The 115,343-nt window shown below is 29.8% G+C and carries 103 protein-coding genes, 1 other RNA gene, 3 pseudogenes, 1 riboswitch and 2 other annotated features (1 of these 110 running past the window's edge); of the genes and pseudogenes, 92 read left to right on the top strand and 15 right to left on the bottom strand.

The features are described from left to right. Window positions 1–114: 114 nt before the first annotated feature. From CPAL_RS01805 to CPAL_RS01860, 11 genes and pseudogenes are all read left to right on the top strand, one after another. A pseudogene (locus CPAL_RS01805) lies at window positions 115–1,296 on the top strand (ABC transporter ATP-binding protein); the annotation flags it as partial. Beyond that, a complete protein-coding gene (locus CPAL_RS01810) occupies window positions 1,235–3,184 on the top strand; it encodes an ABC transporter ATP-binding protein (protein WP_207644341.1) in 1,950 nt (649 codons plus the stop codon). The pseudogene CPAL_RS01805 and the gene CPAL_RS01810, both read left to right, overlap by 62 nt. Before the next feature lie 256 nt (window positions 3,185–3,440). Next, window positions 3,441–4,604 carry a MerR family transcriptional regulator gene (locus tag CPAL_RS01815; protein WP_061857608.1) on the top strand — a complete coding sequence of 388 codons (1,164 nt, stop codon included), beginning with the start codon at window positions 3,441–3,443 and terminating at the stop codon, window positions 4,602–4,604. Window positions 4,605–4,756: 152 nt separating this feature from the next. Next, window positions 4,757–5,004, top strand: a binding site (T-box leader). Window positions 5,005–5,115: 111 nt separating this feature from the next. Continuing rightward, window positions 5,116–6,255, top strand: a complete 1,140-nt coding sequence (locus CPAL_RS01820) for a bifunctional cystathionine gamma-lyase/homocysteine desulfhydrase (RefSeq protein WP_061857607.1) — start codon at window positions 5,116–5,118, stop codon at window positions 6,253–6,255. Window positions 6,256–6,266: 11 nt separating this feature from the next. Then, entirely contained in the window at window positions 6,267–7,085 is an 819-nt protein-coding gene (locus CPAL_RS01825) for an amino acid ABC transporter substrate-binding protein (protein WP_061857577.1), read from the top strand. A 12-nt stretch (window positions 7,086–7,097) separates the two neighbouring features. After that, on the top strand, window positions 7,098–7,781 hold the full coding sequence (locus tag CPAL_RS01830) for an amino acid ABC transporter permease (protein WP_061857576.1): 684 nt from the start codon (window positions 7,098–7,100) through the stop codon (window positions 7,779–7,781). A gap of 57 nt (window positions 7,782–7,838) precedes the next feature. Further along, entirely contained in the window at window positions 7,839–8,582 is a 744-nt protein-coding gene (locus CPAL_RS01835; RefSeq protein WP_061857575.1) for an amino acid ABC transporter ATP-binding protein, read from the top strand. 513 nt (window positions 8,583–9,095) lie between these two features. Next, a complete protein-coding gene (locus CPAL_RS01840) occupies window positions 9,096–9,923 on the top strand; it encodes a nucleotidyltransferase domain-containing protein (RefSeq protein ID WP_106023995.1) in 828 nt (275 codons plus the stop codon). A gap of 143 nt (window positions 9,924–10,066) precedes the next feature. Next, window positions 10,067–10,930, top strand: a complete 864-nt coding sequence (locus tag CPAL_RS01850) for a HAMP domain-containing sensor histidine kinase (RefSeq protein WP_106023996.1) — start codon at window positions 10,067–10,069, stop codon at window positions 10,928–10,930. A gap of 259 nt (window positions 10,931–11,189) precedes the next feature. After that, window positions 11,190–12,563: a transglutaminase domain-containing protein gene (locus CPAL_RS01855; protein WP_106023997.1), complete on the top strand. Its 1,374-nt coding sequence runs from the start codon at window positions 11,190–11,192 to the stop codon at window positions 12,561–12,563. A gap of 232 nt (window positions 12,564–12,795) precedes the next feature. Continuing rightward, on the top strand, window positions 12,796–13,893 hold the full coding sequence (locus CPAL_RS01860) for a glycerol dehydrogenase (protein ID WP_106023998.1): 1,098 nt from the start codon (window positions 12,796–12,798) through the stop codon (window positions 13,891–13,893). Between the two features lie 163 nt (window positions 13,894–14,056). Here the strand turns inward: CPAL_RS01860 and CPAL_RS01865 are convergent, their stop codons facing one another. Next, entirely contained in the window at window positions 14,057–15,295 is a 1,239-nt protein-coding gene (locus CPAL_RS01865) for a DUF4317 domain-containing protein (RefSeq protein WP_106023999.1), read from the bottom strand. 201 nt (window positions 15,296–15,496) lie between these two features. Further along, window positions 15,497–16,687 carry a coenzyme F420-0:L-glutamate ligase gene (locus CPAL_RS01870; RefSeq protein ID WP_061857572.1) on the bottom strand — a complete coding sequence of 397 codons (1,191 nt, stop codon included), beginning with the start codon at window positions 16,685–16,687 and terminating at the stop codon, window positions 15,497–15,499. Between the two features lie 131 nt (window positions 16,688–16,818). Between CPAL_RS01870 and CPAL_RS01875 the strand changes: the two genes are divergently transcribed. Continuing rightward, a complete protein-coding gene (locus CPAL_RS01875) occupies window positions 16,819–17,697 on the top strand; it encodes a LysR family transcriptional regulator (protein WP_061857571.1) in 879 nt (292 codons plus the stop codon). 106 nt (window positions 17,698–17,803) lie between these two features. On the opposite strand, the gene CPAL_RS01880 is transcribed toward CPAL_RS01875, so the two are convergent. The 3 genes from CPAL_RS01880 to CPAL_RS01885 all read right to left on the bottom strand — a co-directional run bounded on the left by CPAL_RS01880 (window position 17,804) and on the right by CPAL_RS01885 (window position 19,475). Next, complete coding sequence (locus tag CPAL_RS01880) at window positions 17,804–18,235, bottom strand: Dps family protein (protein WP_061857570.1); 432 nt, start codon at window positions 18,233–18,235, stop codon at window positions 17,804–17,806. Between the two features lie 89 nt (window positions 18,236–18,324). Next, window positions 18,325–18,471 (bottom strand): hypothetical protein, encoded by a 147-nt coding sequence (locus tag CPAL_RS13825; RefSeq protein WP_165815359.1) that lies wholly within the window; start codon window positions 18,469–18,471, stop codon window positions 18,325–18,327. Window positions 18,472–18,581: 110 nt separating this feature from the next. Beyond that, entirely contained in the window at window positions 18,582–19,475 is an 894-nt protein-coding gene (locus tag CPAL_RS01885) for a DUF2935 domain-containing protein (protein ID WP_061857569.1), read from the bottom strand. 182 nt (window positions 19,476–19,657) lie between these two features. Here CPAL_RS01885 and CPAL_RS01890 point away from each other — a divergent pair, with 182 nt between their 5' ends. From CPAL_RS01890 to CPAL_RS01930, 10 genes and pseudogenes are all read left to right on the top strand, one after another. Then, a complete protein-coding gene (locus CPAL_RS01890; protein WP_061857568.1) occupies window positions 19,658–21,748 on the top strand; it encodes a helix-turn-helix domain-containing protein in 2,091 nt (696 codons plus the stop codon). Window positions 21,749–21,890: 142 nt separating this feature from the next. Further along, on the top strand, window positions 21,891–23,288 hold the full coding sequence (locus CPAL_RS01895) for an MATE family efflux transporter (protein WP_061857567.1): 1,398 nt from the start codon (window positions 21,891–21,893) through the stop codon (window positions 23,286–23,288). Between the two features lie 99 nt (window positions 23,289–23,387). Next, a non-coding RNA gene (gene ssrS, locus CPAL_RS01900) (6S RNA) lies at window positions 23,388–23,571 on the top strand. A gap of 170 nt (window positions 23,572–23,741) precedes the next feature. After that, window positions 23,742–24,299: an NUDIX hydrolase gene (locus tag CPAL_RS01905; protein WP_106024000.1), complete on the top strand. Its 558-nt coding sequence runs from the start codon at window positions 23,742–23,744 to the stop codon at window positions 24,297–24,299. A 75-nt stretch (window positions 24,300–24,374) separates the two neighbouring features. Beyond that, a pseudogene (locus CPAL_RS14055) lies at window positions 24,375–24,517 on the top strand (S4 domain-containing protein); the annotation flags it as partial. 143 nt (window positions 24,518–24,660) lie between these two features. Beyond that, window positions 24,661–25,359 (top strand): purine-nucleoside phosphorylase, encoded by a 699-nt coding sequence (gene deoD / locus CPAL_RS01910; protein WP_106024001.1) that lies wholly within the window; start codon window positions 24,661–24,663, stop codon window positions 25,357–25,359. 67 nt (window positions 25,360–25,426) lie between these two features. Further along, the gene (locus tag CPAL_RS01915; RefSeq protein ID WP_061857564.1) at window positions 25,427–26,368 is read left to right on the top strand and encodes a tetratricopeptide repeat protein; all 942 of its coding nucleotides are present in this window, start codon (window positions 25,427–25,429) and stop codon (window positions 26,366–26,368) included. Window positions 26,369–26,481: 113 nt separating this feature from the next. Then, the gene (locus CPAL_RS01920) at window positions 26,482–26,883 is read left to right on the top strand and encodes a hypothetical protein (RefSeq protein ID WP_061857563.1); all 402 of its coding nucleotides are present in this window, start codon (window positions 26,482–26,484) and stop codon (window positions 26,881–26,883) included. Between the two features lie 218 nt (window positions 26,884–27,101). Beyond that, entirely contained in the window at window positions 27,102–29,057 is a 1,956-nt protein-coding gene (locus CPAL_RS01925; protein WP_061857562.1) for a DNA gyrase/topoisomerase IV subunit B, read from the top strand. 33 nt (window positions 29,058–29,090) lie between these two features. Then, entirely contained in the window at window positions 29,091–32,003 is a 2,913-nt protein-coding gene (locus CPAL_RS01930) for a DNA topoisomerase IV subunit A (protein ID WP_106024002.1), read from the top strand. Between the two features lie 42 nt (window positions 32,004–32,045). Here CPAL_RS01930 and CPAL_RS01935 read toward each other — a convergent pair whose 3' ends face one another. After that, complete coding sequence (locus CPAL_RS01935; RefSeq protein WP_082787814.1) at window positions 32,046–32,477, bottom strand: GtrA family protein; 432 nt, start codon at window positions 32,475–32,477, stop codon at window positions 32,046–32,048. A gap of 108 nt (window positions 32,478–32,585) precedes the next feature. On the opposite strand from CPAL_RS01935, the gene CPAL_RS01940 reads away from it, so the two are divergent. The 4 genes from CPAL_RS01940 to CPAL_RS01955 all read left to right on the top strand — a co-directional run bounded on the left by CPAL_RS01940 (window position 32,586) and on the right by CPAL_RS01955 (window position 36,990). Beyond that, window positions 32,586–33,800 (top strand): M16 family metallopeptidase, encoded by a 1,215-nt coding sequence (locus tag CPAL_RS01940; RefSeq protein WP_061857559.1) that lies wholly within the window; start codon window positions 32,586–32,588, stop codon window positions 33,798–33,800. A 200-nt stretch (window positions 33,801–34,000) separates the two neighbouring features. Further along, a complete protein-coding gene (locus tag CPAL_RS01945) occupies window positions 34,001–34,264 on the top strand; it encodes a metal-sensing transcriptional repressor (RefSeq protein WP_061857558.1) in 264 nt (87 codons plus the stop codon). A gap of 16 nt (window positions 34,265–34,280) precedes the next feature. Beyond that, on the top strand, window positions 34,281–36,728 hold the full coding sequence (locus CPAL_RS01950; RefSeq protein WP_106024003.1) for a heavy metal translocating P-type ATPase: 2,448 nt from the start codon (window positions 34,281–34,283) through the stop codon (window positions 36,726–36,728). Between the two features lie 49 nt (window positions 36,729–36,777). Then, window positions 36,778–36,990, top strand: a complete 213-nt coding sequence (locus tag CPAL_RS01955; protein WP_106024004.1) for a CopZ family metallochaperone — start codon at window positions 36,778–36,780, stop codon at window positions 36,988–36,990. Window positions 36,991–37,025: 35 nt separating this feature from the next. Here CPAL_RS01955 and CPAL_RS01960 read toward each other — a convergent pair whose 3' ends face one another. Further along, window positions 37,026–37,607 carry a flavin reductase family protein gene (locus tag CPAL_RS01960; RefSeq protein WP_106024005.1) on the bottom strand — a complete coding sequence of 194 codons (582 nt, stop codon included), beginning with the start codon at window positions 37,605–37,607 and terminating at the stop codon, window positions 37,026–37,028. A gap of 446 nt (window positions 37,608–38,053) precedes the next feature. Continuing rightward, complete coding sequence (locus CPAL_RS01965) at window positions 38,054–38,872, bottom strand: TIM barrel protein (protein WP_106024006.1); 819 nt, start codon at window positions 38,870–38,872, stop codon at window positions 38,054–38,056. Between the two features lie 72 nt (window positions 38,873–38,944). On the opposite strand from CPAL_RS01965, the gene recJ reads away from it, so the two are divergent. Further along, window positions 38,945–40,717 carry a single-stranded-DNA-specific exonuclease RecJ gene (gene recJ / locus CPAL_RS01970; RefSeq protein ID WP_423237156.1) on the top strand — a complete coding sequence of 591 codons (1,773 nt, stop codon included), beginning with the start codon at window positions 38,945–38,947 and terminating at the stop codon, window positions 40,715–40,717. A 133-nt stretch (window positions 40,718–40,850) separates the two neighbouring features. Then, window positions 40,851–42,461, top strand: a complete 1,611-nt coding sequence (locus CPAL_RS01975) for a PAS domain-containing sensor histidine kinase (protein WP_061857552.1) — start codon at window positions 40,851–40,853, stop codon at window positions 42,459–42,461. Between the two features lie 59 nt (window positions 42,462–42,520). On the opposite strand, the gene CPAL_RS01980 is transcribed toward CPAL_RS01975, so the two are convergent. Continuing rightward, window positions 42,521–42,718, bottom strand: a complete 198-nt coding sequence (locus tag CPAL_RS01980; protein ID WP_061857551.1) for an alpha/beta-type small acid-soluble spore protein — start codon at window positions 42,716–42,718, stop codon at window positions 42,521–42,523. A 282-nt stretch (window positions 42,719–43,000) separates the two neighbouring features. Between CPAL_RS01980 and CPAL_RS01985 the strand changes: the two genes are divergently transcribed. Then, window positions 43,001–44,071, top strand: a complete 1,071-nt coding sequence (locus CPAL_RS01985; RefSeq protein ID WP_106024008.1) for an undecaprenyldiphospho-muramoylpentapeptide beta-N-acetylglucosaminyltransferase — start codon at window positions 43,001–43,003, stop codon at window positions 44,069–44,071. A gap of 73 nt (window positions 44,072–44,144) precedes the next feature. Here the strand turns inward: CPAL_RS01985 and CPAL_RS01990 are convergent, their stop codons facing one another. Then, window positions 44,145–44,747, bottom strand: a complete 603-nt coding sequence (locus CPAL_RS01990) for a DUF1836 domain-containing protein (protein ID WP_061857550.1) — start codon at window positions 44,745–44,747, stop codon at window positions 44,145–44,147. A 318-nt stretch (window positions 44,748–45,065) separates the two neighbouring features. Between CPAL_RS01990 and trhA the strand changes: the two genes are divergently transcribed. Continuing rightward, window positions 45,066–45,716, top strand: a complete 651-nt coding sequence (trhA, locus tag CPAL_RS01995) for a PAQR family membrane homeostasis protein TrhA (protein WP_420535954.1) — start codon at window positions 45,066–45,068, stop codon at window positions 45,714–45,716. Window positions 45,717–45,801: 85 nt separating this feature from the next. Next, window positions 45,802–46,149, top strand: a complete 348-nt coding sequence (locus CPAL_RS02000; RefSeq protein ID WP_061857549.1) for a thioredoxin family protein — start codon at window positions 45,802–45,804, stop codon at window positions 46,147–46,149. A 21-nt stretch (window positions 46,150–46,170) separates the two neighbouring features. On the opposite strand, the pseudogene truA reads toward CPAL_RS02000, so the two are convergent. Then, a pseudogene (truA, locus tag CPAL_RS02005) lies at window positions 46,171–46,909 on the bottom strand (tRNA pseudouridine(38-40) synthase TruA). Window positions 46,910–47,099: 190 nt separating this feature from the next. On the opposite strand from truA, the gene CPAL_RS02010 reads away from it, so the two are divergent. Beyond that, window positions 47,100–49,259 carry a type IA DNA topoisomerase gene (locus tag CPAL_RS02010; protein ID WP_061857547.1) on the top strand — a complete coding sequence of 720 codons (2,160 nt, stop codon included), beginning with the start codon at window positions 47,100–47,102 and terminating at the stop codon, window positions 49,257–49,259. 55 nt (window positions 49,260–49,314) lie between these two features. On the opposite strand, the gene CPAL_RS02015 is transcribed toward CPAL_RS02010, so the two are convergent. Then, window positions 49,315–50,391, bottom strand: a complete 1,077-nt coding sequence (locus CPAL_RS02015; RefSeq protein WP_061857546.1) for an NAD(P)H-dependent flavin oxidoreductase — start codon at window positions 50,389–50,391, stop codon at window positions 49,315–49,317. A gap of 204 nt (window positions 50,392–50,595) precedes the next feature. Here CPAL_RS02015 and CPAL_RS02020 point away from each other — a divergent pair, with 204 nt between their 5' ends. From CPAL_RS02020 to CPAL_RS02285, 54 genes are all read left to right on the top strand, one after another. After that, on the top strand, window positions 50,596–51,825 hold the full coding sequence (locus tag CPAL_RS02020) for an EAL domain-containing protein (RefSeq protein WP_061857545.1): 1,230 nt from the start codon (window positions 50,596–50,598) through the stop codon (window positions 51,823–51,825). A gap of 102 nt (window positions 51,826–51,927) precedes the next feature. Then, the gene (locus CPAL_RS02025) at window positions 51,928–53,190 is read left to right on the top strand and encodes a replication-associated recombination protein A (RefSeq protein ID WP_061857544.1); all 1,263 of its coding nucleotides are present in this window, start codon (window positions 51,928–51,930) and stop codon (window positions 53,188–53,190) included. A gap of 84 nt (window positions 53,191–53,274) precedes the next feature. Then, window positions 53,275–53,712 carry an RrF2 family transcriptional regulator gene (locus tag CPAL_RS02030; RefSeq protein WP_061857543.1) on the top strand — a complete coding sequence of 146 codons (438 nt, stop codon included), beginning with the start codon at window positions 53,275–53,277 and terminating at the stop codon, window positions 53,710–53,712. Further along, window positions 53,705–54,895, top strand: coding sequence for a cysteine desulfurase NifS (gene nifS / locus CPAL_RS02035; RefSeq protein ID WP_061857542.1), 1,191 nt, complete (start codon window positions 53,705–53,707; stop codon window positions 54,893–54,895). Before CPAL_RS02030 ends, nifS begins: the two co-directional genes overlap by 8 nt. A 1-nt stretch (window position 54,896) precedes the next feature. Next, complete coding sequence (nifU, locus tag CPAL_RS02040; RefSeq protein WP_061857541.1) at window positions 54,897–55,325, top strand: Fe-S cluster assembly scaffold protein NifU; 429 nt, start codon at window positions 54,897–54,899, stop codon at window positions 55,323–55,325. Window positions 55,326–55,465: 140 nt separating this feature from the next. Beyond that, the gene (locus CPAL_RS02045) at window positions 55,466–55,963 is read left to right on the top strand and encodes a PRC-barrel domain-containing protein (protein WP_082787812.1); all 498 of its coding nucleotides are present in this window, start codon (window positions 55,466–55,468) and stop codon (window positions 55,961–55,963) included. Further along, window positions 55,956–56,984, top strand: coding sequence for an AI-2E family transporter (locus CPAL_RS02050; protein WP_061857540.1), 1,029 nt, complete (start codon window positions 55,956–55,958; stop codon window positions 56,982–56,984). Before CPAL_RS02045 ends, CPAL_RS02050 begins: the two co-directional genes overlap by 8 nt. A gap of 85 nt (window positions 56,985–57,069) precedes the next feature. Continuing rightward, window positions 57,070–57,262 (top strand) — a binding site (T-box leader). A gap of 67 nt (window positions 57,263–57,329) precedes the next feature. Next, window positions 57,330–59,969, top strand: a complete 2,640-nt coding sequence (gene alaS / locus CPAL_RS02055) for an alanine--tRNA ligase (protein WP_061857539.1) — start codon at window positions 57,330–57,332, stop codon at window positions 59,967–59,969. Window positions 59,970–60,057: 88 nt separating this feature from the next. Then, a complete protein-coding gene (locus CPAL_RS02060) occupies window positions 60,058–60,312 on the top strand; it encodes an IreB family regulatory phosphoprotein (protein ID WP_061857538.1) in 255 nt (84 codons plus the stop codon). Between the two features lie 62 nt (window positions 60,313–60,374). Next, entirely contained in the window at window positions 60,375–60,782 is a 408-nt protein-coding gene (gene ruvX, locus CPAL_RS02065) for a Holliday junction resolvase RuvX (protein WP_061857537.1), read from the top strand. A 47-nt stretch (window positions 60,783–60,829) separates the two neighbouring features. Next, window positions 60,830–61,096 carry a DUF1292 domain-containing protein gene (locus CPAL_RS02070; protein ID WP_061857536.1) on the top strand — a complete coding sequence of 89 codons (267 nt, stop codon included), beginning with the start codon at window positions 60,830–60,832 and terminating at the stop codon, window positions 61,094–61,096. Between the two features lie 127 nt (window positions 61,097–61,223). Then, window positions 61,224–61,679 (top strand): Fur family transcriptional regulator, encoded by a 456-nt coding sequence (locus CPAL_RS02075; RefSeq protein ID WP_106024009.1) that lies wholly within the window; start codon window positions 61,224–61,226, stop codon window positions 61,677–61,679. Between the two features lie 51 nt (window positions 61,680–61,730). Continuing rightward, complete coding sequence (locus CPAL_RS02080; protein ID WP_061857534.1) at window positions 61,731–63,398, top strand: ribonuclease J; 1,668 nt, start codon at window positions 61,731–61,733, stop codon at window positions 63,396–63,398. 171 nt (window positions 63,399–63,569) lie between these two features. Continuing rightward, window positions 63,570–65,390 (top strand): translational GTPase TypA, encoded by a 1,821-nt coding sequence (typA, locus tag CPAL_RS02085; RefSeq protein ID WP_061857533.1) that lies wholly within the window; start codon window positions 63,570–63,572, stop codon window positions 65,388–65,390. A gap of 25 nt (window positions 65,391–65,415) precedes the next feature. Then, window positions 65,416–66,426 (top strand): endolytic transglycosylase MltG, encoded by a 1,011-nt coding sequence (gene mltG / locus CPAL_RS02090; RefSeq protein ID WP_106024010.1) that lies wholly within the window; start codon window positions 65,416–65,418, stop codon window positions 66,424–66,426. A gap of 39 nt (window positions 66,427–66,465) precedes the next feature. Beyond that, entirely contained in the window at window positions 66,466–67,122 is a 657-nt protein-coding gene (locus CPAL_RS02095) for an O-methyltransferase (RefSeq protein WP_061857531.1), read from the top strand. Continuing rightward, window positions 67,115–68,338, top strand: a complete 1,224-nt coding sequence (locus CPAL_RS02100) for a peptidase U32 family protein (protein ID WP_061857530.1) — start codon at window positions 67,115–67,117, stop codon at window positions 68,336–68,338. The genes CPAL_RS02095 and CPAL_RS02100 overlap by 8 nt, the downstream gene beginning before the upstream one ends. Window positions 68,339–68,340: 2 nt before the next feature. Then, on the top strand, window positions 68,341–68,967 hold the full coding sequence (gene udk, locus CPAL_RS02105) for a uridine kinase (protein WP_061857529.1): 627 nt from the start codon (window positions 68,341–68,343) through the stop codon (window positions 68,965–68,967). Window positions 68,968–69,027: 60 nt separating this feature from the next. Further along, window positions 69,028–70,701, top strand: a complete 1,674-nt coding sequence (locus tag CPAL_RS02110) for a penicillin-binding transpeptidase domain-containing protein (protein ID WP_106024011.1) — start codon at window positions 69,028–69,030, stop codon at window positions 70,699–70,701. Window positions 70,702–70,767: 66 nt separating this feature from the next. After that, a complete protein-coding gene (sigK, locus tag CPAL_RS02115; RefSeq protein ID WP_061857527.1) occupies window positions 70,768–71,484 on the top strand; it encodes an RNA polymerase sporulation sigma factor SigK in 717 nt (238 codons plus the stop codon). 192 nt (window positions 71,485–71,676) lie between these two features. Then, on the top strand, window positions 71,677–72,732 hold the full coding sequence (locus CPAL_RS02120) for a type IV pilus twitching motility protein PilT (protein WP_061857526.1): 1,056 nt from the start codon (window positions 71,677–71,679) through the stop codon (window positions 72,730–72,732). A 207-nt stretch (window positions 72,733–72,939) separates the two neighbouring features. Continuing rightward, window positions 72,940–74,193, top strand: a complete 1,254-nt coding sequence (gene ftsA / locus CPAL_RS02125; protein WP_061857525.1) for a cell division protein FtsA — start codon at window positions 72,940–72,942, stop codon at window positions 74,191–74,193. A 16-nt stretch (window positions 74,194–74,209) separates the two neighbouring features. After that, window positions 74,210–75,358, top strand: a complete 1,149-nt coding sequence (gene ftsZ / locus CPAL_RS02130; RefSeq protein ID WP_061857524.1) for a cell division protein FtsZ — start codon at window positions 74,210–74,212, stop codon at window positions 75,356–75,358. Window positions 75,359–75,501: 143 nt separating this feature from the next. Then, window positions 75,502–76,296 (top strand): sigma-E processing peptidase SpoIIGA, encoded by a 795-nt coding sequence (spoIIGA, locus tag CPAL_RS02135; RefSeq protein ID WP_061857523.1) that lies wholly within the window; start codon window positions 75,502–75,504, stop codon window positions 76,294–76,296. 15 nt (window positions 76,297–76,311) lie between these two features. Then, on the top strand, window positions 76,312–77,019 hold the full coding sequence (gene sigE, locus CPAL_RS02140) for an RNA polymerase sporulation sigma factor SigE (RefSeq protein WP_061857522.1): 708 nt from the start codon (window positions 76,312–76,314) through the stop codon (window positions 77,017–77,019). A gap of 72 nt (window positions 77,020–77,091) precedes the next feature. Beyond that, a complete protein-coding gene (gene sigG / locus CPAL_RS02145) occupies window positions 77,092–77,865 on the top strand; it encodes an RNA polymerase sporulation sigma factor SigG (protein WP_061857521.1) in 774 nt (257 codons plus the stop codon). Window positions 77,866–77,978: 113 nt separating this feature from the next. Then, complete coding sequence (locus tag CPAL_RS02150; protein WP_061857520.1) at window positions 77,979–78,233, top strand: YlmC/YmxH family sporulation protein; 255 nt, start codon at window positions 77,979–77,981, stop codon at window positions 78,231–78,233. A gap of 65 nt (window positions 78,234–78,298) precedes the next feature. After that, entirely contained in the window at window positions 78,299–78,769 is a 471-nt protein-coding gene (nrdR, locus tag CPAL_RS02155) for a transcriptional regulator NrdR (protein WP_061857519.1), read from the top strand. Window positions 78,770–78,878: 109 nt separating this feature from the next. Continuing rightward, complete coding sequence (gene pgeF / locus CPAL_RS02160; protein ID WP_061857518.1) at window positions 78,879–79,589, top strand: peptidoglycan editing factor PgeF; 711 nt, start codon at window positions 78,879–78,881, stop codon at window positions 79,587–79,589. 17 nt (window positions 79,590–79,606) lie between these two features. Then, complete coding sequence (locus CPAL_RS02165) at window positions 79,607–80,305, top strand: response regulator transcription factor (protein ID WP_061857517.1); 699 nt, start codon at window positions 79,607–79,609, stop codon at window positions 80,303–80,305. A 7-nt stretch (window positions 80,306–80,312) separates the two neighbouring features. Then, a complete protein-coding gene (gene pnpS, locus CPAL_RS02170; protein ID WP_106024019.1) occupies window positions 80,313–82,010 on the top strand; it encodes a two-component system histidine kinase PnpS in 1,698 nt (565 codons plus the stop codon). 200 nt (window positions 82,011–82,210) lie between these two features. After that, complete coding sequence (locus CPAL_RS02175; RefSeq protein ID WP_061857516.1) at window positions 82,211–83,554, top strand: DUF512 domain-containing protein; 1,344 nt, start codon at window positions 82,211–82,213, stop codon at window positions 83,552–83,554. A gap of 3 nt (window positions 83,555–83,557) precedes the next feature. Next, window positions 83,558–84,874: a ribosome biogenesis GTPase Der gene (gene der / locus CPAL_RS02180; protein ID WP_061857515.1), complete on the top strand. Its 1,317-nt coding sequence runs from the start codon at window positions 83,558–83,560 to the stop codon at window positions 84,872–84,874. A gap of 1 nt (window position 84,875) precedes the next feature. Continuing rightward, a complete protein-coding gene (locus CPAL_RS02185; protein WP_061857514.1) occupies window positions 84,876–85,871 on the top strand; it encodes an NAD(P)H-dependent glycerol-3-phosphate dehydrogenase in 996 nt (331 codons plus the stop codon). Window positions 85,872–86,008: 137 nt separating this feature from the next. Beyond that, on the top strand, window positions 86,009–87,487 hold the full coding sequence (gene spoIVA, locus CPAL_RS02190) for a stage IV sporulation protein A (protein ID WP_061857513.1): 1,479 nt from the start codon (window positions 86,009–86,011) through the stop codon (window positions 87,485–87,487). Window positions 87,488–87,676: 189 nt separating this feature from the next. Then, window positions 87,677–88,693 carry an asparaginase gene (locus CPAL_RS02195; RefSeq protein WP_106024012.1) on the top strand — a complete coding sequence of 339 codons (1,017 nt, stop codon included), beginning with the start codon at window positions 87,677–87,679 and terminating at the stop codon, window positions 88,691–88,693. A gap of 56 nt (window positions 88,694–88,749) precedes the next feature. Next, window positions 88,750–88,849, top strand: a riboswitch (purine riboswitch). A gap of 75 nt (window positions 88,850–88,924) precedes the next feature. Beyond that, on the top strand, window positions 88,925–90,286 hold the full coding sequence (locus tag CPAL_RS02200; RefSeq protein WP_061857512.1) for an NCS2 family permease: 1,362 nt from the start codon (window positions 88,925–88,927) through the stop codon (window positions 90,284–90,286). A gap of 235 nt (window positions 90,287–90,521) precedes the next feature. Further along, a complete protein-coding gene (locus tag CPAL_RS02205; protein WP_106024013.1) occupies window positions 90,522–91,673 on the top strand; it encodes an aminotransferase class I/II-fold pyridoxal phosphate-dependent enzyme in 1,152 nt (383 codons plus the stop codon). Window positions 91,674–91,804: 131 nt separating this feature from the next. Then, a complete protein-coding gene (locus tag CPAL_RS02210) occupies window positions 91,805–92,686 on the top strand; it encodes a YicC/YloC family endoribonuclease (protein ID WP_106024014.1) in 882 nt (293 codons plus the stop codon). 17 nt (window positions 92,687–92,703) lie between these two features. Further along, on the top strand, window positions 92,704–92,976 hold the full coding sequence (gene remA, locus CPAL_RS02215) for an extracellular matrix/biofilm regulator RemA (protein ID WP_061857509.1): 273 nt from the start codon (window positions 92,704–92,706) through the stop codon (window positions 92,974–92,976). Then, a complete protein-coding gene (gmk, locus tag CPAL_RS02220; protein WP_061857508.1) occupies window positions 92,976–93,632 on the top strand; it encodes a guanylate kinase in 657 nt (218 codons plus the stop codon). The genes remA and gmk overlap by 1 nt, the downstream gene beginning before the upstream one ends. Next, window positions 93,613–93,834: a DNA-directed RNA polymerase subunit omega gene (gene rpoZ, locus CPAL_RS02225; RefSeq protein WP_061857507.1), complete on the top strand. Its 222-nt coding sequence runs from the start codon at window positions 93,613–93,615 to the stop codon at window positions 93,832–93,834. The genes gmk and rpoZ overlap by 20 nt, the downstream gene beginning before the upstream one ends. A gap of 1 nt (window position 93,835) precedes the next feature. Then, window positions 93,836–95,026, top strand: a complete 1,191-nt coding sequence (gene coaBC, locus CPAL_RS02230; RefSeq protein ID WP_061857506.1) for a bifunctional phosphopantothenoylcysteine decarboxylase/phosphopantothenate--cysteine ligase CoaBC — start codon at window positions 93,836–93,838, stop codon at window positions 95,024–95,026. A gap of 55 nt (window positions 95,027–95,081) precedes the next feature. Continuing rightward, the gene (gene priA / locus CPAL_RS02235) at window positions 95,082–97,283 is read left to right on the top strand and encodes a primosomal protein N' (RefSeq protein WP_061857505.1); all 2,202 of its coding nucleotides are present in this window, start codon (window positions 95,082–95,084) and stop codon (window positions 97,281–97,283) included. A gap of 39 nt (window positions 97,284–97,322) precedes the next feature. After that, entirely contained in the window at window positions 97,323–97,775 is a 453-nt protein-coding gene (gene def / locus CPAL_RS02240; protein WP_061857504.1) for a peptide deformylase, read from the top strand. Between the two features lie 4 nt (window positions 97,776–97,779). Beyond that, the gene (gene fmt, locus CPAL_RS02245) at window positions 97,780–98,709 is read left to right on the top strand and encodes a methionyl-tRNA formyltransferase (RefSeq protein ID WP_061857503.1); all 930 of its coding nucleotides are present in this window, start codon (window positions 97,780–97,782) and stop codon (window positions 98,707–98,709) included. Window positions 98,710–98,756: 47 nt separating this feature from the next. Next, window positions 98,757–99,434: a zinc metallopeptidase gene (locus CPAL_RS02250; RefSeq protein WP_061857502.1), complete on the top strand. Its 678-nt coding sequence runs from the start codon at window positions 98,757–98,759 to the stop codon at window positions 99,432–99,434. 19 nt (window positions 99,435–99,453) lie between these two features. Continuing rightward, window positions 99,454–100,785, top strand: coding sequence for a 16S rRNA (cytosine(967)-C(5))-methyltransferase RsmB (gene rsmB / locus CPAL_RS02255; protein ID WP_106024015.1), 1,332 nt, complete (start codon window positions 99,454–99,456; stop codon window positions 100,783–100,785). An 11-nt stretch (window positions 100,786–100,796) separates the two neighbouring features. Then, the gene (gene rlmN / locus CPAL_RS02260; protein ID WP_061857500.1) at window positions 100,797–101,828 is read left to right on the top strand and encodes a dual-specificity RNA methyltransferase RlmN; all 1,032 of its coding nucleotides are present in this window, start codon (window positions 100,797–100,799) and stop codon (window positions 101,826–101,828) included. A gap of 35 nt (window positions 101,829–101,863) precedes the next feature. Then, window positions 101,864–102,637: a Stp1/IreP family PP2C-type Ser/Thr phosphatase gene (locus CPAL_RS02265; protein ID WP_082787811.1), complete on the top strand. Its 774-nt coding sequence runs from the start codon at window positions 101,864–101,866 to the stop codon at window positions 102,635–102,637. Further along, entirely contained in the window at window positions 102,615–104,582 is a 1,968-nt protein-coding gene (pknB, locus tag CPAL_RS02270) for a Stk1 family PASTA domain-containing Ser/Thr kinase (RefSeq protein ID WP_061857499.1), read from the top strand. Before CPAL_RS02265 ends, pknB begins: the two co-directional genes overlap by 23 nt. A 21-nt stretch (window positions 104,583–104,603) precedes the next feature. Further along, window positions 104,604–105,470 (top strand): ribosome small subunit-dependent GTPase A, encoded by an 867-nt coding sequence (gene rsgA, locus CPAL_RS02275; RefSeq protein WP_061857498.1) that lies wholly within the window; start codon window positions 104,604–104,606, stop codon window positions 105,468–105,470. After that, window positions 105,467–106,117: a ribulose-phosphate 3-epimerase gene (gene rpe / locus CPAL_RS02280; RefSeq protein WP_061857497.1), complete on the top strand. Its 651-nt coding sequence runs from the start codon at window positions 105,467–105,469 to the stop codon at window positions 106,115–106,117. The genes rsgA and rpe overlap by 4 nt, the downstream gene beginning before the upstream one ends. Before the next feature lies 1 nt (window position 106,118). Continuing rightward, window positions 106,119–106,754 (top strand): thiamine diphosphokinase, encoded by a 636-nt coding sequence (locus tag CPAL_RS02285; protein WP_106024016.1) that lies wholly within the window; start codon window positions 106,119–106,121, stop codon window positions 106,752–106,754. A gap of 214 nt (window positions 106,755–106,968) precedes the next feature. On the opposite strand, the gene rpmB is transcribed toward CPAL_RS02285, so the two are convergent. Then, a complete protein-coding gene (gene rpmB, locus CPAL_RS02290) occupies window positions 106,969–107,160 on the bottom strand; it encodes a 50S ribosomal protein L28 (RefSeq protein ID WP_061857495.1) in 192 nt (63 codons plus the stop codon). 197 nt (window positions 107,161–107,357) lie between these two features. Here rpmB and CPAL_RS02295 point away from each other — a divergent pair, with 197 nt between their 5' ends. From CPAL_RS02295 to CPAL_RS02320, 6 genes are all read left to right on the top strand, one after another. Then, window positions 107,358–107,705 carry an Asp23/Gls24 family envelope stress response protein gene (locus tag CPAL_RS02295; protein WP_061857494.1) on the top strand — a complete coding sequence of 116 codons (348 nt, stop codon included), beginning with the start codon at window positions 107,358–107,360 and terminating at the stop codon, window positions 107,703–107,705. Window positions 107,706–107,718: 13 nt separating this feature from the next. Further along, on the top strand, window positions 107,719–109,377 hold the full coding sequence (locus CPAL_RS02300) for a DAK2 domain-containing protein (RefSeq protein ID WP_061857493.1): 1,659 nt from the start codon (window positions 107,719–107,721) through the stop codon (window positions 109,375–109,377). 48 nt (window positions 109,378–109,425) lie between these two features. After that, window positions 109,426–111,453 (top strand): ATP-dependent DNA helicase RecG, encoded by a 2,028-nt coding sequence (gene recG / locus CPAL_RS02305; protein WP_061857492.1) that lies wholly within the window; start codon window positions 109,426–109,428, stop codon window positions 111,451–111,453. Window positions 111,454–111,539: 86 nt separating this feature from the next. Continuing rightward, window positions 111,540–112,097, top strand: a complete 558-nt coding sequence (rsmD, locus tag CPAL_RS02310; protein ID WP_061857491.1) for a 16S rRNA (guanine(966)-N(2))-methyltransferase RsmD — start codon at window positions 111,540–111,542, stop codon at window positions 112,095–112,097. A gap of 1 nt (window position 112,098) precedes the next feature. After that, window positions 112,099–112,581, top strand: a complete 483-nt coding sequence (coaD, locus tag CPAL_RS02315; protein WP_061857490.1) for a pantetheine-phosphate adenylyltransferase — start codon at window positions 112,099–112,101, stop codon at window positions 112,579–112,581. 13 nt (window positions 112,582–112,594) lie between these two features. After that, a complete protein-coding gene (locus CPAL_RS02320; protein WP_061857489.1) occupies window positions 112,595–113,122 on the top strand; it encodes a hypothetical protein in 528 nt (175 codons plus the stop codon). Here CPAL_RS02320 and ylbJ read toward each other — a convergent pair. Both ylbJ and CPAL_RS02330 read right to left on the bottom strand, forming a co-directional pair. Further along, window positions 113,102–114,319 carry a sporulation integral membrane protein YlbJ gene (gene ylbJ, locus CPAL_RS02325; RefSeq protein WP_061857488.1) on the bottom strand — a complete coding sequence of 406 codons (1,218 nt, stop codon included), beginning with the start codon at window positions 114,317–114,319 and terminating at the stop codon, window positions 113,102–113,104. The genes CPAL_RS02320 and ylbJ overlap by 21 nt on opposite strands. A gap of 92 nt (window positions 114,320–114,411) precedes the next feature. Then, window positions 114,412–115,343, bottom strand: the 3' portion of a protein-coding gene (locus tag CPAL_RS02330) for a nucleotidyltransferase (protein WP_061857487.1). The gene runs 271 nt beyond the window's last position; 932 of the gene's 1,203 nt are visible here — the last part of the coding sequence; the start codon falls outside the window, past its right edge; its stop codon occupies window positions 114,412–114,414.

The raw sequence follows: 115,343 nt of genomic DNA on the forward strand, positions 1-115,343 counted from the left end.
CTCTACAATTGTCTTTCTAAATTCTTCTGTATAATACTTTTGCCCTTTTGCCATTGTAGACACTTCCTTCCCTTTTTATATTTTAAGGTGTTCGGCTTTTTGTGTCTACACTAATATACTAACACCAATAGGTCAATTCAAGAAAATATTAAAGGAATGCGCGTGGTAAAATCTTTTGTTCGTGAAGATTATGAGCAGAAAAAATTTGAGGCAGCAGCTGAGGATGTATGTGCTGATTTTACAAGGGCAGAACGTATTTTAGCTTTTAATGGACCGTTAATGCAATTTTGTTTGTATGTAGTTATGGTTTTTGTTTTATCTTTTGGCTCCTATACTATTATAACTAGTAAAGGGTTAGAATTTGATATCGGACAGTTTTCGGCTATATTAACATATAATTTTATGATTTTAAGCAGCCTTATGATGCTTTCAATGGTGTTTGTTATGGTTACTTTGGCTGGTGAATCTGCTAAGCGTATAGTTGAAGTATTAAATGAAAAAAGTACATTAACAAATCCTGAAAATCCAATATATACAGTTAAGGATGGTTCAATTTCATTTGAAAATGTTAGCTTCAAGTATTCCGAAAAAGCGGAGAGAATGGTTTTGTCTAATATAAATTTACATATAAAATCTGGCGAAACAATTGGAATTATAGGAGGAACAGGATCTTCAAAATCATCACTTATTCAGCTAATTCCACGTTTATATGATGCAACTGAAGGAGTTGTAAAAGTAGGAGGTATAGATGTAAAAAATTATGATTTAGATAGCCTTAGAAATCAAGTCGCTGTGGTATTACAGAAAAATATTTTATTCTCAGGAACTATTAAGGAAAATCTCCGTTGGGGAAATAAGTATGCAACTGACGAAGAATTAGTTGAGGCTTGCAAACTTGCTTGTGCCGATGAATTCATCAATCAATTTCCAATGGGCTATGATACATATGTAGAGCAAGGTGGAGCCAATTTATCAGGAGGTCAAAAGCAAAGGCTTTGTATTGCAAGAGCATTGCTTAAGAAGCCAAAGATATTAATTCTTGACGATTCTACAAGTGCTGTGGACACTAAGACAGATGCCAAAATTCGTAAGGCATTTCACGAATATATTCCAGAGACAACCAAAATAATTATTGCACAGAGAACAGCTTCTGTTGAGGATGCGGATAAAATAATAGTTATGGATGGAGGTTACATTAAAGGCATCGGAACCCATGAACAATTATTAATTGAAAATGATATTTATCGAGAAATATACTATTCTCAAAATAAGGCAGGTGATCAAAGTGAAAATTAATCATACTAAAAATAAAAGATCGATCATCTTTCGTTTATTCAAAGATATATTTGAGTTTTATCCCATAATGTTTCCAGTTATAATTTTATGTATCATATTTAACGCAGCTATAAGCTCTATTCCTGCTGTATTTATGCAGAACGTTATTGCTGTTGTGGAAAAAAGTTGGCAAGCCGGTGACTGGAATGCGGTAAGAGAAAAGATATTACATTTTGTTGTTATATTAGCAGTATTTTATGTGTTATCTCTTATTAGCAGTATTGCATATAATCAGATGATGGCAATTATTACTCAAGGAACTTTGAAAAAGTTCCGTATAAAAATGTTTAACAGGATGCAAACATTGCCAATTAAATATGTAGACACAAATAATCACGGCGATATCATGAGCTATTATACAAATGATATTGATACATTACGACAGATGATATCTCAGAGTTTTCCGCAGCTTATGGTATCTGCCATTACAGTAATTACTGTGTTTGGCATTATGATGTATTATTGCATATGGCTAACGCTTGTTGTCGTTATTGGTGTGGCTATAATGCTTTTTATTACAAAAAAACTTGGCGGTGGTTCTGCAAAATTTTTTATTAAGCAGCAGAAGGCTCTTGGTCATCTGGAAGGTTTTGTAGAAGAAATGATGAATGGACAAAAGGTAATCAAAGTATTCTGTCATGAAGATGAAAGCAAAGCAGATTTTGATAAGCTTAATGAAGCGTTATTTGACGATGCGAGAGCAGCAAACCAATATGCTAATATATTAGGCCCGATTTTAAATAATATTGGTAATGTATTATATGTTATTGTTGCAATTGCGGGTGGTGCTTTATTGATTACCGATGTTCCAAATTTAAGTATTTCAGGACTTGCTATGGGAATTAGTATTGTTGTTCCATTCCTAAATATGACAAAACAGTTTGCTGGAAATATTAATCAGGTGTCTCACCAGATAAATGCTGTTGTTATGGGGATTGCTGGAGCACAGAGAATATATGATTTGATTGATGAAGAACCGGAGCAAGACAACGGATATGTTACCTTAGTAAATGTTCGTGAGGAAAATGGTGAGTTAATTGAATGTAAAGAGAGAACAGAAGTTTGGGCTTGGAAGCATCCTCACAGCAGTGATGGCTCTATAACTTACACCAAATTAGCTGGTGACGTACGACTATTCAATGTTGACTTTGCATATGAACCTGGAAAAACCATTTTACACGATATTAGCCTTTACGCAAAACCAGGGCAAAAAGTAGCCTTCGTTGGTGCAACCGGTGCTGGAAAGACAACTATTACAAATTTGCTTAATCGTTTTTATGATATTGCTGATGGAAAAATCCGTTATGATGGCATTAATATCAATAAAATCAAAAAACCGGATCTTCGTCGTGCCATTGGCATGGTTTTACAGGATACCAATCTTTTTACCGGTACTGTAATGGATAATATACGTTATGGTAGACTGAATGCAACCGATGAAGAATGTATTGCGGCCGCAAAGCTTGTAGGTGCAGATGATTTCATTTGTCGTTTGCCAGATGGTTATCATACTATGATTACTGAAAATGGTGCAAACCTATCCCAAGGACAGAGACAGTTAATTTCTATTGCCAGAGCGGCTGTTGCAGATCCTCCGGTTATGATTTTAGATGAAGCGACATCCTCTATTGATACAAGAACTGAAGCCAATGTTCAGCATGGAATGGATGCTCTCATGAAAGGAAGGACAGTATTTGTAATTGCTCATCGTTTGTCTACAGTTAAGAACTCCGATGTTATCATAGTACTGGATCATGGACGCATTATTGAACGTGGCAATCATGAGGAGTTGCTAGCTAAAAAAGGTCAGTATTATCAATTATATACTGGTGCATTTGAGCTAGAGTAAATATAATATTTTTTATTGAAGAAGTGTGTGACAATAAGGTAATAAGCCTATGTTACACACTTTTTTATTAGTGTGACATCTCTTGAAAATATATAATTTTTATTACTATTTTAAAACTAGTCTTTTTTAAGGCATTGACCCTAACATTATGTCATAGTGTAATATAAAGTTCAGGAGTTAACAATGCTGATAAAACTCGTGCTAGCAGAGTATAAGAGAGTATTGAAGCTCTAAAATGAAAGTTGAAGGTGAGTTTATGAGAACAGTAAAACAAGTTTCGGACTTAACAGGAGTCAGTGTACGTATGCTACATTACTATGATCAAATAGGACTGTTGAAGCCAAGTGCAATTACAAAGGCAGGTTATAGGCTTTATGATGATGAAGCCCTTGTAATTTTGCAACAGATTTTATTTTTCAAAGAGCTGGATATACCACTAAAAGAAATTAAAGAAATCATGATAAATCCTAATTTTGATAAAATGCAGGCTTTGGAGAATCAAAAAAAGTTACTTATTATAAAACGCGATAGATTGAATGGCTTAATAGAGCTTATAAATAAAACTTTAAAAGGAGAGAATAATGTGAGCTTTAAAGAATTTGATATGACTGAATTTTTTAATATATTAGAAAAGTATAAAAAAGAAAATGCAGATAAAATAATTAAAATTTATGGAAGCATAGATAAATATAATGAGTATATTGAAAAAATGAAAGCTAGAGAGGCCAATATTGCTAAAATGGCCATAAAAGAATATGGAAGTATAAGAAAATATACTGAAATTGTAAAGGCGAATTTAAATAATGACATAGTAATAACCAGATCTGAACAGATAGATCAGTTTAAAAGAGACTGTCTTAATGACAATCATCCTAAGTTAAGAAACCTATATAAGAAACTTACAGCTGATTTAAATAAAGATCCTTACTCAAAGGAGGTTCAAAAAATTGCTGGTGAAATAACTAATATAGCTAAAAAGGATTATGAAGTCTTTAAAAATAATATGGGAGATGATTATTGGTATTTTATGGTGAAGACTTATTTATTATTTCCTGCCTGGATACAAGAAGTTGATAAAAAATACGGAAGCGGTGCATCTAAATTTATTGGAAAAGCTTTAAAAATTTATTTAGGAGATTATGAACCTAAATTAGAAACACTGCATAAAAAACTTACAGATGACTTAAGTAAAGATCCCTTATCGGAGGAAATTCAAGAAATCGTATCTGAAATAGTAGATGAAACACAAAAGCAGAATGAAGCTTTAAAAATAGAGGTTGGAGAAAATTTTTGGAGCTATCAAGCAGAACAGTATTTGTCTGAGCCTATTTTAATAAAAGTAATAGATAATAAATATGGCGATGGTTCATCTAAATTTATTGGAGAAGCCATAAAGTTTTATGCTGAAAATAACAAGTAATTTGACACGATGTATTGATAATCATAAGTCTTATAAAATTTTAACATACAAAGATGTTGGCAAAGAGTTATGTAAAATAACGTGTTGACAAAAATGGGAAAATGATATATATTATTATTAAACAAAGTATTCCTATAAATTTACTAGGGAATAAAAATGCTATGACAAGAAATAGTAGCATAAGATAAACTGACAGAGAGGGATCCTCAAGGCTGAAAAGGATCTTCAGTGTAACTTATGTGAATGCATCTTTGAGCACTGCTTCGAAATTTAGTAGACGGCAGCGGGTACGCCCGTTAAAGCGTTAGGATATGTCAGTATCTGATTTAATAAGATGCTAAGGTATTTTATACCTTTAGTAATTAGAGTGGAACCGCGGAATAAAACTTCTGCCTCTATGTTTAGAGGGGGAAGTTTTTTGTTAAATAAAAATCTAGATTTTTATTTTCGGCATATGCTTAGGAATTTTAGTAATACTCATTTTAAAATTATAAAAATCGGAGGGATAGTAATGGAAATTGAATCATTATTAATACATGGAGGAATAGATGGAGATGAACATACTGGCGCAGTAAATGTACCTATTTATCAAACTTCTACTTATAAACAATCTAAATTTGGAGTTACTAAAGGCTATGAATATTCAAGAACAGGGAACCCAACTAGAGAAGCGCTAGAGAAGCTTATTGCGGATTTAGAGAATGGATATGCTGGTTTTGCTTTTGCTTCAGGTATGGCAGCTACAACATCAGTGTTATCCTTATTTAAAGCAGGTGACAAAATTCTTATACCTAATAATTTATACGGCGGAACATTTAGAGTTTTGGACAAGGTATTTAATCATTTTGGAATAAGTTACAGCATAGTCAATACCACAAGATTGGAAGAGATAAAAAATGCCATTGACGAAAAAGTAAAAGCGATTTTTATAGAAACTCCTACAAATCCATTAATGGATATAACTGATATTAAAGAAGTTGCAAAGATAGCTAAAGAGAACAACATTTATACAATAGTGGATAACACTTTTATGACTCCATATCTTCAAAAACCAATTTCTTTAGGAGCAGATATAGTTATTCATAGTGCCACTAAATATCTAGGTGGCCACAGTGACGTTGTATCAGGACTAGTAGTTGTAAACAGTAAGGAATTGGCAGAAAGATTGCATTTCATACAAAACTCAACTGGTGGGGTATTGTCACCATTTGATTCCTTCTTGCTAATAAGAGGAATAAAGACTTTAGCAGTTAGAATGGATAGACATAATTTAAATGCTAAAGTAATTGCTGAATTTTTAAATAGTAGAAAAGAAATAGAGAAAGTTTATTATCCAGGTTTTGAGAGCCATCCAGGACATGAGATACAAAAAAGACAAGCTAAAGGATTCGGTGGAATGATATCCTTTGTTATTAAAGAAGGATATGATTATAAGAAATTCGTTGAAAATCTTGAAATGATAACTCTTGGTGAAAGTTTAGGAGGTGTGGAATCACTTGTATGCCATCCAGCTTCAATGACACACGCTTCTATACCTTATGAATTGAGACAAAAAGTTGGCATTGTAGATAATTTAATTAGGTTATCTGTAGGAATAGAAAATACAAATGATTTAATAAGAGATATAGAAAATGCATTAACCCAAAAATAGGAGGAATTAAAATGAAAAGAAGATTATTTATTGGAGCTTTATTAACTTTAGCTTTGGCTTTAGGGATTACTGGATGTGCATCAAATAATAAACAAGCTGATAATAAAGGGGCACAAATTGCAAACAATAATTTATTACAGACAATTAAAAGTAATGGTGTTATCCGTATAGGTACTGAGGGAACCTATGCTCCCTTTACCTTTCATGATAGTAATGGAAATTTAACAGGTTTTGATGTGGATATAGCCAATGAAATAGCAAAACGTCTTGGAGTAAAAGTTCAATTTATTGAAACAAAATGGGATGGTATGTTCGCAGGATTAGATGCAAAAAGATTTGATGCTGTTGTAAATCAAGTTTCAATTAATCCTGATCGTCAAGCAAAATACGATTTTTCAACCCCTTATATAGTATCAAAAGCAGTTTTAATTGTTAGAAATGATAACCAAGATATTAAAGGTTTTGAGGATTTAAAGGGTAAAAAATCTGCTCAAACTTTAACAAGTAATCTTGCAGATATTGCTAGAAAGTATGGTGCTAATATTGTTCAATCTGATGGATTTAATCAGTCTATTGACTTAATAACTTCAAAGAGAGTGGATGCTACAATTAATGATAATTTATCATATTTGGATATGAAAAAACAAAAACCAGATGTACCAATAAAAGTTGTTGCAGAGTATGATAATGCAGAACAAAGTGCTGTTCTATTTAATAAAGGAAACAAGGAATTAGTTGATGCAGTGAATAAGGCACTTGCTGATATGAAAGCTGATGGAACTTATTTGAAAATTTCTGAAAAATGGTTTGGTACTGATGTGTCAAAATAGTGTGGTGATAATATGAATTTTGATGAAAATACATTAAGAATAATACACATACTTAAAAGCTCATTTTTGCCATTATTAAAGGCGGGATTACAATACACAATCCCATTGACTCTTGTATCTTTTATATTAGGTTTAATTCTTGCCTTGGCTACGGCTTTGGCAAGAATATCAAATTTTAAGCCATTAGTGTTAATAGCAAAGTTTTACGTTTGGGTTATAAGAGGAACTCCATTACTTGTACAATTGTTTATCATATTTTATGGACTTCCTGCAGCAGGCATAACATTAAATGCTTTAACAGCTGGAATAATAGGTTTTACATTAAGCGTAGGAGCGTATAACTCTGAAACTATAAGAGCTGCGATTTTATCTATACCTAGAGGACAGTGGGAAGCAGCATATTCTATAGGAATGACTAATAGTCAGGCACTACGTAGAGTAATCATACCTCAGGCAGCTAGAGTTTCCATACCACCATTAGCTAACTCTTTTATTAGTCTTGTTAAAGACACTTCACTTGCTGCTGCAATAACTGTTACTGAAATGTTTCAAGTTGCTCAGCAAATAGTAGCTTCAACTTATGAACCTCTTTGGCTTTACTGTGAAGCGGCACTTATTTATCTTATGTTCTGTACAGTATTATCAATGCTTCAGCAAAAAATAGAAAAAAGACTTCAACGATATGTGGCCAGGTAAATCATAGATAAATATCATTAGCCTTTGTTTATATTAATAAGTCCAGGAGGAGAATTTATGATAAATATTAAAAACTTACACAAAAGTTTTGGTGATAACGAAATTTTAAAAGGTATAGACTTACAGATTAATAAAGGAGAAACTGCAGTGATTATTGGACCATCAGGTTCTGGGAAAACTACTCTTCTTCGCTGCATGAACTTATTAGAAATTCCCGATAAAGGTTCCATTTCAATAGGAAAAAATGAACTTATTTTTGATGGAAATAAGAAAGTTACTAATAGTGAAGTAGTTGCCTTGCGAAAGCAGACTGGAATGGTATTTCAAGGATTTTATCTGTTCCCTCATATGACAGTTATTGAAAATATTATGGAGGGACAAGTAACGGTACTAAAACGTTCAAAGGAAGAAGCTCGACAAAAGGGACTTAAGCTTTTAGAAAAGGTTGGGCTTCAAGAAAAAAGTGAGACATATCCTTATCAGCTTTCGGGAGGGCAGCAGCAAAGGGTTGCTATTGCTCGAGCTATGGCTATGGGACCACAGGTTCTGCTTTTTGATGAACCTACATCAGCTTTAGATCCAGAGTTAGCTGCAGAGGTGCTAAAAGTAATGAAAGAGCTTTCTAAAGAAGGAATGACAATGGTGGTAGTTACTCATCAAATGAGTTTCGCTAGAGAAGCAGCTCAAAAGGTTATATTTATGGAAAATGGTTTAATTGCTGCTAGTGGTACTCCAAAGAAAATATTTGAGGATAAAAATAACGAACGCTTAAAGCAGTTTTTAAGTGTATTAGATCACTAGATTATGTTTTGGTAATTAAAGTAGAACCGCAGAATTTTACTTCTGCCTCTAAACATAGAGGCAGAAGTTTTTTTGCTTGCATAAAATTTAAATTTTTATTATTAATGTATAAATATAAAAAAAGGTTTAAATTCCTGAAATATGATAAAATAATCATATAATACATATTACATAAAGCTTATGTAAGCAGGAGGCATACTATCAATGATAAAAGAAGGAATTTATGAACAGGTCATATGCGAGAAGCTTAAAAATAAATTAAGAGAATTAGATTTAGACAAGTATCTTCTTAAAAAAGAAACTATATACGTAGAATAAGCTAAAACTATATTAACCAGTTATATGTCATCAGTATTAAAATAAGAATTATTACCACTTCCTATATGGGAGCCACTGACTATAAAGCTATAGAAGAACTTAGCAAGCTGAAAAATACAAAAATAAAATTTTAAAATAGCATCAACGACTTAAAATAGATATAACAAATATAAGTAATAAATGGAGCGTGTTTGTATGGTAGATAATATTATTAAATCAGTAGCAGAGAAATTATCTTCTCTGCCTTATATAGAAGGTATTGTATTAGGTGGTTCACGTGCAAGAGGTACTCATACGGAAGATTCGGATATAGATATTGGTATCTACTACGATTCACAAAACTTTGATTTAAAGGCTATTAATCAACTTGCAACAGAGTTGGATGACGAGCATAGAAGCAACTTAGTTGTACCTCCCGGAGCATGGGGTTATTGGGTTAATGGTGGCGGATGGTTAGTCATAGACGGTTATCATGTAGATATAATTTTACGCGATATAAGACGAGTGAAACAAGTAATAAAAGATACGGAGCAAGGAATTTTTACTGCTAATTATCAGGCAGGGCATCCTCATGGATATATAAATGCCATGTATCGTGGAGAATTAGCCATTAGCAAAATATTATATGCTAAGAATGAAAGCTTATGGAAATTAAAAAAACAGGCAGAAACTTATCCAGCTGCTTTGAGGGAAAAATTAGTTGACTTTTTTATGTTTGAAGCAGGATTCTCTTTAATGTTTGTAAAGGCAAATTTAAGAGCAGAGGATAGATATTATATTGCAGGTCATGTTTTTCGTATTATTTCCTGCTTAAATCAAGTGCTATTTGCATGTAATAACGCTTACTGTATCAATGAAAAGAAAGCTATAAAACTGATTGAAACTTTTGAATATAAACCTAGAAAATATGTGCAAAAGGTTAATCGTATTTTTGAGATGCTTGGTCTTTCCCTTATTGAATGCTACGACATGACTGGGAAGCTTTATGATGAAGTGAAGCAGATTGTATCAAAAATAAATTAATAAATCGACTATATTATGCACAGATTGTCAAGTGAGTAAACACATCCTTTGATAATATTGATAATGGAAGGAGGTCGTTTGATGGATTCATTAAGTAATATGAATAAAATTTTGACATATATTGGAGAGCACCTAACGCAAATATGGCTATGATTACACCTTGTAAATGCAAGCCAATTGTACGTTTAAATGACGGAGCTAAAAAACTTTCTAAGGGTAACTACAATGCGGATTTTAATGGAAAAGGATACTTAGAGGTAAAAGAGCTTTCCGATACCCTTAATTCTACTGCAATCGAGCTTTCAAAGGTTGATGAGTTGCGGCGGGAACTTATTGCAAATATATCACATGATTTAAGAACACCTCTTGCCTTAATTTATAGTTATGCCGAAATGATGCAGGATTTTCCAGATGAAATCACCACAACACAGATTCACACCATCATGTCGGAAACAAAAAGGCTTTCTTCTCTTGTAAATGATATTCTCGATGTATCTAAGCTTGAAACTGGAACAATGGAGCTTCATATGCATAAATATAACCTTACTGAAAGTATTTACGAAACAGTTGCACGTCTTTCAGAGCTTTTGAGAAATGACGGCTATTCTATTGAGTTTCAACATTCTGAAGATGTATATGTCATAGCGGATGAAGCAAAAATTACACAGGCTTTATATAATTTGCTTACTAATGCTGTTAATTACAGCACAGATGACAAGCATATTGTTGTAAAACAAAACAGGGTGCAAAATAGTGTACGAATTGAAGTTCATGATCATGGCGATGGCATTTCACCGGAAAATATTCCTTATATTTGGGATAGATATTATAAAGTTGATAAAAAGCATAAACGGGCAATAACAGGAACAGGACTTGGGCTTTCCATCGTGAAAAAGATTTTTGAGCTTCACGGCGCTGAATATGGTGTGGAATCAGAAATTGGAAAAGGATCGATCTTTTGGTTTCAGTTAGAAATAAAATCTCCTTTTGGCAGTTTATACTTTTAAATGTATAAAACATTGTAATATACAAATATTGTTTAGAAGATATTATACTGACTTGTTTTTCAACACTTTATAATTGAATAGTAAGAGAAAACTTGCCCTTTCTTGAGTGGCGGGTTTTTTATATTTTAAACTCAACTATTAGGATGGTATATGATTTCATTAAATATATATATGGTTTAGTTTATTATTTAAAAAATATTCAAAATTAATACAAAATATTGTATAATAATACTTAAAATTAAAATGGAGGAAAAATAATATGCTTAAAAAGTTAATAAAAATTTCAATTATTTTTTTATTTATAGTGTTTGTACATGTAGATGCAAAAGCTGCTGAATCAACTGATATTAAAAAAATATATCCAATCAAAGAATTAAAAATCACTTTTAATCAAGAAATTTCATTTGATTCAGCAAAAGAAAATATTAAAGTAAGAGATTCTAAAGGACAATATGTAGATATTACTTTAGGTTTAGGACAAGATAAAAAGAGTATTATAGTAAATCCACCTAAAAACGGCTATGAAACAAGTAAAAAATATACTTTATATGTAGATTCAAATATTAAATCAAGTAATGGAAAATGCTTGAATAAGGGCACAGAATTTGCTTTTTATGTAGAAGGGTATCAGCCAAAATATTATATGAATATTGTAGATGATGTTACGATGAAAAAAGCAGATGAAATAATAGCAAGTGTTATAAAACCGGGAATGACTGATTTTGAAAAAGAATTAGCATTACATGATTATGTAGTTGCACATACTGAATATGATTTTATTAATTATATTAACAATACAATACCTGATGATAGCTATACTGCATATGGAGTATTGATAAAAGGTATAGGTGTATGTGAAGGTTATTCTGAAGCTATGGCTCTTCTTTTGAATAAAGCAGGAATAGAGTCTATTATAATAGTAGGGCGCGAGATGAATCATGCATGGAATCTAGTTAAGATAGATGGAAGTTGGTATCATTTAGATGCAACTTGGGATGATACTACGAGTTCATCAGGACTAATACAAAATCATAGTTATTTTAATCTTACGGATTATGAAATGGAACTTGATCATTCATGGGATAGAACTATGAGTCCTGTATGTAATAATGTAAAATATACTTATAATAATTATTTATATTGTAAAAAAAATAATATTTCATTGGATAATCCTAGTAGAATTATAAGTGGTATAGTTACACTTCCTAATGGAGATATAGCTGATAAAGACATTACTGTAGAAGTTATTGCTGATTCACTAGAGAAAACTGATGATTATGAAAGTTATTATAAAGGAGGAACAAGAGTAATAATATCAAAAGGTTGTAATTCAGCAGAATACTCAATAATAGTACCTAATTTTAGTATGGGTTATATATTAGGGTATCGATTACTAACAAATGTTGAAAATAAGTATAAATCATATGCATACTATAGGGAGAATACAGATCCACGTGGAGGAATAACATATCCAGAAGGACAAGAACCAGAAATTATATATTATAAAAATGGTGCAATGAGTACAGACTATCCAAGTGGGACTCCACAAGATGTTAGTTCAGGAAATAAAACGGTTAATCTGATGTTAGTACCATATGAACAAAACGATTTTGAAGATTTTATTATCAATTAGAAAGAATATATTCTCTATAGAGAGTTTGACATAAAAATAAGATATTATAACGCCTCCCTATATTAGGGGGTATATTTTTACACAAAATCAATTATTTTAATATTATTAAAATATTGAGCTTATTTAATAAAAAAAATTCCTATACTAGAAAAAAGTTTGAAATATTATATCATAAGATGTATAATAGTATTGTTAATGAATTAACAATATTTATGGGAAGAGGGTATATATTATGTCAGTTATAAAAATGCTACGTGCTCCATTAAAATACGTACAAGGAAAAGGTGCTTTATTTAATTTTTATGATGAAACAAAAGACTTGGGAAATAATTTCTTATTTATTTGCAGTAACAGTGGATACAAAAATTGCTCTGAAAAGATAAAAAAGAGTTTTGAGGGAACAGATGCAAAGCTGCGTTTTGAGATTTTTGGTGGAATTAGTTCTAATTCTGAAATTGAAAAGATGAGAGAAATTGTTAAAGAAGATAAAATCGATGTTGTTGTAGGAGTTGGCGGCGGTTCAGCAATTGATACTGCTAAAGCAACTGCATATTATGAAAATTGTCCAGTAGTAATTGTACCTACTGTATGTGCAACTGATGCACCATGTACTGGTCTTTCAGTTATTTATAATAATGACGGTACATTTGATACTTATTTATTTTACCCAAGAAACCCAGAAGCAGTTATAGTTGATTCTGAGATTATTGCTAATGCCCCAGTAAAATTTTTAGTTGCTGGAATGGGAGATGCACTTGGTACTTATTTTGAAGCAAGAGCTTGTGTAAGAACTGATTCACCAAGCTTAGAAAATGGAGGAATAGCATTATCTGCTATGGCCCTTTGTGAGCTATGCTATAAAACACTAATTAAATGTGGCTATCAAGCAAAGTTAGCTTGCGAAAACCATTTAGTAACTCCAGCACTTGAAGCAATTATAGAAGCTAACACATATTTAAGTGGTGTTGGTGCTGATAATGGTGGACTAGCAGCAGCTCATTCTATATACAATGGATTCACTGCATTACCAGAATGTGAATCTACTATGCATGGTTCATTGGTTGCCTTTGGTACTATTGCTCAATTAATTTTAGAAAATGCTCCAAAGGAAGAAATAAAGGAAGTAATGGACTTTTGCTATAGTGTAGGCCTTCCAATTACACTAGAGGAAGTTGGAGTAACTGATGTAACAAGAGTTTGTATTGCTGCTGAAAAGGCATGCATCGAGGGTGAAACAATACATCACATGGCAGGAGATGTAACACCAGATCAATTATATGATGCTCTACTAACAGCAGACTTGTTAGGGAGAGAGTATTTTAACAAGTAAATAATAGATGCCATAGTTAGTGGGATCGTTGATTTTCCTAATTCTACAATCTATTTAGAAAGTTTTCTAAATAGATTGTAGAAAATTATATTTTGGGATTCGCTTACCTAAGCCAATACTAAGTGAATATCTACAAAAGGTTTGTTTTTTAGTAAACTTCATATTAAACTATATCATCTAACCCGTTAACGGTAGCTTGTTCATTCTCATCAATGGGAATTATTATACACTTTTTGCCATCAATTATTTCAGATTTTATTTGAGGTATTTTTTCAGGTTTTACTTTAAGTACAATGTCATATTCGGAAGAAACTTCATCATTTTCTTGTTTAACTTGCTGTAGTTTAGTTTCAAGTATTTCTATCTGTTTCTGAAGATTTTCTTCTTTTTTTAGCTGCTCATTTGCCTTAAGTGCCTTTGAATCAATTAAGTTTTCGGCTAAAGGAAGATCATCTCCAAAGTTTTCTACATAAGAATTTTCAATTTTAGCGGTAATTTCTTCAGGAACTCCGCTTTCTATTAAAAGGTTTTGTATATGATCTTTTGTCAAGGTTATAGGTTCACAATATGTGTCTTCATATGTAGCAGTATATTCCTCTACCATAGTATTTAGATTTTCTTGCACTTTCATAAAAATTTTATCAGCTTTTTCTTCATCAGCGCTAAAAGAATCTTTAATAATTGATTGAAATGTTTCTTTCTGTATAGTAGCAGTTTGTTTTGGATAACAGCCTAAAACATTTTGCATTAATTCAGGGTGTGTATTCTTTGCATTTTTTGTATAATACATAATAGAATTAATATCTGCACTACGATCAATAAAAGCAGGAAATACAAATCCATTAGTTGGCGCCTCAACAACCCAATCTCTAATACGTGCTTTTATTTTATTTTCTTCTTCAAAGTATCCAAGACCTGGTTCAGAAAGTGAAACAGGGCATATGGCACATAATATATATTCATAAACTTCTTCAGATTCATCTATCTTTAGATTATCCTTAGTTTTAGTAATAACGTCATAAGCGTCGTGGAAAAGAAGTATTATAAAGTTACCAGTGTAATCATAATTATCTATAATCAAATCATAAAAAGCATCAAGGATAGCATCATCTTTTAACTTGCTATTTCTAAGTTGCATAAGAGAAACTTGTTTTTCATTTGTAAGATCTTCATTAAGTGGGAAGTTAAGTTCTAAAATGTTATTTCCAATAGTTCCTGATAGAACCTTTTTAGCGATTTCTAAGTACTTAAAGTATTCCTCCTCTTCTAAATTTAAAAACGTTTCTCTAAACTTTAAAATAATATGCTTTTCTCCATTAACATAGCAGCCGCACATTTTAGAGAAGGTACAGTGATCTTTTTTTAAACGTCTTTTTAACTCAAGTATATCTTTTTTTCTCATATCTAAACCCCCCAATCTAGTAATGTCTATTTATAGATTAATTAATATCATTATTTAAGTATAGTATTTTTTTTGTATTAATTAAAGATTTTTATCTCCTAGGATATAGATGCATGAGATAAACTGCAGGTGCAATCTTGTAAGTCACAGAAATAATAAGAGGATGTCTCTATTATAAGGACATCCTCTTATTTATGTAATTTACTTTGTATAGTTATCGAAATAACCTTTAATGTAGATTATTGGAGTACCTTTATCTCCACTACCAGAAGTTAAATCGGATAATGAACCGATAAGGTCTGTAAGTCTACGAGGTGTAGTACCTTGTGATTCCATCTTACCAACTAAGTTTTCTTCTTTATTTCTAATATATTCAGAAATAGCTTTTTTTTGCTCTTCTCCACTAAGATGAGAGAAATTGTTATCTGCTAAGTATTTTAATTTTACTTCATTTGGTGTACCGTTAAGTCCTTTAGTGTAAGCAGGAGATACCACTGGATCTGCAAGTTCCCAAATTTTGCCCACTGGATCTTTGAATGCACCATCTCCATAAATCATTACTTCCACTGTTTTGCCTGTTAATTCTTTGATCTTAGATTGAATAGTATTTACTATTGGTTGGCAATTGTTTGGGAAAAGTTTTATGCTGTCCTCAGTTGCTTTATTTGATCCAAGGAGACCATAAGCTTCGTTAAAACCACTGCCATTAATTGGTGATGTAAGAATATCATCTAGGCCGTAAACTTTTTCTGCGCCATTATTTTTTAATATGCGTTTTGTACGGAAACGTGTATGAATATCGCAAACTAATACACTTTTTGTGTAGTCTAAGATTGTTTTTGTGTTGTTTGAAAATATAACTTCACAAGATACCCCTTCAGCTTCGATTAAACTTTTATAATATTCAATATAGTCAACACCTGTGAAAGGATGTTTATTATAACCGAAATGTTGACGGAATTCAGATTCTGTTAGAACATCTGTCCATGGATTTACCCCTTTAGCATCTAGTTCCTCAATATCTACAAGATGATTACCAACTTCATCAGATGGATAGCTTAACATTAAAACTATCTTCTTTGCTCCTTTTGCAATTCCTCTTAGACAGATCGCAAATCTGTTACGGCTAAGAATTGGGAAAATAACACCAATTGTGTCATCACCAAATTTAGCTTTTATATCAGATGCAATATCATCAATAGTTGCATAATTTCCTTGTGCACGAGCTACAACAGATTCAGTTATAGTTATAATATCGCGATCTTCAATAGAAAAACCTTCGATTTTAGATGCATTTAACACAGTATTAACTACTATTTCATCAATTTTATCGCCTTTGTTAATAATTGGTGCGCGAAGTCCGCGTACTACTGTTCCAACTACTCTTTCCAATTTTATCTCTCCTTTAATAAGGTATATTTTATTTATAGTATGTTCTAAATTTAAACCCTACTTTACTATAACTTATAGTTATGATATAAGTAAAATTAATATTAATAATATTTAATATAAGGAGAGCTTATATGATTGGAAAATTAGATTTATATCGTATATTTAACGTAGTTAGTCAAAATAAAAGTTTTTCTAAAGCAGCACAAGAGCTATATATGACACAATCTGCTGTAAGTCAGGCTATTTCTAAACTTGAAGAAGAATTAGAGACCCAGCTATTTTACCGAACATCAAAGGGAGTGATATTGACAAATGAGGGAAATATATTGAATGAGCATATAAATTCAGCTTTAGGAATTATTGATGTAGGAGAAAATAAAATATTAGAGTTTAAAACCTTAAAGACGGGACAATTGCGTATTGGAGTTGGAGATACTATTGCAAGATACTTTTTATTGCCTTATCTAGAGAAATTTCATTTAACATACCCTGGAATTAAATTAAATATACTAAATGGAACAACAACAGAAATATGTGATTTTATTAAGTCTGGAAAGGCAGATGTGGGAGTATGTAATTTGCCAATTTATGATGAACAACTTGAAGTTATTCCGTGTAAAGACATTCAAGATATTTTTGTCTGCGGAAAAAAGTATAAAAAAATAACTGAAAAACCAATTAGTTTAGAAGATTTAATGGAAATGCCTTTAATATTTTTAGAAAAAAAGTCAAATTCACGGATGTTTATAGAAAATTTTTTGAAAAAGAAAGGATTTCATTTTTCACCTGTATTTGAATTAGGATCGTATGATTTAGTTTTAGAACTTACAAAAATAAATCTTGGTATTTCTTGTGTTATAGAAGAATTCTCTCAAGATTACATAGAAAGAGGAGATTTATATAAAGTAGTATTAGAAGAGGAAATTCCTAAAAGAAGCATTGGTGTGTGCTATTTAAAAAATGTTTTATTATCACGTGCTGCTAAGAAGTTTGTGGAAAGTATAAAATAACTTTGAAGTGTTGGTTTGTTCTCAATTACAGAAGCTTACAAAAAGGACTCGCTTTTATAAGTTTTTGAAGTGAGTCCTTTTAATAAGCAATAGCTATTCAATCGTATTATGCAAGCATTGATTTAATAAACCACAAGTTTTTGCTATATCCAGAAATATGTCCTTCAAACATAGATACAACTTCAAAGTCATCAGCTTTATCTGCCGTATTTCTGATGTCAGTTGCTAAATTCTTCATAGTATTTAAATCTTCTTGAATTATTTTAATAACTTCATCGCTTGAAAAATCATTTTCATCCAATTCTTTTATAGATGCGTTTTGAACATAGTCGGATAATTTTACTAGAGGTTTCTCGCCTCTCATTTTTAAAAGTTCTGCTACTTCATCATATTTTTCAAAAAAGTCATTATATAAAGTCTCTGTGAATTGATGGATTTCCATAAAGTGTATTCCTTTAACGTTCCAATGTAAGTTATGAAGCTTTGCGTTTAAAACAGCTAAATTAGATAAATATTCGTTTAATTTTTTACAATCCATTCGAATCCTCCTTTGTTTAAATAAATATTTAACAATAATATTATTTCCACAAGACTAAATAAAAAATGTGCTAAAAAAGCCTGGGATCTTTATTCTAAACTATTTTTAGCAGTAGTTGTCCATTGATTGTTAGTAGCAGTCTTTTTTTCTTTTTTTTCATCACTAGAATTTTTTAATCCATGTTGAGGTAATGATGTCCATTCGTTATTAGTACTAGATTTAAGTTTTTTCTTCATAGAAAAAGCCTCCTTTCTTTATAATATTGTTTGCATTAAAAGATTTTTAATTCTAATAGGAGGCTTTGTCTTTATGTTGTATTTATTTTTTGTTATAGCTTTTAAGAGGATTATTTATTTACTGACTGAAGTAGTCTTATATAATAATTAGCTTCTCTTGTTACGTGATCAGCTAAAAGAGGGGATATAAGAGATTTTATTTTACAAGCTAGTATTCCTTCTGTACCCTGTTTTTTAAAATTTTTAAGGTTTATAACAGCATTTAAATCTTTTTCTATTGTTTCAGGAGATGTTGGAGGCTTTAGTTTATCAAATTCCTTTGCAAAGACATCTGCTGTTTCAAAAAGTTTAACTTCTGAAGGATCTAGATATCCTCTAATAAATTGTGAGTGTTCCTTCATTATTCTATTCCAATTAATACCTGTTAATAGTGTTTTATTTATACTATCTGTATCTTCTCTATTTTCTAATTTTATGAGAAGCTTAGCAAAGAATTTGGTTTCTCCAATAATGTGGTGAAGCATAGAAGGATATATATAGCTAAAAACCCTGCAATTTAAAATATTAGTTAAAAGATTTTCTTTAAATGTAATGGCAGTATTCATTAAGTATAATGCTTTACGATTTAATGTACACACTTCGTGGAAGAGGTTAGCATTTTCCCTAGTTCTATATTTAGACCTTAATGCTAACTCTCTTTTTGTAATGTTCATATTTATAGGAATTCCTGTTAAAAGTTGAGTTTTCCATTCTGTATTCAGTGTAAGGTCGGTTACAAGTTCATCTGAAGATAATACTTCGTCACTAATTACACCTTGAGATAGTTGTACAGCCCTATCTAAGAGTAATTCAACATTGTTTTTCAAGCCAATAAGCTGATAGGTTATATTGATGTCTCTAGGAGGTAAAGAAACTGCTCCTAAAATGACGTGTTCTTTTACTAATCTTAAAAAGAAAAGATTTATCTCAAGTGAATGTCTTATATAATTTTCTCTTGATAACACGCTATTCCTCCTTGAAAATTTGCTTGATATTTAAGTATTGCACAATATATAAAATATTAAAATTCACAAAATATGTTACAGTTAAGGTGAATTATGGTGTATAAGAGAAAAGGTTAGGTGGAGAAAAATATGTTATAATAAATCATAATGTACAGTGTGTTTATCATCTAAAGGAGGTAACTATGAGAAGAGAATACGTAACTTTCCAAGGAAATTTACCTCTTACTATCAGTTTACAGGAAATAAGCCATTATCCACTTCATTGGCATAATTGCCTTGAAATAATATTTGTTTTAAAAGGAACAGTATTTGTCCAGATAGAATCTGAAATATATAATCTGAAAGAAAGAGAGATCGAAATAATAAATCCAGATGAACCTCATAAAATTTATTCTCAAGAGAAGAATAACAGAATACTTTTATTTAGAATGGATTTGGATTTCTTTGAAAAATATTATAGTGATGTTAAAGATATTTACTTTTATACAGATTCGTCAAGAGAAGGAGTACAGCAAAAAGAAAAGTATCAGGTCCTTAGAAAATTTTTAGCTATACTTGCCTGCGAAGCTATTCAGCAAGGAGAAGATTATGATGAAGAAATAGAGAAACAAATGGTTAAATTATTATTTCATCTATTGAATAACTTTCATTATTTAATATATGATGAAGAAGACTTAAAAGAGAATGAAATACAGTTTGAGAGATATCATAGGATATCAAAGTTTATATATAATAATTACATGAAAAAAATAAGTCTTAAGGATATAGCTAAAAGAGAGTTTTTAAGCTCATACTATCTGTCTCATGAAATAAGGAATATGGCAGGTACAAACTTCAAAGATTTTTTAAACTCTACAAGAGTTCATGAATCCGTAAAGCTTTTATTAGATACGGAAAAGACTATATCTGAAATTTCAGAAGAAGTAGGTTTTTCTCATACTCGTTATTATAATAAGTATTTTAAAATGTATTATAAAATGACACCTCTTCAATATAGAAAGAAAAATTATCTGCCTGAGAAAAAATATGAATCTTCTAAGAAATATACTGAAATAGATATAGAGGAGGCTATTGAGTACATTGCTCCTTATCTTGAAGATTATGATAGATTTAATTATGAAAAGGAGATAATTAAGATTGAGGTTGATGTATCAGAGAGTTTAGGAAAACTAAACGGCTATTGGAAAGAAATTATCAATCTCGGAGATGCTATAGAGCTATTGAAGGATAAAGAGCAGAGCTTCGTTGAAAATATTCAAAGAAATATAGGATTTAAGTATGGAATAGTACAATATTTATTTCGCAAAGATATGAAAATTTATTTTAATGAAAATGTAGATTTTCTCAATTGGAATGAAGTAGAAAAGCTTATGGAGTTTTTAGTGGACATTCAACTTATTCCTATAATAATTTTAGATAAGGTATTTGATGAAATAGATATGATCCTAAAACTTCTAGAAAGTTTTATACTATATTTTTCTGACTTATATGGTATCGATGAAGTTCGAACTTGGAAATTTAGAGCTGCAAAGGATCTTCCGAAGGAATATATTAAGCCTATTCAAGATATACTGAATAAGTATGAATTAGAAGATATAATAGAAGAACCTTTTGAAGATGATAACAGGGTGAATTTTATTTTTGATACTGCTTATATGGTGCCATTTATTATTCATAATTTTATAAATGAAAAAAGTGATATGCTATTTTTAAAAGCATATGATACTGTTGAGGAAAATTCAGTTATGAATAATGAGCTATTCTTTGGTTCTCAAGGGATAATCACTTTACATGGCATTAGAAAGGCTTCCTATTATGCTTATTACTTTTTATCAAAATTAGGAGATACATTAATAAAAAAAGGCGATGGATATATTGTAACTTCTAATGAGGATAGCTATCAAATTCTTCTCTATAGTTTTAGTGAAGACCTAAATGAGCTAATAGATATAGAGTATTTAACTAAGAAAAGAGGAGAAAAGAATGTAAAGGAAATAGAAATTTCTCTGTCTTTAAGAAATTTGCAGCACGACTATAAAATAACCTTATATGAAATTGGAGAAAAAGTAGGTTCATCTTTTAATAATTGGATCTCCATGGGTAGACCAAGAAGACTTAGTTATGAAGAGATGAAGGTTTTATACAGCATTTCTCAACCAAGAATATCTTTAGGTTTTGCAAAAAAGAAGCCAATTTCTAACATAATATCTAAGATAGAAGGGTATGGAGCGGTGCTAATCACCCTTCAAAAAGTACAAAAACACCTTTTTTAAGGTGCTTTTTTGCTATTTTATAAAATTACAACTTATTAAATTGGGCAAGTTTGTACTTTTTGTTCAGCAAAGCTGTGAATGCGAAGCCTCTTTACAAACCCTATAATAAATATAGGAAGAATAAGTTTTGAGGTGAAAAATCATGCTGACCGATAAAAATACAGCAAGAGAAAATAAAGAATTTTTAAAAGAGAATATAGGCAGATTATTACTTAAATTTGCAATACCAGTTATACTTTCTATGTTAGTAACTGAAATGTATAATATGGTAGACTCCTTATTTGTAGGGCAATTTGTAGGAGCAAAAGGACTAGGGGCATTGACTATAGCTTTTCCGGTACAAAGACTATTTTCATCTCTGGCTATGTTGGTTGCTATAGGAACATCCACAGCAATATCAAGGAATCTTGGAGAAAATGATTATTCAAAAGTTAGGAAGATAGTTCCCAATGCAATTATAGTTCTTGTAGCTATAATGGTATTTTTTATATTAACTATATTAATTTTTAATCATGATGTAATTATAAAGCTAGGTTCTAGTGATAATATATTTCCATATGCTAAAACTTATATAAACATTATACTTCTAGGAGTAGTATTTCAAGGCCTAAGTATTTTAATGTCATATATATTAACTTCTTTTGGAGAAGCCAAGGTAATTTTAGTTAGCACATCCATTGGTGCAATATTCAATTTTATCATAGACTATTTATTAGTGGTAATATTTAATTTTGGGATTGGCGGAGCTGCAATTGCAACAGTTATATCCCAAATAGTTGCTTTTGTATATACATTAATGAAGTTCTTGAAGATTAAAAAAGAAATGAATTTAAAGTTTGAAGTAGAAATAGATAAGAATATATATAAGGAGATTATATATGTTGGCTTCTCAACATTTATTGTTGAAGTATCAGATGCAGTGGTTGCAGTATTTTTAAATAAGATTCTTTTAGAAATTGGTGGAGATGGTGCTATTGTTGCTTTAGGACTTATAACTAGGGTTTCTATGTTTTTATTCATAACTGTAATAGGAATAAGTTCTGCTATGCAGCCCATAGCGGCTTATAACTTTGGAGCTGGAAGCAATGATAGAGTTAAGAAGATAGTTAAGCTCTCAGTTAAAACTGTTACTATAAGCTCAATAATACTATGGGCAGCTGCTATGATATTTGCAAAACAGATGATTGGTATTTTTGTAAATGATGCTGAAATCATAAAATATACTGCAAGAGCGTTTAGAATAGTGATTTTATTATTTCCATTCATAGGAACATATTATGTAGCTATATATTATTATCAAGCTATGGGTATGGCAAGACTATCACTGTTGCTTTCTATATTTAGACAAATCATAATTTTCATACCTATAGTTTACATTATGGTATACTGGCTAGAGCTTGGGGTATTAGGAGCATGGATTTCATATCCTATTTCTGATATTATATCTTTTGGAATTTCGCTAATCTATATTAAGTGCTATCAAGTAGAGGATATAGTAGAGGAGAAAGTAAACGCAAAAAGAGGAGCAATTATAACATAGCATGTTTTGTCAACTGTTTTATTAAAAAGTTTTCTATTGCATTTTACTTAATATTTGATATAATAATTTACGAAAGAAGTAAGTGATATTAAGTGAATTAAGTGTCTGGAATATTTGTGGAGCTCTTATTTTGAACCTACATTATAGAAAAGGGAGTTCAATATTTAAATGTGGATAGGACTATAAGACCAATTTAAGGCAAGTACTAAGAAGCATTTGTGAGAACACCCACCTATCGGAGAGATAGGTGTCAAGATCAGAGCAGCGGTATTTCGGATTTATAATGAGAAAATGTTTAAGGTTGCTAGCAAGTAAATTTGTTAGTAACCTTTTTGCTTTTATATAAATGAAGAATTATCTAAAGAGAACATTTTAAGAGGTTTATTTTTAACTCTTAGATGACGAAAATTGAAATATCAGTAACAAATTTTATGGTAAAAGGTGGATTGAAAAATGAATTGGATTGAGTCAATAAAAAATTATAATCCTTATAATGAGCAAGAAAAAAAAGACAAGGAGATAATTCTAGAGTGCATAAATAAGTTTTATAATGTTTTAACTAGGGATAATAAAGTAGCCCATATAACAAGTTCTGCATTTGTAGTAAATAAAACAAGAGATAAAGCTTTGATGGTATATCATAACATATATAATTCATGGTCTTGGACAGGTGGACATGCAGATGGAGAAAAGGATTTATTAGCTGTTGCTCTCAGGGAAGTTGAAGAAGAGACAGGTGTAAAAAATCTTATGCCTATAAGTGAAAAAATTTTTTCATTAGATGTATTACCAGTAATAGGCCATGTAAAAAGGGGAGAATATGTGTCATCACATCTACACTTGTCAGTGGCTTATCTAGTTGAAGGAGATGAAAGTGAGAAACTTATAGTTAAAGCTGATGAAAATAGTGGAGTTAAATGGATGCCTATAGATGGGATAAATAAGTGGTGTAATGAAGAGCACATGAAAAAAGTATATGAAAAGATAGTATGTAAAATGAATGATTGTTAAGAAGAAATCTATATTTAGAAAATAAAGCTTTATTGAGAAATACTCTCATTTATAAAGAATTAAAAGAATAGATTTCGTCAAGCAAGGCAAATGGTAAATCATGGGGACTTTACTGTAAATGGCATTAAGCAAATGTGCCTTCTTATGCTGTTAAGATAGGGGATAAAATTGCTTTAAAGGAAAGTTCAAGAAAGATAGAAGTTTTTAGGAATAACTTCTAACAATTTTTTATAAAGAAAAACAAATCGTTATAAGTTAATAATATTTTTTTGTGTGCATAATTAAAATAAGGTATAATAATTTAGTATGGAATATTTTGTATAACATTATGATTAAGATAATGTTTTTATGGAGGGATTATATGAGTGTACATATAGGAGCAAAAGAAAATCAAATAGCAGAAACAGTATTATTGCCAGGAGATCCATTAAGGGCAAAATTCATAGCAGAGACTTTCTTAGAAAATCCAATTTGTTATAATAAAGTTCGGGGAATGTATGGATATACAGGTTTATATAAAGGAAAGAAGGTTTCAGTTCAAGGTACAGGTATGGGTATACCATCAATATCTATCTATACTAATGAACTTATTGAGAGTTATGGGGTTAAAAATTTAATAAGAATAGGAACTTGTGGTTCTATACAAGGAAATGTTAAGATAAGGGATATTATACTGGCAGCTGGAGCATCAACTAACTCTTCAGTTAATAAAATGCGTTTTAAAGGCATGGATTTTTCCCCTATAGCTAGTTTTGAACTCTTAAGAAGAGCTTATGATATTGCGAAAGATAAAGGAATTGAGCCTAAAGTAGGAAATGTTCTAAGCACTGATTTGTTCTATAATGATGATTCAGAAGCATGGAAGTTATGGGCACAGTATGGAGTGTTAGGAGTAGAAATGGAAGCAGCAGGCTTATACACTCTTGCAGCTAAGTACGGAGTTAATGCACTTACAATACTAACAGTAAGCGACAGTTTGGTGACAGGAGAAGAAACATCAGCACAAGAAAGACAAACAACTTTTACAAAAATGATAGAAATCGCATTAGAGCTTGCATAAAAATTTAAGTAAAGTACCTAAAGAAAAATGCTGTGCATTTTTCTTTTTTCTTAAAGGTGGTGATACAATGCTTAACAAAAAATATAAAATAGAAAATTTCAAAGTTTTGGGTAGGATGTTTTACAGAGAAAGAAAAATAGACAAAGCTCTAGAATACTATAATAAGGCTTATAATACTAAAGAAGGGAAAAAGGATACTGAACTGCTTTTAGACATGGCACTTATATATGATGAGCTTGAAAAATATGATTTAGCTAGAGAAAAATACAAGGAAATACTAGAAGTAGACCCTGAAGATGAAAGGGCTTATTATGGATTGGCTGTTACATATGATAACAACCGTGAATTTCATAAAGCTATAAAATATTATGAAAAAGCTATTGAAATAAATCCTAATTATAACAGAGCTTATTTCTTTCTTGCAGGGGCTTATGATGAGATTGGAAATAAAGATAAAGCTATATATAATTATAAAAAAGTAATATCAATGAATGATAAGGATTTTTGGGCATACAATAATCTGGGAGCTATATACGAAGAATTAGGGAAATATGAATTAGCACTTGAGATGTTTGAAGAGAGTTTAAAAATTGATCCTTATCATTATAAGGTTCTTTTTAATAAGGCTGTTGTCCTGGTTAAGATGGGAAAAGTTGAAGAAGGAATAAAATATTATAAGGCATCTATAGAGGAAAATCCAAATTATCCTTATTCTTATCTAAATTTAGGAGTTATTCATATAGAAAAAGGAGATTATAAAAAGGCCATTTGTATTATAAGTGAAGGAATTAAAAACAATTTAGATGCGGGATTTTTATACTATAATAGAGCTTGTTGTTATGTAAAAATTAATGAATTATCAAAGGCTTTAGAAGATTTACAGGAAGCAATAAGACTGTATCCTAAGTTCATAGAATATATAGAAAAAGATGATGAACTAAAGGAAGTAGTAAAACTTGAAGAATATAAAAAGTTAATAAAGTCAATAGTAGACACCTATAAATATTAAAGCCATATGTGTCTACTTTTTATCAATAAAAATAATAAAATAACATGTCCCTTTTAAAAGCATTTATCATATATCATTAGTAGATAAGTGTTTATTAAAGGGGGGGCTGAGACATGACAGAAATAATTATACAATACGTTTTAGTTATTCTTTTAATTCTTGGATTAACTTATTTTGTATATTTGCTTAAAGATAAAGGAATAAGCCTAAAAGAAGACTATTATGGAATAACATATACAGTATTAAACTTTTTAACTAATGAGGAAGCTACTCCAGAAAATGTAAAGAAAATACTAAGAACTGCATCAAAAATAGTTAGCTACGTAGAGGCAGTTTATAAAGATGAAACAAATGATATAAAAGAGGAAAAAGCTTTAGTTTTACTTAGAGAAGCAATAGAACGTTTAGATTTTCAAAATGAAGTAGATGAGGAATCATTAAGGTATATAATAAGGCTATGTGCTAGCATAATGCCTGCAACGCATAAAGATGAAAATGTTGGCGATAAAGAATAAGAAATTTGAAATGGTATACATTTATTGTATACCATTATTTAATGATAAAATAAAGTGTTAGTTTGTATAAATGAACTCTATAATATCAATTTGAGAGATAAAAAACAAAATTTCCTTGTAATGAGTTAGGAAAAAAGATACAATATAATATAGCTATTGATAAGAACATATGTTTCTATATTTGATTACTTATGAAAATCTATATATGGAGGAATATTATGCAGTTAAATGACAAAAAAAATAATTCTTATGATGTTACAGATTTAACCTCCCTAGAAAAGTTAGAGCCAGTAAGGGTAAGACCAGGAATGTATATAGGTTCCACTGGTACAAAGGGATTACATCATTGCATATGGGAAATATTAGATAATTCTATAGATGAAGTAGCCAACGGATATGGAAGTAAAGTGATTGTAATTTTAAATAAAGATAAAAGTGTTACAGTAATAGATGATGGAAGAGGTATCCCTACGGGTATACATCCTATAAAGAAAAAGTCTGGAGTAGAAATGGTATTTACGGAACTTCATACAGGAGGTAAGTTTAATAACAGTAATTATAAAACATCTGGAGGACTTCATGGAGTAGGTGCTGCTGTTGTAAACGCTTTGTCAGAATGGCTTGAAGTTGAAGTTTATCAAAAGGGTAATGTGTATCGTCAAAGGTTTGAATATGCAGAGGACAAAGATTTAAAAAAGAAAATGCCCGGAACTCCAGTTACACCTTTAGAGATAGTAGCACATACAGAGAAGACAGGAACAAAAGTAACTTTTAAACCTAGCAAAGAGGTTTTTAGCACTACAGATTTTAAATTCGACATTATAGATGAGAGACTTCAAGAATTAGCATTCCAAAACAAAGGTATAACTTTAATGTTAAGGGATGAGAGAAAAGAAGAGGTAATAGAAAAGAAGTATCACTCAGAGAGAGGACTTTTAGATTTCATTGAGTATCTAAATGAAAGTAAAATACCTATACATAAGAACCCTATAATATTTGAAGGAGAAAGGCAAATCGGAGATATTAGAGTTTATGGTGAAGTTTGTATTCAATTTACAGATTCTACTACAGAAAATGTAGCGAGTTATGTAAACAATATACCAACCACAGAAGCAGGGACTCATGAGACCGGTTTTAAGACAGGTATGACAAGAGCATTCAAGGATTGGGCAAAAAAGCTAAATATTATAAAGGAAAAGGATAAAGGCTTTGAAGGAGACGACTTAAGAGAGGGAATGACTGCTATTTTAAGAGTAAAAATAAGCAATCCTATATTTGAAGGCCAAACCAAGACTAAGCTTTGTAATAATGAAGCTTATACCGTTATGAATGAAATAAGTTATGCAAAAATAAGTGAATGGATTGAAGATAACAAGGAGATAGCAACTCAGATAATAAATAATGCAGTGTACGCTGCAGCTAGAAGAGAAAAAATAAAGAAAATAAATGAAGCAGAAAAGAAAAAAATAGGTAAAGGAACAGCTCCTTTAGCAGGGAAAATAGCTGTGTGCACTTTGAGAAAACCAGAATTATGTGAATTTATAGTGGTAGAGGGAGATTCTGCTGGAGGAAGTGCAAAGCAGGCAAGAGATAGAAGATTTCAAACCATTATGCCTTCTAAAGGAAAAATTATGAATACTGAAAAGCAGAAGTTGGAAAATGTATTAGCTAGTGAAGAACTAAAACTTTTTAATGCAGCTATAGGTACAGGAGTCTTAGAAAATTATAGGGAAGAAGATCTAAAATATAATAAAATAATAATTTTAAGTGACGCAGATGTGGATGGGTATCACATTCGTACCCTATGGATTACATATATCTATAGGTACATGAGACAACTTATAACAAATGGACATTTATATATGGCACTTCCACCTTTATATAAGGTATATAAAAATGGCAAAAAAGGAGAAATAAAAAAATATGCCTACAGTGATGAGGAATTAGAGGCTGTTAAAAAGGAAATAGGTAAAGGAGCATTAATTCAAAGGTATAAGGGACTTGGGGAGATGAACCCTGATCAACTTTGGGAGACTACCTTAAATCCTGAAACTAGAACTTTGCAGCAAATAACTATTGATGACGCTGCAAAAGCAGAAAAAATGATATCTTTACTTATGGGAGATGTGGTAGAGCCTAGGAGAAATTACATGTATAAGTATGCAGAATTTTAATGTACTTAAGGCTACGGAAAGGATTGAATTAATATGGCGAAAAAAAACATAGAAATTCCAGTAGATAATAATATAATAAAGGCTCCATTATCAGAAGTTATGCCGGATAATTATCTTCCATATGCTGTGGAAGTTGCAAAGGAAAGAGCTCTTCCTGATGTAAGGGATGGACTAAAGCCTGTCCATAGAAGAATTTTATATGGAGCGTATAAGCTAAAGGCAACTCCAGATAAGCCTTATTATAAATCTGCTAGAATTGTTGGAGATATATTAGGAAAATACCATCCTCATGGAGATACTTCTGTATATGATGCTATGGTTATTTTGGCACAAGATTTTACAACTAGAGTACCACTTATTGATGGACATGGTAACTGGGGAAGTATAGATGGAGACAGTGCAGCTGCTATGCGTTATACAGAGGCTAGACTTACTAATGCAGCTATGGAAATGTTAAAAGACATAGATAAAAATGTAGTGGATATGGTAAACAATTATTCTGATACAGAACTAGAACCAAAAGTGCTTCCTGCTAGATTTCCTAACCTTCTTGTAAATGGAGCTTTTGGTATAGCTGTAGGTCTTGCAACTAATATACCGCCTCATAACTTACGAGAAACCATTGATGCTACTATAGCATGTATAGATAAAAGTGATATAACAACAAAAGAGATTATGAATTATATAAAAGGACCTGATTTACCTACAGGTGGAATAATTATAGGAGAAAAAGCACTACTTTCTGCCTATGAAACAGGAGAAGGGAAGGTCACTTTAAGAGCTAAGACTAGTATAGAAAAACTTGAAAATGATAGATACGGTATAGTTATAAGCGAATTTCCATATAGAAAAAATAAGGCAAAGATATTACAGTCTATATCTGAGATGACTGCTGATAAAAAACATTCAAAAGCATTAGAGGCTATAACAGATATTAGAGATGAGTCTGATAGAAATGGAATAAGAGCAGTTATAGAATTTAAAAAGAGTGCAGATAGGGATGTTGTAGAGAAGGTATTAAAATATTTATTCAAAAAAACAGAACTTCAATGTAACATAAGTTTTAACATGGTAGCTATAGCTAATGGTAAACCAGAAACTTTGGGTTTAAAGAAGATATTAGAGCACTATATAAAACATCAGAAGGATATTATAACTAGAAGAACTAAAAGAGAATTAGAAATAGCTAAAAATAGATTTCATATTGTAGAAGGATTCATAAGGGCTATAGATATAATAGATGAAATAATAGCGACTATTAGGGCTTCTAAGTCAAAAAAGGATTCAGAACAAAATATAATAAATAAATTTGGATTTACAGAACCTCAAGCTGAAGCTATTGTAGAGCTTATGCTTTATAAACTATCTGGTCTTGAGATTAAAGTTCTTGAAAAAGAATATAAAACTTTACAAAAACAAATCAAAGCTTTAGAAAAAATATTAGCAAGTGAAAAAGAATTACTTAAGATAGTTAAAAAAGAGCTCATTGAAATAAAGGAAAAATACGGAGATGATAGAAGAACCCAGATAATACATAATGATGAGGAAGCAAAAATCGAAGTAGAAGACATTATTTTAGACGAAGATATTGTGATTACTATTTCTAACGATGGGTATGCAAAAAGGGTATCAGATAAATATTATAAAAGGGTGAATCCTAAGGAAGAAGATATAGAGTATAGAGAAGGAGATTTTAATAAATATTTGATATCTTCAAACACGAAAGATATACTTATGATATTTACAGACGTGGGAAACTTATATCAACTAAGGTGCAGCAATCTCCCAGATATGAAGTGGAAGGAAAAAGGAGAAAGATTAGATGAGCTAATTAAGACCTTAGATTTAGAAAATGAAAATATAATCCAAGTTTTTGCTGTTCCTAAATTAGATAAGGATAAGAATTTTATATTTTTTACTGATAGAGGAATAATAAAAAAGAGCTCCTTAGATAAGTTTGAAACAAACTATTCTAAATTATTAGCTTTAAAACTAAAGGAAAATGAAAAACTTATAAACGTACAGCTGGCTGACAAGAATAGAATTGAGAAATATATAAATGTAAAAACTAAAATGGGATTAGAATTTACTGTAGAGGAGCCAAGAATAGAGAATAGCGATAGAAATATTTTAGGAACTCAAATATTTAATATTTCTAAAAAAGATAAGGTTGTAAATATAGAATATGTAGATGAGTTTGAAATAAAAAGTTTTGTAGTTAACATAGATAAAGGTGGTAATATAAAGATATCTAATAGAAGGGCTTATAAAACATCTATAGGATGTTTTTCAAATTCCTTAAGTAGATTACTTATATTTGGAGATAGGGGGAATGTTTATTCCATTCCATCTTATATAGTAGAGAACATACAAGATAATGACTTTGCATTAAATAAAATAGTAGATGAATTTAACCCTAAAGAAGAAAAGATTATAAGTATTTTTTCAATAATAGATTTCAACTCTCAAGATAGTATATATTTCTTTAGCAAATATGGATATGTGAAGAGGACAGCCTTAAAAGAGTTTGAAGGTGAGTATGACATTATAAAAGGATATAAATTAAAGTCTGATAATGATAGATTAATTAATGTTAAGTTAAGTCAGGATAATGTAGCTAAAGATATACTTCTTATAACAAAAGATGCTATGGGAATTAGATTTGGAGCTGACAGCATAAGCTATATGGGAAAAGTAGCCACAGGTGTTACAGGAATAAGTCTGAAAGAAAATGATGAAGTTATATTTGGAGAATTTATTGAAAGCAAACAAATTAAAGATGAAATAGCTTTGGATGGTGAAACTATAGATAGTATTTATTTAATTTCTAAAAATAGCTTACAAGAAAGTATTTTGCTCAAGGATATAAAACTGCAAAATAGGGCAGGAAGAGGTAAAAAGCTTATAAATTTAGATATTAATGATTATATTATTGAAGTTAAATAAGAAAAGCTTAGAAATAGAACCAAGTAAGGAAAGAGAATGCCTCTACTCGGTTCTATTTCTAAATACAAAGCATTTATTTAGTATAAAAGTTAATATGCCAACAGTTATAGAAGACAGGATTATTGAAATATTCATCCATAATATTTCTTGGAAGTTGAATATATTAAAGGTGGTAAATATTGTACAAAGTGTTGAATTTAAAAAAGTAGATATTCCTAAAATTGAAGCATATTTAAAATAAGAACCATTATTAGAGGAAAAAGTAAATTTTTTATTCCAAAAGTATCCATTAATAGAGTAAACTACAAAAGATATGCCATAAAATATATACATTGTAGGGCCAGAATATATTCCAGTTAAATAAGACAGAACATTGAGTATTATTAGATTTATAAGTACATTACTGCCGCCAATTAATCCGTATTTAACCAGTTCAATAAGTGTCTGATGCGTCTTTATGGTTTTTAAAGTCATTCCTACTCCTCCAATCTATCCATAAAATTATATCATAATTATAGAAAAAATTAGAAACATTTCTAAAGAGAAAAAAGTATAGTAAAATAGGCCTTGGAGGTAATCTGTATGAAAAAATATGTATTTAGTAATGGAATCAAAGTAAATTATGTCAAGAGAGAGGGAAACCTATCTTCATTTTGTATAGGTTTTAATGCTGGAGCTTTAGTTGAAGAAGAAGGAGAAATAGGTCTTGCTCATGCAGTAGAGCACATGCTTTTTAAGGGAACTAAAAAAAGAAATGAAAATGAAATAAATATAGAATGTGATGAAGTTTTTGGATTTCATAATGCTATGACTAATTATCCTTACGCTATATATTATGGAACTACTCTTTCGTCTGATTTTCAGAAGGGATTTGAATTATATTCAGATATTATTTTAAATCCTATTTTTCCAAAGGAAGGATTTAAAGAAGAAATGGATATAATCTTAGAGGAGCTAAAAGAATGGAAGGACGATCCATATCAAGATTGTGAAGACGAGCTCTTTTTTAATGCCTTTAATAAAAGGAGAATAAAAGAACTTATTATAGGTAAAGAGGAGAGCATAAAGGCTATAACCTTAGAGGATATAAAAAGATTTTATAATAAGCACTATGCACCATTGAATTGCGTAATTACTGTAGTCTCTTCTATAGAATATGAAGAAATAATTAAAATAATAGATAAATACTTTGGTAAATGGGAAAAAGAATATAACAACCATAGGAAAATTTTATATGAGACAAACAATAAAGGAATTTTTAATAAGATAAGAAAAGACTTGAATGGAGCAAAAATACAATATTGTTTTCCTATACACTATTTAAATGAAGAAGAAATAAATTTGCTTAAAGTATTTAATTCTAAATTTGGAGAAGGGACAAGCAGTATTCTTTATGATGAAGTAAGAACTAAAAATGGTTTGGTTTATGACATATCAAGCAGTATAAAAAATGAGAAAGGTATAAAGCTCTTTACTATTAAACTTGGAACTTCAGAAAAAAATATAGATAAATCCATAGAACTTATAAACAAAAACATTGAAAATGTAAAATCTTTAAAGGGGATTTTTAGTAATGAGATTATAAATAAAATAATAAAGAATATACAACTTAAAGAAGAATTAAGAGTAGAGCGATCCATCGAACTTTGCAAAAAAATTACTTCACATGAGATCATGTATAATCCTTATAATATAATTTCTCAGGAAATTATTGGAGATATAAATGAAGAAAAAATATTAAATGTGGTAAATAAGGTTTTGAAAGATCCAACAATACAAATACTAAGACCAGAATAGAATATTGATTTTGTATAAAGAAAGTGCATGGTAATTTTACTACTTTCCAAGTTATAAAAAATAGGCTGTGTTTGCAGAATTAATAAATATAAATTTTGTAAACATAGTTTTTATTTTTATGGACAAAATAATATTGACTTATAGTGCTATATGGATTAATATAATTATGAAATAACACCACCAGGGGGAGGGGGGTTGAAATGAATTTAGAAAAGAAGAAAGCAGAACAATATCTAAAAACTGCTAAAGGTCAAATAGATGGAATATTAAAAATGATAGAAGAAGGTAGGTATTGTATAGATATTTCAAATCAAATAATTGCTTCTCAAGCTCTGCTAAAAAAAGCTAATACAATGATTTTAAAGCAGCATTTAAATCATTGTGTTAAAGATGCTTTTTTGCATAATAAAGGGGAAGAAAAAGTTGAAGAGATAATATCTGTATTGGATAAACTAATGAAGTAATAAGGAGGTAGTTTTAATGGAAAAAACTCTTAACATAAAGGGAATGACTTGTGCAGCTTGTGCTAGGGCTGTTGAAAGAGCATCTAAAAAGATAGACGGAGTAAGTGAGGCAAATGTGAATCTTGCAACAGAAAAACTTCTCGTTAAGTATGATGAAAGATTAACATCTTTAGAAAATATAATAAATGCTATTGAAAAAGCAGGATATTCAGCAGAAGAAGAAAAAGGGCTCAAAGAAGTAACTATAAGTATTGGTGGAATGACTTGTTCAGCCTGTGCAAAAGCAGTGGAAAGAGCCACCAAAAAGCTGAATGGAGTAGAGAAATCAGAAGTAAACTTTGCTTCAGAAAAGCTTTATCTTCAATATAATCCATCTAAGATTAGGCTTTCTAAGATAAAAGAGGCTATAACGAAGGCAGGATATAAGGTTTTAGAAGAAGAAACTTCAATAGATTCAGATAGAGAGAGAAAAGAAAAAGAAATAAAAGAAATTTGGACTAACTTCATAGTGTCTGCTGTATTTACAGTACCACTTTTAATTATAACTATGGGTCATATGGCAGGTATGCATCTTCCAATGATTATAGATCCTATGCATAATCCTTTAAACTTTGCTTTGATTCAGATTATTTTAGTTATTCCATCATTGGCTGCTGGAAGAAGATTTTATAAGATAGGATTTAAAACCTTATTCAAAGGAAGTCCTAATATGGATTCTTTAATAGCCATAGGAACTAGTGCAGCAGTTTTATATGGAATATTTGCAACCTATCAAATAAGCAAAGGACACGATAAATATTCTATGGACTTATATTATGAATCTGCGGCTACTATAATAACACTAATACTCATGGGAAAATATTTAGAAGCTAAAACAAAGAGTAAAACTTCAGATACAATTAAAAAACTTATGGGACTTGCTCCTAAAAATGCTTTAATAATTCAAGACGGAAAAGAAGTTGAAATACCTATAGAAGAAGTAGAAGTAGGAGATATAATAGTAGTTAAGCCGGGTGAAAAAATACCGGTAGATGGAGTCATAATAGAGGGGACTTCCACTGTAGACGAATCTATGCTCACAGGTGAGAGTATTCCCGTTGATAAGAATGTAAATGATCAGGTATTTGGAGCTACTATAAATAAAAATGGTCTTATTAAATTTAAGGCAAACAAAGTAGGAAAGGATACAGTTCTTTCTCAAATAATAAAAATGGTTGAAAATGCTCAAGGATCTAAGGCACCTATAGCAAGACTTGCAGATGTTATATCTGGGTATTTTGTACCAGTTGTAATAGTGCTGGCTATAATATCAGGTTTGAGCTGGTATATTGCAGGTAGAGGAACAATTTTTTCTCTTACAATATTTATATCCGTTCTTGTAATAGCTTGTCCTTGTGCTTTAGGTTTAGCAACACCAACGGCTATTATGGTTGGTTCTGGTAAAGGTGCAGAAAATGGAGTACTTATAAAGGGAGGAGAAGCTTTAGAAACAGCTCATAAGATAAAAACAGTAGTTTTCGATAAAACTGGTACTATAACGGAAGGAAAACCTCAGGTTACTGATATAATTTCATTAAATGGTCTAAACGAAGATTATTTACTCCAAATTGCAGCTTCTGCAGAAAAAGGTTCAGAACATCCATTAGGAGAGTCCATAGTAAGATATGCAGAGGAAAAAAATCTAAGAGTTTTAAATACAACTTCTTTTAAGGCTATACCTGGCAAAGGGATAGAAGTAAATGTAGATAATAAAAAAGTTTTAATAGGAAATAAAAAGTTAATGGTAGAGAGAAATATGTACCTAGAAGAACTAGAAAAGCGATCAATAGATTTGACAAATGAAGGAAAAACTCTAATGTATGTAAGCATTGAAGGGAGATTATCAGGTTTAATTGCAGTAGCTGATGTGTTAAAAGAAAATAGCACAAGGGCTATTAAAAAACTTCATGAAATGGGAATTAGAACTGTAATGATTACAGGAGATAATAAAAGAACAGCAGAGGCTATTGCTAAAAAGGCTGGTATAGACGAGGTTTTAGCAGAAGTTATGCCGGAGGATAAGGCTGAAAACGTAAAAAAAATTCAAGAAAATGGAGATATAGTTGCCATGGTAGGAGATGGAATAAATGATGCTCCAGCTCTTGTCCAAGCTGATGTAGGAATTGCTATAGGTTCTGGTACAGATGTAGCTATAGAATCTGCAGATATAGTTCTTATGAAAAATGATATTCTAGATGTGGTAACTGCAATTCAGTTAAGCAAAGCAACTATAAGAAATATTAAGCAAAATCTTTTCTGGGCATTTGGGTATAATACTCTTGGAATACCTATAGCTGCAGGAGTCCTGGTGCTCTTTGGAGGGCCAAGATTAAATCCTATGATAGCAGCTGGGGCTATGAGTTTAAGTTCAGTATCTGTTCTTACAAATGCTTTAAGGTTGAAAGGATTTAAGCCTAATGTATAAAAAGTTAAAAATATTTAAATAGATATACAATATAAGGAGGAGTTTAATTATGAAAAAAAGATTAAATATTGACGGAATGTCTTGCAATCATTGCGTTATGCATGTAAAAAATGCTCTTATGGAAGTTGAAGGAGTAAAGAATGTTGAAGTTAATTTGGATAAGAAATTCGCTATGGTTGAAGGTGAAAATTTAGAAGATTCAAAGATGATATCAGCCGTAGAAGATGCAGGTTATGATGTACTAAGCATTGAAGAAGCTTAAAGAAAATGAGAATAGGAGAGGTTAACTCACTATTCTCATTTTCTTTTTTTCTTTTTCTTTCTCACTGAATATCCGAAGCTGCCTAAGGCGTTTTTAGAAAGACCAAAATATTCTCCATGAGAATAGCAAATAAGTTCGGCCTTATCAAAATGAATTTTATCTTTTTCGTCTATAAGGTCTTCTTCAACATGGACAGATAAAACTTCAGCCAAAAATAAATCATGGGAGCCTAAAGGAATGACACTTTTTAGTTTGCATTCAAGACAAATGGGACACTCATCTATGTAGGGAACAGAAATATTTTCACTCTCTCTTAACGTAAAATTAAGTTTTTTTACTTTATCTAAATTTCTTCCAGACCTAACTCCACAAAAATCTACTGCTTTAACAAGATTTTTAGAAGGAAGATTAACTACAAATTCAGAGGTTTCTTTTATATATTCATAAGATAATCTTTCAGGTCTTATGGCAACACTTATCATTGAAGGTTTAGTACAAGCAGTTCCAATCCATCCTACGGTGAATACGTTAACTTTTCCTTCTTTGTTTTTAGAAGTTATAAGTACAGCTGGAACTGGATTCAGCATAGCACTACCTTTAAAAGTTTTTTTAGTCATTATATCTCTCCTTATACCTTATTATATATGCTATAATTAGTTGTATGAATAAAACAATTATAACAGCTAAAGTTTAAAGTACGCAATATTGTACATTTATTATACATAATTTTTACTCAATTCCCTCAATGCCACTATATAAAAAAATGTTATTTGATACTATAATTAATTTATAAATTATCCATTAATTTAATATGGGAGGGGGAGAGAGATGCTATGGAGAAAAAAGAATTAGAATTATTAGAGAAAATTTTGAGAGAACTTCAAGATATAAAAGTGATAGTACAAGAAAATTTAGAAGATAACAAAATAGAAGTTGAAGAATAATATGCTTTCACCAATACATAGATTAAAAAGGCGAGTTATGAAAGTACTTGTTTTTTTTAATTTCTAAAGACGATAAAAATATAGAAGCAGTAGGAAGTAAGAATCCTACTGCTTCTACATCAGAGTGATTCGTAGTAATTTTTAAGAAGTAACGCATCTTTTTCTAATATAGGACTTTCGCATATAATACAACCCTTAATATCGAATTTGTGAAAAGCTTTAAGACAGTCTTTATAGTTGAAATCACTTTCCTCAAAAGGAAGATGATTTTTTTCACCTTTAGCTCCATAATTGATTCCAGATATATGTATATGCATATCCTTTAGGCTTTTTTCTCCTAGTTCGTTTCCAACATAATCTAAAATTTTAGCAAAATCATCATAGGTTTTCAATGAACCGTTGTACCTAGCATGAAGATGAGAAAAGTCTATACATAATTTACATGTTGGTACAGATTTGCAAAGTGCTACATTTTCTTCTAGGGAACCAAATTGTGTCCCTTTTCCTGTAGTTTCAAGCCTATAGTCTACACCTAAGTCTGGTAATCTTAGAAGATTTTCTTTTATAGTGTTAAAGGTCTCCTCCTTGCTATCCTTAAGATAAAATCCTGGATGGAAAATCAAACTTTTTCCTTCTACTTTTTTTAATCCTTCAGCTCCATTTATTATCCTTTCAATGGACTTATCTATTTTTTCTTCTTCATCTGCATTTAAGTTAATAAAGTAAGAGCCATGAGCAGAAAGATAAAAATTATTCTTTATCTTAGCATCTAGAACTTGATTCTTATTTTTGTCAGTAATATTAACAGAACGAACAAAGGGAAGTTCCATTGCGTCCAAGCCTAATTCTTTTAAATATTCAATTCCAGATTTGTAAGTAAATTTTTTTGTACCATCACCATTAGGAAGACCTGATATTCCAAATAATAAAGCGTCCATTATAAGCACCTCCAAAGAAGATTATACCACAAAATCCATGGAAGCTATGATATAATAACCTGTGAGAAGGTGATGAAGGTGAAAGCAGAATGGAGACTTAGAGTAACTAAATGCGATGTAAATAAACTAGCTAAGGAAGCTGGTGTAAGCAGTATAGTTGCCAAAATATTAGCAGGTAGAAAAATTCAAGATGCAGAAGAAGTAAAAAAGTTTATGAGTGCATCTTTAGATGATTTACATAATCCGTTTCTTATGAGTGATATGGATTTAGGTACAGATATAATATTAGATGCTGTAGATGAAGGTAAGAAAATTATTATTTATGGAGATTATGACGCGGATGGAGTCACAAGTACAACTATTCTTTATAAGGGACTCTTAAATTTACATGCTAATGTAGAGTATTATATTCCAGATAGAGAGACTGAAGGATATGGAATGTCCAAAGATAGAATCAAAATATTAAAAGAAGAAGGAGCAGAGGTTATATTAACTTGTGATAATGGAATTAGTGCTGTAGAAGAGGTTAAGCTTGCAAAGAAGTTAGGAATGCAGGTAGTGGTTACGGACCATCACGAGTTGCCTTTTATAGAGACAGAAGAGGGAAGAGAGTATATTATGCCTGAGGCAGATGCTGTTATAAATCCCAAAAGGTATGATTGTTCTTATCCTTTTAAATTTTTATGTGGTGCAGGTATCGCCTTTAAGTTTATACAAGCTTTATATTTAAAATTAGGCTTAGATGAGAAAGAAGCTTATAAATTTATAGAAATAGCTGGGATAGGGACTATATGCGATGTTGTGGATTTAATAGGAGAAAATAGAATCATAGCAAAAAATTCTTTAGAAATGATAAAAAATACTGAAAATCTTGGATTGAAAGCACTTATGGATGTTTTAGGTATAAAAGATAAAGAAATCAAATCTTATAATATAGGTTTTATGATTGGTCCATGTATTAATGCTACAGGAAGATTAGATACAGCTTCTTTATCTGTAGAATTGTTTACCACAAATGATATACATAGAGCAAAAGAACTTGCTAATATTTTATACGAATTAAATAAGATAAGACAAGATATGACAATGAAAAATGTAGATGATATTGTACAGATTATACAAAATTCTGATTTGAAAAATGATAAGGTATTAGTCATATATAAAGAAGATATTCACGAGAGTATTGCAGGAATTGTTGCAGGAAAAATAAAAGAAAAATTTAATTTACCAACTATAATATTAACAAAAGGAAAAGAAATGCCTAAGGGCTCTGGACGTTCAATAGAGGAGTACAATTTATTTGAGGAACTTTTAAAATGTAAAGATTTAATAGATAAGTTTGGAGGACATCCTATGGCTGCTGGACTATCTATTAAGAAAGAAAATATACCTATACTTAGAAAAAGACTAAATGAAAACTGTAAGCTCACTAAGGAAGATATAACGCCTAAAATTAAAATAGACAAAAGAATTCCTTTAGGATTTGTTAATGAGGAATTAATCAATAGTTTAGAAGATTTAGAGCCATTTGGAAAAGGAAATTCTGCACCTTTATTTGCTGAAAAAGGAATACTTATTTCAGAAATTAAATTTTTAGGGAAAGATCAAAACACACTAAAATTAAGTTGTTTCATTAACAATAAGGAAAAAATTGATGCTATAGCCTTTAATAGAGCAGATGAATTTAAAGAAATTATAAAAGAAAAATATGGTGATAAATTTGAGAAAATAATAAGTAACCCATCAGGGTTAAAGTTAGATATAATTTTTTATCCTATCATAAATGAATTTAATGGATACAGAAATAAACAGCTTAGAATAAAGGATTTTAGACTTTCATTATAAAGTAAAACTCTTCGTTTAAAATTTTGCGAAGAGTTTTTATTTGTGGTGAAAACTTAATGGAAAAAGAAGGAAAAAAGCTTGGCATATAGAATACATTTATATGTTAGATATTATCTTTGGAGGTAAATTGAATATGTATGAAATATATGACGAACTACCTTTTGGTGTAATAATTTTCAGTGGACTAGACCTCTCTATTCAATATATAAACTCTGCATTTTTAAAAATATTTGAATTTCAAGATGAAGAACTTGAAAAATCTATGGAAAATAACTCAAGTTTTAATAGAATAAAAAACATTTTAAAAGGATGTTTTGAAAATAAAGTTAGTAAAAAATTAAGAAAGGTAAATATAGTTCCTGGTAAATACTTAGATTTTTTTATAAACGCAAAAGAGGAGACTTTAGAAATATACACATATGATGTTACAGATTATATTAATGAAGAAAATAAAATAAAAGCAGAAAGAGATAAGTTTCTGAATATTTGGTCTGAAACTAAAACTAAGTGTGATATTTTAGAAAGATTAAGAATTAAGGAAAAAGAATATATACTACACTTAAAAAATGTAATTCACAATATGTCAGAAGGATTAATAGTTTTTGATAGTTATGGAAATTTAGATTTTTATAATAGATCAGTTTTTGATATGGGCAATTTGACTCTAAATCAAATAGAAAATGTCCAAGACTTTTTTAAATATATAGATGAAAACAACTTTCAAGATACCAAAAAAAGTTTACAAGAATTATATAATACACATTCCTTGAATTTAAATCCTATACATAATTTTATAATAAAGCTAAGAGATAAATTGAAAAATGATTTTAAGTATATAGAATTAAATTGGAACTTAGTGTTGGATGAAAATAAAAGGGTTGTAAATACAATAATAACTATGAAAGATGTAACTGAATTAAAAAATAATGAAATAAAGTTAGAAATACAAACAAAGGAATTAGAAAAGATGTCTAAAAGCAAAGATGAATTTTTTAATATGATTTCTCATGAACTAAGAACTCCTCTTACTATAATTCAAAGTTCTGTTCAATTAGCTAATGATATTTATAGAAAAGAGATTAGTTCAAATATAGAGAAAATATTATCTAAAGTTAATCAAAATTGTAGAATATTATTAAAGCTTATAAATAATATATTAGATATTTCTAAAGCAGAAGCCGGATTTTTGAATATAGACAATTCTTTTTTTGATGTGGTTTCTGTAACTGAAAACTTAATAGATTCTGCAAATTTTTATGCTAAAAGCAAAGGAGTAAATTTAATTTTTGATACTACAAAAGAGGAAGCTGTAGTAAATTTAGATAAGGACAAATATGAAAAAATTATATTAAATCTATTGTCTAATGCTATTAAATTTACTCCTAAAGGTAAAAGTGTAATGATTACTACTATTATTGAGGAAAATTATATAAAGGTTAAGGTCAAGGATGAAGGGATAGGGATTCCAAAAGAAAAATTAGAAAATATATTTGATAGATTTGTGCAAGTACCAAATCCTCTTTCGAATAATTCTCAAGGTACAGGTCTTGGATTATCTCTTGTAAAAAAGTTTGTTGAACTTATGAAGGGAGATATAAAAGTAAAAAGCAAATTAGGTGAAGGAACTGAATTTATTGTTATATTTAATGTCAAGCATAAAAATTGGCAAAATGAGAGATGTCCTTACAGGCAAGAATCTAATATAAATAATAAGGTAGATTTGGAGTTCTCAGATATTAATTAAAGAGGATAGGCAGATTTTCTACCTATCCTTAATTGTAATACATTCTATTTTCTATTTAATTATTGTAGATTGTTTCTTTCATAATGTTCTATCATAGTTTTAACCATTTGTCCGCCAATTGAACCTGCCTGTCTTGCAGTTAAATCTCCATTATAACCATTCTTTAAAGGAACTCCCACTGCATTAGCAGCTTCCATTTTAAATCTATTTAATCCTTCTCTAGCTTCAGGTACTAAAGCTCTATTATTTCTTGCCATTTTAAATTCCTCCTTTTTTATATGGCTTATTTGTGTTACATTAGTATCTTAACCTTTTTTAAGAATAATATATTAGTAGGTTAGAGGTACAAGTTCAAGTTTGTACTTATAATAGAAAAAAGGAGGTTGGTTGTAATTTTTTTGTTGACAACCTATAATCTATAATAGAAAATTAATAAGGAAAGTTTTAAAATTAAATATATTAAATTTATTATTTTGAAATTTATTGATTTTGAAATATAATTTTTTATGTTTTTTAGTAATGAGTTAGGAGATGATCTCGTGAAAAAATATAAAGTTATTATGACTGGAGGAGGTTCTGCTGGTCACGTTACTCCTAATCTGGCGCTTATACCTAAGCTTTTAGAATTGGGATATGAAATCCAATATATAGGGACGGAGAAGGGAATAGAAAGAAAAATTATACAAGAAGAAGGATTGAAATACCATATAATTTCAAGTGGAAAGTTAAGAAGATATATGGATCTAAAAAATCTTTCAGATCCATTTAGGGTATTAAAGGGGGTTTTTCAAGCTTTTAATATAATAAGACATGAGAAGCCCAATGTAGTATTTTCAAAAGGAGGATTTGTATCTGTTCCAGTAGTAATTGGAGCTTATTTGAATAGAGTACCGGTAATTATCCATGAATCAGATATTACGCCAGGGCTTGCAAATAAAATATCAGTTCCTTTTTCTACAAAGGTTTGTGTAACCTTTCCTGAATCAATAAAACATATTAAAGGTAATAAAGGAGTTGTTACAGGTACTCCCATAAGGGAAGAAATTCTTAAGGGAAGTAAATTAAAGGGAAGACAAATATGTGGGTTTCATGACGAAAAACCTATTCTTATGATAATAGGAGGCAGTCTTGGTTCTAAAATTATTAATGATGCTGTAAGAAAAAAGATTAATGTATTTTTAAAACAATACAATATAATTCATATATGTGGAAAAGGTAATTTAGACGACAGCCTTTGTTCCAAAAAAGGTTATAAACAATTTGAGTATGTAAGTGAAGAATTACCTCATTTAATGGCTGCAGCAGACATATTTATATCAAGAGCGGGTGCCAATGTAATTTTTGAATTGTTAGCACTTAAAAAGCCTAATTTGCTTATACCATTATCTGCAAAAGCTAGCAGAGGAGATCAAATATTAAATGCTAGATCTTTTGAGAAAAGTGGATATAGTATGGTGCTTGAAGAGGAAAATCTCACAGGAGATTCCCTCATAGAAAGTGTAGATAAATTGCTTAAAGAAAAAGATATATATATTAAGAATATGAATAAAAGTTCTGTAAAAAATGGAGTAGATGAAATAATAAATTTGATAAAACAATATACAATTTAATATTTATAAGAAAAAGCTAAAAATAAGATTTCGCTTTTCTTATTTTTAGCTTTTTCTATATTTATAATATAACTTATTTAAAGTCAGAGTTTGCAAAAAAATCATCAATAATCTTTTCTGCTAAGCGTTTTAAAATATTTGCCTCATTTATTAAGGCTAATACTGTAATAAGCATTTTTTCAGATTTCATATTTGATGAATTTAATTCTTGAGTATTATTATGGATAATATCCATTTTTTCAGATAGACTTTCATATATTTTGTCTGTTTGGTCTTTTTTTATATTTAAGAAAGACTGGTATATTTTTTGAATTTCTAAGTGTGCATTTTCATCAGATTCTAAGGTTTCAATTACATCTTTAAATAACAAATAAATATCGCTAATAGACAGACTTTGTTTTAAATAATATATAAGAATAAGCAAAATAATATGGGTTTTACTATATTTTTTTTTATTAGGAGGTATAAGTATTTTTGCTTTAGTGTAATTATTTATCATTGTTTTTGTAAGTATTTTATCATTATCATTTCTCTTTGAATGAGATAATTTGTCATTAAAAAGGGTTATAACTTGATCCATATATAAATCCAAATCTGGAATATCTGAAAGTCGGATATTTTCATATAAAAATATTTTTTCTAATAGTGAGTTTATTTCTTTTTTATCTAATTCCATTTCAAGCACTCCCAACCATATAATTAATTAAAATTCTAACATAAGTATACTACCATTTCAATATGAAGTATTTAAGACTACATATGAAAATATTAGTGATATAAAAGAATAAATAGATAATAGAAGTAAAATTAGTATTAATCCATAAAGTTCTAATAATATAATAAGAATTTGGTGAAAATAACTAGATATAAAGGTTATAATTCATGAGATATTGTGATAAAATAACAATACAAGATGATTTAGTATTAAAAACTACGTTATATATTTTTGATTGCAATAAAATAAATATACATATTATGAAATGGAGTGATAGGAATGATTAATAAATTTAGAGAACCAGTTAGTGGATTAACGCATTTATTTGGAGCGGTAGCGTCCATTTTTGGAATGGTTTCACTTATAAAATATGAAGCTACAATTCCAAGTGCTACACCTTTGGCTTTTCTGGCAGTAACTATGTTTGGGTTGAGTCTGATACTTCTTTATACAGCTAGTACAGTATATCATTTAATAAAGTCTTCTGATAAAGTTATTAAGACATTAAGGAAACTTGACCATTCTATGATTTACATTTTGATAGCCGGAACCTATACACCTATATGCTTAATATCTTTACATGGGTATTTAAGATGGGGAATGTTCATAGGTATATGGAGCTCTGCATTGTTAGGAATAGCATTTAAAATGATATGGTTTAATGCCCCAAGATGGCTATCAACCTTGTTTTATATATTATTGGGCTGGCTTGCAGTATTTATTGTTTCACCTCTTTCGAAAGCTATGGCAGTACAAGGACTTGTCTATCTGTTTTTGGGAGGAATATTTTATACTATAGGTGCATTAATATACGCTACAAAGTGGCCTAAATTTAAATCAAAACTTTTTGGCTTTCATGAAATATTTCATTTATTTGTTCTAGCAGGAAGCTTTTGTCATTACTTCATGGTATTTAGATATGTTTTATAAGAGGGCAGTTTCATTACTGATTTTTTTATATTACAATATTATTTTGACATATAATGAAAAAATAGAATGAAAGAAGTGAATTATTATGGATAAATTAAATTCTATAGAAGAAGTAAGAAGTTTTATAAAGGAGAATTCATTAGCTTTATTATATATTTCAACGGGAAGTTGTGCAGTATGTCATGCGTTATTGCCTAAAGTGAAGGAAATGTTACTCAGATATCCTAATATAATTTTCAGGAGAATAGACATAGATGAGATTACAGAAGCTTGTGGGGAATTCTCTGTGTTTACAGTACCAGCAATAATTTTTTATATTGAAAGCAAAGAAGTTATTAGAAAAGCTAGATTTATAAGTATAAATGAACTCGAAAGCAGTATAAGAAGATATTATTATATGCTAAATGAAGGCGTCTATGGCGCCTTCATTTAATAAAAATGCTGCACATTTTTATTAGTAAATGACTTCGCTTAAAAACAATCCATGAGCAGGGGCGGTAGGAGGAGCCATAGAGCGATCTTTTTGTTCCATTATATTTTTTATATCTTCTGGAGTTATTTTACCTAGTCCTGCCTCAATCAGTGTTCCTGCCAAGATCCTTACCATTTTGTATAAGAATCCATTTCCCCTAAATACTATATCTATGTCAGCATTATTTTTTATTATATTATATGGAATATATTTCTCTAACAGTAGACTTCTTTTTAGATTTTAGAGCAGTAAAGCTTTTAAAGTCATGTTTACCTATAAAAACAAAAGCAGATTCTCTCATTTTTTCAATGTTTAATTCTTCTTTAACATGATAGGAATATTTTCTTTTAAAAACATCATGAGTACTGTCATTATATATTTTATAAGTGTATATTTTTTCAAGAGCGTTATATCTGGCATGAAATCTGTCATCAACATCCTCTGCCTTTTTTATAACTATATCTAAAGGAAGAAACTTATAGCAATCTTCTAGAAGCTTTTCATTAGATATATTACTATTGGTTTTGAAGTTTGCTATTTGATTATAGGCATGAACTCCTGCATCGGTTCTTCCAGAACCTATAAGTTCTATATTTTCTCCAGTGATTTTGCCTAATACTTTTTCTATCTTACCTTGAATGGTATTATTCTCATTTCCAAGTCTTTGCCATCCTTTATATTTAGTTCCATCATATTGTATAGTTAATTTTATATTTCTCATAGTCCTCACCTTGAAATAATTATATTTTTATATTTGATTATTTTAATTTATAATAAAGGAATAATCAAATTTATTATAAGCAAATTTCACATAAACTTCTAATAAATAAAGTGTATAACTTGATAAAATTAATTTAATCTTCTATAATTAGTACTTATTGAACAAATGTAAAGTATTGGGAGTTGATGTTTTGAAAAAAGTTATAATTGCTGAAAAGCCATCAGTTGCTAGAAATATTGCAGATGCTTTAAATATAAAAACAAGAAAAAATGGATATTTTGAAGGAAGTGATTATTTAATAACCTGGGCTTTTGGGCATTTATTGCAATTATTTGATGCAAAAGACTATGATGAAAGTATGAAAACTTGGAAACTTGATAAATTTCCATTTATGCCACAGGAATTTAAATATAAGATAAAACAAGATACTAGAAATAAGAATGTTTCAGATAAAGGGGCAGAAAAACAGATTAATATAATTAACAGCTTAATAAATAGGGAAGATGTAGATGGAATTATTTCTGCCACGGACTATGATCGAGAGGGGCAATTAATTTCTGATGAATTATTTTTATATTTTCAAGTAAAAAAACCTATATATAGACTATTGTTGAATGAATGGACTCCAGAAGAAGTTAAAAAAGGAATGAAACAATTAAAGAATAATCAAGAAATGAAACACCTTCAAGATGCTGGAATGGGAAGACAGTTGGCAGACTGGATTATAGGAATTAACTTAACCTCTGTAGCCACATTAAAATATAAGTTAAATAAAGATAAAATACTTAACATAGGAAGAGTACTACTTCCAACACTTAAAATAATATATGATAGAGATAAAGAGATAGAAAATTTTAAGGCTACAACTTATTATAAACTAGTAGCAAATTTTAAAGCTAAAAATAATGAGGAATTTCAAGGAACATATTATGAAAATGATTCGGAGAAATTTGAAAATAAAGATTATCTTAATAGAATCAGCAAAATATTAGTGGGAAAAACAGGCGAAATAGTATTAAAGAAAACAGAAAAAAAGAAAGAATATCCTCCTTTATTATTTAACTTGTCAAACCTTCAAGGATATATTACTAGTAAATATAAGGGCTGGACATCCGATAAGGTGCTAAAGATTGCACAATCTTTATATGAAAAAAAGTTTATAACTTATCCTAGAACAGGAAGTGTTGCTTTAGAGGAAAGTTTAGAAGAAAGAGCAAAAAGAGTACTAGATGTTTTAAAGAAAGGTTTACCCTATGAAAAGGATATTAAATTTATAAAAAGCAAAAGAATATTTGATAATTCTAAAGTAGAAAGTCATAGTGCTATAATGCCCACTTATATAAAGCCAACAGGATTAAGCAAAGATGAACATATAGTATATGAGGCAATAAAAAACAGATTTATAATGCAGTTTATGCCTATTGCAGAATTTGAAGAAACAAAAATTACTATTAAAGTTTTTCACGAAGAATTAAAAGGTATATTTGTATCCAAAGGGAAGGTTCAAATAATTGAAGGATGGCGTGCTGTAGAAAAAATAGATACTAAGGACACTATACTTCCCATGGTTAAGGAAAAAGATATGGTTGATGTAATAGATAATAAAGTAAACTCAATAACTAAAAAACCTCCAAAACATCATACAGAAAAGACTCTATTAAGAGTAATGGAGACTTGCGGGAAAAGTTTTAAAGATGAAGAAGATTCAGAGGAGATTATGGCATCTATATTAAGTGGATTTAGCATAGGCACTCCAGCAACGAGGGCAGAAATCATTAAAAAGTTGAAGGAGATAGGATATATACAAGCTAAAGGAAAAAGCCTTACTTGCACAGAACTTGGGAGAACTATTGTTGAAATATTTCCTGTGAAGGAACTTTTGGATTTAGAGTATACAGGTAGACTAGAGAAAACTTTATCGGATATAGAGAAAGGAAAAGTTAAGAAAGAGGATTTTTTAAAGTTGATTAAAGATTTTACTATAAGTGCAGTAGAGTCTATAAAAAATGATACATATGCTATAAATAATTTTAAGGTACAGCTTCCAAAAGGCGTAGAAAGTTTAGGAAGCTGTCCTAATTGTGGGAATCCAGTGATAGAAAGTACAAAAGCTTTTGGATGTAGTAATTGGAAGAATGGTTGTAAATTTGCTGTATGGAAGAACGATAAGTACATAGAGTCTTTTGGGAAAAAGGTCACCAAGGAAATGGTTAAAATTCTTCTAAAAAACGGGAAAGTAGGATTTAGGAATCTTAAGAGTAAAAAAGGAAATGTTTTTTCAGCATATTTTAGATATGAGAAAGAAGGTAAGACTGGATATTATAAATGGAGGATAGAATTTATAAAGTAATGAACATAAAATAATAAAAAGCACCAAGCTGCTAGTTTAAACAGCTTGGTGCTTTTTAATCGAGAAGTTTATTAGCTTCTTCAGCTAGCTCGCAAATCAATTCTTTGACGGTACATATTTTATTTATTTTATAAGAATTTGAACCTGAAAAAACTAATCCGTTTTCAATATCTCCTTTTACAGCATCTATCAATGCTTTAGATATGCAGTAAGGAGTTTCTTTAGGATTGCAGGGTTTTAAGCAATTGTAACATTTGGTTACTGGAATAGAAGAATCTTTTACAAGTTGTGCAAATTTATTGTTTAGTGCTCTTCCAGGCATACCTACTGGGCTTTTAATTAAAACAATATCATCTTTTGATGCAGAAATATAGGCTTTTTTGAAGTTAATGTGAGCATCACATTCTTCCGTAGCTACAAATCTTGTGCCCATCTGAACACCTTCAGCTCCTAATTTTATCATGTTTACAATATCTTTTCCATCAAAAATTCCACCAGCAGCAACTACGGGTATATGCCTACCGTACTCTTTTTCTAAGTCTTTAGTTACTTTTAGTACATCTTTTGTTATAGAGGAGATATCTAGATGTTTATTAAAAGTTAATTCTTCTTTTGAAAATCCGAGATGGCCTCCAGCATTAGGACCTTCAACAATTATTAAATCCGGTATATAATTAAATTTTCTAATCCAAAGTTTTGAAATAACTAAGGCTGCCCTGCCAGAGGATACAATAGGTGCGATTTTTGTTTTAGAGTCTTTTATAAGTTTAGGTAGGGTTGAAGGAAGACCAGCGCCACATATGATTAAATCTATATTTTCTTCTACTGCTGTTTTTACTAAATCTTCATAATCATTTGCGGCTACCATAATATTTACTCCTAAAATTCCCTGAGGACTTAACTCTCTAGCTTTTTTAATTTCACTTTTCAAAGCTCTTATGTTAGCTTGTTTGGGATTTAGCTCAAAATCATCTTCTTTAAAACCTATTTGAACTGCTGATATAACGCCTATTCCGCCAGCATTTGCTACAGCAGAAGCTAAACTTGAACCAGATACTCCAACACCCATGCCACCTTGAATAATTGGAACTCTTGCTATTAATTCACCTAACTTTAAGGGTGGTAAATTCATAATATCGACTCCTTTAAAATATTTAGATGCTTTGAATGACAAAATGTTTGATAATCAAAGTATATTCTATATAATTTTGTATGTCAATAAAAATGCCTTGTATATAAAAAAATGTTGAAATATTATTATCTATAGGATAAATTTGATATATATTAGATTTATATATTCCATGAAACATATATTGAAAAGGATGTGTTTGCATTAATGAAAGAACAAATTGATATAAAGGATATAATAAAAAATAAAAATTTAGAGATTAAATTTGAACCTGTAGCATCTGTTATTAAACAATCAATTATAGGATTTCAAGCTTCAAGTAATGGTTGTACTATAGGCGGAAAACAAATTTCTATGTGTAAATTATTAGAACTTGCAAAAAGTGAAGATATGACAATTGAATTAGATAGGCTTTATAGAGAAAAAGCCGTTGAAAGTTTTTCAAAGATATATTATGAAAATAGAGAGATGTTGTTATTTTTAAATATAAGTGCATCAATAATAACAAGATTTATTGGTTCAGGAATAATAATGGAGCTTATTAATGCATTTAAATTAAATCCTCAAAATGTAGTTTTAGAGATAGTTGAAGATAAAATAGAAGATGTTGAAAGCATAAAAAAATTTATAAATTTTTATAGGAGCCACGGATTTATTGTTTCTTTAAGCGATATAGGTTATGGCTTAGCTAATTTAGACAAGATTTCTTATGTAGAACCTGATATTATAAAAATAAGCGGTGCTATAACGAATAACATAGATTTAGACTATTATAAGCAGGAAGTATTCAAGGCTCTAGTAAATCTATCTAAAAATATTGGAGCATTGGTTATTGGAGATGGAATTGAGACAAAAGAGGAAGCCTTAACTGTGATGGAATTAGGAGCAGATATGATAGAAGGAAGATTTTTTGGACTATCTACTATAAATGAAGAGTTTGTATATAGAGTTAGAGAAAAATTAAAAAGTCTATCAATAGAATATAAAACTTATATGATATATAAGACAAATTTAGAGAAAAGTAGATATAGATTATATGAAAATATTATAAATGAAGTTTTAAGAGAACTATCTAATAGCAGTGAAAATGAATTCGATTCTAAGCTAAAAAGAGTTATAGATAGATGCGATGTATTCGAATGTATATACGTATTGGATGAGAATGGAATACAGGTTACAGACACTTTTACTTACTGTAAAAATATGATTTCTCAGAAAGCGTTGATATTTTATCCTGCTAAACAAGGAACAGACCATTCTCTTAAGAAATATTACTATTTTCTTAGAAACATGGCATTAAATAAGTATGTTACAGAACCGTATGTTTCTTTGGCTACTGGAAACTTGTGCATAACAATATCTTCCGTTTTTAAAAATATAGATGGTAGGGAATATATACTATGTATAGATTTTAATCCTAAGTATATAGATTTATAAAAATTTATGTAAAGCACAGTTAATACCTATTAATATAAGTTATATTCTATACTAACTTATAGGCTTATTATATAAATTTTATGCGAGAAGGTAGGAGTAAAAATGGACTTATTTGATCTTGCACTAAGTAAAAATAATACTGTTAAAAAACCATTAGCTGAGAAAATGAGGCCTAGAAATTTAAATGAATTTTTTGGGCAGGATAGTATAGTTGGAAAAGGAAGATTGTTGAGAAGGCTTATAGAAACTGATAATTTAACATCTATAATTTTATATGGACCGCCAGGAGTTGGGAAAACTACATTAGCACATATTATATCTTTAGAGACTAAAAGTGAATTTGTAAAACTAAATGCTACATCTATAGGAGTCAAGGAAATAAGAGATTACATAAATAAAGCAGAGGAACTTTTGAAGTTGTATAGTAAAAGAACAATATTTTTTATTGATGAAATTCATGCACTTAAAAAAGGCTCTCAGCAGGATTCGCTTTTAGACGCAGTGGAAAAGGGAACTGTAATTCTAGTTGGTGCAACCACTGAAAATCCTTATTTTGAAATAAATAGAGCACTTTTAAGCAGATCAAAAATATTTCAACTGGAATCCCTCAATAAAGAGCAGATTGTTAAAATACTAGAAAATGCTTTAAAAGATAAGGAAAGAGGATATGGAAGTTTAAAGATAAATATTGATAAAGAAAGCTTAGGACTTATAGCAGAACTGTCTGGTGGAGATGCGAGAAATAGCCTTAATACTTTAGAACTAGCAGTATTATCTACAAATAAGAACAAAGACGGCATTATTGACATAGACAAAGAAACGATAAAAGAATGTATACAAAAGCCTGTGGTTAACTATGATTCTAGTGGAGATAATCATTATGATATTATTTCTGCTTTTATAAAAAGTATTAGAGGCTCTGATGCCGATGCTGCTCTATATTGGTTTGGAAGAATGATAGAAGGAGGAGAAGATCCTAGATTTATTGTAAGGAGATTAATAATCCATGCTTCAGAGGACATAGGAATGGCAGATCCTAGAGCCATGCTTATTGCTCATGCTGCATCAAATGCTCTTGAAACTGTTGGAATGCCAGAAGCAAGAATTCCAATAGCTCAGGCTATAATATATCTTGCTAAGGCACCAAAATCTAATTCTGTACTTTTAGCCGTAGATAAAGCAATATCAGATGCTAAGATTTATCAGTATAGGGTTCCTCATCATCTTCGAGATAATCATTATAAGGGTGCAGAGGATTTGGGTAATATTGGATATAAATATCCTCATGATTATCCTGGACATTATGTTGAGCAAGAATATTTTCCAAGGGAAATGGGGAAAAAAACATATTATGAGGAAAAATGAAGAATCAATGTTGACAAATACACTCGGGTTTGATATTATATTCATGAAATCAAAGTAGAACACTCGGGATTAAGGAGTGATTAAATGAAGTTATCTACAAAAGGAAGATATGGGGTCAAAGCTATGGTTGATTTAGCAATACGATATGGTGGAAACCCTGTTTCTATAAAGAGTATAGCGGAGAGGCAAAATCTATCAGAGTTTTACCTAGAACAACTTTTCGCACCGCTTAGAAGAGCAAAACTTATAAAAAGTATAAGAGGAGCACAAGGAGGATATGTTTTAAATAGACCTCCAAAAGATATTACTGTTGCAGATATAATAAATGTATTAGAAGGACCTATAGAAATATCATCTTGTTTAGATAAAGCTGAATGCGATAATATGGATATTTGCCCAACCAGGCTTCTATGGGAAAAGATAAAAAAGAGTATAGACGATGTAACAAACTCTATTACATTACAGGATATGGCAGACGATTATAATAATATGATAATGAACAGGAGTGAAAATCATGAATAACAAAATTTATATGGATTATTCAGCAACTACATACACAAAGCCTGAAGTTTTAGAAGAAATGCTTCCTTATTTTACTGAAAGCTTTGGTAACCCATCCTCTCTTTACACTCTTTCTGATAATAACAAAAAAGCAATCAGTGTAGCGCGAGAGAGAGTAGCAAAGGCTATAAATGCTGATGCTAACGAAATATACTTTACAAGTGGTGGTTCTGAAGCTGACAACTGGGCTATTAAAGGAGTAGCTTTTGCTAAAAAGGATAAAGGAAATCATATAATTACTTCAGCTATAGAACATCATGCCATTATTAATACATGCAAGTTTTTGGAAAGAAATGGGTTTGAGGTAACTTATTTGCCTGTAGACGAATATGGATTTGTAAATCCTGAAGATGTTAGAGCAGCTATTACAGATAAGACTATACTAGTTTCTATCATGTTCGCTAATAATGAGATTGGTACAATTCAACCTATAAAAGAAATAGGAGCTGTTTGTAGAGAAAAGAAAGTATTATTCCATACAGATGCTGTTCAAGCAGTAGGGCATGTGCCTATAGATGTAAAGGAAATGAATATAGATTTACTTTCTATGGCAGCTCATAAATTTTACGGACCTAAAGGAGTAGGAGCTCTTTATATAAGGCGTGGAATCAAAATTGAGAATTTAATACATGGTGGCGGTCAAGAAAGAAGCAAGAGAGGAAGTACGGAAAATGTACCTGGAATAGTTGGTATAGGTAAAGCTATTGAACTTGCAATTTCAAATATGGACGAAGAAGGAAAAAGATTATCTGCTCTTAGAGATAGATTAATAAAAGAACTTACAGAAAAAATACCATATACAAAGTTAAATGGTCCAACTGGAGATAAAAGACTTCCAAGTAATGTAAATATGAGCTTTATAGGTATAGAAGGAGAGACCCTATTACTAGATTTAGATGACAAAGGAATATATGCTTCAACAGGAAGTGCGTGTGCATCAGGTGATTTAGAAGCTTCTCATGTATTACTTGCTATAGGACTAGATCACGGCGTAGCACACGGTTCTCTAAGATTGTCTTTAGGTGAGAAAACAACTGAGGAAGAAGTAGAATATGTTATAAGAGAACTTCCTAAGATAATAGAAAGAAGAAGAGAGATGTCCCCATATTGGGAGGCCTTCTTAAAAGAGAAAGGAGAAAGATAATATGTACAGCGAAAAAGTAATGGATCATTTTAGAAATCCAAGAAATGTTGGAGAAATTGAAGACGCAAATGGTATTGGAGAAGTTGGAAATCCACAGTGTGGAGATATTATGAAGATATATTTAAAGATTGAAGATAATATAGTTAAAGATATAAAGTTTAAGACATTTGGATGTGGATCTGCTATAGCATCTTCAAGTATGGCAACAGAATTAGTGAAGGGAAAAACTGTTGAAGAAGCTTGGAATTTAACAAATAAGGCTGTAGCAGAAGCTTTAGATGGTCTTCCACCAGTAAAAATGCATTGCTCAGTATTAGCTGAGGAAGCAATACACAAGGCTATAAATGATTATAGAATTAGACAAGGACTTGAGCCTTGGGAAACTAAAAGCCATTCTGAACATATTCATGAACATGTTCATGGAAACTAAATAAAAGATTAAGGGTTAAGTGCTGGATAACGTACAGTATAAGTTATTCAGCACTTTTGAATATTTTTTGGATTAAGTGGGAAACATAGGTATATGCAGAGAAGTAGTTTTAAGTTGATATAAGATATGAGGGGTTTTTTATGTATAGAAGTAAAGATTTTATGCTAATGGAGGTTATGGATATAAGCGGAAAAAAGATTGGTTTTATTAAGGATATACTGATTGATTTCAATAAAGGGTATATAACTGGATTTTCTATTTCATCCACTAGATTATTAAAGAAAGACTATACTGTTAGAAAAGAAAATATTATAAGTTTTAATAATAATATGGTAATTAGCGAAATTAGTGAAGAATGTGAACTAAAACTTTCAGATTTTAAAGGTATGGATGTAGTAAATAACAAAGGTGATATAATTGGAATGGTAGAAGATATTATTTTTAATAATGAAGATTTTAAAATAAATGGTCTTATAGTTTCAACTGGATTTATTCGAAACCTTATATATGGAAAGCAAATATATCTTATAAAAGAACTTATACTTGGAAATAAAAATATATTATATTTTAAAGAAGGTAATAATATGGTTTTTAGGACTGTACCTCATAAACTAATGGAAGTAGATAGCAATGAATAATATACTAAAAAATAAATCCTTAACAATAATATTATTTAGTTTTGTAATTATAATCTGTATTATTTTTATTTTAAGAATAGAAGCAATAAAAGAAATACTAGTTTTAATTGTGTTCTCATTTATATTGGCATATACTCTGAAACCTATGTACTCTCTGTTAATAAAAAAAGGTATTAATTCTAAGGGGGCAGCTCTTACACTAATAATAGGAGTTCTATTATTTGTTCTTCTAATTTTTATAGTCTTAATACCTTCTATATTTAAAGAAGGTTTAAGTTTTACAGACAGTTTGAAGGAATTTGAAGAATATGCAACAAGTTTTCATATGAAATTAAGGTTATTGAGGAATAATAAGATAGTCTATGGAGTTTTGAATACTGTATATAAAAAATTAAATAGGTATTTAATTAAAGTATTTGACAATATGCTAGAATATACGGCAAACCTTGGAGAAAATGCACTAGCATTTGTAGTAGTGCCCATAATAACATACTATTTTCTTTGTGATAGTGAATATATAGAAAGCAAAGTATTGCTTTTATGCCCTATAAAAGCTAGAAAAATAATTAAAAGAATAAATAAAGACATAGATAAGATTCTAGGAAGGTATATTATAGGGCAGTTTATGTTATGCCTTTTGGTGGGGATATTAACATTTATTGTATTACTCATATTAAAAGTTAGATTTCCTCTAATTCTTTCTATATTAAACGGAGCATTTAATATAATACCTTATTTTGGTCCTATTATTGGTATGATACCAGCTGTAATTGTTGCCCTCATAGAATCGCCTAAGTTAGGTCTATACACGCTTATATGGTTATATCTTATTCAATTATTAGAGGGGAATATCATTTCGCCTAAGATAACAGGAGATAGCGTTAGTATGCATCCATTAGGAGTAATAATAATACTTCTTCTAGGAGGTGAAATTGGAGGATTTTTAGGCATGATATTAGCTGTACCAATAGGAGTTATAATAAAGGTAATATATGAAGATTTAAATTATTATTTATTTTGACTGTTTAATTCATGCTTTTGTACTGTATTGACATAAATAGTATTTTTTCATATAATCAAAATGTCTTTTATTAAAAATTTTATACTATAATGCGATGATTAGAAGGAGTAAAGGCTGTCATATCATAAAGAGAGGAAGTGGTTGGTGAAAACTTCTTGATATAGGTCATTGAAGCTGTCTAGGAGCTATAAATGTTTGAGAGATATTTAATACATAGCAAATATATGACTATGTATTTATATAAGTAGGGTGGTACCGCGGAAACTTTCGTCCCTTAGTGGGATTGAAGGTTTTTTTGTTTAATATTCTACATAAATGACTAAAGTAAATGGAGGTAAATAAAAAATGAAAAAAATGGGATTAAATGAAATTAGAGAATCGTATTTAAGATTTTTTGAAAGCAAAAATCATTTGAGGCTTCCAAGTTTTTCACTAGTACCTAAAAATGATAAAAGTCTTTTGCTTATAAATGCTGGTATGGCTCCATTGAAACCATATTTTACAGGGCTACAAACACCGCCAAATAAAAGAATTACTACTTGTCAAAAATGTGTAAGAACAGGAGATATTGAAAATGTAGGAAAGACATCTAGACATGCTACTTTCTTTGAAATGCTGGGAAATTTTTCGTTTGGAGATTATTTTAAAAATGAAGTAATTCCATGGGCTTGGGAATATGTAACTGAAGTTTTACAAATACCTAAGGACAGGCTTTATGTAACTATCTATTTAGAAGATGATGAAGCTTATGAAATATGGACATCTAAAACAGATGTTAATCCTAAACATATATTTAGACTAGGAAAAGAAGATAATTTTTGGGAGCATGGAGTAGGACCTTGCGGGCCTTGTTCTGAAATACATTATTATAAAGATGAAGGTGAGATTGTATCTGTAGAGGATTTTGTAGAAAAATCTGATAATGACAGAGCAGTTGAATTTTGGAACTTAGTATTTACTCAATTTGATAAAGATGAAGATGGAAATTATAATAAATTGGCTTTTCCTAATATTGATACAGGTATGGGGCTTGAAAGAATGGCTACTATTATGCAAGGAGTAGATACTATATTTGAAGTGGATACTATAAAAAGTATACTAGAAAAAGTCTCAGAATTATGTGGAATTAAGTATGGAGAAGATAAATCGAAAGATGTATCATTGAGAATAATAACAGATCATGTAAGAAGTATAACTTTTATGATAAGTGATGGAATACTACCTTCTAATGAGGGAAGAGGATATGTTTTAAGAAGATTATTGAGAAGAGCTGCAAGACATGGAAAATTACTTGGAATAGAAGACATATTCTTACATAAAATAGTAGATACAGTTGTTGAAAATTCAGGAGAAGCTTATCCGGAATTAAAAGAAAAAATTGATTATATTAAAAAGGTTATTTCTATTGAAGAAGAAAGATTTAGTGAAACTATAGATGCTGGAATGGAGATACTAAAAGAATATATAGAAGAAGTTCATAAAAGCAATCAAAAAGTTTTATCTGGTGATAAGGTATTTAAGTTATATGATACTTATGGATTTCCACTTGAACTTACTCAAGAAATATTAGAAGAAAAGGAAATAGCCATTGATATTGATGGATTTAATGAAGAAATGAAAGTACAAAGAGAAAGAGCTAGGGCTGCTAGGGAAGAAAATACTTATATGGGAACAGATATAAAAATAATTGATACAATACCTTCTGAAATAGAAACAAGATTTAAAGGATATGATACTTTAGAATTAAAATCAAATATAAAAACCCTTATAAAAGATGATGCATTTGTGGATTCTATAGAAGAAGGAACAAAAGGAGTAATAGTTACAGAAGAAACTCCTTTCTATGCAGAAATGGGAGGTCAAGTAGGAGATAAGGGTATAATTTTTAATGATAATTTTACTGCTAAAGTAGAAGATTGTAAAAAGAATATAGGAGGAAAAACAGTTCATTTTGTAGAAGTAGTTAAAGGCAGTGTGAATTTAAATGCAGAAGTAACTTTAAAGGTTGATAAAGAGAGAAGGCAAAAAATTGCTAATAATCATAGTGCTACTCATCTATTACACGCAGCATTACGTAAGGTATTAGGAGATCATGTACATCAATCAGGTTCATTTGTAGATGATGAAAGACTAAGATTCGACTTTACACATTTTGCAGCTGTAACTGAAGAAGAATTAAAGAATATAGAGGATTTAGTAAATAAAGAAATCTTAAAATTAAATAATGTGAACACAGAAGAAATGACTTTGGATGAGGCTAGAAATTCTGGTGCTATGGCTTTATTTGATGAAAAATACGGAGATAAGGTAAGAGTGGTTAGTATTGGAGATTTTAGCGTAGAACTTTGCGGAGGAACTCATACTAGCAACGTAGGAAAAATAGGATTGTTTAAGATAGTGTCAGAAAGCGGTATAGCAGCTGGAATAAGAAGAATTGAAGCCGTAACAGGAGCTAAAGCCTTAGAATTGATAGAAAGCAAAATGAAATTATTAAAAGAAATCTCTGAAGTATTAAAATGTTCAGAAAAAGATATAATAATGAAATTAAACCAGCAAGCTGGCGAAATAAAAGAAAAAGATAAGGAAATAGCAGTGCTAAAGTCAAAACTTGCTAGTGGGGCAGAGGATGAAATATTAAAAAATGTTAAAGAAATAAATGGAGTAAAATATGCTGTTGGAGTTCTAAAAGATGTTGATGGAGAAGCTCTTAGAAATCTTGGAGATAAGATAAAAAATAAAATAGGCAGTGGAGTAGTTGTTCTTGGAAGCATAAATAATAATAAGGTACAATTTTTAGCAATGGCTACAAAAGATACAATTGATAAGGGAGTTCATTGTGGAAAAATAGTAAAAGAAATATCGGTAATAGCTGGCGGCGGCGGAGGAGGAAGACCAGATATGGCACAAGCAGGAGGAAAGCTTCCTGAAAAAGTAGATGAAGCAATAAAAGAAGTAGATAAAGTTATGGAAAAATTAGTAAAATAGTATACTTTTTATTGATTTTGGGTTATAATAAGTTTAAGTAAGTTAATGTATTGGTGCGGCATGTCTTTAAAAAAGGGGTGAGACAAATATGAGCATTAATGAAGATACTATGCAGTTTGATATACAAAAAAATAAGAAGGAGCTCACTAGAAAAATATTAACTGAAGTTAATGATGCTTTAAAAGAGAAAGGATATAATCCTATTAACCAGTTAGTTGGATATTTAATTTCAGGAGATCCTACTTATATAACAAACTATAATGGTGCGAGAGCTTTATTAAGAAAATTAGAGAGAGATGAGATTCTCGAGGAAGTTCTAAAAGTTTATTTGTCAATTAAATAAAGATGCCCTTATGGGCATCTTTATTTTAAGATTACACATAATAAATTTTAAGGAGAAGCTTTATGAGGATACTAGGGTTAGATGTAGGAGATAAAACTATAGGAGTGGCAGTTAGTGATCCATTAGGACTTACTGCGCAAGGAATTACAACTATCAACAGAAAGAAGGAAGACGATGATATAGCAGAGTTAAAGAAAATTTGTGAAGAATATAGTGTGGAAACTATAGTTTGTGGACTTCCTAAAAACATGAATGGTACGCTTGGAGAGCAAGGGAAAAAAGTATTAGAATTTTGCAATATTCTTAAAGAAAAGGTGAAAATCCCAATTAAAATGTGGGATGAAAGGCTTACAACAGCTGCTGCTGAGAGAGCTATGTTAGAAGCTAATTTATCTAGAGCAAAAAGAAAGAAAATAGTTGATAAAATGGCAGCGACGTATATTTTACAAGGGTATTTAGACAGTGTTTAATATAATAAGAGTTATATGTAAAAAATATATGAAAGGAGAAAACAAATATGGAAAATGATTTTAATACAATAGTACTAAAAGATGAAAATGGAGATGAAGTTGAATTTGAACTCATAATGAAATTTGATATAGAAGACAAAGAATATGTAATCGTTGCACCAGTAGATGATGAAGAAGCAGATGCAATTGCATTTAGAATAGACAAAGATGAAAATGGAGAAAGTTTGTTTGTTACTATAGAAGATGACAGCGAATTCCAAATGGTACAGGAAGCTTATGAGACTCTAAGCTTAGAAGATGATAGATTAAATTAAGTAAATTGTTAACTAGCAGTAATGATTATCAATTGACAAAAAAACAATTTAGTATTAAACTGATTGTAAGCTAATAGCTTAGTAAATAAAAGTAGATATGTGTTTATTAGGGAAACGAGGTATTATAATGTCTAAAACATCTCCAATGCACGTTGAAAGATTAAAGGAACAATTAAAACTAAAAGGGTATAAATTAACTCCTCAGCGTAGAGCAGTAGTAAATATGGTTATAGAAAACAGAGGCAAACACCTTACTGCAGAAGAATTATATGATCTTGTAAAAAAGGAATGCCCTGAGATTGGATTAGCAACAGTATATAGAACCATACAGCTTTTAGAAGAAATTGGTTTGTTAAGTAAGTTAAATTTGGACGATGGATGTAATAGATATGAGTTAATTGATGAAAATGAGGTGCATCAGCATCATCATTTGATATGTAGAAAATGTGGTAAAGTAATTGAAGTAGAAGAAGACTTATTAGATGCAATTGAAAAAAATGTTGAAAAACAATATAAATTTAAAATTGAAAATCATAGTGTTAAATTTTTAGGGATTTGTGAGGAATGTTTTAAAATTAAATAATTATCTATATTTATATAATGTTTACAATTGTTTATCAAAGGAGGGGAGACATTGAAAAAAGAAAAAGATAAAATTAAAATCATACCATTAGGTGGATTGAATGAAGTCGGAATGAATATGACCGTATTCGAATATAAAAATGAAATTATAGTAGTAGATTGCGGACTTAAATTTCCAGATGATGAAATGTTGGGAATAGATGTTGTGATACCAGATACAGGTTATCTGTTAAAAAATAGAGATAAAGTCAAAGGCATATTCCTAACTCATGGTCATGAAGATCATATTGGAGCTTTACCATATGTTCTTAGAGAAGTAAATGTACCTGTATATGGAACTAAACTTACAATTGGAATGGTAGAAACAAGATTAAAAGAAAGTGGACTATTAAGTTCATCAACTTTATGTCGTGTACAACCTAAAGATATTATAAAACTTGATAATATGTCTGTAGAATTTATAAGGACTAGCCATAGTATTGCAGATTCAACAGCAATAGCAATTCATACTCCAATAGGAATAGTATTACATACAGGTGATTTTAAAATTGATTATACTCCTATAGATGGTCAGGTAGCGGATTTAGCAAGATTTGCAGAACTTGGTAAAAAAGGAGTTATAGCGATGCTTGCTGATAGTACCAATGTAGAGAGACCAGGATATACAATGTCAGAGAGAACTGTAGGTGAAACTTTTGAAAATATTTTTGCTAAGGCTGATGGAAGAATAATTGTTGCAACATTCGCATCAAATGTCCATAGAATTCAACAGATAATCACAGCATCGTCTAAATTTGGAAGAAAGGTTGCTGTATCTGGAAGAAGTATGGAAAATATAGTGGCTGTAGCTCTAGAACTTGGATATTTGCAGTGCGAGAAAAATAGTCTCATTAGTATAGATGAGGTTAAAAAGTATCCTAACGACAAGATAACCATAATAACCACAGGAAGCCAAGGAGAACCAATGTCAGCGCTTTCAAGAATGGCTTCTTCAGACCATAAGAAAGTAAATATAGTAGAAGGAGATATGGTTATTATTTCAGCAAGTCCTATACCAGGAAATGAGAAGCTGGTTTCTAAAGTTATAAATCAATTATTTAAGCAAGGTGCAAATGTTATATATGAAGCTTTAGCAGATGTGCATGTTTCAGGTCATGCTTGTCAAGAAGAGCTAAAATTAATGCATACATTAGTAAAACCTAAGTTTTTTATACCAGTACATGGAGAATATAGAATGTTAAAGCAACATTCAGAACTTGCAATGAAACTTGGAATGCCTGAAAATAATATAGTTATATGCGAAAATGGAGAAGTTATAGAAGTAAGCAAAGATAATATTAAAAAAACTGGAAGTGTTGTTGCAGGTCAAGTTTTCGTAGATGGATTAGGAGTTGGGGATGTAGGAAATATAGTATTAAGAGACAGAAAACATTTATCTCAAGATGGAATTTTGACAGTAGTTGTGACTATTGCTAAAGAGGATGGAAAAGTTATAGCAGGTCCAGACATAATTTCAAGAGGCTTTGTTTATGTAAGAGAATCTGAAGATTTAATGGAAGAGGCTAGAATTATAGTGAGAGATGCTTTGAGAGAATGTGAAGAAAAGCATACTACTGAGTGGGCTGTTATAAAATCTAAAGTAAAAGAAGCTTTAAGAATGTTTTTATATGAAAAAACAAAAAGAAAGCCTATGATACTTCCAATTATTATGGAAGTGTAAATTACGCTAAATAATGATAAAAATATACAATTGTTGACTTTTTAATTGTATAGCATTAGAATAGATATGTTAAATGTAAAATTGGATACTAATTAGTATCCAATTTTTTTATAATTTATTAATAATATAAATTACAAATAATAGGAACATAGAAAGTTTGGAGGAAATATAATGAGTTTATTTACAAGAAATGACATAAGAAATATAGCCATTATTGCTCACGTTGACCATGGCAAAACTACATTAGTAGATGCTATGCTTAAGCAGAGTCACGTATTTCGAGATAATCAAAAAGTAGAGGAAAGGGTTATGGACTCTAACGATTTAGAGAAGGAAAGAGGTATAACAATACTATCTAAGAATACAGCTGTATATTATAATGGCGTTAAAATAAATATAGTAGATACTCCAGGACATGCTGATTTTGGAGGAGAGGTTGAACGCGTTCTAAAGATGGTAGATAGTGTTATTTTAGTTGTAGATGCATATGAGGGACCTATGCCACAGACTAAGTTCGTATTAAAAAAGGCATTAGAATTAGATTTAAAACCTATAGTTGTAATAAATAAAATAGATAAGCCAAATGCAAGACCTAATGAAGTCATTGATGAAGTTTTCGATTTATTTGTAGAACTAGGTGCTGATGATGAACAGCTGGATTTCCCTATAGTATATGTATCAGCAAAATCAGGATATGCAAAAAAAGAGCTTAATGATTCAAGTGACAATATGGAACCTTTATTTGATACAATAATCAAGAATGTAAAAGCACCAACAGGATATTTAAGTGAACCACTTCAACTTTTAGTTACGACCATTGATTATAATGAATATGTAGGAAGAATAGCTATAGGAAAGATTGAAAGGGGAACTATACAAAAAAATCAGCAAGTAACGGTAATTCAAAATAATGGGAATAAAAGAAATGTAAAAGTTTCTAATTTGTATGTGTATAATGGATTAAAAAGGGAAGAAGTAGAGGAGGCAAAACTTGGCGATATAGTTGCAGTATCAGGTATAACAGATATAAATATTGGAGAAACAATTGCTGATCCAGTTAATCCAGAGGCTTTACCATTTGTAAAAATTGATGAACCTACTTTAAGTATGTATTTTATGGTTAATGATTCACCATTTGCAGGTCAAGACGGAGAATATATAACATCAAGACATTTAAGAGACAGACTTTTTAAAGAATTAGAAACTAATATAAGTTTAAAAGTTGAAGAAACTGACTCACCTGATTCTTTTAAGGTAAGTGGTAGAGGAGAATTACATCTTTCAATTCTAATTGAAACTATGAGAAGAGAAGGTTATGAATTTCAAGTTTCAAAACCATCCGTAATATTTCATGAGGAAAATGGAAGAAAGCTTGAACCTATTGAATTTTTAACTATAGATGTGCCAGAAGAATTCATGGGTGTGGTTATGGAAAAGTTAGGACCAAGAAAAGCGGAAATGGTGAACATGACGTCTGCAGTTAATGGATATTCAAGGCTCGAATTCAGAATACCTGCAAGAGGACTTATCGGGTTTAGAAGCGAATTTATGACTGATACAAGAGGAAATGGTATAATGAACCATGTTTTTGATGGATATGAGCCTTTTAAAGGAGATATTCCTGAAAGAACAAGAGGATCATTAGTAGCTTTCGAAACAGGAGAAGCTGTTACGTATGGATTATTTAATGCCCAGGAAAGAGGAAGATTATTTATAACATCAGGCACTCCAGTTTATGCAGGAATGATAGTTGGGGAATGCTCAAGAGCAGAAGATATAGATGTAAATGTGTGTAAGAAAAAGCATTTAAGTAATACAAGAGCTTCAGGTTCAGATGATGCTTTAAAACTTGTCCCTGTAGTTCCAATGAGCTTAGAGCAGTGTATTGAATTTATTGCTTCTGATGAACTTGTTGAGATTACTCCTAAGAATATAAGAATGAGAAAAAGGATTTTAGATAGCGTAGAAAGAAAAAGAGCTTCAAGAAAATAGATAATAATTTTTATAGGGTGGCGAAATGAAGAAACTAAAGGGGATTTTTATAGTTTTAGTAGTTTTGACTTTATTTTCACTTGGATTCTATGCTGTAAAAAGTATTAGACATCCTTTTACTGCCACAACAGATAGTATATCTGTTGTTGTAAATGATGGTGATTCCTTATTTAATGTTATAGGAAATTTAAGAAGTCAAAAACTCATAAAAAATAGTTCTATAATTAAGCTGTATGTAAAGGGTAAAAAACTAGATACAAAGATAAAGCCTGGGGAATACGATGTGGATTCAGATATATCAATAGAGGAATTCGTAAAAATATTAAACAGTGGAAGTAAAGCTAAAAATATAGTTAAAATAACCATACCAGAAGGATACACAATAGAAGATATAGCTGAGGTACTAGAGAAAAATGGCATTATAACAAAGGAAAATTTTATAAAAAGCTGTAAGGAATATAAGTTGCCAAAATATATAAAATCTAATTCTAAAGTTTTATATGGATTAGAAGGATTTTTATTTCCAGATACTTATGAATTAAAAAGAGGAAGTTCTGGTAAAGATATAATTAATAAAATGTTAACTCGATTTGAGAATATTATTGAGGATATAAAAAATAAAAATCGAAAAGAAATCTCTAATATTTCTGAGGTTATAACTTTAGCTTCTATTATAGAAAAGGAAGCTAGAATTGATGAAGATAGAGCTAAAATAGCTTCTGTAATAAATAATAGGTTAAAAAAAGATATGAAATTAGAAGTAGACGCTACAGTATTGTATGCTATAGGAGAGCATAAAGAAAAATTATATTATAAGGATTTAAAAATAAATTCACCTTATAATACGTATAAAGTTAAAGGATTACCACCTGGACCTATTTGCAGCCCAGGAAGATTATCAATAGAAGCAGCTTTAAATCCAGATAATACTAACTATATATTTTATGTTTTAGAAGATAATAAAAAGCATTATTTTACAGATAATTATAACGATTTTTTAAAGGCTAAAAAACGATATAAAAGCACTATTAAATAGTTTATATTCTGAATCCCATATGATTTTGGAGGATGTTGAATGAGTGGAGTAACGCATGATTACATGACTAATTATATAAGAACACTGATTAAAGAAGAAGTTGGTATTTTAAAAGAATTAGAAGATTTTGCTGAAAAGGAGCATATACCTATTGTACAAAAGGAAGTAGGTAATTTTTTAAAATTCATGGTGAGCTTTCAGAAACCACAAAAAATTTTAGAGTTAGGAACGGCTATAGGATATTCAGCTATTCTAATGAGTATAGCATCAAATAATAAAAGCAAAATTACCACTATTGAAAGAGATAAGAAGATGATAGATATAGCTAAAAGTAATATAATTAAATACAATTTTCAAGATAAAATAAATATATTGGAAGGGGATTGTTTAGAAGTACTATCTAATCTAGATGACAAATATGACATGATTTTTATGGATGCAGGGAAAGGGCACTATAGTGAATTCTTTCCTCATTGTATGAGGTTATTAAATCCTAAAGGTATTATAATAGCTGATAATGTGTTGTTTAGAGGAATGGTAGCTAATGATGAATTGGTTGAAAGAAGAAAGATCACAATAGTTAAGAGAATGAGAAGTTATTTGGATATGATATCTAAAGATAAAAATTTAATAACATCAGTAATACCTATGGGAGATGGTATTGCGATTACCACAAGGAGGGAAACAGATGCGTAAACCAGAAATATTGGCTCCGGCTGGGAATTTAGAAAAATTAATTACTGCTATTAATTTTGGAGCAGATGCTGTTTATCTAGGAGGAAGTAGATTAAATCTAAGAGCCTTTTCTGATAACTTTAGTATAGACGAACTAAAGCAGGGATTAGATTATGCGCATAGTAGAAATAAAAAAGTATATGTAACCGTAAATATATTTGCTCATAATGAAGATTTAATTGGATTAGAAGATTATTTAAAGGAATTATACGAGATAGGAGTAGATGCTATAATAGTATCTGATCCAGGAATTATAATGACTGCTAGAGAAGTAGTACCTAATTTAGAATTGCATTTAAGCACACAAGCTAATAATGTAAATTACAAGTCTGCAGAATTTTGGCATAAAAATGGAGTTAAAAGAATAGTACTAGCTAGAGAGTTATCACTTGAAGAAATTAAAGAACTTAGAAAAAAATTACCAGATACTTGTGAATTAGAAGCCTTTGTTCATGGATCTATGTGCATGGCTTATTCTGGAAGATGCCTATTATCAAACTACATGACAGGTAGAGATTCTAATAGGGGAGAATGTGCTCAGCCTTGCAGGTATAAGTATAATATAGTAGAGGAAAAAAGGCCAGGAGAATTTTTTCCAATAGAAGAAGACGAGAGAGGAACTTATATATTTAATTCTAAAGATTTATGTATGATAGAGCATATACCTGAACTTTTAGATACAGGAATTGATTCTTTCAAAATAGAGGGAAGAATGAAAAGTGCCTTTTATGTAGCATCTGTAGTAAAAGCTTATAGAGAGGCAGTGGATGCATATTTTGAAAATCCTAAAGAATATAAATTTAATCCAAAATGGATGGAATATTTAAATAGGCCTAGTCATAGACAGTATTCTACAGGATTTTATTTTGGAGAAAAAGATAAACAAATCTATGATTCTTCAGCTTATATCAGAGAATATGATATTGTTGGTGTAGTTAAAAAATATGATATAGAAAATTCTATAGCAACTATAGAGCAAAAGAATAGAGTATTTAACGGAGATACTGTTGAAGTTTTAAGACCTGTAGGAGATAGTTTTGAGGTAACTCTAAATAATATGAAAGACAAAAATGGTAAAGATATAGATGCAGCCCGCACGGGACAAATGATTTTTACTGCTATTACAGATAAAGACTTAATGGAAAATGATATACTCATAAAAGCTAAGGAGAAATAAATATGAGAAGACCAATACTAATTGGAATCACTGGAGGAACAGGTTCTGGGAAAAGTACTGTAGCTAATGAAATTTATAAAAGTTTTAGCGAGGACTGTATTGCTATTATAGAACAAGACTCATATTATAAAGACCAAAGCCATTTAACATTTGAAGAAAGAACTAAAACTAATTATGATCATCCAAATGCTTTTGATACAGATCTTATGATAGAACATTTAAAAATGCTTCTTAATGATCAAGCGATATATAAACCGATTTATGATTTTAAAGAGCATAATAGGCGAAAAGAAACAGTAAAGGTTGAACCAAAGGATATAATAATCATAGAGGGGATTATGCTACTTCAAGATCCAAAATTAAGAGAATTGTTGGATATAAAGATTTATGTAGATACGGACGATGATGTAAGAATTATAAGAAGAATATTAAGAGATATTAGAGAAAGAGGCAGGACCATAGAGTCTGTAGTAGAACAATATTTAAATGTGGTAAAACCTATGCATACTCAGTTTATAGAGCCAACTAAGAAGTATGCAGATATTATAATACCAGAAGGTGGGCAAAATAAAGTAGCAATTGATATCATGGTATCAAAAATTAAACAAGTTCTTTTTGAAAATAAATAGCAGTTTTAGAATAAAGCACCTCTATCTAGGCTATAATTTAGCTAGAAGGGGTGTTTTTTAATGACTAGCAAAAATATAAAGAAAAGATGCTATATAGTTTTTATGACTTTTTTATATTTATTTTTAGTGCTAATTTCTAGGATAGTAAATTATCAGTATTTTAGTAGCAAAAATTTAGAAGCAATGGCTGAAAATCAGTATCAGTATAAGGAGAAAGCCTCTGAATTGAATTATTTATTGCTAGATTGTAAAGGAAGGGACTTATTAATATATAATATTGAATATTATGCCGTTATAGATCCGTATACTTATTTGATAAATAACAATTATGCAAAAAAAGATGAATTAGAAGCATTAAAAATTATTCTTAAGAATTACAATAGCAATTATAATATAGAAAAGGAATTAAAGGAGAATAAAAACCAAAAGATAAGATGGAGAATAGATGAAGACACATACTACAAACTTAAAAATATTAAAGGAGTCAATGGGTTTTATGTATATAAATATTCAGCTGTCAATAGGGATAATGGTTGGTGGAATATAGAGAATCTTATAACTAATACTAAGAAGAATGAAGATAATAAACTAAAAGAAAAGTCTAAAGATTCTATTGAAATGACAATAGCAGATAAGACCAAAAATAACGAATACACATATCAGGTTTTTAGTAAAGATGTAAATGGATATATAACTAATGAATTTTTTACCAAGCCTCTAAAAAATTTAAATGTTAGAACTACTTTAGATAAAAATCTTCAACTAAAGATAAAAGATATTATTAATTCCAAACCTTTTAATAAATATGAACAAATAGGAGTAATTTTGATGGAAGCAGATAGTGGAAAGATCAGAGCTATGGTACAGAAAGATGACAGTAAACCTAATATAAATTTAGGAGTCACTACTCAAAATGGTTTTTATGCAGGTTCCATATTTAAGGTCATTGTAGAAGAGGCTGGGATAGAAACTAATACTATATCTTTAAATCATGTATATAAGCACAAGAATTTCGGAGGAATCTTCGAAGAACATGAAGATAGAGAAGATAAAAATCCCAAACAAGCTTTTATAAAGTCTTCTAATAATATTTTTGTGCAAATAGGTAAAGATGTAGGTATAAAAAATATAGATAAACTTTCTAAGGAACATGGTTTTTATGAAAAAGTTTTAGGATTTGATTCTGAACAAAATGGAAATTTAGAACTAAATGTTAAAGATACTACAGATGATAGCGGAGATAGTTTTCAAGCATATATAGGTCAAAAAACTAGAATAACTCCTATAGAATCAATTAGTATACCTACTATTGTTGTTAATAATGGAGTTTATGTTAAACCACATATATTAGAAGGATATGTTGATAAAGATAACAATATTATAGAAAAAATTCCTGTGGAAAGAAGAAGAGTAATTAATGAAAGTACAGCAAATATAATGAAAAATCAAATGATTCAAGTTGTAAATAGTAAGGAGGGTACAGGAAAAGGAGCCTATATTGCCAATGTAGAATTAGGAGGGAAAACAGGGACATCAACAAGAATTGAAAAAAAAGATGAGACAAAAGAATATTATGATGGGTGGTTTGTTGGATTTTTTAAAGTAAATGAAAAATATTATTCTATGGTTGTATTTGTTCAGAATATAGGAAAGGATGTAAATGCTTCAGGATCAGCTGTACCTATATTTAAAAAAGTAGTTGAAGAAAATTATGATTATTTAAAGAAATTTTAGGTGTACATGCAAATTTTCATGTTTCAATCATATTATAGTAATAAGCACTGTTAGGAGGATATCCCTGTGTTTCTTATTAATTACTTACTTAATATGATTGATAACATGACTTTATTAACTGCATATGTAAGCAATGGGACTTCATTTCCTCAGCCTTTAGATGAAAAGGAAGAAAAGTACTATTTAACAAAACTTAAAGAAGGGGATCCATTAGCTAAAGGTATATTAGTGGAGAGAAATCTCAGACTGGTAGCTCATATTGTGAAAAAATATTCATATCCTCATAAGGATATTGATGATTTAATTTCTATAGGTACAGTTGGTCTTATTAAAGCAATTGATTCTTTTGATACATCTAAAGGAACTAGGCTTGCCACATATGCTGCAAGATGTATCGAAAATGAAATATTAATGCTGATTAGAAATACTAAAAAGATAAAAAGTGAAGTATATCTTCAAGATCCTATAGGGGTTGATAAAGAGGGAAATGAGATTTCACTTATGGACGTTTTAAGCAGTGAAGAAGATTCGGTAATTGAAGTTGTTGAAAATAGGATGCAAGTCAAGAAACTATATGATAAAATTAATAAATGCCTGACAGATAGAGAAAAAATAATTATTAAAATGAGATATGGTCTTACAGATGGAAAGCCTAGAACTCAAAGAGAAATAGCAGCACTTTTAGATATATCTAGATCTTATGTATCTAGAATAGAAAAAAGGGCTTTAAAGAAAATGTATAAAGAGTTTAATTCAAGTAATGGCAATCTAAAAAATAAATAACTATTATTCTGGCACTTTGGAGCCAGATTTTTTATGTTACAATTATAATAATATAACATATTTTTAGGTATAAAATTTTATTAAATAATTACGAAAAATAAATATATTTTTATATGTACAGTTTCTGATATAATAGAAAAATTGTATAAAAATGTTGTTATAAAGTTGTTATAAATTAGGAGGGAAACATAATTGATATCTTTAAATGAGCTTTTATTAAAAACAATAAAGGAGAATGCTTCAGATTTACATTTGACTGTAGGGGCTCCACCGATACTTAGAATAAATGGAGAATTAGTAAGGGTAGGAACTGAAAAATTATCAGCTAATGACACTAAGATATATGTAAAAGAAATTTTGGGGGAGCTTTTTGATAAATATGATAAAGAGGGAGATATTGATACTTCTTTATCACTGTCTGGAGTTGGGAGATTCAGAGTTAATGCGTATAAACAAAGAGGTAGTGATGCTGTTGCTATAAGAGCTGTATCTCTAAAGGTTCCAACATTGAGCGAATTAAAAATGCCAGCTATTATAAAAGAATTATCTGGTAAGCAAAGAGGTCTTGTATTAGTTACTGGGCCTACAGGAAGTGGGAAAAGTACTACTCTTGCAGCAATGATAAATGAAATAAACAACTCAAGATCAGCACATATTATAACATTAGAGGATCCAGTAGAATTTCTTCATAAACACAATAAATCTATAATTAATCAAAGAGAAGTAGGAAGAGATACAATGTCTTATAAGACAGCATTGAGAGCGGCTTTAAGAGAGGATCCAGATGTAATTCTGGTAGGAGAGATGAGAGATTTAGAAACTATTTCCATAGCCATAACTGCCGCTGAAACTGGTCATTTGGTGTTATCTACTCTACATACAATAGGAGCAGCAAAAACTATAGATAGAATAATAGATGTATTTCCTCCTCATCAGCAGCAGCAAATAAAAATTCAATTATCAGCTGTATTACAAGGAGTTATTTCCCAGCAATTAATACCTAGATGCGATGAAAGGAGCAGGGTAGCTGCACTTGAAATAATGATTTCTAATTCTGCTATACAAAATTTAATAAGAGAAGGAAAGACTCATCAAATTCAGTCGTCAATTCAAACTGGAAGCAAATATGGTATGAAAACTATGGACATGAGTATAACTGAATTATATAGAAATAAATTAATATCTTACGAGGATGCCTTGATTTACTCTGTGGATAAGGATATGGTAAAAAGAATGATAGGATTATAAAATAAAAATAATATAGTATAAAAAAAATATTTATGTTAAAATGGTATTGAATTATAGAAGGCGTTTTGGAATTAAATTGAATAATATGAATTTTATTGTTCATTTTACAGAAAGAGTTTAAAACAAAATTATTAAAATTAAAAGGGAAATAGTTTTTTGTGTTGAATATATACATAAAAGGGACTTCTATAAGGGAGGGAAATCCAAATGCACGAATATATAGTGGGACTTGATATTGGATCATCAAATGTATATGGTGCTGTTGGGAAGGTAGATAGTAGTGGAGAAATTCGTATAGTCGGAATTACTTCTGTAAAATGCAAAGGACTAAAAAAGTCAGTTGTAGTAGATATAGATAGTACCTCTCAGTCAATTAAAGAGTGTATTACAAACTTGGAGAGAATGGTAGATATAAGTATTTCTGATGTTTATGTAACTTTACCAGCAGGAATAAGTGAGCTAATCTGGAATAAGGGAATAGTAGCAGTATCATCTGATGATAAAGAAATAAAAGAAAATGACGTAATGAGGGTTATTGAAGCAGCCAAATTAATTCCAATATCATCTGATAAGGAGATTATTGGAGTGGTACCTCAGCAATACATAGTTGATGGATATGATAACATAATTGAGCCCATTGGAATGAGCGGTATGAGATTAGAAGTAGATGCTCAAGTAGTTACAGCGCAAAGTACTATAATAAATAATCTTAGGAAAAGTATTAATAAGGCAGGAATAGGTATTTTAGGAGAAGTGCTTCAACAACAAGCTATTGCCCAAGCTGTTTCCAAAAAAGAAGAATTGAATATGGGGATAGCATTTATTGATGTTGGAGCGCAAACAACCAATGTATCTGTTTATAAGAGGGGAAATCTTTGTTATACTGATATGATACCTCTCGGAGGAGATAATATTACAAATGATATATCAATATGCTTAAAGGTACCATTTTTGGAGGCAGAAAGGCTAAAAATAAAATATGGTGATCTCACTAGTAACAAAGAAAATAATGATGCACTAATTAAGGTCAATGCAGGATACGATAGTTCTATAGACATAGATTCTAATTTATTAAAAGATATAATAGAAGCTAGATCTGAAGAAATATTATATTATGCAAAGAAAAAATTAGAGGAGAGCAATTACTATAATGACATATCAGGAGTAGTCATTGTCGGAGGTGGATTAGCGCAGTTTAAAGGCATTAACGGATTTGCTTCTATGATTTTGGACAAGTCATTAAGAATTGGATCTCCTATGTATACTGGAGCTGCAAGCCCAGTATACACTACAGTAGTTGGTATTATAAAAGATGTAATAAGTACATTAAGGATAGACAAAAATGTTGAAGAGGTTGAAAAATACGTAATTAAAAAAACTAAAAATAATAATAGTAAAAAGAAAGAAAACGGAGACAATTTTTTATCAAAAATAAGAGAATTTTTTACAGAGTTTTTTTAACAGGGAGGTAAATATTGTGCTAGATTTTGATGTTGAAGTTCAACAATTTGCTCAAATAAAGGTAATAGGATGTGGTGGCGGTGGTAATAACGCTGTTAACAGAATGATAAAAGAGGGACTTAAAAATGTAGAGTTTATAGGTATAAATACTGATAAACAAGCACTTGCTGTCTCACAAGCTTCACTCAAGATTCAAATAGGAGATAAATTGACTAAGGGGTTAGGAGCAGGAGCTAATCCAGAGGTAGGAAGAAAGGCAGCAGAAGAAAGCAAAGATGAAATTGCTCAAGCTATTAAGGGAGCAGATATGGTATTTATAACGGCTGGTATGGGAGGAGGTACAGGAACTGGGGCAGCCCCTGTAGTTGCTGAAATTGCAAAGTCTATGGGAATACTAACAGTGGGAGTTGTAACTAAGCCTTTTCCTTTTGAAGGCAGAAAAAGAATGCTTCATGCAGAAATGGGAATTAAGGAATTAAAAGAAACGGTGGATACATTAGTTACCATTCCAAATGAAAGACTATTAAGCATGGTTGATAAAAAGACTTCTTTAGTGGAAGCTTTTAGATATGCAGACGATGTTTTGAAACAAGGTGTTCAAGGTATATCAGATTTAATAACAATTCCAGGTCTGGTTAATTTAGACTTTGCAGACGTAAGGACAATAATGATTGATAAGGGACTTGCTCATATGGGAGTAGGTAGAGCTTCAGGGGATAGCAGAGCTCAAGAAGCAGCAAAACAAGCAATATCCAGTCCTCTTTTGGAGACATCGATTATAGGAGCAACTGGTGTTTTATTAAATGTAACAGGAGGAGCAGATTTAGGATTATTAGAAATAAATGAAGCTGCTGAAATAGTTCAAGAAGCTGCAGATCCAGATGCTAATATTATTTTTGGTGCTGTAATCGATGAAGATTTAAAAGATGAGATAAGAATTACAGTTATTGCAACAGGATTTGAAGAGAAAGCTATGGAAGATACAAAAAGAGTAGCAGAACCTACTGTACAAAAGGATAATGCCTTTGCTAGATATGAAGATAGAGGAAGAACAGCGGAAAGAGAAAGAAGCAGGACATCTTTTGAAGAAGTTGCAGCTACAAAGGAATATGATCAAAATGATTTAGAAGTTCCAGCTTTTTTAAGAAGATATCATCATAGATAAATTTTAAAAGGTACTAATTAGTACCTTTTATTTTTTTTGCAGTAATTGTAAATAAATGGAGTACAAAACAAAAAGTTTAGTATACAAAATGACAAAATTTTGAAAATATTAGTTATATAATATTTCTTAAAGGGGGAAGAGAGTTGGTAATATATTTAGATGTGTTTGTTATTGAAAATTTTATAGTCAACTTTTTCTTGCTTTATATTACATCTCAAACGATTAAGATTAGGACAAAAGCAAGATATTTAGTCATATCATCTATGCTGGGAACTTTATATGCTGTAGTTGCACTATATACCAAATCTAAGTACTTATTTTATATACCGCTAAAGTGTATTACAGCTATAGCTATGATTTTAATACTATTTAGAAAAAAGAAAGTATTAGTTTTATTTAAAGCAGTGTTGATATTCATATTATATTCTATGCTGTTAGCTGGATTGTGTATTTTTATAGAAATAAATAATAGTATGAACACAAATATTATTATCAACAAATTTTCGTATAAGATTTTGCTTTCATCAATTATGTTGATTTATATTTTCATACATAGAATAGTAGTGTATGTGCAAGATAGAAGAGAAATAGCTAGTTTAATATATGAGGTAGATATTGTTACTAATAGTGATGTAAGAAAAGTAAGAGCTTTCTTAGATACAGGAAATGAACTGAGAGAACCTGTCACAAACTTACCTGTTATGATAGTAGAAAAAGAGGCTTTAAATGACTTGGAAATAAAATCAAAGGATAAATTTTATATACCATATAAAGTTATCAATGGGTTTAGCGGAATGTTAGAAGGATTTAAGCCAAAATACATTAATATACATAGTGATAATGGAATTGAACAAAAAGAAGTAATTGTAGCATTATGTAATAATATGATTAGTGAAGTAAGGGATTATAATGCATTATTGTCTAGAGGAATTCTTTAAGGAGGAGTGAGAGTTTTGATTAAATTAAAGGTATTTTTTAATAGAATACTTGCAAAGTTTAAGATGTTTTTTAAAACTGTATATTTTATAGGTGGAAATGATGCATTGCCACCTCCGCTTTCTAAGGAAGAGGAAGAAAATTTAGTGTCCCAGATTATGGCTGGTGATGATAGTGTCAGAACTGTGCTTATTGAAAGAAATTTAAGATTAGTGGTATATATAGCCAGAAAATTTGAAAATTCCGGAGTTCTTGTAGAAGATTTAATATCTGTTGGAACTATAGGGCTCATTAAAGCAGTTAATACATTTGATCCAGGAAAGAAGATTAAATTAGCTACATATGCATCCAGATGCATAGAAAATGAGATACTAATGTATTTAAGGAGAAACAATAAGGTTAAATCTGAGATATCTTTTTATGAGCCTTTAAATACAGATTGGGATGGTAACAAGTTGCTTTTATCAGATATTTTAGGTACTGATAATGATATTGTATACAATTTAATTGAAGATGAAGTGGATAAGCAGCTTCTATTTATAGCTATGAAAAAATTAAGCGATAGAGAAAAAGAAATTATAAAATTAAGATTTGGATTGACTGGAAAGGGAGAAAAAACTCAAAAACAAGTTGCAGATTTACTAGGAATATCACAGTCATATATTTCTAGATTAGAAAAGCGAATAATAAAAAGATTAAAAAAAGAAATTAGTAAAATGGTATAGGTTGTCCATAGTATAAAAAAATACTCCTAAGGAGATACTTTAAATGCGACTACTCTGAGGGAGCTGATATTTATGATGATAAACAAAGTGGAGATATGTGGGGTAAATACTGCAAAATTGCCAGTCTTAAAAGAAAAAGAAATGAAAGAACTATTATTAAAGATGAAGGATGGTGACAATGCTTCAAGAGAAAAATTTATAAGAGGAAACCTAAGGCTTGTTTTAAGTGTAATTCAGAGATTTAATAATAGAGGCGAAAATGTAGATGATTTATTTCAGGTAGGATGTATTGGGCTTATAAAAGCAATTGATAATTTTGATTTAAGCCAAAATGTTAAATTTTCTACTTATGCAGTTCCAATGATAATAGGAGAAATAAGAAGATATCTGAGGGATAATAATTCTATTAGAGTAAGCAGATCTTTAAGAGATATAGCATATAAGGCTCTTCAGGTAAGGGATAAATTAATAAATAGAGAAAATAAGGAGCCTACAGTGTCACAGATAGCTAATGAATTAAATATTCCAAGAGAAGAAGTTGTGTTTGCACTAGATGCAATACAAGATCCAGTATCATTATTTGAGCCTATATATCATGATGGTGGAGATGCACTATATGTAATGGATCAAATAAGTGACAGCAAAAGTGTTGATGATAGCTGGATTGAAAATATATCGATTAAAGAAGCAATGAAAAAATTAAATGATAGAGAAAAGTTAATATTGAATATGAGATTTTTTCAAGGAAGAACTCAAATGGAAGTAGCAGATGAAATAGGAATTTCTCAAGCTCAAGTTTCTAGACTGGAGAAAACCGCATTAAAACATATGAGAAAATACGTATAAGAGCCTGCAAGGGCTCTTAATTTTTAAGCATAAATATTTATTATAATATTTAGGAATGCTTGTACATATACTTTAAGTAAGAATATATAATAGAATAATAGGGAGATGGTTTTATGCCTTTATATTCCATAAATAGTTTGAAGCTTATGGAAGTTATAGATATTAACACAGGTTCAAAGTTGGGATACATAAAAGATTTGATAATAGACTGTGTGGATTATAAAATAATTTCCATAGTTATTCCTAGAGAAAAGAGTTCGTGGCTTTCTAAAAGTAAAGACCTAGAAATACCTTGGAATAGAATAGTCAAAATAGGGGTCGATGTATTGTTAGTAAATTTAGAAGAGGCTGTTTTAGGTGAGAAGTAGTAGTAATAATTGTAGAAAAATAGTATAATATATAATGTATACTATGCTAAGAAGGACGTGATAACTTGAAGTGTCCATTTTGTGGATTTGAAGAAAGTAAAGTAGTTGATTCTAGATCCACAGAGGATCATAAGGCAATTAGAAGAAGAAGAGAATGCCTAAAGTGCAGTAAAAGATATACTACATATGAGAAAATTGAGGACATCCCTGTATTAGTTATAAAACGAGACTCTAACAGGGAATATTTTGATAAGTCTAAAATAATAAATGGGTTATTAAAGGCTTGCCAAAAAAGGCCGGTTTCAAGAATGGAAATTGATGGTATTGCAGATGAAATTGAAAAGAGATTAAGTAATGATATGTTAACTGAAGTTAAATCTGAATTTATAGGAGAAATGGTTATGGAAAAATTGAGAAATATTGATGAAGTATCCTATGTTAGATTTGCCTCAGTATACAGACAGTTTAAAGATATTAATACTTTTATTGAAGAAATTAAAAATCTTATGTCAGATAAAAAATGTCCTAAAATTTAGGGCATTTTTAATTTATAATATGTTAATTGATGTTAATAAGATTAGAATGTAATTAAGTATTTTAAATTAGAAGATAATTAATGTTAAAATATAATAAAGAGGTGTGATTATGATAAATAAAATTATACATGGATATGAATTTTTAGAATTTAAAGACGAGAATTTTTATGGATATTTTTCAACAGGAAAAAATAATTTAAATTTTAATAAGAATACAGATGATGGCATAAAAAATTTAGAAAAACTAAAGGAATGGTTTAATCTAAAAAATATAGGCTATTTGAATCAAATTCATAGTGATATAGTTCATGTATATGATGGAAAAATTTGTGATGGTGATGCTATTATTACTGATAGAAAAAATATTGGTATAGGAGTATTTACTGCAGATTGTGTACCCGTATTAGTATATGACAAAAATAGAAAGGTTATTGCTGCTATACATAGCGGATGGAAAGGAACTAAAAAATGCATTGTTGGGAAAACTATAGATAAGATGATTTTAAAATATAATACTAAAGTTGAGGATTTGAGAGTGTATATAGGACCTCATAACATGGAATGCTGTTATGAAGTTAGCGAGGATTTAATTAGAGACTTTAAAAAACAGCAAATATATAGAGATACAAATATATCGCACGGAAGAAATTTAAGTTTACAGAAATGTATTATAAAGCAATTAATTAATAGAGGAGTAATATTACGTAATATTACAAAATTAGATATATGTACTTATTGTAATCAAGCTTATTCTTTATATTCTTATAGAAGAGATAAAGAATGTAACAAGCGAATGTTTTCATTTATATTTATGAAGTAAATTAAGGAGGCAGGTATATGGCGGAAGAAAAGATTATAATTGTAGACGATGAGGAGCATATACAAGAACTTATAAAATTTAATTTAGAAAGTAGTGGATATAAGGTTATTTGTGCAAGCGATGGAATTGAGGCACTTAAGCTTATAGAAAGTGAACTACCACAATTAGTACTACTTGATCTAATGCTTCCAGGAATAGATGGATATGAGATCTGCAAGGAAATGCGTAAGAATAGCCTTACTTCTCATATTCCTATTATAATGATAACTGCTAAAGGAGAAGAGGTTGATAAGATCCTAGGATTAGAGTTAGGAGCAGATGATTATATTACAAAACCATTTTCTATTAGGGAACTAATAGCTAGAACAAAAGCTGTTCTTCGAAGAAGTAAATCTCAAGGCATTATTGATAATATATATAAGTTCGGCAATATAACAATAAATTTCGAAAAACATGAAATAATAAAAAGCGGAAAAAAAATAGATTTGACTTTGAAGGAATTTGAACTTTTTGAAGTATTAATAAAAAATAAAGGAAGAGTTATGACTAGAGATTTTTTATTTGATAAGGTATGGGGATATGATTATGTAGCAGAAACAAGAAATGTAGATGTTCATATCAGACATTTACGAAAAAAAATTGAGGATGATGATAAAAATCCAAAGTTTATTGAAACTGTAAGAGGAATAGGATATAGATTTAATCCAGGTGAATAATATGAACATGAGAAATAAACTTACACTCTCTATTTTAAGTAATGTAATATTGAGTTTAATCTTAATAACTCCTCTTTATATAATTATGATAAATTATCAACAGGAGGAGATTATAAAAAGAAACTTAAAGTGTAACAATGAACTAATCATTAAAATGATAGAATCAAAAAGCATTCTAGATATTGATAAATATTTTAATAGCTTTAGCAAATCTAGTATTAGAGTAACACTAATTGATAAAAATGGGGTAGTATTAAAAGATTCTGAGGGTTTATATGAGAATATGGATAATCATGACTTAAGTAAAGAGATACTAGATGCAAGAAAACAAGGATATGGGTATAGCATTAGATATAGTAAGTCTTTACAAAAGACTATGCTGTACTATGCAACATCTTTTAATAATGGATATATAATATGTAGTTCTACACCTATGGAAGTGGTTATAGGACTCCAAGGAACACATTTAAAATATTATTTAGTTATACTAGGGATAGTGTTTTTTGTTTCTGTACTCTTTTCATCTAAATTATCTTACGTTATTGTAAAACCTTTAAAAGAATTAGAATTTATAACATTTAGAATTGCAAAGGGTGAATATGATAGAAGAGTTAATATAGTATCTCAAGATGAGATAGGACAGTTAGCCAAAACCTTTAATCATATGGCAGATCAGTTACAATATACATTAAAAGATTCTTTAGAAAAACAGAATAAATTAGAATCTATACTAAAAAGTATGGATAGCGGAGTTATAGCTGTAGATAAAGAATATAAAGTAATTATCATAAATCCATATGCTCAAAAGATATTTGGAATAAAAGAAGATATTATAGGAAAAAGTTTAATGGATTTTGTAAATGACTATGAATTAGAAGAAATATTTAAAAATAGTGAAGATAATAAAGAAATACAAATATCGCGGCCAGAGAAAAAAAACTTAAAGGTAAAAACTGCTGATATAATAAGTAATAAAAGGCGTATAGGAACAGTTGCTGTAGTTCAGGATATTACAGATATTAAAAGATTAGAGAATATGAGAAGTCAATTTGTGGCTAATGTATCTCACGAATTAAAAACTCCTTTAACTTCTATAAAAGGCTTTGCAGAAACATTAAAATATGTAGAAGATAAGAATACAAGAGAAAAATTTTTATCTATAATTAATGATGAAACAGATCGGTTAACAAGATTAATAAGTGATATTTTAATTTTATCAGATCTTGAACAGCATAAAGAATTTAAGGTAAAAGAAGATATTGATGTCACTGAGGCTATAATTGATGTATATAATCTTATGAAAAACACAGCAGATAAAAAGGGTGTAAAATTGCAAACTGAATGCAATAAAGATGTAACAATAACAGGTGATAAAGATAAGTTTAAGCAAATGTTAATAAATCTTATAGATAATGCAATAAAGTACTCTGAAAATGGTGACTTTGTATTAATTAAATGCGAGAGTGAAGAAAATGTATGTGTCATTACTATAGAAGATACTGGGGTAGGGATTCCTGAAGAACATATTCCTAGATTATTTGAAAGGTTCTATAGAGTAGACAAGGCAAGATCGAGAGCGAGAGGTGGAACTGGTTTAGGTCTTGCTATTGTAAAACATATAATTTTAAGCTTTAAGGGTGAAATATTTGTAGAAAGTGAAATTGGAAAAGGGACAAAATTTATAGTTAAAATACCTTTAAAATAGACATCATATGCTGTCAGGTTACTCAAAAATTCCATGTTATTTACATGGGATTTTTTAATAATCTGACAGTTATTCTGCTTTTTTATTTGTATTGTAATATGATGCTTTAATTAAGCTTGTCAAATCTTGACGTAGTAATTATATTAATGATAAGATATTTTAATGAAATAGCAAATGGTAAAAAATATATGGAGGGAAAAATGTTAAATGAAATTTCAAATGTGGTAAGTGGAAGCATTGCTGAAGAAGTAGGAATAGAGGCAGGCGATAAGCTATTAAGCATTAATAATAATAAGATCAAAGATATTATAGATTATAAATATTTAATAGTAGATGAATACGTGGTTTTAGAAGTAGAAAAGAGAAAAGATGGAGAAATTTGGGAAATACAAATAGAAAAAGATTATGGAGAAGATATAGGCATAGAATTTAAAGACCCTATGATGGATAGGCCAAGAAGTTGTCATAATAAGTGTGTATTTTGTTTTATAGACCAACTTCCAAAGGGTATGAGAGATACGCTTTATTTTAAAGATGATGATTCTAGATTATCCTTTTTACAAGGAAATTTTATAACAATGACTAATATGAGTGATGAAGATATAAATAGGATTATAAAGTATAGAATTAGTCCAGTAAATGTATCTGTTCATACTACAAACCCTGAATTAAGGCGAAAAATGATGAATAATAAATTTGCCGGGAATATATATGAAAGGCTTAAGAAATTAGCTAATGCCAAGATAAAAATGAATAGTCAAATAGTTCTTTGTCCAGAATATAATGATGGTGAAGAACTTAAAAGAACCATAGAAGATTTATATAAATTATATCCTTATATAAACAATGTAGCAGTGGTACCTGTTGGAGTAACAAAATTCAGAAAGCAAAATAATTTAGTAGAACTAAAATTATTTGACAAAGAAAGTGCAGCTGAACAGATAGCTATGATTGGAAAACTTCAAGAAAAGTATATAAAAGAAGTTGGAGAACCCTTTGTAAGATTATCTGATGAATTCTATGTATTGGCTGAGGCAGAAATTCCAAGTGATGAGTTCTACAGCGGATTTGAACAACTAGAAGATGGGGTAGGTATGATAAGATATTTTAGAGACAATATAGATAGAAGTTTAAAAGACTTGAAAAAAAATATTAAGGGTAAGTATACACTAATAACAGGCACTCTTGCTTATAATGAAATTTTAACTGCTGCAAAAAAGATAATGAGTGTCAATGAAAATATAGCTATAAATGTAAAAAAGATAGTAAATGATTTCTTCGGAGATACTATAACTGTAGCAGGTCTTTTAACTGGAAAAGACATACTAGAGCAGTTATCTAAAGAGGAAATTCATGAATATGTTATAATGCCAAGCAATATGTTTAGAAAAGGGTATGAACTAGGTGATAATAAAGAACTTGTTATGCTTGATGATATAACAGTAGAGCATTTAGAAACTGAACTGAATTCAAAAATTTTAGTTTGCGATTACTCAGGAGAAGATTTGATAGATATAATAAATAAAAACAGTATGGAGGAATAAATAATGGCTAAACCGATAGTTGCTATAGTTGGTAGACCTAATGTAGGAAAATCGACTTTATTTAATAAACTAGCAGGAAAGAGAATTGCGATAGTAGAAGATACACCTGGAGTTACAAGAGATAGAATATATGCGGATGCAGAGTGGTTAGATAAGAACTTTACCATAATTGATACAGGTGGAATAGAGCCAGAAAGCGAAGATGTTATTATTTCTCAAATGAGAAGGCAAGCACAGATAGCAATAGAAATGGCTGATGTTGTAATCTTTGTTGTAGATGGAAAGCAAGGTTTAACTGATAGTGATAATGAAGTAGCTCAGATGTTGAGAAAAGCACAAAAAGCTGTAATTTTAGCAGTAAACAAGATAGATAGAAAACAACTAGAAGAGAATGTTTATGAATTTTATAATTTAGGTTTAGGAGATCCTATAGCTATTTCGGCATCACAGGCCTTAGGACTTGGAGATTTATTAGATGAGGTTGTTGCAAAATTTCCTAAATATGATGAAAATGAAGAAAATAATGAATACATAAGAATAGCTATAGTTGGTAGGCCTAATGCAGGTAAATCTTCACTTATAAATAGATTATTAGGAGAAGAAAAACATATAGTCAGTGACATTCCAGGAACTACTAGAGACGCTGTAGATAGCTATTTAGAAAGTGAAGAAGGTAAATTTATTTTAGTAGATACTGCAGGTCTTAGAAAAAAAAGTAAGATTAAAGAACAAATTGAAAGATATAGTGCTGTAAGAACCTTAGCAGCTATTGAAAATTCAGATGTATGTATACTAATGATTGATGCAAAACAAGGTATAGCAGAACAGGATGAAAAAATAATAGGATATGCACATGAATTAAATAAAGCTATAATGATAATTGTAAATAAGTGGGATTTGATAGAAAAAGACGATAAAACTATGAATAGATTTAAGAATGACTTAAGAGAAAAATTAGGATTTTTACCTTATGCACAATATTTATTTATATCTGCTAAAACTGGTCAGAGAGTAAATAAAGTTTTAAGTATGGCAAAAGAGTGCTATAATAACTATTCAAAGCGTATTAAAACAGGAATATTAAATGATGTAATAAGTAAAGCTGTCATGATGAAAGAACCTCCTGTTGTAGGAACAAATAGATTAAAGATTTACTATGTAACTCAAGTCGGAATAAAACCGCCTACATTTGTATTTTTTGTAAATAATCCAGCATTGCTACATTTTTCATATGAAAGATATTTAGAAAATCAGTTAAGACAAAGTTTTGATTTCACAGGTACTGGCATTAAATTAGAGTTTAGAGAAAGGAAAGAATAACATGAGTGATATAGCTTTTATAGGAGGAGGAAGCTTTGGAACAGCTTTAAGCGTAATGCTATCAAAGCACGGATATAAAGTTAATATCTGGGATAGGAATCCGAACGTTGTTAATGATATAAACGTAAAGAGGGAAAATATAAAGTACCTTGCTAACGTAACTATACCAGTAAATGTAACAGCTTTTGCAGAATTAAGAAAAGCTGTGGAGGGGAATAAGGTTATAGTGCTATCTGTACCATCCCATGCTATACGAGAAGTAAGTAAGAATATAAAAGACTATATTGATAAAGACGCAATAATAGTAAATATAGCAAAGGGAATAGAAGAAAATTCTCTAAAAAGACTTTCAGAGGTTATAGAAGATGAGCTTCCTAATAATCCTGTAGTAGTTCTATCAGGACCAAGCCATGCAGAAGAGGTGGCTTTAGATATACCTACAACAGTTGTAGTAGCATCTAAAAATATAGAATATGCAAAAAAAGTTCAGGATATGTTCATGACCAATAAATTCAGAGTATACACTAACGATGATATTGTAGGAGTAGAAATAGGAGGAGCTGTAAAAAATATAATAGCACTTGCTGCGGGAGTTTCTGATGGAGCAGGATATGGAGATAACACAAAAGCAGCATTAATGACAAGAGGTATGAGTGAAATTGTAAGGATAGGCACTAAGTTAGGAGCTAAAAAAGAAACCTTTTTTGGATTGTCTGGTATAGGAGATTTGATTGTAACATGCACTAGTATGCATAGCAGAAATAGAAGAGCCGGAATTCTAATAGGCAAGGGCATCAAGGTTGAGGATGCTTGTAAGGAAATAGGTATGGTAGTTGAAGGAGTTAAATCTTGTAGTGCATTTTATAAGCTTAAGGAACAGCTAAATGTTTCAATGCCTATTACAGACGCTTTGTATAAGGTTCTTTTTGAAAACAAAGATCCTAAGTATGGAGTATATGAATTAATGTCCAGAGATAAGAAGGATGAAGTTTATTAAGTTTTATTATAAAAACCATAATTTCAAAAATCAATTCATAAAAAATGAATTGATTTTTGTTTTTTTTGTAATATTTTCTGTGTGTAATAATATATATGTACTGTTAAAGTTTAAGTAAGTAGTGGGAGGGTAAGGTTTTGGAAAATTTTAATATATACAAAGATATTGCAGATAGAACACAAGGAGACATATATGTTGGTGTAGTAGGGCCTGTAAGAACTGGAAAATCTACATTTATAAAAAGATTTATGGAACTTATGGTGATCCCGAATATAGAAAATGCTTATAAAAAGCAGAGAGCTCAGGATGAACTTCCTCAAAGTGCATCAGGGAAGTCAATCCATACTACTGAACCTAAGTTTGTCCCTAATGAGGCTATAGAAATTGATTTAAATGGAGGAACTAAGTTTAAAGTACGAATGGTAGATTGCGTAGGATATATCGTTAAGTCTGCCTTAGGATATAATGAGGGAGACCAGCCTAAAATGGTTACTACACCATGGTATGACTATGAGATTCCTTTTGAAGAAGCGGCTGAAATTGGGACAAAAAAGGTTATTAATGAACATTCTACTATAGGGCTTTTAGTAACTACTGATGGTAGCATAACCGGTATAGATAGATCTGATTATGTTGAGGCAGAAGAAAGAGTAGTAAATGAATTAAAAGCCATTAATAAACCATTTATAATGATTTTAAATTCAAGAAATGTTAATAATGAAGAAACTTTACAATTAGGAAAAGAATTGCAAGAAAAGTATGATGTTCCAGTACAGGTAATGGATGTAGCTAACATGAAAGAAAGTGATATAACGAATGTGTTTGAGAGAATATTAAAGGAATTCCCTATAAAAGAAATAAACATAGATATGCCTGAATGGATAGAAAAGCTGGAAATAACTCATTGGCTTAAAGATAATTTTATATCTTTAGTAAAAAATATGTGTAAAAATATTTACAAAGTTAGGGATATTAAAAAATTTATAGAAGAATTCAAGGATATGGATTTTCTTGAAAATTCTAAATTAAATGAAATAAATATGGGAGAAGGAACTGCTAGAATAGAATTACATCCGAAGCAAGAATTATTCTACAAGGTATTAAGTGAAGTTTGTGAAAGAAGTATTAGTGGAGAAAATGAACTTTTAAGTATAATGAAAGAATTAAGTGAAGCTAAAACAGAATATGATAAGATAGCAGATGCTTTAAGAGATGTTAAGGAAAGAGGATATGGTTTAGTATCTCCACAACTAAGCGAAATGAGACTTGAAGAACCTGAAATTGTAAGACAAGGTACTAGGTATGGAGTAAAACTTAAGGCGAGTGCTCCATCTCTTCACTTGATTAGAGCTGATATACAAGCGGAAATATCTCCAATAATGGGGACAGAAAGAGAAAGCGAGGAATTAGTTAAATCACTTCTTGAACAATTTGAAAGTGACCCTTCAAAAATCTGGGAGAGCAATATGTTTGGGAAGTCTTTGGAAGTATTAGTTAAAGATGGATTGCAAAATAAACTATATAAAATGCCTGAAGATGTTCAGATTAAAATACGAAAAACTCTAGAAAAGATAATCAATGAAGGCAATGGTGGTTTGATTTGTATTATTTTATAACAATTATAAGTGCCGATATATAGTATTATGCTATATATCGGCTATTTTTATGAAAATTAGCATATATATTTATTCGCTTGGTAATATTTATCTCTTTATGTAAATAAGAAAATTGATGAATTTAATAATTTGCTATATACAAAACTATATTTCAGAAATATAAATTTTAATTAAGGAAAGGGTGTATTTATGCCTAAGGTTGCAGTTATTTTTAATGGAGGAACTATAACTATGAAAATGGATCCAAGGATACATGCAGCAGTTCCTAAATTGAGTGGAGAAGAGATTATGGCTATGGTAACAGGAATTGAAAGATATGCTGAGATAGAATGCTTCACGTTTTCAAATTTACCTGGTCCACATATAACACCAGAAAAGATGATGGAGCTTTCTAAATATGTTCAGAAAGTTTTAAAAAGAGATGATATAGATGGAGTGGTAATTACTCATGGAACTGATACTCTTGAAGAAACAGCTTATCTTTTGGATTTAACAATAAAAAATGAAAAACCTATAGTAGTTACAGGAGCTATGAGAAATAGTTCAGAGCTAGGATATGATGGACCTGCAAATTTATCTGCTTCCATTTGCACTGCTATATCAAAAAGTGCTAGAGGAAGAGGAGTACTGGTTTGTTTGAATAATGAACTTAACTGTGCTAGTGAGGTTACAAAAACTCATTCTATGAAACTTAACACTTTTCAAAGTTTTGAATTTGGTCCTATTGGAATTGTAGATAATAATGAAGTTTTATTTTATAGAAATGTATTGGACAAAACACATATTTTTACAGACAAAATTGAAACTAAAGTTGATCTAATAAAATGTGCTGCAGGTATGGATTCTAAGATTATAGATTTTCTTGTTGAAACCGGTTCTAAGGGAATAGTAATTGAAGCTCTTGGGAGAGGAAATGTTCCTCCTAAAATGATATCGGGAATAAAAAATGCTATAGAAAAGGAAGTTATTGTTGTAATTGTGTCAAGATGCTTTAGAGGAAGAGTTTTAGACACTTATGGATATGAAGGTGGAGGAAAAATGTTAAAAGATATGGGGGCAGTATTCGGAGATTCTCTACCTGGACAAAAAGCAAGAATAAAGTTAATGCTTGCTTTAGGAAAGACTAGTGATAAGCTAGAGATTAAAAGAATATTTGAAGGGTATAATTATAAAAATACGAATTATAATAAAAAATTATACAAATAACATTCGATACGTATTGACTTATATTTCGAAATATGATAATATCATTTTGAAAACAAAATATTAAATATCTACTTACTCATATAAGCTTAGAGATATGGTCTAGGCGTTTCTACCAAATACCGTAAATATTTGACTATGAGTAGTCCTGAGTGCACATATAAATAATAAGTCACTTAAGATTACTCATATCTAAGTGGCTTATTTATATTACATTTTAGGAGGAGAAAATACATGGAAAACTTTTTTAAGTTGAAAGAAAATAATACAGATATAAGAAGGGAAGTTATTGCAGGAATAACGACCTTTTTAGCTATGGCTTATATAATAGCCGTAAATCCAGATATTTTATCTGTTGCAGGTATGCCTAAAGGAGCAGTGCTTACTGCAACTTGTTTATCAGCAGGATTAACGACAATAGGTATGGGACTATATGCAAATCTACCTTTTGCTTTAGCATCAGGAATGGGACTTAACGCTTTCTTTACTTTTAGTGTAGTTAAACAGATGGGAGTTGATTGGAGAATAGCTCTTACTGCTGTGTTTGTTGAAGGTCTTATATTTATCATCTTATCAGTAACTAATGTGAGGGAAGCTGTAGTAAACGGAATACCTAATACTTTGAAGCTAGCTGTAACAGCAGGGATTGGTTTGTTTATAGCTTTTATAGGATTTGTGAATTCAGGTATAGTAATTCAGGACCCTGATACTCTAGTTAAAATGGGTGACTTTACTACTCCGCCGGTTATAATATCAGTTATTGGAATAATAGTAATAGTAATTTTGTCTAAAAAGAATGTTAAAGGAGCTTTGCTTTGGGGAATAGTTATAAGTACACTTGTAGCCTGGGGATATGCTTTAACTAATCCTAAAGTAGCTGCAGAAGTTTATAAAATATATCTACCAAATGGAATTTTTAAATTTGAATCATTAAATTCCGTAGCTTTTAAATTAGATTTTTCTTATATAACTAATCCTGATAAAATGTGGTCATTTATTACTATAATTCTTACTTTCTTATTTGTAGACTTCTTCGATACAGTAGGAACTCTAGTAGGAGTTGCTACAAAAGTTGGAATGATTGACGAAGCAGGAAGAGTAAAGAATGCAGGAAAGGCATTGCTTGTAGATGCTATTGGGACAACCTTTGGAGCTTTAGTAGGAACATCAACAGTAACAACTTATGTAGAAAGTTCAGCGGGAGTTGCAGAAGGAGGAAGAACAGGATTAGCATCTGTTGTAACAGGAATATTGTTTTTAGCAGCTATGTTTCTATCACCTTTATTTATAGCTATACCTGCTTGTGCTACTGGACCAGCGCTTATTATAGTAGGATTTTTTATGATGGAGAATATAGTTGAAATTGACTTTTCTGATTTTACAGAAGGAGTTCCTGCCTTTTTAACAATAGCTTTAATGCCTTTAACATACAGCATTGGGGATGGACTAACTATAGGAATTTTATCATATGCAATATTGAATTTAATTAATAATATGCTTATAAGGGATGAAGCTAAGAAAAAGAAGGTATCTATAGTAGTATATGTGCTTGCTATATTATTTACTATAAAATTGATAATGACAGGTCTTAATTAAAAGTTTATATTTTAAGAAATTACTGTTTCTATATAATTTATTTGTAAAAACCTCGCTAAAATGCGAGGTTTTGTTCTTTGCCAGATATATAGTGGAATTTAAGACTTTTATTACATTTTATAAAAGCTATTTACACCCAATATCTAGAACAACTGGTTCTTATATTTAAAATAAGTAACATTAAGATAAAGTTAAGAATACTATAAACTAAAAATTATATTATGGGGGAAATATAATGAAGATAAATAATAGACTTTGTAATATTAAAGAATATCATTTTAAAGAAATTGATGATATTAAGAACAAAATGATAGCTCAGGGTAAAGAAATAATAGATTTTGGAATAGGGGATCCTGATATAAGTGTTCACAAAGATATAATAAAAGGATTAGTAGATAGTTTACAATATAATGATTTTAACAAATATCCTCCTTATGACGGTATAAATGAATTAAAAAAGGCAATTATAAAGTACTATAGAGAAATTTTTCAAGTTTATTTAGATATGGACGAAGTGCTTGTATTAATAGGATCTAAGGAAGGAATTAGCAATATAATACCAGCAGTATGCGATATAGGAGATTATGTTATTGTACCAAATCCGAGATATCCAGTTTATGAAATGTGCTCATATCTTTGGGGATGTAAGCCTTATAAAGTTCCATTAAAAGAAAAGAATAACTATCTTATAGATTTATCAAATATACCTGACGAGATAAGAAAAAAAAGTAAACTTATGATCATAAATTATCCGAATAACCCAACAGGAGCTATTGCTAATAATAAATTTTATAATGAAGTATTAAATTATTGTATCCAAAATGATATTGTATTATGCAACGATAGTGCTTATAATGAAATAATTAGAGAAAATAAGGAGCCTGTCAGTTTATTACAAACTGATTTAAGAAAAAAATCAATTGAATTCGGAACTTTCTCAAAAACTTTTAATATGACTGGATTTAGGATTGGGTATGCAGTAGGAAATAGAAAAGTTTTAAAGGCTCTTTTAAAAGTAAAAAGCAATTTGGATTCCAGCCAGTTTAAAGCAATTCAATATGCAGCTGTAAGTGCGCTAAATATCGGTAGGGATTATATAAAGCATATTAGAAAAATATATGATGACAGAAGGAATATAGCAGAGGAGATTTTAAAACAAAAAGGAATACGTTTTTATAAAGGTGATGGGACATTCTATATCTGGTGTAAAGTGCCTAGCAGTTATACAACCGATGAGTTATGTCGAGAATTTTTATCTTCATATGGAATTATTGTTACTCCAGGATATGCTTTTGGAGATTTAGGTCATGGATATTTTAGAATTGCGCTTACAAAAGATAGGGATGTTATATATAAAACATTAAATAGATTAAGAGTATACAATTAATATATTTTAATATAATAAAAAATGTGTTATCATGATTCTTATGTGCTGAATTGAAATTGAACTTGAAATTTTAATCCGTATTTATGTATAATTAGTATAAACTTATAATGTGCTGCGGAAGGATGATAAAAATGGTAAGAAGTATGACAGGCTTTGGAAGGGGAATGACTAGGGAAGGAACAAGTCGCAGTTTTATTATTGAGATAAAGAGCGTAAATCATAGATATTTTGATTTGAATATCAAGATACCTAGAAATTTGTTGTCATTAGAAAACAAGATTAGAGAAACTATTAAAGCAAAGATTAATAGAGGTAAAGTAGATGTTTTTATCAATCAAAGTATTTACGAAAATGATGATGTAGAAGTATATTTCAATGAAAAGCTGGCAGATAGTTATCTTGCTTGTTTGAAAAAAATAAAGGACAGATATGAAGTTATAGATGATATATCTGTATCCTTAATTGCAAAATTTCCAGATGTGATTACTGCTGAGAAGAAAGAGGAAAACCTAGAAGAAATTTGGAGCAACTTACGAGAGCCTTTAAATGAGGCTATAGACTCGTTAATAAAAATGAGAGAAAATGAAGGAACAAAACTAAGAGAAGACATTATTGTTAAATGTACTGCTATTGGAGAGTTAGTATCTCAAATTGAAGAAAAATCTCCTTTAGTAGTTGAAGATTATAAAAATAAACTTAATAGCAGGATAGCAGAACTTTTAAATACTTCAGAAGTTGATGAGACCAGAATAGCAATGGAAGTGGCTTTGTTTGCAGATAAAGCAGCCATAGATGAAGAAATAGTAAGGTTAAAAAGTCACATTGCTCAATTAAAGCAAACTTTAGATAAAGATGAGCCTATTGGCAGAAAACTTGATTTTATAGTTCAAGAAATGAATAGAGAAACCAATACTATATCTTCAAAGGCTAATGATTTAGGAATTTTAAATTTAACTATAAATGTAAAAAACTATATAGAAAAAATTAGAGAACAAATACAAAATATAGAATAGAAATTAGGAGGACTAGCATGAGTATTAAATTAATAAATATAGGATTTGGAAACATTGTTTCTGCTAATAGATTAGTAGCTATTGTGAGTCCCGAATCTGCCCCTATCAAAAGAATTATACAAGAAGCGAGAGATAGAGGAATGTTAATTGATGCTACATATGGAAGAAGAACTAGAGCTGTAATAATTACTGATAGCGATCATGTTATATTATCAGCTGTTCAGCCAGAAACCGTAGCTCATAGGTTATCTGCTAAAGGTGAAGTAAGTATTGATGAGGTTGATGAATAATGAGTGATATTAAAAATAATGATTTTAAAAAATCCAGAAAGGGCCTTTTACTTGTTATATCAGGACCATCAGGGGCAGGAAAGGGAACTATTTGCAAAGAGCTGTTAAACAAGAATAGTCTTTGGTTATCAGTTTCAGCTACAACAAGAGCGCCAAGGGATGGAGAGATAGATGGAGTTAATTATTACTTTTTAGACAGAGATGAATTTATAGATAAGATTAACAAAGGTGATTTTTTAGAATATGCAGAAGTTTATGGAAATTATTATGGTACTCCAAAATCAAAGGTCATAGAAAAACTTGAAGAAGGAAAAGATGTTATACTAGAGATAGATATTCAAGGAGCCTTAAAGGTTAAAGAAGCGTATCCTGAAGGCGTATTTATTTTTATTCTACCTCCTTCTATGGAGGAACTGAAGAATAGAATAATTAAAAGGGGAAGTGAAACTCCAGAATCATTGATGACAAGGTTCAAGGCTGCATATAAAGAAATCAATTATGTATCAAAATATAATTATGCAATTATTAATGATAAAGTTGATGAAGCTGTTAAAAAGATAGAAAGTATAATTACAGCTGAAAAATGTAGCGTTGAAAGGATACAACAAAATATTTTTTCTAAGGAGGGACTTATGCATGAACAATTATATGATTAATCCATCAATTGTGGACTTATTAGATAAAGTTGATAACAGATATTCCTTAGTTATTGTAACAGCTAAAAGAGCTAGGCAAATAATAGATGGTGATGAGGCTTTAGTAAATATACAAGATACAATTAAACCTCTTACAGTAGCTATTAATGAAGTGAATGAAGGAAAAGTCTCTTATGAATCAGTAATGAAAGGAATAAAATAACATGGAAAATAGAAAGACTGTAGTAGTTGGTGTAACAGGAGGAATAGCTGCTTATAAAGCTTTAGATGTAATTAGCAGATTAAAAAAGGCAAATTTAGATGTGAATGTTATAATGACTGAACACTCTACAAAATTTGTTAGTCCTCTTTCATTTCAATCTTTAAGTCAGAATATGGTTATAACTGATATGTTTGCTGAGCCAAAAGCTTGGGAGATTCAACATATATCTTTAGCCAAAAAAGCAGATTTAATGCTTATAGTTCCTGCTACAGCAAACATTATAGGGAAAGTTGCAAATGGTATTGCAGATGATATGCTATCGACTACTATAATGGCTACAAAGGCGCCTGTAGTTTTTGCTCCAGCTGCAAATACTAATATGTTCATGAATCCAATAGTTCAAAATAATATAAAAAAATTAAGGGAATATGGATATAAGTTCATTGATCCAGATGAAGGAAGACTTGCTTGTGGTGATACAGGAGCAGGAAAACTAGCAGATACAAAGTTAATAAGTGATATAGTTATCAGTATGCTTTATGATATTAAAGATTTAAAGGGCAAAAAGGTTCTAGTAACAGCAGGACCAACTATTGCACCTATTGATCCTGTAAGGTATCTTACTAATAGGTCTACAGGAAAGATGGGTTATGCTATTGCTGAAGAAGCAAGAGATAGAGGTGGAGATGTTACATTAGTATCTGGACCATGTAATCTTGAGAAACCTTTTGGCATCAACGTAATAAATGTAAACACTAATGAAGAAATGCTCAAGGTTGTTGAAGAGAAATTTCAAACATCTGATATAGTTATAAAGGCTGCTGCAGTAGCTGATTATAAACCTAAAAATTATTCACGAGAAAAAATAAAAAAAGGTAATGATGATTTAATATTGGAACTAACAAGAGATAATGATATACTTAAAAAATTAGGTTCTATGAAAAAGAATCAGATTTTAGTAGGTTTTGCAGCAGAAAGCAATAATGTAATTGATAACGCGACTGCTAAACTACATAATAAAAACTTGGACTTTATTATAGCTAATGATATAACTTGCAGTGATACCGGTTTTGCATCAGAAGACAATAAGGTCACTATATTGAGTAAGACTGGAGAGAGTATATCTCTTCCTAAAATGGGCAAAAGAATGGTAGCAAAGGAGTTATTTAACTTGATTAATAAAAAGCGCTAATGCGCTTTTTTCTTGTAATTATGAAAATTTCATTAATACATAAAGGGTGAATTTTGTGAATCAATATGCAGGAATTATAGTAAATAACGAATCTGTTCAAGTTGATAAAATTTTTACCTATAAAATACCTAAAAACTTAATTAATAAATTGAGGGTGGGACATAGAGTAAAAGTCCCTTTTGGAAGATCAAATAAAAATATTGATGGATTTGTATTAGAATTATATGAAACTTGCAGAGATGTGAAAGGAATTAAGTCTATAATAGGTATATGCGATGACTTTACGGTGTTAAGAAAAGAAGATGTAAAACTTATAAATATTATGAGAGAAAAATATTTATGTACATACTTAGAATGTATAAAAGTAATTATACCCACAGGGATAACTAAAGGTATTAAAAATAAGATAAAAGAAGTTATATGCCTTGGAGAGAATCTTGATGATAAGTTTAATAAAGAACCTTATATTACAATATATAAAATAGTCGAAAAAAATAATGGAGTATATTCTAAAACAGAAATTAGTAATAAGTTTACTGTATCTTTATCTTCTATAAATACGATGATAAAACATGGATTTCTTCGCAAAAGTCAAGAAATAATTGAAAGATTTGATAATAGAAGTTATTCTAGTTATGCAGAAAAAAAACTTAATAAAGAACAGGAGACTGTGGTAAACTCCATTCTAAATTCTAAAAAAAACATATTCCTAATTCATGGAGTTACTGGAAGCGGAAAAACTGAAGTTTACATGAATATGGTACAGCATATGATTAATAAAAATAAAGAATGTATAATATTAGTTCCTGAAATATCATTAACACCTCAGATGGTAGAAAGATTTAAAGGAAGATTCGGAAATGATATTGCTGTTTTTCACAGTAGACTTTCTGATGGTGAGAGATATGATGAATGGCTTAGAGTGAAAAATAAAAAGGTAAAAGTTGCTATAGGAGCACGCTCTGCTATATTCTTGCCCTTTGACAATTTAGGGTTAATAATAATAGATGAAGAGCACGAATCAAGTTATAAGTCTGATAGTGATCCTAAATATAATGCCAGAGAAATTGGAGAACTTAAGTGCAATATTGAAAACTGTAAGTTAGTATTAGGTTCGGCTACTCCATCTGTTGAAACTTATTATAGATGTATGAATGGAGAAATAGAATTGTTGACTCTAGAAAAAAGAGCGGATGGTGCTAAATTGCCATTTATAAAAATAGTTGATATGAGAGAAGAATTGTTAAAAAATAATAAATCTATATTTAGTAGAGACTTATATAATGGCATAAATAAAGCTTTAAGTAATAAAGAACAAATAATATTATTTTTAAATAGAAGGGGATTTTCAACATTTATATCTTGTAGAAAGTGCGGATATGTATTTCAATGTGATAATTGCGATATATCTTTAACTTATCACAGCAGCGGAAATTATTTGAGCTGTCATTATTGTGGACGTAGATATCCGATAAAAAAAGTTTGTCCAAAGTGCGGAAGTAGGTATGTAAAGCATTTTGGGATTGGAACAGAAAAAATTGAAGAAGAAATAAAATACAGTTTTCCAGAGGCAAAAGTATTAAGAATGGACTTTGATACAACAAGAAAGAAAAATTCTTATGAATATATATATAATACTTTTAAAAATGGTGAAGCGGATATATTAGTTGGAACTCAAATGATAACTAAGGGATTAGACTTTAAAAATGTTACTCTGGTTGGAGTTATAGCAGCGGATTTGTCTCTAAATTTGCCAGACTTTAGAGCTGGAGAGAAGACTTTTCAGCTTATAACTCAAGTTGCAGGCAGAGCAGGGAGAGGTAAAAAAGCAGGAAATGTTATAGTACAAACCTATAATCCGGATAATTACAGCATAAAGTATTCATCCTTAAATGATTATAAAAACTTTTTTAAAGAAGAGATTGGTCTAAGATATAATATGAATTATCCGCCATTTTCAAAAATATTATCTATTAATATTAGCAGTAAAAATGAAGAACTGTTAATAAAAAGTATACAAAAAATTGGTATAATATTAAAGAATAAATTGGAAAACAATAATAAAATAAGTATATTAGGGCCATCTCCTTGTATATTATCAAAAATAAAAGAATATTATAGATGGCAAATATTAGTAAAGGGAGAATTGGATATAGATTTAGCTGATAATATTAAAAATATAGTTTACACGAGTTTGCAAAATAGTTATAGTGATATAAGGATAAGTTTAGATATTAATCCAAATAACTTATTATAAAACATTAAAAAATATTAATTTGAAAAAGGAGAGGTATAAATGGCATTAAGAAATATAAGACTTGAGGGAGACGAAATTTTAAGAAAGAAATCCAAAAAGGTTGATGATATAAACAGTAGAATTTTGACATTAATAGAAGATATGAAAGAAACAATGTATGCTGCAGATGGAGTAGGTCTTGCTGCTCCTCAAGTGGGTATTTTAAAGAGAATAGTTGTAATAGATGTAGGAGATGGCCCAATAGTATTAATTAATCCAGAAATTATAAAAAAAGAGGGAAGTCAAGTAGATTTTGAAGGTTGCTTAAGTATACCAGGAGAGCAAGGAAAAGTTGAAAGACCTTTTAGAGTTACAGCAAGAGCGTTGAATGAAAATGGAGAAGAAATAGAAATAGTTGGAGAAGAACTTTTAGCAAGAGCTATTTGTCATGAGGTTGATCATTTAGATGGTGTATTATTCATTGATAAAGTGATAAAAGAAGAGGAGGAATAAGTATATGAAGATAGTATTTATGGGAACTCCAGAATTTGCAGTTCCGTCACTTCAGGCTATTATTGATAACTTTGAAGTAGAGGCTGTGTTTACTCAACCAGATAAACCAAAGGGAAGAGGCAAGAAAATTTCTATGTCTCCTGTAAAAGAATTGGCATTAAAACATAACATAAAGGTTTATCAACCAGAAAGGTTGAAAAAAGAACCACAAATTATAGAAGAGCTAAGAAGTATAAAACCTGACTTTATAATAGTAGTTGCTTATGGTCAAATCTTACCTAAGGAAGTTATAGATATACCAAAGTATGCATGCATCAATCTTCATGCTTCTCTTCTTCCTAAATACAGAGGAGCTGCCCCTATTAACTGGGCTATTATAAAAGGAGAAAAAAAGAGCGGAAATACTACCATGTTAATGGATGTAGGACTAGATACTGGAGATATGCTGTTAAAACAGGAGGTCACAATAACTGAAGATATGACCGCTGGTGAACTTCACGATATTTTAATGAAAGATGGGGCTAAACTGTTAGTTGAAACTATAAAAGGAGTATATAAGGGAGAGATTAAGCCTGAGAAACAAAACGACTCTGAAACTTGTTATGCATCTATGCTGAATAAAGAAATGGCTAGGATAGATTGGAAATTATCTTCAAGAGAAATTCACAATTTAATAAGGGGACTAAATCCTTGGCCTGTAGCTTACACTAATTATGAAAGCCAAGTTATGAAGATATATAAATCTAGTGTTTTAGATAAAAAAAGCGAAAAAGCTCCGGGAACAATAATTTATGTTTCTGATAAAGGAATAGAAGTAGCTTGTGGAGAGGGTGTATTGTTAATAAAAGAAATTCAATTTCCAGGTAAAAAAGTATTAAAAGTGGAACAATATATAAAAGGAAATACAATTGAAGAAGGCATTGTTCTAAGTTAGATTTGATATAATTATATTATATATTATGTTGTGAGGGAGGAATATGAATGTTTTTTTATGATTGGACGTATATTATTCTTATTCCAGCTTTGATAGTATCAGCGTGGGCTCAGATGAAAGTCAATTCTACGTTTAGTAAATATTCTAGAGTAAGAAGTATAAATGGTTATACGGGTGCTCAGGTTGCAAGGATGCTATTAGATGCAGAAGGTCTTTATGATGTTCCTGTTGAACAAATTTCTGGAAGGCTAACTGATCATTATGATCCAAGAAGCAGGACTATGAGACTGTCAAGAGATGTATACAATGGTACTTCCGTAGCATCTATAGGAGTAGCAGCTCATGAAACTGGTCATGCAATTCAGCATCAAAGGCACTATGCTCCTCTTCAAATAAGAAACTCCATAGTTCCAGTGGTTAATTTTAGCTCTAATGCTTCATGGCTAATTTTCTTATTTGGATTATTTATGGGATCAAGATACTTGATTAATGTAGGAATACTTTTATTTGGAGCAGTAGTAATTTTTCAATTAGTTACTTTACCAGTGGAATTTAACGCATCAAATAGGGCTTTAAGTATATTGGAACAAAGAAATATATTATATGGAGATGAAATAAAGGGAGCAAAAAGTGTACTATCAGCTGCTGCTATGACATATGTAGCTGCTGCTCTTACAGCTATATTGCAGCTAGTAAGACTTATAGCTTTAAGTAGAGATGAATAACTAGGATTGGAGTAAATCTATGGAGAAAAGTAGAAAAGTATGTGTTGATATAGTAGAACAGGTATTAACTAAAAATGCTTATTCAAACATAGTTTTAAGAAACACTTTAAATAAGTTTAAATTTGAAGATAAAGATAAATCTTTAATAACTGAAATTGTATATGGAACTATTAAATATAAGTATACTATTGATGTCATATTAGAACATTATCTAAAAAAAGGAACAAAAGGTATAGACACTTACGTATTAAATATATTAAGAACGGCTATTTATCAAATTAGATATTTAGATAAAATACCTAATTTTGCAGCGGTAAATGAAGCCGTTGAAATAGCAAAAAAATATAAGTCTGTAGGAGCGTCTCAACTTGTAAATGGGGTTTTAAGAAATTATCTTAGAAATTTAGATAAATATTATTATAATAAAGAAAATGTAGTTGAGGCATTATGCTTTAACTACTCTTTTGATAAATGGTTAGTGAATATGTTTATTGATCAGTATGGAATTACAATAACTGAAAAGATTTTAAAAGGATTAAATGAAAAACCAGCAGTTACTGTAAGAGTAAATAATTTAAAGACCACATATGATGAAGCTTTTTCAGCTCTTGAGAAATATGGTTATGATATTGATGAGGGATATGTATCACCAGAAGCGATTATAATAAATAAAGGAAAAAATATAGAAGAGAATCCTTTGTTTAAAGAAGGGAAAATAACTGTTCAAGATGAAAGTGCTATGCTTGTAGCGCCATCCTTGGATGTTAAAGAAGGATTTGAGGTTCTAGATTTGTGTAGTGCTCCAGGAGGGAAAACGACTCATATTTCTGAGTTAATGAACGATAGTGGAGTTGTAAGAGCTTTTGATATTCATGAAAATAAACTTTCACTAGTAAAGGCAAATGCAAGAAGACTCGGAATAAATAACATAACTTATGATCAAATGGATGCAACCATATTTAATAAAAACCTGGAAAATGTAGCCGATGCAGTTTTAATTGATGTGCCTTGTTCTGGGCTAGGCATAATAAGAAAAAAGCCTGAGATAAAATATACTAAACAGGTAAAGGGAATTAAGGATATAATAAGAGTGCAAAGGGAAATAATGAAGAATGCATCAAAGTATGTAAAGGTTGGAGGAACGCTGGTATATTCCACTTGTACAATAAACAAAAAAGAAAATGAGAATAATATAAACTGGTTTCTAAAAGAGTTTCCTCAATATTCAGTAGAAAAATTATATTACGGAGAGAGAGAAAACATCGTGTATAACGATAACGGATCTGTAACTATCTTACCAAACAAATATATGGATGGATTTTTTATTACTAAACTTAAAAGAATTCGGTAGGTGCAAATAATATGAAAAATATTTTAGATTTTAGTTTAGAAGATTTAAAGTTATGGATGGAAGAAAACAATGAAGGAAAGTTTAGAGCAAAACAGATATTTGAATGGATATATAAAAAAGGAATATTTGATTTTGATAATATGACTAATATATCAAAAGATATCAAGAATAAATTAAAAGACAATTTTTATATAGGAGTTCCACAAACGGTAAATAAGTATACATCCAATATTGATGGAACTCAAAAATTCCTTTTTAAATATAGAGATGGAAATATTATTGAATCTGTTATTATGAAATATAAATATGGAAATACTATATGCGTATCCACTCAAGTAGGATGTAGAATGGGATGCAAGTTTTGCGCGTCTACTATAGGAGGAATAGTAAGAAATTTGACCCATGGAGAAATAGCAGGACAGATATTAAGAGCGCAGTCAGAAATCAATGAAAGAATATCTAATGTGGTACTAATGGGAAGTGGAGAGCCTCTAGATAATTATGATAATGTAATAAAGTTCATTAAATTAATAAATTCTGAGGAAGGCCTAAATATAGGCCAAAGACATATTACATTATCAACTTGTGGAATAGTTCCTAAAATAAAAGAACTAGCGGATAAGGAACTACAAATAACTTTAGCAATATCTTTGCATGCTCCAAGTGATGATATAAGAAAAACCATGATGCCAATAGCAAATAAATACTCTTTAAATGAAATAGTAGATGCTTGCAGATATTATTCTGTTAAGACTAACAGAAGAATAACATTTGAATATGCTCTTGTAAAAGGAGTTAATGATAAAAAAGAGCATGCTAAGGAATTATGTAATCTATTAAAGGGACTTTTATGCCATGTGAATTTAATACCTATAAATGAAATAAAAGAAAATGATTATAAAAAATCAAATATGAAAGATATAGATGCATTCAAAGAAACTTTGACAAGATGTGGAATTGAAACTACAATAAGAAGAGAAATGGGTTCAGATATTAATGCAGCTTGTGGTCAATTAAGAAAGAACTATATGGAAAGTAATTAATGTTATTTATAGTATGCGATGGAGGGTATATTTTTATGGGTGGTAATAAATTTTGTTCGGATGAATATCTGGTAGGATACATATCGGATAGGGGAAACATAAGAGATATAAATGAAGATTATATTGATTACTATGAAAATGATAAAATAAGACTTTATATTGTGGCTGATGGTATGGGAGGCCATAATGCAGGAGATGTAGCAAGTAAAATTGCAGTAGAATCTTGTATAGAGTATATAAAAAATGAAGATAAAATAGATGATAAGGAAGCTTTATTAAAGTCAGCAATTAGCTATGCTAATGAAAAAATATATATTAAATCTAAAGAAAACAGTGGATTAAATGGTATGGGGACAACCATTACAGCATGCTTAATAGATGAAGAAGAAGCAATTATTGCTAATGTGGGTGACAGTAGCTGCTATGCTATATATGCTGATACTATAAAGAAAATTACAAAAGATCACTCTTTAGTACAAGAACTAGTAGATGAGGGAAGTATTACAGAACAGGAAGCTTTAAATCATCCTAATAAAAATATAATTACAAGAGCTTTAGGTACTAAAGAAAATGTAGAGATAGATATTTTTAGAATAAAGACAGATAAAATTTTAAAGTTTTTACTATGTACAGATGGATTATCAAATGAGGTTAGTACAAAAGAAATGTTTGATATAGTGATAAAAAATAATAATGAGGAAGCATGTAAGCTTTTAGTTGATTTGTGTAAAAATAAAGGTGGAAGAGATAATATTTCAGTTATTGTATTTGGAGGAGAGTGCAAAAATGACGGGGACCATTCTAGGTAATAGATATGAATTAATGGAGAAGATTGGAGAAGGTGGCATGGCAGAAGTATATAAGGCCAAATGTCATCTATTAAATAGATTTGTAGCAGTAAAAATATTAAAGTCTCAGTATTCGGATAATATTGAGTTTGTTAATAAGTTTGAACAAGAAGCTGCAGCTGCTGCGAGTTTATCTCATAGCAATATTGTTAGTATTTATGATGTAGGTTCTCAAGATGGTATTAATTATATTGTGATGGAGTATATAGACGGAAAAACTTTAAAACAAATCATCAATGAACAAAAGGTTTTAAAATATAATGATGCAATTATTATTGCTATTCAAATTGCTAAAGCTTTAGAATGCGCTCATAACAACAATATTATACATAGGGATGTAAAACCACATAACATATTGGTAACCAAAGAAGGTGTGGTAAAAGTAACTGACTTTGGTATTGCAAAAGCTACATCTTCAGTAACTATAACAAACTCTGATAGGATAATAGGATCAGCTCATTATTTTTCGCCGGAGCAAGCCAAAGGAAATTTTGTAGATTGCAGGACAGATATATATTCTTTAGGTATTATATTGTACGAAATGGTTACGGGAAAGCTTCCTTATGATGGAGATAGTCCGGTATCTGTTGCCTTAAAACATATACAAGAACAAGTTGTGCCTCCTATTGAAGTGAACTCTAATATTCCTGAAAGTTTAAATAAAATAATACTTAAAGCAATAGAAAAGGAACAGTATAAAAGATATCAAAGTGCGCATGAGATGTTAATGGATTTACAAAAAATCAAACAAAATCCAGATGTTGATATTATTATGAATAATTTCGAAAATGAATATACTAAAATTATGAAGCCTATAACTGGATATGATGAAGTTAAAGAAAAAGATGTGGATGAGAATCAATATCAGTATGAGCATGAAGAAGATGATATAGGTGATATAAATTATACAAACGGTATAGATAATTATATCGAGGAAGATGAAGGTAATAATAATAGAAGTAAAAATAGAATAAAAAATAAAGTGAAAAATAAAAAAAAGATAACTAGCTTAATTGCATTAGGGGTTATTATAATTGGATTTATATCAGCCTTTGTTATTCTAAATAAAGAGTTCGATGGACATAAAACAGGAAAGGCTGTAGTACCCAATATAATTGGATTAAGCAAAGAGAAAGCGCAAAGTTTGGTTGAAGAGCAAGGATTAAAATTTGTAACTACAACCCAAAGCAGTGATAAACCTGCAGGAGTTGTAATTGAATGTTATCCATCGCCAGGTACAGAAATGGATTTAAGTGAAAAAGATGAGGTTAGAGCAATAATAAGTTCTGGCCCTAAAGTAGCTACTGTACCAAATCTTATAGAAATAGAATTAGAAGCTGCAAAAGAATATTTAAAAATATATAATTTAAATTTGGGAAAAGTATCTTATACATATAGTGATACTATTGATGAAGGAAAAGTCTGTGATCAATATCCTAAGCCTGAAACCGTAATAGGTGAAAATACGACTGTTGACTTAGTTGTAAGTAAGGGACCAAATAAGAAGATTACAGTTGTGCCTAATTTAATAAATAAAAATTTAGATGAAGCTCAACAATTATTAAAAGATGCAAATTTGAGATTAGGAAACATTACTAAAATTAATACATTAGATAAATCTTTAGATGGTATAGTTACTGCTCAAAGTATTAAGTCAGGTAAAAAGGTACCAGAAAATACAGCAGTGGACGTAAGCTATTATGTATATGGAGATAAAGCTATGACAATAGTACCAAACTTTGTTAATAAGACTGTAAGACAAGCAAGAAACTTGGCTGCTGAAAATAACTTGATAATAAAGGTCAAGGGTAGAGATGACTTTATAATAACATCACAAGATAAAGCACCAGGGATGGAAGTAAAGGAAGGAACAGTGATAACTCTAACAAGTGAGCCAAATCCATGATAAGCATTTGTAGGAGGAAATATGGAAGGAATAATTATTAAAGGTATAGGCGGATTTTATTATGTAAAAACAGACAATGGCGTATATGAGTGTAAAGCTAGAGGAAAGTTTAGAAATAAAAGGCTAACTCCAATGGTAGGAGATTCTGTGATAATTACTGTTAAAAATAATAATGGAGCTATCGAAGAGATAAAAGAAAGAAAAAATGAGCTTATAAGGCCAGCAGTTGCTAATATATCTCAGGCTTTTATAGTATTTGCACTTAAAAATCCTGATATAAATTTAGAGCTTCTAAATAAGTTCTTGTTGCAGTGTGAGGTGAAAAATATAAAATCTATAGTTTGTTTTAATAAGATTGATTTAACAGATAATTATAGAGAACATGAAGCTGTTAAAATGGTAGATAGTGCTGGATATGAATATATATTTTTAAATGCTAAGAACAAAATAGGATTAGATAAGCTAAAAGAAAAGCTAAAAGAAAATGTTACTGTTTTTTGTGGTCCTTCAGGAGTAGGAAAATCTACTATATTAAACGGTATAACGGGCAGAGAAGTAATGAAGATTGGAAATATCAGCGATAAACTAAAAAGAGGAAAACATACAACTAGACATAGTGAGCTAGTAGAAGCATACGGAGGATTTGTAGTCGATACACCGGGATTTTCCACATTGGAATTAAAGTTTGATAATAAGGAAGAAATTCAAGAGTATTTTCCTGAGTTTTTCGAATATAGGCAAGAGTGTAAATTTAACAGTTGCTTACATTATAAAGAGCCTCAATGTGAAGTAAAAAGTGCAGTGGATGAAGGAAAAATCAATTTAAATAGATATACATTTTACTTAAAGACATTAGAAAAAGTTACTAAAGGAGGAATAAATAAATGATAAAGATATCGCCGTCTATATTATCAGCAAATTTTGCGAGATTGGGAGAAGAAGTAAAAGAATTAGAAAAATACGGTGCTGATTTAATACACATAGATGTCATGGATGGTATGTTTGTTCCTAATATATCTTTTGGTATACCTGTAATAAAAAGTATAAGACCAATCACTAATTTGCCTTTTGATGTACATCTAATGATTGAAGAGCCAGCTAGATATGTAGAAAACTTTGTAAAAGTAGGAGCGGATATAATAACAATACATTATGAAGCTGATAAACATTTAGATAGAACTATAAACTATATAAAAAGCTTTGGCATCAAAGCAGGTATAGCACTTAATCCTGCTACTCCCGTAAGCAGTATAAAGCATATAATAAGTGAAGTTGACATGGTATTAATAATGTCTGTTAATCCAGGGTTTGGAGGACAAAAATATATAGAATACTGTGGAGACAAAATAAAAGAGGTCAAAAATTTATCAAACACATATAATAAAGATCTTTTAATAGAAGTTGATGGTGGAGTTGGAATAGAAAACATAAAAAAGATAGTAGAATGTGGGGCAAATGTAATTGTTGCTGGCTCTGCCGTATTTAAGAACGGTAATATAGAAAAAAATATAAGAGACTTAAAAGAAGGTTTTTGATATGAAAGTAGTTATAGTATCAGGCGGAAAAGCCCCTTCATATGATATTGTTAAGCAAGAACTAAAAGGCAGTTCTTGCTTAATATGTGCTGATAGTGGAGCGAATTGTTTATATGAATATAATATTTCTCCTAACATTATAGTGGGGGATTTAGATTCTATAAATCATGATGCTTTAGACTTTTTTGTGAAAAAAAACATTAATATAATAAAATATCCAAGAGAGAAAGATTTTACAGATACAGAGGCAGCTGTAGATAAGGCTATTGAATTAGGAGCTAGAGAGATAACTATATTAGGGGCAACTGGAAGTAGGATAGATCACATATTAGGGAACATAGGTATATTACTAAAATGTATGAAATTAGGAGTTAACTCTATTATAAAAGATGAAAATAATATAATAAGATTAATTGATAAGCCTATAAAATTAAAGGGAAATATAGGAGATACATTTTCATTGATTCCATATTGTGAAACCATAGAAGATTTAAGTATATATGGTGCTAAATATCCATTATGTGATTATAAGCTGGAGATTGGAAGTTCACTTGGAATATCCAATGAGTTTTCAAGGGAAGAAATATCTATAGAATTTAATAATGGTATTTTAATACTTATATGTTCAAAAGATTAGTAGAAAGTTCGAAATTTATACATGCTTTTGTAACGGATAAAAGGCATTAAGAATATAATGGATATGGGATTATATAGTTGACAGCTATTAATAAGGAGGTCACTATGAGAATAATAGCAATAAAAGTACCTAGAGTAATATCAAAAATTATAAGGATTTTTAAAAAAAGCTAAAAAATAAAATGCAATTGATTTTTCAATTGCATTTTTTTACCTTATATAGCACGTTGAACTTTTCCAGAACGAAGACATCTAGTACAAACATTTATTTTTTTAGGTGCTCCGCTAACTATAGCTTTAACACTTTTTATATTTGGAGACCATTTTCTCTTTGATTGACGATGAGAATGGCTATATTGAACACCAGATATAACGCCTTTTCCACATATTTCACATCTTTTTGCCATCTAATAACACCTCCTAAAATTGAAGATAATAATTCCATACGATAGAACGTATTATATTTTAGCATAATGACATGGTATTGGCAAGTAAAATATAATGTCAATAGTAAGAATTAGTATTTGTATCATTAATTTTCTTGATTATATTAATTATATATTATAAAATAAATATTATGTATAGTCATTAAGGAGGAATAAGTATGCTAGCAATTACCAATGAATGTGGTAGTATAAATTACTCTGAGGAAGCATTGGCTAATATAGTTGGAGTTTCAACTATGGAATGCTATGGAGTAGTAGGAATGGCTTCCAGAAATGCTAAGGATGGACTTTGGGAATTAATTAGAGGAGAAAGTCTAAGTAGAGGAGTTAAAATTAATAGCAAATATAATAAGTTGAATATAGAATTATATATTATAGTTCAATATGGTACTAAGATTTCTGTTATAGCAAATAATGTAATACAAAAAATAAGATATAATGTAGAAAACTATACAGAATTAAAAGTAGCTAGTATAACAGTAAATGTTCAAGGCGTGAGAATCTAAGGAGGTACTTAAATTGGAATGTTTTAAAATAGATGGGTATGATATGCGTAATATGGTCATTACCGCATCGAATAATCTTCAAGAAAAGAAAGAATTTGTAAATTCTTTAAATGTATTTCCTGTTCCGGATGGAGATACAGGCACAAACATGTCTATGACTCTTAAAAGTGCTGTATCAGAGGTAGAGAATATTAAGGAAAAATCTATTTCTGAGGTGGCTAGACGTATAGCAAGAGGTGCCCTAATGGGAGCTAGAGGAAATTCGGGGGTAATTCTTTCTCAAATTTTTAGAGGAATAGCTAAAGGATTAGAAGGAAAAGATGAAGTTGATGCTATAGAATTTGCAAAAAGCATAGCTGAAGGTTCAAATTCTGCATATAAAGCAGTTATGCGCCCAACTGAGGGGACTATATTAACTATAATAAGGGCTGCTGCTGAAAGTGCAATGAATTCAAATGAAACTGATATTATAAAACTGCTAGAAAAAGTATGCAAACATAGTGAAAATATTCTTAATAAAACTCCAGACATGCTTCCTACTTTAAAAGAGGCCAAAGTAGTTGATGCAGGTGGTATGGGATTGTTAATCATACTACAAGGAATGCATAAAGCCTTGAGTGAACATATAGAGGCCGAAGTTGAGAATGTGGAGGAATCTGTAGAGAAAATTACTAAATCAGTACAATCTACTATAGATGCTAAGGATATCAAATACGGATATTGTACAGAATTTTTCATTTTAACTAAGAATGCTTCAGATAAGGTCCAAGATTTAAAAAAATTATTTAATCCTATGGGAGATTCAATGATAGTTGTAGGAGTAGATGATATTATAAAGGTTCATATTCATACAAATGATCCAGGTTGGATATTATCTCAAGCTGTAAAATTGGGAGAGCTATCTAAAATTAAAATAGATAATATGAGAGAACAGCACAGACAAATTCTTGAATTAGAATACGCACCAACTCAAATTGGAGAAGAAGATGACATAAAAGAAGAAAGTAGACCAGAAAAAGAATATGCTTTTATATCTGTATCAATGGGAGAAGGTTTAAAAAGAATTTTTGAGGATTTAGGAGTAGATTCTGTAATTGAGGGCGGTCAAACTATGAATCCTAGCACTCAAGATATTTTAGAATGTATAAATTCATTAAATGCTAAAAATATATTTGTATTACCAAATAATAAAAATATATTTATGGCTGCCCAACAAGCAGCTGAACTTTCAGAAAAGAATGTTATAGTAATACCTACAAAAACAATTCCACAGGGAATAACAGCTATAACTTTATTTAATGGAGATAATAGTATTGAACAAAATATAGCGATTATGAATGAAGCAATATCAAATGTTGTTTCAGGGTCTGTAACATATGCTGTAAGAGATACAGAAGTGGAAGGTAAGGTTATAAAAGAAGGAAATATATTAGGATTAATAGATGGCAAAATAAGTGAAGTAGGAAAAGACATTTATGAGGTTTGCAACAAATTGCTTTCTAATATGGTTAATGAAGATACAGAACTTATTACAATATTTTATGGAAAAGATTGTGATGAAGATAAGGTTGAAGAATTTATAAACATATTAGAAGACAAATATCCGGATATAGATATACAATTTTATAGTGGAGGCCAACCTTTATACTATTTTATTGTATCTGCTGAATAAAAAAAGCCCTAGGGCTTTTTTTATTGCAGGATTTTAGGAGAGAGATGTATGCACATTAATGATGATATAAGCATTTTAAAGGGTGTAGGACCAAAAACTAAAGAAACTTTAAATAAATGCGGAATATATACAATATTAGATCTGATATTATATTTTCCTAGGGATTATGACCAAATTACCTATTGTAATGATATTGAAGAAGTTGTAGATAATAAAAAAATTGCAATAAGAGCTACAGCAATTAAAATTAATAAAGATATTCAGATTAAAAAAAATATGATAATTTCTACTATAGTTTTTAGAAATAATAAATCAATTTTTGAGTGCAAGTGGTTTAATCAAGTTTATATGAAAAGTAAATTTAAACTTGGACGAGATTACCTTTTATCTGGTAATGTTGAATTATATAAAAATAAAAAAATTTTAGTAAATCCAGTAATAGTTGATCCTAAAAGTATTAGTCGTTCAATTGAGCCTAAATATTCTCTGAAAGGAAGTCTTACTAATAATTTTTTTGTCAAGGCTATATCGAGCGTATTAAATACTATAGAAATAAAAGAAAATCTTCCTAGTCAAATTATAAAAAAGTATAATTTATGTTCCTTAGATGAAGCAATTAGAAATATACATAATCCTAAAAAAGAAGAATTCCTAAAAAAGGCCATAAGAAGATTAAAGTTTCAAGAACTTTTTACTTATTCTTTAAAATTGCTTATGATAAAGGAATATAGGAATAGTAGCGGAATAAGTTTTTCTATAGCCCCAGAACTAAAATTATTAAAAGAGAAATTGCCTTTTACTTTAACTTCCGCTCAGAGTAGAGTAATTAGAGAAATTCTTATAGATGAAAAAAAAGATAGACCTATGAACAGATTAGTTCAAGGAGATGTTGGAAGTGGCAAAACTATAATCGCTTTAATAGCTCTTTTTAATGTAGTCAAAAACGGATATCAAGGAGTTCTTATGGCTCCAACAGAAATATTAGCTAATCAACATTACGAGGAAGCAAAAAAGGTATTTAAAGACTTTAATTTAAATATTGCTTTATTATGCGGAAGTACTACTGACAAAAATAAAAAGATGATAAAGGAAGATTTAAAATTAGGAAGGATTGATATAATAATAGGGACACATGCATTATTAGAAGATGATGTAGAGTTTAGTAACTTAGGTATGGTTGTTACGGATGAACAACATAGATTCGGAGTAAGGCAAAGGACTACTTTATGTAATAAAAATAGAAATATAGATGTACTTGTTATGTCAGCAACTCCAATACCACGAACCTTAGCATTATCAATATATGGTGATTTAGATGTATCAACTATAGATGAATTACCTCCAGGTAGAAAAAAAGTAGACACTTTTTATGTAGATAAAAGTCAGAAAAAAAGAGTCTACAATTTTGCTCTAAGTGAAATACAGAAAGGAGCTCAAGTATATATAGTATGTCCACTAGTCGAAGAAAATAAAAAAATAAAAATTACATCAGTAGAGAAACTATATGAAGAGCTAAAAAAGAGTTATTTTAAGGATATAAACATAGAAATACTTCATGGTAAAATGACAACTAAGTTAAAAGACGAAGTTATGGAAAAGTTTAAGAATGGAGATATAAAAGCTTTAATCTCTACTACCGTTATAGAAGTTGGAGTAAATGTACCTAATGCAACGATTATGATAATTGAAAATGCGGAAAGGTTTGGACTTTCTCAGCTTCACCAGTTAAGGGGAAGAGTAGGAAGAGGAAATAAAAAATCATATTGTATTTTAATAAGTGATTTAAAAAGTGAAATTTCAAAAAAGAGAATGGAAATCATCACCAGTAGCAATGATGGATTTTTTATAGCAGAACAAGATTTAAAATTACGTGGAACTGGAGAAATTTTTGGATTAAATCAACATGGGGATGATGGGTTAATTATAGCTAATCTTATAGAAGATTCTGATTTACTTAGATATGCTAATTATGAAGCAAAAGTATTAATTAATAGTAATAAAGAAGAAGACATATTTATAAAAAATCAAATTTTAAAGAGACTTGAAAATACTTCTAAATATATTTGTTTCAATTAATTTATAAAATATTTTTGTGCAATAAATTGATATATGTTAAAATATGAAATAAGACTGGATGTATCCATTCATAAGGGAGGATAAAAATGAGAATCATTGCGGGAATAGCTAAAGGTAAAAAACTTTTACCACCAGATGGTATGCAGACAAGACCAACTTTAGATAGAGTTAAAGAAAATATATTTAATATAATACAAAATAGAATTGAAGATGCAGTTGTTATAGATGTATTTGCAGGAACAGGGAGTCTAGGATTAGAGGCTGTAAGCAGGGGAGCAAAGGAATGCTACCTAGTTGATAAACACCCAACTACATTCAAAAGATTAAAAGAAAATGTGAAAAACTTAAGATTTGAAGATAAATGTATGTGTTTAAATAAAGATTCATATATGGTGTTAAAAGATTTAGGAAAAAAGAAAAAAATATTTGATTTGATATTTATAGATCCACCTTATGCTAAAGAAATGATTCCTCCAGCAATAAAAATAGTACAGGAAGAATCACTTTTGCATAAAGATGGTCTAATAGTTACTAAGATAGACTCTTCTGAAAAAATATATGAAGGTGATGAAAAAATTAGAATAGTGGATTATAGAAAATACGGAAAGACTACTGTTTGTTTTTATAAGTATAGGGAGGAATAAAATGAAAATAGCAGTATACCCAGGAAGCTTTGACCCAATTACTAATGGACATTTGGATATAATAGAAAGGGCTGCTAAAATATTTGATGAAGTAATCGTAGCAGTATTAATAAACCCGGATAAAAAAGGACTTTTTACTATAGAAGAAAGAGTAGAGTTAATAAAAAGAGTTACTAAAAATATAAAAAATGTAAAGGTTGAAAGCTTTTATGGACTTCTTGTAAATTATATGAAAGAAAAAAATGCTCAAGTTATAGTAAAAGGATTAAGAGCGGTCTCTGACTTTGAATATGAATTTCAAATGGCACTTATGAATAAAAAATTAGATGCATCCATAGAAACTTGTTTTATGATGACTAATGCTAAATATTCATATCTAAGTTCATCCTCTATAAAGCAAGTAGTGATGTTTGGAGGATGTATAGAAGATCTAGTTCCAAGTGAAATAGTAAATGATATTGTGGACAAAATTAATAAAAAGTAGGATGATGAACAATATGGAGGTTATAAAGTTATTAGAGTATCTTCAAGAAATAATAGAAACATCGCATAGTTTGCCTATAGTTGGGAAAATAGTGGTAGATAGAAAAGAGATTATAGATATCATTGAACAAATTATAAACTATTTGCCGGATGAGTTTAAAAAAGCTCAGTGGATATGTAACGAAAAAGAAAGAATTTTAAAAGATGCTTATGCTCAAGCTGAACAAATAAAAATAGACAGCTATGAAATATTGAAAAAGGAAATAGAAAAACATAGTATAACAAAAGAAGCGGAAATTAGAGCAAAAGAAATAATTGCTTCAGCCAAGAAAGATTCTAAAATTATAAGAATAGGTGCAAGAGAGTATGCAGATGAAATACTGTGTGAACTAGAAAAAGAAATAAGTATAAAAAGTGAACAAATGCTTCTAAGTATTAAGCAAAGAACAGAGGAGTATATAAAAAACTTAGAAGCTAGTACATCATCTATAACTAATACTATAAGAGAAAACATTAAAGAATTAAGAGATACGGTGAAATAGATTAATTAGTTTTGATATAAAAATAGGAAGTAATAAAAGTATAATTTGGATAGCAAATATAGCAATTAAATTAACATTATTATATGTAAGATTGTTTAAAACAGAAGTTGATATTGATAATTTAAATATATTCAAGGTATATAATAGAAAAGATAATATGCTACATATAATGCCTTGTATAAGTTTTCTTTTAATATATTTTTTAGCAGAAATATTAGTTTTATATGTAACGGAAAAAGTTTGAGAAATTATAGACAAACCACTGAAGCCTAATAGAAAACTTATAATAATAATTTTATATATACTGTCTATATCTAATTTTGAAATTAGACTGCATCCATTTGTCATCTCTAATAATCCTAGAAAAAAACTTTGAAATATTTCTTTTTTATAATTAAAAATTAAGGAAAGTTTTTTAAAAACAATATCGAATAGGATATTGTTTTTTATTATGGCTGTTAAAACTGAAAAGAAAATAATAAATCCTCCTATAGAAAATGAAGTTTTTAAGGCATTGTCTACACTAGTTTTGAGAATATCTCCTAAAGAATTTGGAGTATGTATATAAGCAGGATTGTAGGATTCTTTTTTTTCTTTATAAGCTCGATATAAAGAATTATTAGGAGGTATAATTATAGCCATTACAATACAAGATAAGTAACAAGATATTAAAAGTAGAAATCCTATAGATGAATTATTAAGCATAGATGTTCCTACAGCACCAAGAATAAAAAGAGGGCTAGGATTAGATGCTATATTAATAAGTCTTTCACAAGTTTGAAAATCTATAATTCTTTTTTCGTACAAATCTGAGGCATATTTAGCACCTAAGGGATATCCGCATAACATACTTATAATTATGACTACAGAACAATTTTTGGGAAGCCTAAGAGGCTTACATAATATGTTACCTAAAAGTTTAGAATAAATATTAATACCATCATAAGATAATATCATGTTAATTAGTACTAAGAACGGAAATACAGATACAAATACTGATGTAATAAATAATTTACTTCCTTCTAAAGCTGAATTTAAACATATTTTAGGATTAAATATAATACCTAGTATAAAAACTGTACAAATGGAAGTTGCTATAAGGTTTTTAGTTAGACTGACTTCTGTACTTTTAATAAGGTCAAATATGAAAAACACTATTAGAAACAAAATTAGTAGCAAACAAAAAATTATAATCATATATATCCCCTCGAAAGTATTAATTAGCTTTTAGAATTTTAATACTAAAAGCTAATATAATTATATTTTAGAGTAGGTCATTAATATTACTTCTAAAATAATCGAATAGGGGAGATTGTAAAATCGCTATTAAAAGATATAGATTTATTAATAATACTATAGGCTTTAGTTCCCTGTACATCTATTTGAAGCATGGTATTCAAGTTTTTTGGAAGTTTAGTATATATAGGGATAGAAGCAGTTCTCTTAATTTCTCGCAATATTTCTCTTCCACGATTATTAAATCCAAGAATTCTGGCATATTGAGCTGGTAATTTTCTTAATTCAGCAGTATTATATTCTTCTAATCCTATAAAATATTGACACAGTATTCGGCTAATACGGCTATATGTATATCTTTTGCTTTTTACAGTATTAATTAATTCTTCATATGAACTAGACGAAGATAGAGCTGAGTATAACTTATTATGAATTCCCTCTGAAACATCTGGTAAATTTTCAAGGTTATTTTTCGAGGTAAGAGCTTTATATTTAATATAATTAAAAATAGATTCTTCAAATGCTAAGTTTTTATTATTATAATTTGTGTATAATATATTGTAGGAAGATGAAGGCAATGTATTCATAAGAAGCTCAATGTTTCCTTTATTTTTAAGATGATTGCGTATTGATGTAGCGCTTGAAAATTGTTTTTCTAAATTTATATTATTATAGGATGAGCCAATTCTTTTAATAGTATACGGAACTATAGCACTATCTAGCTTTATTAAGCTTTTGCAATATTCTATAGCTAGGATATTATTAGGATGTTTTAAAGTTTCTATTATATCCAAATCTTTTTTGAAAATATGAGATAGAGCTTTACTTCTAGCAGCAGGGTAAGAAAGTCCTTTGTTCAAATAAGATTTTAAATAGTCTTTGAAAATTTCAGGTTCTTCATATAATACTGAGGCTATTTTATATATTGATTTTATATTTCCGCTTTCGCTGCCAAAACACAAATTATTTACAATTCCTAAGTTGT

The sequence above is a fragment of the Clostridium thermopalmarium DSM 5974 genome (genome assembly GCF_002995795.1).
GTDB classification, from domain to species: Bacteria; Bacillota; Clostridia; order Clostridiales; family Clostridiaceae; genus Clostridium_H; species Clostridium_H thermopalmarium.

Bases quoted from the DNA above. Each gene is read 5' to 3' on its own strand.
- CPAL_RS01810 (WP_207644341.1), top strand. From the start codon at position 1,235: ATGATATTTATCGAGAAATATACTATTCTCAAAATAAGGCAGGTGATC.
- CPAL_RS01815 (WP_061857608.1), top strand. From the start codon at position 3,441: ATGAGAACAGTAAAACAAGTTTCGGACTTAACAGGAGTCAGTGTACGT.
- CPAL_RS01820 (WP_061857607.1), top strand. From the start codon at position 5,116: ATGGAAATTGAATCATTATTAATACATGGAGGAATAGATGGAGATGAA.
- CPAL_RS01825 (WP_061857577.1), top strand. From the start codon at position 6,267: ATGAAAAGAAGATTATTTATTGGAGCTTTATTAACTTTAGCTTTGGCT.
- CPAL_RS01830 (WP_061857576.1), top strand. From the start codon at position 7,098: ATGAATTTTGATGAAAATACATTAAGAATAATACACATACTTAAAAGC.
- CPAL_RS01835 (WP_061857575.1), top strand. From the start codon at position 7,839: ATGATAAATATTAAAAACTTACACAAAAGTTTTGGTGATAACGAAATT.
- CPAL_RS01840 (WP_106023995.1), top strand. From the start codon at position 9,096: ATGGTAGATAATATTATTAAATCAGTAGCAGAGAAATTATCTTCTCTG.
- CPAL_RS01850 (WP_106023996.1), top strand. From the start codon at position 10,067: ATGGCTATGATTACACCTTGTAAATGCAAGCCAATTGTACGTTTAAAT.
- CPAL_RS01855 (WP_106023997.1), top strand. From the start codon at position 11,190: ATGCTTAAAAAGTTAATAAAAATTTCAATTATTTTTTTATTTATAGTG.
- CPAL_RS01860 (WP_106023998.1), top strand. From the start codon at position 12,796: ATGTCAGTTATAAAAATGCTACGTGCTCCATTAAAATACGTACAAGGA.
- CPAL_RS01865 (WP_106023999.1), bottom strand. From the start codon at position 15,295: ATGAGAAAAAAAGATATACTTGAGTTAAAAAGACGTTTAAAAAAAGAT.
- CPAL_RS01875 (WP_061857571.1), top strand. From the start codon at position 16,819: ATGATTGGAAAATTAGATTTATATCGTATATTTAACGTAGTTAGTCAA.
- CPAL_RS01880 (WP_061857570.1), bottom strand. From the start codon at position 18,235: ATGGATTGTAAAAAATTAAACGAATATTTATCTAATTTAGCTGTTTTA.
- CPAL_RS13825 (WP_165815359.1), bottom strand. From the start codon at position 18,471: ATGAAGAAAAAACTTAAATCTAGTACTAATAACGAATGGACATCATTA.
- CPAL_RS01890 (WP_061857568.1), top strand. From the start codon at position 19,658: ATGAGAAGAGAATACGTAACTTTCCAAGGAAATTTACCTCTTACTATC.
- CPAL_RS01895 (WP_061857567.1), top strand. From the start codon at position 21,891: ATGCTGACCGATAAAAATACAGCAAGAGAAAATAAAGAATTTTTAAAA.
- CPAL_RS01905 (WP_106024000.1), top strand. From the start codon at position 23,742: ATGAATTGGATTGAGTCAATAAAAAATTATAATCCTTATAATGAGCAA.
- deoD (WP_106024001.1), top strand. From the start codon at position 24,661: ATGAGTGTACATATAGGAGCAAAAGAAAATCAAATAGCAGAAACAGTA.
- CPAL_RS01915 (WP_061857564.1), top strand. From the start codon at position 25,427: ATGCTTAACAAAAAATATAAAATAGAAAATTTCAAAGTTTTGGGTAGG.
- CPAL_RS01920 (WP_061857563.1), top strand. From the start codon at position 26,482: ATGACAGAAATAATTATACAATACGTTTTAGTTATTCTTTTAATTCTT.
- CPAL_RS01925 (WP_061857562.1), top strand. From the start codon at position 27,102: ATGCAGTTAAATGACAAAAAAAATAATTCTTATGATGTTACAGATTTA.
- CPAL_RS01930 (WP_106024002.1), top strand. From the start codon at position 29,091: ATGGCGAAAAAAAACATAGAAATTCCAGTAGATAATAATATAATAAAG.
- CPAL_RS01935 (WP_082787814.1), bottom strand. From the start codon at position 32,477: ATGACTTTAAAAACCATAAAGACGCATCAGACACTTATTGAACTGGTT.
- CPAL_RS01940 (WP_061857559.1), top strand. From the start codon at position 32,586: ATGAAAAAATATGTATTTAGTAATGGAATCAAAGTAAATTATGTCAAG.
- CPAL_RS01945 (WP_061857558.1), top strand. From the start codon at position 34,001: ATGAATTTAGAAAAGAAGAAAGCAGAACAATATCTAAAAACTGCTAAA.
- CPAL_RS01950 (WP_106024003.1), top strand. From the start codon at position 34,281: ATGGAAAAAACTCTTAACATAAAGGGAATGACTTGTGCAGCTTGTGCT.
- CPAL_RS01955 (WP_106024004.1), top strand. From the start codon at position 36,778: ATGAAAAAAAGATTAAATATTGACGGAATGTCTTGCAATCATTGCGTT.
- CPAL_RS01960 (WP_106024005.1), bottom strand. From the start codon at position 37,607: ATGACTAAAAAAACTTTTAAAGGTAGTGCTATGCTGAATCCAGTTCCA.
- CPAL_RS01965 (WP_106024006.1), bottom strand. From the start codon at position 38,872: ATGGACGCTTTATTATTTGGAATATCAGGTCTTCCTAATGGTGATGGT.
- recJ (WP_423237156.1), top strand. From the start codon at position 38,945: ATGAAGGTGAAAGCAGAATGGAGACTTAGAGTAACTAAATGCGATGTA.
- CPAL_RS01975 (WP_061857552.1), top strand. From the start codon at position 40,851: ATGTATGAAATATATGACGAACTACCTTTTGGTGTAATAATTTTCAGT.
- CPAL_RS01980 (WP_061857551.1), bottom strand. From the start codon at position 42,718: ATGGCAAGAAATAATAGAGCTTTAGTACCTGAAGCTAGAGAAGGATTA.
- CPAL_RS01990 (WP_061857550.1), bottom strand. From the start codon at position 44,747: ATGGAATTAGATAAAAAAGAAATAAACTCACTATTAGAAAAAATATTT.
- trhA (WP_420535954.1), top strand. From the start codon at position 45,066: ATGATTAATAAATTTAGAGAACCAGTTAGTGGATTAACGCATTTATTT.
- CPAL_RS02000 (WP_061857549.1), top strand. From the start codon at position 45,802: ATGGATAAATTAAATTCTATAGAAGAAGTAAGAAGTTTTATAAAGGAG.
- CPAL_RS02015 (WP_061857546.1), bottom strand. From the start codon at position 50,391: ATGAATTTACCACCCTTAAAGTTAGGTGAATTAATAGCAAGAGTTCCA.
- CPAL_RS02020 (WP_061857545.1), top strand. From the start codon at position 50,596: ATGAAAGAACAAATTGATATAAAGGATATAATAAAAAATAAAAATTTA.
- CPAL_RS02025 (WP_061857544.1), top strand. From the start codon at position 51,928: ATGGACTTATTTGATCTTGCACTAAGTAAAAATAATACTGTTAAAAAA.
- CPAL_RS02030 (WP_061857543.1), top strand. From the start codon at position 53,275: ATGAAGTTATCTACAAAAGGAAGATATGGGGTCAAAGCTATGGTTGAT.
- nifS (WP_061857542.1), top strand. From the start codon at position 53,705: ATGAATAACAAAATTTATATGGATTATTCAGCAACTACATACACAAAG.
- nifU (WP_061857541.1), top strand. From the start codon at position 54,897: ATGTACAGCGAAAAAGTAATGGATCATTTTAGAAATCCAAGAAATGTT.
- CPAL_RS02045 (WP_082787812.1), top strand. From the start codon at position 55,466: ATGTATAGAAGTAAAGATTTTATGCTAATGGAGGTTATGGATATAAGC.
- CPAL_RS02050 (WP_061857540.1), top strand. From the start codon at position 55,956: ATGAATAATATACTAAAAAATAAATCCTTAACAATAATATTATTTAGT.
- alaS (WP_061857539.1), top strand. From the start codon at position 57,330: ATGAAAAAAATGGGATTAAATGAAATTAGAGAATCGTATTTAAGATTT.
- CPAL_RS02060 (WP_061857538.1), top strand. From the start codon at position 60,058: ATGAGCATTAATGAAGATACTATGCAGTTTGATATACAAAAAAATAAG.
- ruvX (WP_061857537.1), top strand. From the start codon at position 60,375: ATGAGGATACTAGGGTTAGATGTAGGAGATAAAACTATAGGAGTGGCA.
- CPAL_RS02070 (WP_061857536.1), top strand. From the start codon at position 60,830: ATGGAAAATGATTTTAATACAATAGTACTAAAAGATGAAAATGGAGAT.
- CPAL_RS02075 (WP_106024009.1), top strand. From the start codon at position 61,224: ATGTCTAAAACATCTCCAATGCACGTTGAAAGATTAAAGGAACAATTA.
- typA (WP_061857533.1), top strand. From the start codon at position 63,570: ATGAGTTTATTTACAAGAAATGACATAAGAAATATAGCCATTATTGCT.
- mltG (WP_106024010.1), top strand. From the start codon at position 65,416: ATGAAGAAACTAAAGGGGATTTTTATAGTTTTAGTAGTTTTGACTTTA.
- CPAL_RS02095 (WP_061857531.1), top strand. From the start codon at position 66,466: ATGAGTGGAGTAACGCATGATTACATGACTAATTATATAAGAACACTG.
- CPAL_RS02100 (WP_061857530.1), top strand. From the start codon at position 67,115: ATGCGTAAACCAGAAATATTGGCTCCGGCTGGGAATTTAGAAAAATTA.
- udk (WP_061857529.1), top strand. From the start codon at position 68,341: ATGAGAAGACCAATACTAATTGGAATCACTGGAGGAACAGGTTCTGGG.
- CPAL_RS02110 (WP_106024011.1), top strand. From the start codon at position 69,028: ATGACTAGCAAAAATATAAAGAAAAGATGCTATATAGTTTTTATGACT.
- ftsA (WP_061857525.1), top strand. From the start codon at position 72,940: ATGCACGAATATATAGTGGGACTTGATATTGGATCATCAAATGTATAT.
- sigG (WP_061857521.1), top strand. From the start codon at position 77,092: ATGATGATAAACAAAGTGGAGATATGTGGGGTAAATACTGCAAAATTG.
- CPAL_RS02150 (WP_061857520.1), top strand. From the start codon at position 77,979: ATGCCTTTATATTCCATAAATAGTTTGAAGCTTATGGAAGTTATAGAT.
- pgeF (WP_061857518.1), top strand. From the start codon at position 78,879: ATGATAAATAAAATTATACATGGATATGAATTTTTAGAATTTAAAGAC.
- CPAL_RS02165 (WP_061857517.1), top strand. From the start codon at position 79,607: ATGGCGGAAGAAAAGATTATAATTGTAGACGATGAGGAGCATATACAA.
- pnpS (WP_106024019.1), top strand. From the start codon at position 80,313: ATGAGAAATAAACTTACACTCTCTATTTTAAGTAATGTAATATTGAGT.
- CPAL_RS02175 (WP_061857516.1), top strand. From the start codon at position 82,211: ATGTTAAATGAAATTTCAAATGTGGTAAGTGGAAGCATTGCTGAAGAA.
- der (WP_061857515.1), top strand. From the start codon at position 83,558: ATGGCTAAACCGATAGTTGCTATAGTTGGTAGACCTAATGTAGGAAAA.
- CPAL_RS02185 (WP_061857514.1), top strand. From the start codon at position 84,876: ATGAGTGATATAGCTTTTATAGGAGGAGGAAGCTTTGGAACAGCTTTA.
- CPAL_RS02195 (WP_106024012.1), top strand. From the start codon at position 87,677: ATGCCTAAGGTTGCAGTTATTTTTAATGGAGGAACTATAACTATGAAA.
- CPAL_RS02200 (WP_061857512.1), top strand. From the start codon at position 88,925: ATGGAAAACTTTTTTAAGTTGAAAGAAAATAATACAGATATAAGAAGG.
- CPAL_RS02205 (WP_106024013.1), top strand. From the start codon at position 90,522: ATGAAGATAAATAATAGACTTTGTAATATTAAAGAATATCATTTTAAA.
- CPAL_RS02210 (WP_106024014.1), top strand. From the start codon at position 91,805: ATGGTAAGAAGTATGACAGGCTTTGGAAGGGGAATGACTAGGGAAGGA.
- remA (WP_061857509.1), top strand. From the start codon at position 92,704: ATGAGTATTAAATTAATAAATATAGGATTTGGAAACATTGTTTCTGCT.
- gmk (WP_061857508.1), top strand. From the start codon at position 92,976: ATGAGTGATATTAAAAATAATGATTTTAAAAAATCCAGAAAGGGCCTT.
- rpoZ (WP_061857507.1), top strand. From the start codon at position 93,613: ATGAACAATTATATGATTAATCCATCAATTGTGGACTTATTAGATAAA.
- coaBC (WP_061857506.1), top strand. From the start codon at position 93,836: ATGGAAAATAGAAAGACTGTAGTAGTTGGTGTAACAGGAGGAATAGCT.
- def (WP_061857504.1), top strand. From the start codon at position 97,323: ATGGCATTAAGAAATATAAGACTTGAGGGAGACGAAATTTTAAGAAAG.
- fmt (WP_061857503.1), top strand. From the start codon at position 97,780: ATGAAGATAGTATTTATGGGAACTCCAGAATTTGCAGTTCCGTCACTT.
- CPAL_RS02250 (WP_061857502.1), top strand. From the start codon at position 98,757: ATGTTTTTTTATGATTGGACGTATATTATTCTTATTCCAGCTTTGATA.
- rsmB (WP_106024015.1), top strand. From the start codon at position 99,454: ATGGAGAAAAGTAGAAAAGTATGTGTTGATATAGTAGAACAGGTATTA.
- rlmN (WP_061857500.1), top strand. From the start codon at position 100,797: ATGAAAAATATTTTAGATTTTAGTTTAGAAGATTTAAAGTTATGGATG.
- CPAL_RS02265 (WP_082787811.1), top strand. From the start codon at position 101,864: ATGGGTGGTAATAAATTTTGTTCGGATGAATATCTGGTAGGATACATA.
- pknB (WP_061857499.1), top strand. From the start codon at position 102,615: ATGACGGGGACCATTCTAGGTAATAGATATGAATTAATGGAGAAGATT.
- rsgA (WP_061857498.1), top strand. From the start codon at position 104,604: ATGGAAGGAATAATTATTAAAGGTATAGGCGGATTTTATTATGTAAAA.
- rpe (WP_061857497.1), top strand. From the start codon at position 105,467: ATGATAAAGATATCGCCGTCTATATTATCAGCAAATTTTGCGAGATTG.
- CPAL_RS02285 (WP_106024016.1), top strand. From the start codon at position 106,119: ATGAAAGTAGTTATAGTATCAGGCGGAAAAGCCCCTTCATATGATATT.
- rpmB (WP_061857495.1), bottom strand. From the start codon at position 107,160: ATGGCAAAAAGATGTGAAATATGTGGAAAAGGCGTTATATCTGGTGTT.
- CPAL_RS02295 (WP_061857494.1), top strand. From the start codon at position 107,358: ATGCTAGCAATTACCAATGAATGTGGTAGTATAAATTACTCTGAGGAA.
- recG (WP_061857492.1), top strand. From the start codon at position 109,426: ATGCACATTAATGATGATATAAGCATTTTAAAGGGTGTAGGACCAAAA.
- rsmD (WP_061857491.1), top strand. From the start codon at position 111,540: ATGAGAATCATTGCGGGAATAGCTAAAGGTAAAAAACTTTTACCACCA.
- coaD (WP_061857490.1), top strand. From the start codon at position 112,099: ATGAAAATAGCAGTATACCCAGGAAGCTTTGACCCAATTACTAATGGA.
- CPAL_RS02320 (WP_061857489.1), top strand. From the start codon at position 112,595: ATGGAGGTTATAAAGTTATTAGAGTATCTTCAAGAAATAATAGAAACA.
- ylbJ (WP_061857488.1), bottom strand. From the start codon at position 114,319: ATGATTATAATTTTTTGTTTGCTACTAATTTTGTTTCTAATAGTGTTT.